This window comes from Pseudoxanthomonas sp. CF385 (assembly GCF_900104255.1).
GTDB lineage: Bacteria > Pseudomonadota > Gammaproteobacteria > Xanthomonadales > Xanthomonadaceae > Pseudoxanthomonas_A.
In genome coordinates this window covers 56,622-168,376 of sequence record NZ_FNKZ01000003.1, presented here as the reverse complement: position 1 = coordinate 168,376, position 111,755 = coordinate 56,622, and the positions used below count along the sequence as shown (strand labels likewise).

Here is a 111,755-nt window from a genome sequence, read left to right as displayed (position 1 = left end):
GCTGGGGCTATCCGATCCGCGTCGACCAGCGCGTCAGCGTGGACTGGTCCAAGCATGGTCCCGGCCATGGCAAGGGCGGCAACAGCGGCAAGGCGCAGTCCGGTCAAGCCAAGCAGGACCACGCGGGCCACGGGCAGGGCAATAGCGGCAAAGGGCCAGGCAACAGCAGCAAGGGCAACAGCGGCAAAGGCAACGGGAAGGGCAACGGACGCGACTGAGTCCACGCCCGCCGCCGCATGATCGAACGGCCTCCGGAAGGAGGCCGTTTCCGTTTCCGGTGACGGCGTGGAGGCGCGATGCATGGCCACGCCCGCGATCAGCGCCACCGGCGCATCAGACCGATCCCGATCGCGAGGTTGAGCGCCATGCCCGTCGCGAGCAACGCGAGTGCCTGGCTTGCGCCCAGCGATGGCAGCCCGTGCAGGGCAAGACTCCACGGCAAGGCCAGCACGATTGCGAACACGGCTGCGAGAGGATCCGGTGCCAGGCCATAAAGGCTCTTCTGGCTGACGACGATCAGCCCGAGCGCACCCAGGCAACACAGGATGTAGAGGACCAGCAACGCGAGCAACGCTGTGCGCATGGGAATGCCCTGCCAGGGACGCCGAGCCTTCACCTTCAACGACGGACGAACCGGTCGGTGTCGGCCAGTACCCGGCCAGAAACGGGGATGGGGCGTGAGTGCGGCGTGAACGCGTTTCGAAACGCGGTATCGCATAGTCGGCGCCACGACATCCGCCCGCCTTGCAGCGGGCGCGGGCCACAGGGGGCCCGGCTCCGCCCGACGCCGATCGCATCGCATCGTTGGAAGAAGGAGGCCCATCATGCCGCTTCCCAGAAAGGACCGCCTCTCGCTCGCCATCGTGGGGTGGCTGGGGTTGACCGCCTTGGCGACGCCTTCCATGGCATGGGGCGCATGCAACACCCTTGCGCCGACGACGGGACAACGCGTCGTCTGCGATACGTCCGCGCCGAATCCCGCCACCACGGGCGTGGTCGCTGCGCCCGACAGCCGCGATGTGGGCGTGACCTTGCTTCCAGGGGCCGTGCTCGCGCCTGCCAGTGGACCCGGCGTGCGGATCCGCGACGCGAGTCGGGTCGACAACCAGGGCACGATCGAGCTCACGGCGGGCAATACGCTTGATGCGGTGTTCGCGCAAGGCAGCGACAATGTCGTGACGAACAGCGGCCGCATCGTGACCGCGGGCAGTACCTCCGACGGCCTCCAGACCAACGGCAGCCGCAACCTGCTGTCGAACACCGCGGCCGGCACCATCACCACCACCGGGGCGAATGCCAACGGCCTGCTGTCGCTGGGCGGCAGTGCGAACACGCTGGAGAACGCCGGCACCATCACCGCCAGCGGCACCGGCGCCAACGCGATCCTCGTCAATGGCGGCGCCGACAACGTCGTCGTCAATCGCGGCACCCTGACCGCGCTCGGCGGTGCAGGGCACGGCATCAGCATCCTCGATACCGCGGCACGCGTGACCAACGAAGCGTCGGGACGCATCAGCAGCCAGTCCGGTCGCGGCATCGTCCTGGCCGCCGGCGGCACGGTGGTGAACGACGGCAGCATCGAGGCATTGGCGGGCGTGGGCGTCGTCTTCGCCGGCGCCGCGAACGGCACGCTGGTCAACCGCGGCACGATCCGCGGAACCGTGGCCGGCGTGGAGTTCGGCGCGGGCGCCGACCGGCTGGAAATGCGGGGCGGTGCGATCTCCGGCGGCGTCAGCCAGGGCGAGGGCAATGACGTCTTCGTGATGGAGGCGGGGACGTTGCAACAGGTCGATCAGGGCGGCGGCAGCGACGTGTTCGACATGCGCGGTGGCACGGTCACCGGCACGGTGCAGCAGGGCGGGGGCATCGACGACTTCGTCATGAGCGGCGGGCAGATCGGCGCGCTGCTGCAGGGCGATGCCCTGGATACCTTCAGGATGACCGGTGGGCACATCGTCGGCGCGTTCGAGGATGGCGACCGCGCGGTGATGACGGGCGGGCGCATCGGCCGCGTCAACATGAAGCTGGACGACAACGTGTTCGAGATGTCGGGCGGCACCATCGACGGCAATCTGGTGACCGGCTTCGGCAACGACACCATCGTGCTCAGCGACGGGTACATCGGCGGCAACATCAGCGTCAGCGGTGGCAACGACAGCGTGACGGTCCGGGGCGGCGTCGTGCGTGGGGAAGTCCGCGTCAGCACCGGCGAAGACCGTTTCGTGTGGGACGGCGGCGGGATCATCTACGGGTCCGTCGATCTGGGCGAAGGCAACGACACCGCCGTGCTCCGCAATCTGGGGAATGCGCACCTCGGTGCGATGCCGTCGCTCTCGGGCGGTGCCGGTGTCGATGCGCTCCAGCTCGACAACGTCACGACGGCCGGGGTGGCCCGTTACCAGGGATGGGAAACCATCGCCGCGCGCAACGACAGCCAGCTGATCTTCGATGGCGATCTGGTCGTGGGCGATGCCGGCAGCGGGACCGGGATCCTGGAGGTTGATGCGAGCAGTACGTTGTTCGCGGGCGGCGGAACGCACGCGTCGCTGCGCGCGTTCGGTGCCGGGCAGCTGGCGACCCTGGTGAATGCGGGGCGCATCGACCTGACCAACGGGGCGTCCGGTGCGAGCGACCTTCACCATCGTGGGCCACTACATCGGCCAGAACGCCGCGGTCTTCCTGCAGACGGTGCTGGGCGACGACAGCTCCGCGTCCGATCGCTTGATCCTGTCCGGCGGAACGGCGAGCGGCACGACCGGGTTGGAGGTCGTCAACCTGGGCGGGCAGGGTGGCGCGACGGTGCTGGACGGCATCCTGGTCGTGCAGGCGCTCAACGGTGCGAGTTCGACCGACACCGCCTTCGCGTTGTTCAGTCCGGTGGCCGCGGGCGCGTTCGAGTACTTCCTGTTCAAGGGCGGTATTTCCGACGGCACCTCGGAAAATTGGTACCTGCGTTCGACGCTGGTCGCCTCCACCGATACGCCGCCGCCGGTCATCGCGCCGGGGCCCGATCCCACCCAGCCGGACACCGACGGCCCCGCACCTCCTGCGCCGCCCCCCATCGTGCCGCCACCGCCGCCGCTGCCGCCGGCGCCCCCTCCGCCGCCCGAAGGCGTGGACGAGCCGAATCCGGAACAACCGCCGCCCGCACCGCCGGCACCGCCACCGGAACCGCCGGACGTCGCGCCGCCCACACCACCGCCGCCGATTCCGCACGTGCCGGAGGATCCGCCCTCGATCCCCGTGCCGTCACAGCCGGACGCACCGACGCCGCCCGCACCGCCACGCCCAAATCCCGAAGCGATGCCGGCGACGGGCGCCGTGATCCCGCTCTATCGCGTCGAGACTCCCACCTACGCCGTCGTGCCACCGGTGGTGCACCAGCTCGCCCTGGCGTCGCTGGGCACGTTCCACGAACGACTCGGTGGCCAGGCGACGATGCGCAACGACGGTGCCGTGAGTGCGGCCTGGGGCCGGGTGATCGGACAGGATGTGGAGCAGACCTGGTCGGGCAGCGTCGACCCCACGTTCGACGGCACGCTGTGGGGCGTGCAGGCGGGCGTGGACCTGCATGCGCGAGAGACCGATGGCGGCGGTCGCGAGCATGTCGGTGTGTTCGTCGGCCGCGTGCGTGCGGACGGGTACGTGCGCGGGTTCGCACTGGGCTGGCAACACCTGGATACGGGCACCGTGGAACTGGACGATACCCACCTCGGCCTGAGCTGGACGCGGGTAGGGCCCTCGGGCGGTTACGTCGATGCCGTGCTGATGGCGAGCCGCTACGACGGTGAAGCCTCGTCGGTGCGCGGCGTGGGCATCGATCTGGAAGGCGACGGACTGACCGCTTCGATCGAGGCGGGCTTGCCGATCCGCTGGCGTCCGGAGTCACGCTGGACGCTGGAGCCGCAGTGGCAGGTGATCTGGCACCGGGCCTCGTTCGACGACCAGGACGATGCGTTCGCGCGCGTGTCGATCAGCACCGATGCCGCGCTCAGCAGTCGCATCGGGCTCCGCTTCGCGGGCGACTTCGGACAGCGCCACCCTTGGCAGCCCTATCTGAAGCTCAACCTGTGGCATGGCTTCGGTGGTGACGACCGGGTGCGCCTGGATGCGGACGAGATCGCCACCGCGCAGCGTTACAGCGCGCTCGAACTGGGCGGCGGCCTGGCGGCGCAACTGGGTCGCCACGTCAGCCTGTACTTCACGCTCGACCATACGCGCGATGTCGGCAACACCGCGGGCACCAAGCGGGCGTGGGAAGGCAGCCTGGGGCTGCGCGCGGAATGGTGAAGCGCGGACGGCGTCAGGCCGTCAGCGCTTCCAGCGTCTTGAATACCTGCGGCACGGCCATCGCCGGCGTGCCGCCGTTGACCGACACGGCACGCAGGCCGTGCTGGTAGCTCTGCCAGATCATGTCGTCGGCATGCTGGATGTCCACGCCACGGAATTCGCCGGCGGCCATGCCGCGGCTGAGTTCGTTGCGCACGGGTTCGCGCATGCGCCGCAGCGCGGCGTTCATTTCGCCTTCGACCGTCGGTGACCACCGCGCGGACACGCTCCACAATGCGGGGAAGGCGATGAAGTTCGCGGCATCCTCGCGCGCCATCCAGAAATAGAAATCCAGGATGCGCTGCGCATGCGTCGACCCTTGCGGGCGTTCCACCATCGGTGCCCGCCGCGCGGTGTAGTCGCGGATCAGCAGGGTGGCGATGATGTCGGCCTTCGTTTCGAAGTGCAGGATCACGCCGCGCGCACTCAGCCCGGTTTCCTCGCCCAAATCCATCAGCGTGGTCTGGTCGAACCCCTTGGTGAAGAACAGGCGGCGAGCAGCGGCCAGCACGGCTTCCCGCGTCTCCTGACTGGTGCGTCGCTTGTGGGTAGGGTTGGAACTCACAGGCTTCCTCCGGTTTTGCGTGGGAAGGCGTTCCGCCACCGGCATGGGCAAGAGCCCATTCCGTTCGCTGGCGTATGTTGCCCCTCCCTCGTTCTCATTCTGCCCGGATTCATGCATTTATTGGAACAGGTTGCGCACATCGGCCGTGAAATGCGCACGCGCATGCCGCGAATCGGGCACCCGGACACGTTTTCACAAAGTAACGAGAATTTCGCTAGACGCTGATTTGCCGCGCTGCATCAAAAGACAGGTCGAAGACGCGTTGCACGGGCGGTCCCAACTCGCCGGCCAGCAGGGCCAGCAGGAACAGGCCCAGCAGCAGGGCCGTGGGCAGGCCGAGCTGGATCGGATTGAGCGCCGGCGCTGCGCGGCCGAGCACGCCGAACGCCAGGTTCACCGCCAGCATCGCCACCATCACCGGCAGGGCGAGCCCCACGGCCGCGCGCAGGATGTGGGTGAACAGCATCGGCGCGACTTCCAGCATCTGCTGCACGTCCGGCAGCGCGCTGCCGATGGGCAGCGAACGGTAGCTGTCGACCAGCAGCGACACCATCGCCAGATGGCCGTTGAGGGTGAAGAAGATCAGGCCGAAGGCCAGATAGAACCACTGGCCGACCACGCCGGAGTTCACCCCGCGCAGCGGATCGGACATCTGCGCGAACGCCAGGCCGGTGCCCTGCGAGATCAGTTCGCCGGCAAGCGCACCGGCCTCGAAGGCCAGCCGCAGCATGAAGCCCATGCTCGCGCCGACGGCGAGTTCGCGGGCGACGTTGAGGACGGTGGAGGCGTCGAAGGCGATGCGGTCCGGCGTGCCGGGCAGCAGCGGCGCGAGCGCCATCGCCAGCGCACCGGCGATGATCACGCGCACCCGCACCGAGATCGCGCGCGTGCCGATCAGCGGCGCCGCCATCAGCAACGCGCCGGTGCGCAGCATCGTCCAGAGGATGGCGTTGATCATGCCGAAGGCCTGCTGGCCGTCGATCACCATCTGGGTGGCGGCATCCATCGCGTCGCGACCGTCGTCAGCCGATCAGGTGCGGCAGGCGTTGGAACAGGGCCGTGGTGTATTCCACCAGCACGCCGAGCAGGTAGCTGCCCGTGGCGAACAGCGCCGCCGTCAGCGCGATGGCCTTGGCGACGAAGGCGATGGTCGGTTCGTTGAGCTGGGTGGCCGCCTGGATCACGCCGACGACCACGCCGACCACCAGCACGACCAGCAACAACGGTCCGCCGACCCAGAGCGCGACCTCGAGGCCGCCGCGCAGTTCGGTGAGGGCAAGTTCGGGACTCATGCCGGTCTCCTCAGACGCCGTTGAAGCTGGCGGCGAGCGAACCGACGATCAGCACCCACCCGTCCACCAGCACGAACAGCAGGATCTTGAACGGGGCGGACACCAGCATCGGCGAGAGCATCATCATGCCCATCGACATCAGCACGCTGGCGACGACCAGGTCGATGATCACGAAGGGGATGAAGATCAGGAAGCCGATCTCGAACGCGGTCTTCAGTTCGCTGGTGATGAACGAGGCGACGACGATCGGGAAGGGTACGTCCGCCGGGCTGGCGTAGGCGCCATGGCCGGCCAGACCGGCGAAGGTCATCAGGTCGGTCTCGCGCACCTGCGCCAGCATGAAGTCGCGCAGCGGGCCGGTGGTCAGCGTCCACGCCGAGGAGAAATCGATCTGGCCGTTGAGATAGGGCGCCATGCCCTGGGCCCAGGCCTTTTCGCCCACCGGCATCATCACCAGCATCGTCAGGAACAACGCCAAACCCACCAGCACCTGGTTGGACGGCGTCTGCCCCGTGCCCAACGCCTGCCGCAGCAGGCCGAGCACGATGATGATGCGGGTGAACGCGGTCATCGCCAGCAGCGCGGACGGGATCAGCGTGATCGCCGTCATCAGCAGCAGCGTCTGCAGCGGCAGGCTGACGGTGTTGTCGCCGACCTGGCCGACGTCGACCTTCGGCAGCGCGGGCAGGGTGGGTGCCGTCGGTGCAGCCGGCGTGGCGGGTGCTGCGGCAGGCGCGGGCGGGGTCGTGGCGGGTGCGGCCTGGGCCAGCGCCAGCACGGGCGCGCACAGCCACAGCAGGCAGATCAGGGAAAGGACGAAACGGCGCATCTCAGGTCTCTTTACGCAGGCGCTTGGCCAGCAGCTCGGCGAAGTTGGGCATCGTCGGCGCGGGTGCGACGACCAGCGGTTCGGGCAGGGTGTGCAGGGCGGTGATGCCGCCGGCGCTGACGCCGATCAGCAGTTGTTCCTTGCCCACCTCGATCACCAGCACGCGTTCCTTCGCACCGACCGACAGCATCGACACGACGCGAAGCTGCTCGCTCGGGCGGATGCCCATGCCGACGCCCGGCAGTCGCTTGAGCAACCAGGCCATGCCGAGGATCAACCCCAGCACCAGGATCAGGCCGACGAGCGCGCCGCCGATGCCGGGCGTGGAGGGCGCGTGCTGGCCGATCTTCTGCGCGGGCGCCGCGGCGGCGGCGAGGAGGGCGAAGGCGTGCATCGTCGGGCTCAGCGCAGGCGGCGGATGCGTTCGCTGGGGCTGACCACGTCGGTCAGGCGTACGCCGAAGCGGTCGTTCACGACGACGACCTCGCCATGCGCGATCAGCGTGCCGTTGACGAACACGTCCAGCGGTTCGCCTGCGCCGCGCTCCAGTTCCACCACCGAGCCCTGGTTGAGCTGCAGCAGGTTGCGGATCGGCATGCGGGTGCGGCCGACTTCCAGCGACAGGGTCACCGGCACGTCGAGGATGACGTCCAGGCTCATGTCGGCTTCGACGTGGGTCTCGGCCGATGCGTCGTCGAGCGTCGCGAGGTCTTCGTTCTCGGGGATCATGGTGTGGCGTCCTGGAAGGCAAACGGGGTGAGGGCCTGGCGCGTGGCCTGCGGGGCCTTGCCGCTGCCGGGCGGGTGCTTGGCGACGATCTTCACGGCGTTCTGGCCGTTGGAAATACCGAATTCGCCGGTGAACACCGGCACCTGCTCGACGCAGACCGGCACGGAACGGGGCAGCTCGATCGGCAGGATGTCGCCGACCTTAAGCTGGGTGAGCTGGCGCAGGTTGATGCGCTTCTCGGCCAGCACGCTGGAGAGGGTGACTTCGGCCTGGCGCAGCTGCTGCTGCAGCGTTTCCCGGAAGCTGTCGTCGTCGTGCACGCGGTCGGACTGGATGCCGGCATCGAGCAGCTCGCGGATCGGCTCCAGCATCGAGTACGGCAGGGTGACGTGCAGGTCCCCGCCACCGCCGTCCAGTTCGACGTGGAAGCGGCTCACGACCACGTATTCGCGTGGGCTGACGATGTTGGCGAAGTGCGGATTCACTTCGCTGGTGATGTACTCGAAGTCCACCGGCATCACCGGCGCCCAGGCGTCGATCAGGTCGGTGAAGGTCTGTTTGAGCAGCAACTGGATCACCCGCATCTCGGTCTGGGTGAACTCGCGGCCCTCGATCTTCGCCGGATAGCGGCCGTCGCCACCGAAGAAGTTGTCCACCATGGTGAACACCAGCTTCGGTTCGAACACGATCAGGCCGACGCCGCGCAGCGGCTTGAACTTGATCAGGTTGAGGTTGGTCGGCACGTACAGCGAATGCAGGTAGTCGCCGAACTTGATCGTCTCGATGCCGCGCACCGACAGTTCCGCCGAACGGCGTAGCAGGTTGAACAGGCCGATCCGCCACGTGCGCACGAAGCGCTCGTTGATCATCTCCAGCGTCGGCAGCCGGCCGCGCACGATGCGGTCCTGGCTGGCGAAATCGTAGGTGCGCGCGACCGTCGGGTCGTGCGGCGGCTCCTCGGTCTCGATCGCACCGGAGTCGACGCCGTTGAGCAGGGCGTCGATCTCGTCTTGCGACAGCAGGTCACTGGTCATGGCGGCGGGTTCCGGTCACTGCATCACGAAGCTGGTGAACAACAGCGATTCGGCGGAGGGCTTGCCGGTCTCGGCGACCAGCAGGGCCTTCACCTCGCCGAGGGCGGCGTTCTGCAGGCGTTCCTTGCCTTCGCGCGACATCAGGCCGGCGGCGTCCTGCTGGGCGAACAGCATCAGCAGGCGCGCGCGGATGGCGGGGGCGTGCAGTTCGATGGCCTTCAGCGACTCGGGGTCGCGCGTCATCAGCTGCACTTCGACCTGCAGGTAGCGGGCACCGCCGGTCTCGCCGACGAGGTTCACGACGAACGGCGGCTCCAGCGCGAAGTACTGCGCGGGCGCGGGCACAGTGCCCGGGCTGGCGGCTTTCGGGCCTTCGGGCTTCTCTTCCTTCGCACCGTGGCTCGTGAAATACCAGGCGCCGCCGCCGGCGGCAGCGGCCGCGATGACCGCGACCAGGCCGATGGTCAGCAGGGACTTGCCGCCCTTCGGCTTCTCAGCCTTGTCGGACTTGGATTTGCTGGCGTTCTTGTCGGCGGCTGCCACGGCGGTGGATCTCCTGAGGGGTCTCCCCAGGGAATGCAAGCGGTGTGCCGCGCCGGGAGGAAGGGCCCGACGGAGTTTTGACGGCGCTTCAGCCGGCAGGATGTCCGGTGTGGGAGCGACGTAAGTCGCGAATGCCAACTGCGAACGTCCTGGCCCCACCGGGACCCAGGCTATCGGTCACACCATCGCGACTTACGTCGCTCCCACACCTGCCGTTACGAACCATCACGCGTACGCGTCCACCAAGCCGCGAGCGGTCATGCGGACCGTGCGCGGCGCTTCGGGGGCAGGTTCTCCGGTATCGCCGGTGCCTTCGCCCGCGTGAGCGCCGGGACCCTGCGACGGCGGGGCATGCTGGTGGCCCACGTCGGCGTGCGCCAGCTGGAAGCCGTGCTGGCCCAGCATTTCGCGCAGGCGCGGCAGGCTGCTCTCGAGCGCCTGGCGGACGTCGGCCTGGGTGCTGGCGAAGTCGGCGTGGACGCGGTCGCCGTCCAGCCGCAGGCGGATCTCCACCGTGCCCAGTTCGTTCGGGGTGACCTTGATGTGGGCGTGGCCGATCTTCTGGTCGGCCATCCAGCGCACGGCGTCGCCGATGTCCTCGTCGAAGTGGCCACCGTGCAGGTCGGCGGTCGGTGCCGCCATCGCGTTCACCGTTTCCGTGCGGGACAGGCCAAGCGATGCGTTCGACGCTCCAACGCCGGCCAACACGTTGCCGGTCGGCGCGGTGCTGTCGCCGTCCTCGCTGCGGAAGACCTCGACGATGTCGCGACCCAGCGTGACCACCTCCGGCAGCGCGGCCGCGACTTGGCCGGTCGCCAGGTGGGTGGCGAAGGAGAGCAGGTTCTGCAGCGGCGCCTTGGCCGGCGTGTCGGCGGCGGCTGCGGCCGGCGGGGCCGCCGCGGTCGCGGTGTCGGGTGCCGCCGCGGTCTCGGCGACGGCGGCGGCCGGCAACGCTTCGACGGGCAGCGCGGCGCGCGCGGTGCCCTGTCCCAGCACCGCATCGGTTACCGGGGTGAAAGTCGGGGGCGAGGAACCGGGCGAAGGTGTGGCGGCCGCGTCCACCAGGACCGCGGTGCCTGCGGCCGGCGCGGGCGCTGCCGGTGCCACGGGTGCTGCGTCGAGCAGGGCGAGCAGTGCCAGGGGCGCGGTGTCGTCCTGCTTGATCTCGTCATCCGACATGGCGGTATCGGACGTGTCGTCCTGGCGACAGAGCGTGGGTGTTTCGCCGCGGGCGACCTCGCGCGGTTCGCCATCGCGTGCCGCGGGCTTGCGCACGGGCGCGTCGTCGCGTGGCGCCGGACGGCGGACCATGTCGTCGAACGCGGGCTTGGCGTTGTCCTTCGCGCCTTCCTGCGTGGCGGGTTTTGTGGCGCCCGATGCCGCGGACGCGCCACCGGCGGCGGGGGCGAACGTGGCCATCGGCGAGGGCATCAGGCGTCGCCCTCCTGGATCGCGGTCGCGGCCAGGCGCGCGCGGCGCGCGCCGAGGTCATCCATCTCGCGCTGGTCGCGGCGGTCGACGATCTGCTTTTCCTGCACGCGGTAGCTGGCGGCCAACTGTTCCAGTACCTGTTTGTCGCGGCTGGCCAGCAGCAGGCGGTCGCGCTCGATGTCCACGTTGGCGCGGCTGCGGTCCACGGTCTGCAGTTGCTGCTTCAGTGCCTGGTCGATGCGATCCAGGAACGCGCGCCGGTTGGCGAGCTGCGCCGGGCTGGTCGCGGCCATCTGGCTGTTGGCGTAGTCCTCGGCGTACTGCCGCAATTCCTCCAGCCGCGATTCCTGCAGCGCAAGCGCGCGTTGGCGGTCGGCCAGTTCGCGGGCGACGGAATCCTCGTGCTCCTGGGCGCGGCGCAGCAGGGGATCGATTCGGCGGGACTGCATCATGACGGGGGGTCCTTGGCGTTACTGCAGACCGTCGGGCATCGGGATGCCGACGGGGGCGTTGCGTTGGATCAGGGTTTCCAGGGCGGCACGGCTGCTCGGCAGGTCGGCGGCGCGCGCCACGTCCTGGCCGAGGAACTCCACGATTTCCGGCCAGCGTTCCAGCGCCTCGTCCACGGTCGGGTCGTTGCCGCGCTGGTAGGCGCCGATGGCGATCAGGTCGCGGTTGCTGTTGTAGGCCGAGAGCAGCCGCTTGAGCTTGCGGATGCGGTCGCGCCAGGTTTCGTCGGCGATCTCGGTGACCACGCGGCTGACCGACGATTCCACGTCGATGGCCGGATACAGGCCGCTGTCGGCCACGCGGCGCGAGAGCAGGATGTGGCCGTCGAGGATGGCGCGCGCAGCGTCGGCAATCGGGTCCTGCGGGTCGTCGCCTTCGGTCAGCACGGTGTAGAACGCGGTGATCGAGCCGCGGCCCTTGGCGCCGTTGCCGGCGCGTTCGACCAGCGCGGGCAGGCGCGCAAAGACCGACGGCGGATAGCCGCGCGTGGTCGGCGGCTCGCCGACCGACAGGCCGATCTCGCGCTGCGCCTGGGCGAAGCGGGTCAGCGAATCCATCAGCAGCAGCACGTTCAGGCCCTGGTCGCGGAACCACTCGGCGATCGCGGTGGCGCGGTAAGCGCCCTGCAGCCGCGCCAATGGCGGACGGTCGGCCGGGCTGGCGACGACCACGGCGCGCGCCAGGCCCACCGGGCCGAGCGTGCTTTCGACGAAATCGCGCACTTCGCGGCCACGTTCGCCGATCAGGCCGACGACGATCACGTCGGCGGCGGTGTACTTGGTCATCATGCCCAGCAGCGTCGACTTGCCGACGCCCGAGCCGGCGAACAGGCCCACGCGCTGGCCACGGCCGATCGGCAGCAATGCGTTGATCGCGCGCACGCCGACGTCCAGCGGCTGGGTGATCGGTTCGCGGGACAGCGGGTTGATCGCCACGCCGGCCAGGCCGACGCTGCCTTCGGCGCGGATCGGGCCGCGGCCGTCGAGCGGCACGCCGTCGCTGTCGATGACCCGACCCAGCAGGCCTTCGCCGACTTCCACACCGCCGCGGCGGCGCGAGGGCACCACGCGCGCGTTCGGCAACAGGCCATGCAATTCGGCGCTGGGCATCAGATAGGTGCGTTCGCCGGCGAAGCCGACGACTTCGGCATCCACCCAGCCGCCGTCGACGACTTCCACCTTGCAGGTGGCGCCCATCGGCGCTTCGCAGCCGATGGCTTCCAGGGTCAGGCCGACGGCCCGGCGCAGGATGCCCTCGCGGATCAGGCCGCGGCCACCGAGTTCGGGATTGATCTGCGACAGCCGCGCCGACAGGCGCAGGTCGCGCGCGGTCAGCCATTCCAGCGGCTGGGCGCTCATGCGCGCGCTCCGCGGTTGAGCACGGTTTCCAGCGCGCCGCGCAGGCGGGCCTCCAGCGTGCCGTCGATGCGGACGCTCTCGGCATGCACGCGCAGGTCGCCGCGGCTGAGCGACGTGTCTGCGGTCAGGCGGGTGTGCCCCGTCATGGTCAGCACCGGCGTCAGTGCGGCGATGTCGTCGGGATGCAGGCGCAGTTCCACTTCGCGCTGCGCACCGCCGACGGCGTCCAGCGCGCTGGTCGCCAGTTCCTGCAGCAGCACCGGATCGGTCTGGTAGGCGCGGCCGACCAGCGCGCCGGCGATGCGCACGGCGAGTTCGGACAGCGCAGCAACCACTTCGTTCTCGAGGCGGTCCAGCGGCCGGGAGAAATTGTCGAGGATGCCTTCCATCTGCGCGGCGAGCCGGCGGACGTCGGCCTGGCCGTGGGAGAAGCCCTCGGCGTGGCCTTCGGCCAGACCGCGCTCCAGGCCTTCGCGGTACGCGGCGTCCTGGATGGCCTGGATCTCCTCCAGCGTCGGCGGCACCGGCGGCGGCACGTCCTGCGCAGTGGCGGACGCCGACACGACCACGTCGAGCGGTGCGGGCATCCAGCGCATCGGCGAAGGGTTGCTCATACCATTTCCTCGGCGCCGGCCATCAGCGAGATGACGCCCTGGTCAGCCAGGCGGCGCACGATCGCGAGGATTTCCTTCTGCGCGCCTTCCACGTCGGACAGGCGGACGGGGCCGCGGGCTTCCATGTCTTCCAGCAGGATCTGCGCCGCGCGCTGGGACATGTTGCGGGTGATCTTTTCCTTCACCTTGGCGTCGGCGCCACGCAGCGCCAGGCCGAGGCGGTCGTTCGGGACTTCGCGCAGCAGCGCCTGCAGTTCGCGATCGCCCAGGTCGGCGAGGTTGTCGAACACGAACATCAGGTCCTGGATGCGCGCGCCGAGGTCGGCGTCGACCTGCGTGATGTTGCCGAGGATGGCCTGGTCCTGGCCCGAGTCCATGAAGTTGAGGATGTTCGCCGCGACCTTCACGCCACCGATGCTGGAAGCCTTGAGGTTCTGGTTGCCGGCGAACTGGCGCTCCATGATCTCGTTGAGCTCGTTCAGCGCGTTCGGCGGGATACCGTCCAGCGTGGCGATGCGCAGCAGCACGTCGGTGCGGGTGCGCTCGGGCAGCAGCTTGAGGGTGTCGGCGGCCTGGTCGCTGTCCAGGTGGGCCAGCACGATGGCGATGATCTGCGGGTGTTCATTGCGCACCAGGTCGGAGATCGCGCGCGGATCCATCCACTTCAGCGTGTCCAGGCCGGTGGTGTTGCGGCCCAGCAGGATGCGGTCGATCAGGCCGCCGGCCTTGTCGGCGCCCAGCGCCTGCACCAGCACGTTGCGCACGTAGTCGTCCGCGCCCATGCCGAGGGATGTCTGCTTGTCGAGGGCTTCGCCGAAGTTCGCCATCACCTGCATGACCTGCTCGCGGCTGACGCCGGAGATGGTGGCCATGGCGATGCCCAGCTTCTGCACTTCCTTGGCGTTCATGTGCTTGAGCACTTCGGCGGCATCCTGCTCGCCGAGCGAGAGCAGCAGCACGGCCGCGCGCTGCACGCCGCTGAGGGCGTTGTCCTGTGCGTTATTCATCGTTGGCCACCCAGTCCTTGACCACCTGCGCGACCTGCTTGGAATCGGTCTTCACCGCTTCGCGCGCCTGGCGCAGCCGGTCCTCGTAGGCATCGGAGGGCAGGGCGCGCATCGGCGGCAGTTCGTCGTGCGAGAGGGCGGCGACCGCGCGGGCGTCGGCATCGTCATCATCGATTACGGTGACATCGATGCCGTCGTCGTCGTTGCGCGAGGCCTTCTTCGCCTTCGGGTCGATGATCTGGCGCATGGCTGGGCGGAGCACGCCGAACAGCAGCAGGATCACCACCAGCGCGCCGATGCCGTAGCGGGCCACGTCGCGCAGCATCGGGTTGTGCAGCCAGGGGCTTTCCCAGAACGGGATGTCCTCGGGCTTGTCGGTTTCGCGCACGAACGGCGCGTTCATCACCGAGACCGAGTCGCCGCGCGCGGCGTCGAAGCCCACGGCTTCCTTCACCAGCGCTTCGATGCGGGTCAGGGTGGCGGCGTCCAGCGCGGTCATGACGACCTTGCCGTTCTCGCCGGTGCGCGGCACGTGGTCGACCAGCACGGCGGCGGTGACGCGGCGCACGCGACCGGCCGGCTGGCGGGTGTGCTGCAGCGTACGGTCCATTTCGAAGTTGCGGGTCGCGCTGCTCGCGGTCTCGGTCGGCGCGGCGGGGTTCGGCGCGGCCGCGGCGTTCGGGCCGGGCGGGGTGTTGCTGGTCGCGCCGGGCACGCCTTCGGGGCCGGCGGCGGCGACGGTGTTCTGGCTGACCTGTTCGCTGCGGATCTTGGCCGGGTCGTTGGCGAAGGTTTCACGGGCCTCCTCGGTGACCGAGAAGTCCATGTCCACCGCGACCTCGGCATTGATGCGGCCCGGGCCGGTCAGCGGCTCCAGCAGTTCGCGGATGCGGTCGTTGAAGGAGGTTTCCAGCTTGCGCACGCGCTCGAACTGGGCGGCGTTGAGCGCGGCCTCGCTGTTCGGATCGCTGATGGTGAGCATGCGGCCGCTCTGGTCGACCACGGTGACGCGCTCCGGCGCCAGGTCCGGGATCGAGGACGAGACCAGGTGGACGATGGCATCCACCTGGTTGCGCTCCAGCATGGCGCCGGAACGCAGGTCCAGCACGACGGACGCGCTGGCGACCTCGCGCTGGCGGGTGAAGGCGGACGGCTTGGGGATGGCCAGGTGCACGCGCGCGTCGCGCACCGGACGCAGCGTGGTGATCGTGCGGACAAGTTCGGTTTCCAGCGCGTGCTGGTAGCGCGCGTTCTCGACGAACTGGCTGACGCCGAAACCCGGGTCGCGTTCCATCATCTCGAAGCCCAGGCGGCCGCTCTCGGCCAGGCCGGCGCCGGCCAGCTTCAGGCGGGCGTCGTGCAGGTTTTCCTCCGGCACCGAGATGGCACCGGTGCCCTGGTCCAGCTGGAACGGGATCTGCGCCGCGCGCAGCATGTCGGTGGCTTCGGCGGTGGCCTTGGCGTCCAGGCCGGTGTACAGCGGGGTGTAGGCCGGCTTCTGCGACCAGAAGAACACGAACAGGCCCAGCGCGACGGCGCCGGCGATCAGCAGCAGCGTGCCCATCTGCTTGAACACGCGCGCGTCCTGGATCTTGGTCAGCGCCGCGCCTGCCTTGTCGGCGGTCAGCGATTCCTTCAGGGCTTCCTTGGACAGCGTGAGGGCCATGGCGACGGGTCGGTTGGTGGAAAGGGCGGGTCAGGAGAAGCGGCTTACAACGGCATGTTCATGACGTCCTGGTAGGCCTGCACCAGGCGGTTGCGGACTTCGACGGTGGCGCGGAAGGCGACCTGCGACTGCTGCGCCGCCACCATCACCCGGGCCAGGTCCGCGCGCGGATCGCCGAGCTCGAAGGCCTGGGCGAGCGCACCTGCGTTCTTCTGCGCGCCGTTGACGCCTTCCAGCGCGTTCTGCAGCGTCTCGCCGAAGCTCGGCGCCTTGACGCCGGGCTGTTCGAAGCCGACCCCGTTGGGCGTGAACGCGCCCGGGTTCGGCATCGGCTCCAAGGCGCGGGTGCCCAGCTGGTGCTGGTAGCTGCGAATCTGCGAGAGGATGGAGGTGACGTCGGACATGGGCGGGTGCTTCGGTCGTCGGTGTGTCTTGCCGTATCAGCTGCAAGACCTGTGCCGGAACCGGCGCCCGCCGCCAGTCAGTTTTCCGTCGCCAGGGCGTCTTCGCGCTCGACGCCGTACTTGCGCAGCTTTTCCACCAGGGTGGTGCGGCGCAGGCCCAGCAGCTGCGCGGCGTGGGCGACCACGCCACCGGCGCGGTCCAGCGCGTCGCGGATCAGGTTCAGTTCGATCTGGGCGATGTGTTCGCGCAGGTCGATGCCGGCCTCGGGCAGGCGCTCCGTGGTCGGTGTGGCGGCCACGGGGGCGGAGACGCTTTCGACCGGGGCGGCCACCGCGGCCACCGGCAGGGCGTCGAGCGCCGGCAGGTTGTCCGGCTGGTAGCGCTTGGGCAGGTCGTGCACGCGCACCAGGCCGCCCGGGTGCAGCACGGCCAGGCGCTCGACCAGGTTGGTCAGCTCGCGCACGTTGCCCGGCCAGCTGTACTGGCGCAGCGCCTGCAGGGTGTCGTGGGCGAACTGCACCTCGCCCCGGCCGGTGCGGGCCAGCTGCGCGGCGATGGTGGCGACCAGCGAGGGCAGGTCGTCGGCGCGCTCGCGCAGCGCCGGCATCTCGATCGGGAACACGTTGAGGCGGTAGAACAGGTCTTCGCGGAAGTGGCCGTCGGCGATGCGCTGTTCCAGATTGCGGTGGGTGGCCGCGATCACGCGCACGTTGCAGCGGATCGTCTGGTTGCCGCCGACGCGCTCGAAGCTGCGTTCCTGCAGCACGCGCAGCAGCTTGACCTGCATCGGCAGGCTCATGTCGCCGATCTCGTCCAGCAGCAGGGTGCCGCCCTCGGCCATCTCGAAGCGGCCCTTGCGGGCGCTCAGCGCGCCGGTGAAGGCGCCTTTCTCGTGGCCGAACAGTTCGCTTTCCAGCAGCTCGGCGGGGATCGCGCCGCAGTTGATCGCCACGAACGGCCCGTCGCGGCGCGGGGACTGGTCGTGGATGGCGCGGGCGACGACTTCCTTGCCGGTACCGGATTCGCCCAGCACCAGCACGGTGGTGTCGAACGCGGCGACCTGGTCGATCATCCGGCGCAGGCGGGTCACCGCCGGGCTGTTGCCGGTGGGGCCGCTGGTGCTGACCTGCTGGGCCTGGTGTTCGGTGTCCAGCCGCTTGAGGCTGGCGCGGCGCAGGCAGGCTTCCAGCTGCGCGTGGCGGATCGGGCTTTCCAGCGCCCAGACGCCGGCTTCGTGCAGGCCGTGGGCGGCGGCGAAGGCGGCGGTGTCGCCCTGCAGCAGCAGCACCGGCGGCGGCAGCTGGGCCTTGCCCAGCCAGCCGAAGAACGCGTCGGCGGCCTTCTGGTCTTCCAGCGAGCCGACCACGACGGCGAGCCAGTCGTGCGGGCGCTGCCGCTGCACATCCACGTCACCGGCACTGACGACCCAGCGCGGCGTGAGGTCCATGAACTCGAGCAGGCCGGCCACGCGCTCTGCGCGGGCGGCGTCGGTGTCGATGACGAGGATGCGGGATTCACTCATGGCGGCGCTCTTTGAATCGTTCGAGGATGGGCAAGACTTCCTGGATGTAGGAAAGCTTGCTGACGAAATCGTCGGCGCCGGCCCGCATGGCATGTTCGCGGTGTTCGGCGTCGTCGAAGTGGCTTGCGATCACCACGAAGGGGGGCGCGTCCTGGGTCTTGATCAGGCGCGTGGCCTGCAGGCCGCCCATCTCCGGCATGGCCAGGTCCATCAGCACCACGTCCGGACGCAGGGTCTCGGAGCGTTCGATGGCTTCCAGGCCGTTGCTGGCGCGGCCCACGACATCCAGCCACTCCACCTTGCGCAGGTGGCGCAGGGCGGCGTTGATGAAGCCTTCGTGGTCGTCCACCAGCAGTACGGTGATCTTGCTCATTGCGGTCGCGCTCCGTTATCCGGCCTTGGCCAAGACGGATACGGTAGCGCGTCGGCGTTCCCGGGCGGGAGCGATATCGAGCTGTTCCCGGTACTTCGCCACAGTTCGGCGGGCAATGTGAATGCCCTGCCGGGCCAGCAGGCCGGCGATCGCCTCGTCGGCCAGCGGCTTGCCGGCCGGCTCGGAATCGATCAGGCGGCGCACCATGGCGCGCACGGCGGGGCCGGAGACGTTCGCGCCTTCCAGTCGCACGGCGAAGAAATGCTTCAGCTCGAACGTGCCCCGCGGGGTCTGCATGTACTTGCCGGTGGTGATGCGCGAAATCGTGGATTCGTGCATGCCGATCTCGTCGGCGATCTCCTTCAGCGTCAGCGGCGCCATCGCTTCGTCGCCGTGGGCCAGGAACCCGGCCTGGCGCTCGACGATGGCACGCGCGGTGCGCAGCAGGGTGTCGTAGCGGATCGACAGGCCGCGGGTCAGCCAGCGCGCTTCCTGCAGCAGTTCGCGCAGCTTGCCGGCGCCGGGCGAGGCCTCGGCCTGCTCCAGGGCGCGCTCCTGCATCGCGTTCACGCGGATGCGCGGGGTGCTGGCCGGGTTCAGGGCCACGCGCCAGGCGCAGTCGGCGTGCCAGGCGACCACGTCCGGGATGATGTAGCCCGACGGGGCCGGGGCCAGCGACGCGCCCGGGCGGGCATCCAGCGACAGCACCAGGCGCACGCCTTCCATCACCTGGTGGGTGTCCAGGTCCAGCAGGCGGGCGAGGGCGTCGTATTCGTGGGCGGCCAGCAGGGCCAGGCCCTCGGCGATGATGCGCTGGGCGACACGGCGGGCCGGCACGCGGCCGTCCAGGCAGTCCAGCTGCACCAGCAGGCACTCGCGCACGTCGGCGGCGCACAGGCCGGGGAATTCGCCGCGCAGCAGGCGGTCGCGCAGGCCGAGCACGACCTCGGTGCGCAGGTCGAAGCGGGCCGACGCCAGCAGGGCCAGCGCGTCGGGGGCCTGTTCCAGGTAGCCGGCGTCGTTGGTGTGTTCCAGCCAGAACGCCACGACTTCCAGTGCGCGTTCGTCCAGCTCCAGGGCCAGGCGGTCGAGCACGCGGACGTGCGGGTCGGTGGATTCGCCGGCGGCCACGCGCTGCATGCGGTCGTCGTCGCCGTCCTGCCAGCCGGCGCCGGGGACGTCCCACAGGTTGGACTCGGGCAGTTCGTCGAACGCGGCGGTCTCGACCGCGGCGGTGTCCTGGGCGGGCACGTCGTCCAGTTCGCCGGCGGTGGCGGCGTCGTGGGATTCTTCGATCTCGAGCAGCGGATTGAGCTCCAGCGCGCGGCGCACTTCCATTTCCAGCTGCAAGCCGTCGAGCTGCAGCAGGCGGATGGACTGCAGCAACTGCGGCGTCAGGTGGAGCTGTTGGCCCAGCTGGGTGGAAAGACCCGTCTTCATCCCCGAAATCCCCGATTCGATGGCGTGCCAGGGTGGCGTCGCATCGTGGGGATACTTTCCGCTGCGGGTGACGGAAAAAAAATCGGGGCGTTTCTGGTCGTGATGCGGGCACGCCCGACCGGCCGTCAGGGTTTCCCCTACAGCGTCGGTTTAATGTCGAAGGTGGGCGCCCGACGGGGCGCTGCGATCACGGGATTCCGTCACGGAGGCGGCATCGCCCCCGGAGTACTGCAAGGCTCAGGCCAATTCGTGCTGGTGGCGCGCGGCCAGCAACAGCAGGTCGTTGGCGCGGCGGCAGCCGAGCGATTCCATCATGCGCGCGCGGTGCGTTTCCACGGTCTTGACGCTGATGCCGAGCTGCGCGGCGATTTCCTTGCTGCTCATGCCGCTGCCCAGCTGGCGCAGGATCTCGCGCTGGCGGGGCGACAACGCCGCAATGCCGGTCGGACGCTGCGGATTGAGCATCGGTGCCAGCATTTTCGACGACACCTGCGGGCTCAGGAACACCTGGCCGTTGGCGGCGGCGCGCAGGGCGAGCTCGAGTTCCATCGGCGCGGCTTCCTTGACGACGAAGCCTGCGCAGCCGCGATCGAGCGCGACACGCACCTGGGTGGGATCGTTGTGCATCGACATCATCACCACGCGCACCTGCGGCAGCGATTCGTGCAGCAGCGGCAGCAGGTCCAGGCCGCTGCGGTCGGGCAGCGACAGGTCGAGCAGGATGATCTCGGGACGGTGGATGGCCGCCATGTCGAGCGCCTGCTGGGCATTGCAGGCTTCGGCCACGACGTCCACGTCGGGCAATGCCTGCAGCAGCCGGCTGATGCCGGCGCGGACCAGGGTGTGGTCGTCGACGATGAGTACACGCACGGGGGGAGCCAGTCGTTGCCGCTTTGCAGGTCATGTCACGATAGCGGGCGCGTCCTGCCACGCCAATTCACAATCGCGATGGAGACGTGAAACCACGACACGGGTCACATTTGAGTGGCCATCAGGCGACTGAAGTCGTGCGGACCGCCAGCGTCGTGTGTGACGACGGCCCTCTCGCTGCGTGACGTCGAAGGCACGTGCGCGAAACGCGTTTACCTGCGGGGGGACAGGTGCGACTGCCGCGCTTCGGCGACCTGCCGGCGGTGCAGCCGGAACAGGTGACGGTCCATGGCTTCGGCCAGGCCAGCACCCAACCCTTCGAACTGCAGCCACAGGTGATGCGTGTTCAGGCCTTCGACCTGCGCAAGCACGCGCGCGGGGAGTTCGATGTGGTCGCTCAACCAGGTCGCCGGTTGCAGGGTCACCACGCCGTCGGCGCCGGTGTCGGCACCGAGCGGCGACGCGATATCCAGCCGCAGCCCGCGGTGCGACCAGCGCAGCGAGGTGACCGGCAGCATGTCGTCCTGGCGGCGCGCGAGGCGTCCGAGCAGCGACAGCACGAGGTCGAGCTTGGCTTCGATGCGTTGCTGGCTGGGGGTGGCTTCCTTGCGGTCGTCCGGGTCGTCGCCGCGCACATCCTCGGCCACGGCAAGCCCCTGCAACAGGGCTTCGGCCGGACCCTGCATCACCGGGCGCGCGCCGAGGGTGAAACGGACGGGCAGCACGACGTCGCAGGTCAGCGCACCGTCGAACAGCGCGTGTTCGGCCGGATGCTCCACCAGGACGACGGGCGCAGCCACGGCTAGCCTCCGACGACGGAAAGGTACGCGCGTGCGGCGCGGTCCGCGCGTTGCGTCGACTGCATGCGGATGCGCGCCTGCTCGCGCGCGGCCTGCATGTCCTGCTGGAGTTCGAGTTGCGCGCGCAGCAGCGTCGCCAGCGCGTCGTAGCCGGCGCTGCGGCCGCCGTCGGCGTGCAGGAACGCACGGACATCGCGGTCGTGGCGGTTGAGCAGGGCTTCCACGCCGTCCAGTTCGTCGGCATGCAGCGCGACGCGCATCGCGTCCAGCTGGCCGAACAGGTCGGCGAGGGCCGGCGTGTCGTTCATCGCGCGGCCGCCATGGCCGGCGCCTGGCGCTGTTCGGCGGGAATCGCGTTCCAGGCCGATTCGATCTCGCCCAGCAGGTCCAGGGACTCGCGCAGCGCGGAAGCGTCGTTGTGCAGGTTGGCTTCGATCAGGCGGGTCTGCACGTAGTCGTACAGCGCCGAGAGGCTGCCGGCGATCTCGCCGCCGGCTTCGTGGTCCAGCGAGCCGTTGAGGTGGCCGATGATCGCGCTGACTTCGCCGATGGCCTTGCCCTTGCGCGCCAGGTCGCCGCGCTCCACGCAGGCTTCCGCCAGGCGCAGGCGCTCGCAGGCGCCGCCCAGCAGCAATGCGACGAGGCGATGCGGGTCGGCCTCCATCACGGCGCTGCTGAGGCCGGTGTTGCGGTACTGCGCGGCATACGATTGAAGTGACATTCCATTTCTCCTGGGACCCCGGCGCCCGGCTGGAGCGCCGACGCGGGCCCGGCGGTTTATCCGGTCTGGGCGGTGAGCGAAGCGAGCTGCTGGGCGAGGGCGCTGCTGGTGGTGTTCATCTGCGAAATCATGCTGTCCAGCGCGACGAACTGCGCCTTGTAGCGGTTGCCCACGGCTTCCATGCGCGCATCCAGCGCGGTGCGCTGGGTGGCGACGTCCTTGATCTGCGCGTTGAGGCCGTTGCTGCGCAGGGTGAAGGCGCCGTCGGTGCCGACATAGCTGCCGACCGCGGTCTGCAGGCGGCCGGCGAACGCCGTGTCGCCGGTGAACGCCGCGCGGATCTTTTCCGGGTCGGCGGTCAGGGCGGCGGTGAACTTGCTGCTGTCGAAGACCAGGGTGCCGTCGGACGAGGGATAGCCCTTCGTCTGCAGGCCCAGGGTCTTCGCATCGAGGCCCTGCGCGGCCAGGTCGCCCAGCAGGTTGCCCATCAGGTTTCGCAACTGGCCCGAGGCGCTGCGCATCTGCGCGTCGCCGGTCAGGGCCGAGGGTTCGTCGTTTTCGGCGTCGTACTTGGTGGTGGCGTTGATGGCGCCGATGGCCGTGTTGTACGCCGTCACGAAGTCCTGGATCAGCTTGCTGGCGGCCGCCGTGTCGGTGGACACGGTGACCGTGCTGGTGCCCTGGGTCTTCAGGTCCAGGGTGAGGCCCGGGACCGCGTCGGTGATCTTGTTGGTGCTGGCGGTGACGGTGAGGCCGTCGATCGTCACCTCGGCATCGGCGGCCGGCACGCGCTCCTGCAGGCTGGTGACCAGGTTCTGCAGGTCGCTGCCGCCGGAGGCGAAGGCGAGGGTGAGGCCGTTGGCGGCGCCGGTCTTGTCGGAAGACACCGACAGGTACTGGCCGTCGTTGGAGGTCAGCACCGCGGCCTGCACGCCCTTGTTGCGCGCGGCCGTGTTGATGGCGCTGCGCACGTCCTGCAGGGTCGCGCCTTCGGCGATGTCGATGGCGAGCGACTCGCCGCCGACCGTCAGCGTCAATTGGCCGGCGCCGAAGGTGGTGCCTGCAGCGACCGGCGTGTTGGTGATCCACTTGTTGGCGGTGGCCAGCGAGCCCACTTGCACGTTGTAGATGCCGTTGGGCGTGCCGCTGGCGACGCTGGCGCCGACCACGGTGTCCGTGCCGGACTTGACGGTACGCACGTCGAATGCGGTCGCCGACTTCAGCGCCTTGAGCGAGGTGTCCAGCGTACTGAACGCGGAACTGACGGTCCCGATCGCGGAGAGTTTGAACTTGGCCTGGGTCTCGATGCGGTTCAGGCGGTTGTCGGCCGGCTTGCGGTCGGCCGCGACCAGCTGTTCGACCATGCCGGTGATGTCCAGCCCCGAACCGATGCCGCCGTAACCGAGCGAATAATCTGCCATTGCCGTTTCTCCTGTCGCGCCCTTTCCGCAAAAGGGGTGGCCGGGCGGGCCGTCATGCGGCCCGCCCGTACAGTTCCAGTAACGGCCTGCGGGCGCCGTTCTTTAGCCCGCATTTCTCCGTCTCCCACCGCGGCCGTGGGTCCGGCCGCTGGTGAGAAATGCAGGCATGCGGGCTGATGCAGGGTTTGTGCCAGTCCGGCGGCTGCGGCGCATAAAAAAACCCCTCCGTTGCCGGAGGGGTTGGGGTACTGCCAAACGGAGGGAGACGAATCCGTCCGTGGACGACAGGGAACTAGGAGTGACTGCGGGCTTGCGGTGCCGCGCCTCAGCGCAGCAGGGACAACACGTTCTGCGGCACCTGGTTGGCCTGGGCCAGCATGGCCGTGCCGGCCTGCTGCAGGATCTGGGTGCGGGTCAGTTCGGCGGTTTCCTTGGCGAAATCCGTGTCGCGGATGCGGCTACGCGAAGCGGCCAGGTTTTCCGAGCTGGTCTGCAGGTTGCCGACCACCGAGGTGAAGCGGTTCTGGATCGCACCGAGGTCGGCCCGTGCGGAGTTTACCGCGGTCAGGGCCTTGTCGATGATGGTGACCGCGCGCGACGCGTTGAGGTATGTGGTGACGTCCAGATCGGACAGCCCCTTCACCTCGCCGGCGCCGGGCACGCCGCCGGTGACGCCGACGCCGGACGTGATGCCGGCGGCGCCGCTGGTGCCGTACACGACCGTGATGCCGGCCGCGGCGCCACTGTCGTTGAGCGCGGCGCCGACGGTGTAGTACGAACCGGTGGTGCCGGTGGACTCGGCATAGATCCCGTGCTCGCCGACCTTGGCGTTGATCGCGCCCATGATCTTGGCGGTGACCTGGGCGCCGGTGTCGCCCGTCTTCACGTCGACATCGTCGATGGCGACCGTCTTGCCGGCGGGATTGGTCACCGAAATGTTGGTGATCTTGCCATCGGCCGTGGCCGTGCCGGTCGCCACGCCCACGCCGCTGGTGGAACCGAACTGGACCTTGCCGAGCGCGGTGGACTTGGCGTCGACGGTCTTGTCGATGGCGATGGCCTGGCCGGCGTTGGCGCCGACCTGGAACAGCTGGCTGGAGAACGTGCCATCCAGCAGCTTGGTGCCGTTGAAGTCCGACTGCTTGGCCACGCGATCGATCTCGGCGGTCAGTTGCTTGACCTCGGCGTTCAGCGCGGCGCGGTCGGACGAGGAATTGGTGGCGTTGGCCGACTGTACGGCCAGTTCGCGGATGCGTTGCAGGTTGTTGCCGATCTCGGTCAGCGAACCTTCGGCGACCTGGGCCAGCGAGATGCCGTCGTTGGCGTTGCGCACGGCCACATCGAGGCCGCGTATCTGGGTGCTGAAGCGTTCGGAGATCGCCAGGCCGGCCGCATCGTCCTTCGCGCTGTTGATGCGCAGGCCGGACGAGAGCCGCTGGATGGTGGTGGCGAGCGAGGCGCCGCTGGTGCTCAGGTTGCGCTGGGCGTTCAGCGAGATCGTGTTGGTGTTGATGACCTGTGCCATGACGCCGACCTGGAGAGAGACGAGGGTAAGACGCAGAAGGAACGCCCGGCGCCCGCCACCAAAGCGGTGGAGGGCGGATGAATGGCGAGGCCATCCATCCCGGCGCCAATCGGAGGGAGACGAATCCGTCCGGGACGCCCGCGTCGGGCAACGATTCCTGTGAAGCGGTTTAGCGGAGCAGCGACAACACGTTCTGCGGCACCTGGTTGGCCTGGGCCAGCATGGCCGTACCGGCCTGCTGCAGGATCTGGGTGCGGGTCAGTTCCGCCGTTTCCTTGGCGAAGTCGGTGTCGCGGATGCGGCTGCGCGAGGCGGCCAGGTTTTCCGAGCTGGTCTGCAGGTTGGCGACCACCGAGGTGAAGCGGTTCTGCACCGCACCCAGGTCGGCGCGGGCCGAGTTGACCGAGGTCAGCGCCTTGTCGACGATTTCCAGCGCCTGCTGCGCGCCCTTGAACGTGGAGATGTCCAGGTTCGAGGCGTACTGCTTGGTCGTGGCGACGGTGCTGGCGGTGACGTCGGCCGGGGCGGTGCCGCCGGTCCAGGTGCCGGTCTCGATGGCGATGCCCTTGAACGCGCCGTTGGTGCCCACGCTGTCCTTGACCGAGGTCAGGCTGACCGCGCCGGCGGCGCCGAGTTCGGCGTACACGCCGCTCTCGCCGATCTTGGCGTTGATCGCCGTGACCAGCGCCTTGGCGGCGGCGTCGCGGGTGCCGGCGGCCGTGCCCTGCGCGGCGACATCGACGGTGTCGATGGTGACCGTGGCGCCGTCGGCGTTGGTCAGCTGCAGGCCGTCGATCTTCAGGGCGGTGACGCCGTCGGCCGGGGTGGCCGTGGTGAAGGTGGCGGTGGCGAACATCGCGCCGCCCAGCGAGCCGGCTTTCGCATCGACGACCTTGTCGATGGCGATCGCCTGACCGGCGTTGGCGCCGACCTGGAACAGCTGGCTGGTGAACGAGCCGTCGAGCAGCTTGGTGCCGTTGAAGTCGGCCTGCTTGGCGACGCGGTCGATTTCCGAGGTCAGCTGCTTGACTTCGGCGTTCAGCGCGGCGCGGTCGGACGAGGAGTTCGTCGCGTTGGCCGACTGCACCGACAGCTCACGGATGCGCTGCAGGTTGTTGCCGATCTCCGTCAGCGAACCTTCGGCGACCTGGGCCAGCGAGATGCCGTCGTTGGCGTTGCGGACGGCGACGTCGAGACCGCGGATCTGGGTGGAGAAGCGCTCGGAGATGGCCAGACCGGCGGCGTCGTCCTTGGCGCTGTTGATGCGCAGGCCCGACGACAGGCGCTGGATGGTGGTCGCCAGCGAGGCGCCGCTGGTGCTCAGATTGCGCTGGGCATTCAGCGAGATGGTGTTGGTGTTGATGACCTGTGCCATGAGTTCGACTCCTTAGGCGTTTTCTGCACGGGGGATGATGTTGTCCAACGATTCCCCGCCGTGCCGCCGGGGACGCTAGGTTCAGCCTTGCAACAAGCTCAGTACGTTCTGCGGCGCCTGGTTGGCCTGGGCCAGCATGGCCGTACCGGCCTGCTGCAGGATCTGGGTGCGGGTCAGTTCGGCGGTTTCCTTGGCGAAATCCGTGTCGCGGATGCGGCTACGCGAAGCGGCCAGGTTTTCCGAGCTGGTCTGCAGGTTGGCGACCACCGAGGTGAAGCGGTTCTGGATCGCGCCCAGGTCGGCGCGCGCGCCGTTGACCGAAGTCAGTGCCTTGTCGACCACTTCCAGGGCGCGCTGGGCGCCGGCGAAGGTGGTGATGTCCAGGCCCTGGACGAAGCTGTTCGTGGTGGCCAGGTCGCCGCCGTTGGTGCTGGTCTCGGTCAGGCCGAGGTTCGCGGCGGTGGCAACGGTGGCGCCGGTGACGGCCGGGCCGCCGAAGGCCAGGGCGAATTCCTGGCCGCCCTTGACCGAGGTCAGGTTGATGACGCCGGCCTTGACCTCGGCGTACACGCCGGTCTCGCCCAGCTTGTTGTTGATGGCGGCGGCCGCGGCCTGCGTGATCGACTGGCCGGCCTTCACGTCGAAGGCGCCGATGTTGATGGTGCTCGCGCTGCCGCCGGTCGGGGTGACCGAAACCTGCAGCTGGGAGAACGTCGTGTCGGCCGTGGCCGCGTCGGCGCCCAGCGCCGTACCGGCGTAGACGTTGGCGAAGGTCACGCCGCCCAGGGTCTGGGCGCGGGCATCGACGACCTTGTCGATGGCGATGGCCTGGCCGGCGTTGGCGCCGACCTGGAACAGCTGGCTGGTGAAGGTGCCGTCCAGCAGCTTGGTGCCGTTGAAGTCGGCCTGCTTGGCGACGCGGTCGATTTCCGAGGTCAGCTGCTTGACCTCGGCGTTCAGCGCCGCGCGGTCGGAAGCGGAGTTGCTGGCGTTGGAGGACTGCACCGCCAGTTCGCGGATGCGCTGCAGGTTGTTGCCGATCTCGGTCAGCGAACCTTCGGCGACCTGGGCCAGCGAGATGCCGTCGTTCGCATTGCGGACGGCGACGTCGAGGCCGCGGATCTGCGTGCTGAAGCGTTCGGAAATCGCCAGGCCGGCGGCGTCGTCCTTCGCGCTGTTGATGCGCAGGCCCGACGACAGGCGCTGGATGGTGGTGGCCAGAGAGGCGCCGCTGGTGCTCAGGTTGCGCTGAGCGTTGAGCGACATCGTATTCGTGTTGATTACCTGTGCCATGTTCGTCTCCTCTTATTTGGATTCACGGCGTTGAAGGGAAAAGACGCTGCCGGTTTGTTTTGTTGGGCTAGTCGTCTTCGTGTTGCGAAATGAATAACGGCGCTGCCAAAAAAACCTTTAGGGCCCGCGCGAAAAAATGTGTTAGAGGCCCGAAACCCCCGCAGGACCGAGGTTTCAGCGGCACCAGAAAAACGTGACGGCGGCCCTAAAGAAGGCGAGGGAGTGGCCGTTAAGGCCGCCCCGGCGGCACGGGGCGCCGGCATGCGGGTGCGCGAAAGGCATCGCGCAGTGCGCGGTTACGCGGTCATGAGGCGTGACGCGGAATCCGCGCGCGTTCGAACGCTACGGCGTGGGCGTGCGCCACGCGTCGTCGGGATTGGCGAGCAGCGACAGCCCGGGCATGCGGTACTCGCAGCCGATCAGCGTGCGCTCCTGCATGCCGGGGTGTTCGCCCGCATACACGACAAGTGCGTGCAGGTCGTCGAGCGCGCCCGACAGCGGCGTATCGCGGCTGTCCGTCAGCGATTGCTCCAGGCGCGCGCTGGCGGTGTCGATCGGCGCGTCGACCAGCAACAGCACGCGGTTGTCGGTGACGACGATGGCGTCGCCCTCGTTGCCCCAGGCGGGAACCGGCTCGTCGAGCCGGTAGAGATCCATGTTCGGTGCGGCGTACTGGCGCTCGGTCTGCACGAACTCGGCAGGACGCTCGCGTCGCAGCCGTGTCAGCAAGCCGGCGATGTCGCCGGCCGAGGTGCGGCAGGTCAGGGCGTCCACCAGCGTATCCGTCGCCTGCGCCGGCGAGGGCGAGGCAGGAGGTGCCGGTACGACGACCTGCGCCTGAAGCGTCGCGCTCGCGGCCAGCAGCGCCGATGCGAGCGCGCGGGTGGCGTTCCTATTCGATCTGCGCATTGGCGTGCGCCGCGTCCAACGCTTCCATCGCGTCGCGGGGCTTGAGCTTGCCGGCCTTCTCGAAGGCGGCGGCGGCGGCGTCTTCCTTCTTGTCCCCGTGCAGGAGCAGCAGCACGTTCGCGTACTCGACATGCGCGATCGGGGACTCCGGGGTCAGCTTCAGTGCGGTCTTGATATGGGATTCGGCCTCGCTGGCCTTGGCGCCGTAGGTCAGGCCGCCGATCATCGCGCCGATCTTGTCGATGATCTCCGCGTGGTACAGCGCCAGCGCGGTGTGCGCCTCGGCGTGCTTCGGTGACCGCTCGAGGGTGGCGTCCAGCGCCGCACGCACCTTGCCTGCGATGCCCTGCTTGAGCGCCTTGGCGATGCTGAGGCCCTGGCTGTAACGCCCGAGGGCGAAGGCGTGGCGGTAGTGGCTGTTGGCTTCGTCGGGCAGCGCCTTGATCGCGGCCTCGGCGAGCTTGGCGGCCTGCTCGAAGCGCTTGAGCTGTTCCGCTTCGTTTTCGACCAGATAAGTGGCGTGGATGCCGACGGCCTTCACCGCCACGGACGCACCCAGCGGGCCCAGCGCCTCGCCGGCCTCGTAGGCCGCCTGGAAGTCGCCACGGTGGAACGCGCGCCACGCCTCCTGCAGCTGTTGCGCGAGGTCGTCGGCGGCGATGCCCTTGGCCGCCTTGCCGGCGGCGGCGATCAGGGCCTTGGCGCGCTTCTCGTCGGGGTAGGGCTCCTGGTCGCCCGCATGCAGCGCAGGCCAGGCCTTCTTCAAGGCGTCGCCTGCGTAGGCGTAGGCCTTGGCGTCGTGCGGAAACGGGGCCCACTTCGAAGACTTCGCTGCCATCTGTCGTCCCTCCCAGGATGCCGCGAGCATGGCGGCGAACGCCGTCCTCAGGCAACCCCTACGCAATCCGCGCGCAGAGCGGCCAATAGTGTGATTGCTCGACGCCGCCGGGACAGCATCGCGTCATCGAAGCCGGCCACCGTGGCGCGGCACGTGGAACTGAACATGGCCACCAAGAAGAATGCCCGCAAACCCCTCGAGCCGAGCCTGCGCCACGTGTGGCTGGCCGGACTGGGCCTGATCGCCGTGAGCCGTCGCGAGGCCCTGACGGCGGTTGCCGAAGCGGGCCAGCGCTTCGATGCCGCCCGCCAGCAGGCCGTGACGTTCGCCAGCACCACCCAGCGCGACGTGCTGGGTCGCCTGGCCGATGCCCGTGAGCAGGGCGAAGCGCGGGTAGGCCAGTTCAGTGCCGAGGTGGAAGCGCGCCTCGAACCGGTGCTGGCGAAGCTGGGCCTGAAGAAGAAGCCCGCACGCAAGGCGTCGCGTACCCGCAAGGCGGCGCCGGCCAAGTCCGCTCGCAAGCCGGCCGCCCGCAAGCCGGTGGCGCGCCGCACCCGCCGCGCTTGACCCGTCGCGCCCGCACCGCTCCCTACGCCCCGGCTCGCCGGGGCGTTTCCGTTAAAGGTGCCGGGTGACCGCAGGCTCGGAGAACCAATCGTTGTCGCGTCCGTTGAAGTAGCGGATGGGCACTTCGGCCAGCGTCTCCGGGGCCACCTCGTCCAGGCACGCCAGATTCACCGAGACATACCGGCCACCCAGCACTTCCAGCTCGCCGCGGCCGAACGACCGGATGCCGCAGTGCCGGCAGAACAGATGCTCGACGGCATGGGTGCCGAACCGGTAGCTGCCCAGTTCGTCTTCGCCTTGCAAGAGGCGGAAGGCGTCCGGGCGGACCACGACGCCCCAGAACCGGGTCTTCGTGCAGAGGGAGCAGTTGCAGCGGCCGCTGCCTGCGGCCAGGTCGAGGTCCGCTTCGTAACGGACGGCGCCGCAATGGCAGCTTCCGCGGTAGGTCTGGATCGCCATGGACACGACTCCTTGTGGGTGAGGCGTCAGTCTGTGGCTTATCGAGGACAGAATCAGTCCTCAATAGGCGGCATACTGGACCCATGCTGAGCACATCGAACCGCCTGCTTCGCCTGTTGTCGCTGCTGCAGTCGCGCCGCCACTGGACGGGCGCGGAGCTGAGCCAGCGCCTGGAAATCGATCGCCGCACGCTGCGCCGCGACGTGGAGCGGCTGCGCGAGCTGGGCTATCCCATCGACGCCTCCCCGGGCCTCGGCGGCGGTTACCGGCTCGGGTCGGGCAGCGCCATGCCCCCCGTATTGCTGGAGGACGACGAGGCGGTCGCCGTGGCCGTCGCACTGCGGACCGCCGCCGCCAGCGTGGGACGGATGGAAGACACCTCCCTGCGCCTGCTGTCCAAGCTGGACCAATGGCTTCCCGCACGCCTGCGGAAGCGGGCCAGTGCGCTGTACTCGGTGACGCTGTCGCTGGCGGGCGGTGCGCCGACTTCAGACGTGGACGCCCTCCTGCGCATCGCGGGCGCCTGCCGGGACGGCTTCAGGCTGCGCATGCACTATCGCGACCGCAGCCAGAAAGCGAGCGAACGCCTGATCGAGCCGCTGCGGCTCGTGCACACCGGCAGCCGCTGGTACCTGGTGGCCTGGGATCTCCAGCGCGAAGACTGGCGGACCTTCCGGGTCGACCGTGTGCAGGCGCTGCACGATACCGGCACGCAGTTCCCGCCGCGCGCGTTTCCGGGCGACGTGGTCGACTACGTGGCCAAGTCGATCACCCAGCCGTTCACGCGCTTCCAGGTGCGGCTGCGCCTGCCGGGATCCATCGAGACGCAGGCCGCGCGCGTGCCGCCGTGGTGCGGCATCCTTGAGGCCGGCGATGCGCATCACTGCGTTCTGGAGCTGGGCGCGGAATCGGTGGAGGCGCTGCTCGCGCTGATGGCGCTGGTGGGTCCGGAGTTCGAAGTGCTCGACGATCGCGGCCTGCTGCCGCAACTGCGCGCGGCGTCGCTCCGGCTGGGCGAGACGCTCGCCGCCGCGTAACGGCGGATCAGGCGGTATACGCCTGGGTCAGCGTGTTCAGGTGCACGCGCTCGGCGTCGCGCAGGAACGGGGCCACCAGCATCATCACCTGCACGATGCCCTGGCGGATCGCGGCCTGTTCGTCCTTCTCGCCGCGCGCCGACGCGTAGTTCAGCCAGAACGTCGACACGACCAGCACGTTGGTGGCCGTAGCCGCCAGTTCCGTGGCCGAGGCACGCATCACGCCGGCATGGCCGAGTCCCCGCATCACGGCCAATGCGCTGTCGTCCGCGCGCTTGAGGATGCGCGCGAACCGCAGGCGCAGGCGACGGTTGCGGCTGAGGATCTCCACGAGGTCGCGGTACAGGAAGCGGTAGTCCCAGATGCATTCGAACACCAGGTGCAGTTGCAGCCAGATGTCTTCCAGCCCCGGCAGGCGATCGGTGGGCGGGGTCAGGGCGGCATCCATGCGCTCTTCGTAACGGGCGAAGAGCTGCTCGATGATGTCGTCCTTGTTGCGGAAGTGGTAGTACAGGTTGCCGGGGCTGATCTCCAGCTCGTCGGCGATGTGGTTCGTCGTGACGTGGGGCTCGCCCTGCGTATTGAACATCGCCAGGGCGGTTTCGAGGATGCGCTGGCGGGTATCGCGCGCCACTACGCGGTGAGTTTCTTCACCAGGTCCACGTACTTCTTCTGCGCGTCTTCGGGGGCGGTGCCCTTCAGCTTGGCCCAGGCCTCGTACTTGGCGGTGCCGACGAAGTCGAAGAAGCCCGGCTTGTCGCCCTTGACGTCGCCTTCGGAGCCCTGCTTGTACAGCCCGTAAAGCCGCAGCAGGGTGTCGTTGTCCGGGCGCTCGGACAGCGTCTGGATGTCCTTGGATGCCTGGTCGAACGCCGTCTTCAGATCTGCCATGGATGATCCCTCCCAGTGATCGCGGCCATCACACCACGGGTGGTGCAGGCGGTCAATCCGTGACGGGATTGTCGAACCGCAACGGCTCTGGCAAGTTAGGCCGCAGGGCGGTCGGAGGGGCCGGCCCACACACCTCGAGGGATGGGTCGTCATGAGCTATTTCGTCACGGGCGCCACGGGATTCATTGGCCGCTACCTGGTCGGCAACCTCCTGAAGCGCAGCGGGACGGTCTACGTGCTGGTCCGGAAGGACTCGCAGAAGAAGTTCGACGCCATCGCCAAGAAAGCCGGCTGGGACATGAAGCGGGTCACCGTGGTGCACGGCGACATGACCCAGCCCAAGTGCGGCGTCAGCGCCGCGCAGCTGCGCAACCTGGCCGGCAAGGTGAAGCATTTCTTCCATCTGGCGGCGGTCTACGATTTGACCGCCAGTCGCGAAGCGCAACAGGCGGCCAACATCGACGGTACCCAGCACGCGCTGGACCTCGCGGCAGCCTTGAAGGCCGGCTGCTTCCACCACACCAGTTCCATCGCGGCGGCAGGTCTGTACCCCGGCATCTTCCGCGAGGACATGTTCGAGGAGGCCGAGGGCCTCGACGACGCCTACCTGCGGACCAAGCACGACTCCGAGGGGCTGGTGCGCAAGGAGAAGCGCATCAAGTGGCGCATCTACCGCCCGGGCATGGTGGTCGGCCACTCCAAGACCGGCGAGATCGACAAGATCGATGGCCCGTACTACTTCTTCACCCTGATCAAGAAGCTGCGCGAACTGCTGCCACAGTGGGTGCCGGTGCTCGGCATCGAGGGCGGACGCATCAACATCGTGCCGGTGGACTTCGTCGCCGATGCGATGGACCACATCGCGCACAAGCCCAGGCTGGACGGGCATACCTTCCACCTGACCGATCCGGAACCGATGCGCGTCGGCGAGGTGCTCAATACCTTCTGCCGTGCCGGCCATGCGCCGGAAATGACCATGCGCATCGACGCGCGCATGTTCGCCTTCGTGCCCGGCAGCATCCGCATGGCCGTGGGGAACCTGCCGCCGGTGCGGCGCTTCATCGGCATGCTGCTGCGCGACTTCAAGATCCCGAAGGAAGTGCTGAAGTTCATCACCTATCCGACGCGCTTCGACAGCCGCGAGACCGAGCGGGCACTCAAGGGCAGCGGCATCGCGGTACCGCGCCTGGACGACTACGCATGGCGCCTGTGGGACTACTGGGAGCGCCACCTTGACCCGGACCTGTTCGTCGACCGCTCGCTGAAGGGCAAGGTCCGCAACAAGGTGGTGGTCATCACGGGCGGCTCCTCCGGCATCGGCCTGTCCACGGCGCAGCGTGTGGCCGAAGCCGGCGCGATCACGATCATCGTGGCGCGCGGTGAGGAAGAGCTGTTCAAGGCGCGCGACGACATGAAGAAGGCGGGCGGCAAGGTGTTCGCGTACATCGCGGACCTGGCCGACATGGCGGACTGCGACCGGCTGGTGAAGACCGTGCTGGACGAACACGGCCACGTCGACATCCTGATCAACAATGCGGGCCGCTCGATCCGCCGTTCCATCGAGGCGAGCTACGACCGCTTCCACGATTTCGAGCGCACGATGCAGCTGAACTACTTCGGCAGCATCCGCCTGATCATGGGCTTCCTGCCGAAGATGACCGAGCGCCGAAAGGGCCACATCATCAACATCAGCTCGATCGGCGTGCTGGCCAACTCGCCGCGCTTCTCGGCCTATGTGGCGTCGAAAGCAGCGTTGGATGCCTTCAGCCGCTGCGCGCAGGGCGAACTGTCGGGCAAGGGCATCAGCTTCACCACCATCAACATGCCGCTGGTGAAGACGCCGATGATCGCGCCGACCAAGATGTACGACAGCGTGCCGACCCTTTCGCCGGAAGAGGCCGCCGACCTGCTGGTCAAGGCGATCATCGAGAAGCCGAGCCGCATCGCCACCCGCCTGGGCATCTTCGCGGCACTGGTGAATGCGGTGGCGCCGAAGGCCTACGAAGTGGTGATGAACACCGCGTTCGAGCTGTTCCCGGATTCGGCCGCCGCCAAGGGCGACCGCAAGGCGCTCAAGGAAGCGGCGCCCAGCCAGGAGCAGATCGCGTTCGCCTCGCTGATGCGGGGCGTGCACTGGTAATGCGTCGTCGCGGCCGCGTGCCGCGACGGTGCATCACGCCTGCTGAGGATCCGCCCACCGCAACGGCAGGGCCTGCATGTTCCGCATATGCAGCGCCAGCGGTTCGATCCGCGACCAGAGGAACTCGCGCAGCTCGGCGTCCTCGACGGTATCCGTCATGGCGCCGTGGAAACACGCCAGCCAGCCGCTGGCTTCGGCCATGTCGATCTGGAAAGGCAGGTGCCGCGCGCGCAGCATCGGCGCGCCGTGCTTCTGGGTGAACAGCGGCGGACCGCCCAGCCAGCCGCTGAGGAATTCGAACAGCTTCTGCTCGCTGCCCTCGAGCGAGGCCGGATGCTGTGCACGCACTGCAGCCGCTTCCGGCAGCGTGTCCATCAGCGCGTACATCCGCTCGGTCATCCGGCGCAGGCCGGCTTCGCCGCCGATACGGTCGTAGGGAGTGGGGGCGGAAGCGTCGGTCATCGGGTCGGGACGTGGGGCCGGTACCGGATCATCGGCGCGATCCCCGGCGGCGCACAGCGACGGAGTGTCGCGGTGCGCTGGCTCACATGTTCTTGCACTGGCGCCAGCGCACGGGCTCGCTGCTGCCCGGCGGCGGGTTGAGCTGCACGCGGGTCGTGCGCAGGGCGGGGTAGCGCTCCAGTTCCAGGCAGATCCAGGGCCAGACTTCCTTCTCGCTGGCGATACGGTCCACGCTGAGCGTCAATTTGGTCTGCCACACCCCGCGCGTGATGCCCGGGGTCTTGGCCAGCGCCTTCAGCACCTCGCGCATCTGGGCTTCCAGCTCTTCCTCGGTGGGCTCCTTGAAGCCGGCCGCCGGCACGGGAGCGGCCGCCACGGGGGCGGTCGCCGCCGGGCGTGCGGCGGGTGCGGGGCGCTCGGCGGGAATGGAGGGACCCTGCTGACCGGACCAGCTCGCCATGCCGGCCGCACCGAGCGCGACGGCACCGAACCAAGCGATGCCGATGTGGCGCTTGGCGCGCGCGGCCGCATAGGCCATGACCTGCTCGCGCAGGCTGGGTTCGATCAGGTCGACCACCTCGGGCCACAGGCGGGGGCCGTCGAGGACTTCGATGTTGTTGCCTTGCGCGGCGTCGCGGCCTTCCTTCTCCACGTTGCCCTCGGTGGCGAGGATGCCGCCATGGGCGGTGCCCAGGCGGATGCTGGCGGCCAGCTCGAGCACCGGCGCGGCGGCGATCCGGTAGGCGGAGCCGTGCTTGCAGGACAGCAGCCAACGCTCGTCGCCGCGCGCCAGCAGGAAAGTGGACTGCGGCTCGCGGGATTCGTGGGGTTCGGGGCTGGCTTCGACCAGCCCGCGGCGCTCCATGGCGGCAAGCACCAGCTTGGAGAACTCACGCCAGCGCAGGCCCGACAGGGCGTGCAGGCCATAGGACATTTCATCGCGGGGACGGCGGACCAGCCAAAGGTAGGCGGTTGCCGCAATGCCGGTCACCAGGGTGACGGCCAGGCCAAGGAGCCAAATGGACATGCGTCGCGGGGGCGTTTTTGTTATTCGAGCCCGCGATTCTACCCGGCGCACCGGGGAGTGTCTGTCGCCGCGTCAGCGCGGATCGAGGAAGTCGTCGTCGACAGGCATGGAAAAGCCCGCCAGTCCGAAGCCGTAAGGGGAGGGGAGCAAACGAACTTCGATGGACTGGCGGGCTGGAATGATTGTTACGCCATTCAATGGTGCCGCGCAACAAAATTTTGTTCAGGAAAGCGCACGAAAAAGCATATGCAACCTTATGGTGCAGCCTTCCTGCGCGATGCACGCTTGGCGGGCGTTTTCTTCGCCGCCGGCGCCGACTTTTTGGCGGGCGTCTTGCGGGCCCGTGCCGGCTTCGCCACCGGAGCGCCACCCAGCTTGCGCAGTTCGGCGTTCAGCGCGTCCACACGATCGATCAACGCCGAGAGATCTTCGCGGCTCGGCACTTCGAGACGGCGCAGCGCGCGATGCACGCGCTCCTCGAATACCTTCTCCAGACGATCCCACGTGTCCGACGCGCGTTCCCGGGCCTGGCCCACGGTGGTCTCGACGGCGTCCCGCATCGCCTGCGCCTTGCCGCCGGCGGTCTTGCGCGTGATCTGCTCCAGCGAAAGGCCTTCCTTCACCAGGGTCTCGAACAGCTTGGTGCCCTCGGCCTGCGCGCGTCCGAACGCGCCCACTCCCGCGAGCCAGACCTGCTGCGCGGATTCGCCCAGGCGCTTGGAGAGCTGCTCGGCCTGGGCCTGCAGGTGTTCGTTGCTGGAAGTGGAAGCGGAAGCGGTCTTCTTGCGTGCGGATTTCTTCAGCGTGGCCATGGCGTTCCGTCGGCGGTGTGGTGATGGGATTGCGCGCCAGAATCGGAGCGCTGTCTAGAGTTTTCACACCAGCCGGTGACGCCCCCGTGACCGGATCAGGGGCGCCGGGCGGCCCGGCGGCTGGAAACGAGCTGGTCCACGTCGTCCAGGGCACGGCGCAGGCGGGCGGTGGTTTCCGTCATGCGTGGCGTCACGTCGAGGCCGTCGAGGATCGAGCGGTGGCGGTCGTTGACGATGTCGTCGTTGTAGCGGATGCCGTGCGCGGCCAGCATCGGCTTGAGCGCAGGCGCGCGCTTGCGCAGGTCGGCCAGCGTGTTGCGGTAGGCCAGCTGGCAGACGCGATGGCGCGAGGAGAAACTGAAGAGATTGGTGAAGAAAAGCTCGCTGTCGTCGGCGTTCGGTTCGAACACCAACTGGTCGATGTCGGGGTAACGATGCGGATACTTCTCCATGCCGATCTGCATGCGCGATTGCAGCAGCGTGCGCAGGGTCTGCGACAGCACCGCGGGCAACCCTCCGCTGGCCAGCCCCACCTGCTCGGCGTCGCCCGCCTGGGTCACGGCCTGATTGGCGTCGAACGGCACCAGCGGATTGATGCCGATCATCAGGTCGATGCCGCGGTCCAGCACGGTGCTCGCGTGCATCGTCCGGCGCAGCGCGCCGTCGAGGAAGTGGCGACCGCCGATTTCCACCGGGGGGTACAGGCCGGGCAGGGCGGAGCTGGCCTGCACGGCGCGCGAGATCGGGATGTCGTCCCAGCCTTCTTCGCCGAAACGCACCGCCTCGCCGCTGTCCAGGTCGACGGCCACCACGAACAGGTCCGCCTCCAGCGTACGGAAGTCGTTGCTGCGGCCACGACGGCTGAAGATGTCGCGCAGGAAGCGCTCGACTTCCTCGTTGTCGAAGATGCCGGTGGGCACCAGGCCGCCGAAACGCAGGAACAGGTCCGACCAGCGCGTGGCCCGGCGCGGGTTGCGGACCAGGCGCGAGAGCCAGTCGGCATACAGCCCAGGCAGGCTCGCCGCGCGCCGCAGGTACTCGCTGACATTCGGACGGAGGAACGTCTCCGGACGGAATTCGGCGTCGTCGCTGGTGCCGGTGATGAAGATGCGGCACATCTCGGCCGTCCCCATCCGGTTGGCCAGGCCGGCCGCGAGGAATGCGCCGGAACTGACGCCCACGTAGCAGTCCATGCGGGTCAGGTCGAGGCCGTCGAGGGCTTCGTCCAGGGCGCGCAGCGCGCCCAGTTCGTACATGCCGCCGATGGGGCCGCCGCCGGCGATGGCCAGCCCGATCTTGCCGTTGTGGCCCCGTTGCCGCGCGCTGTGGATCGAAAGCATGTACTACCCGTGATGACCTTGCCGGCCGAGTGTAGCCGACCGGCTTGCGGGTTGCGGGGCGCCCGGCCGGCCCGGATCATGTCACCCATGGCCCGAGCAAATCCGTTGATCGAACGCGTGGGCAGGCGGCTGGCCTGGCACCAGGCGCTGCATGATCCGGACATCGAACCCCGGAACCGCCTGCGCTGGCTGCCCGAACTGCGTCGCTGGCAGGCCGCGCGGCTGGAGACCAGTTTCACCCACTTCCTGAACGACCCCAAGCGCCGGGCCGCGGCGATGTTCTTCCTGACCGACGTCTACGGCGACCACGATTTCAGCCGGCGTGACGCCAACGTGGCCAAGGTCATGCCGATGATGCAGCGGCTGCTGCCGGCCGCCGTGCTGGAAACGGTGGCCCACGGCATCGAGCTCGGCGCGCTGACCCACGCCCTGGACATGCGGATGGCCGAGGCCCTGCACCGGCTGGCACCGCAGCGCCGCAAGCTGGACGCCGAACTCTACGGTCGCGCCTATCGCGAGGTCGGGCTTCCGCGCCTGCGCTCGCACCAGATCGACCTGATCGCCGAAGTCGGGGTGGGCCTGGCGCAGGCCGTGAAGACCCCCGGCGTGGCGACACTGCTCAAGCTCTCGCGCGGCCCCGCACGGGCGACCGGCCTGGGCGAGCTGCAAGGGTTTCTGGAGCGCGGGTTCGCGGCCTTCGCCGCGCTGGGCGACGGCAAGGCCTTCGTGCGCGACATCGAAAAGGCGGAGCGCACCATCTCGCGCCGCCTGTTCGAGGCCGACGCGGATCCGTTCCGCGATTAGTCGAACTTCTCGCTCAGCACGCGCCGGATCTCGGCTTCGATCGGTCCTTTCATCGCCGACAGCAGGAAGCCGAGGTTCGCGGTGACGCGAAGCTTGTCGGCCAGCAGCGCGATCTTGCCTTCCACGCCGGAGCGGCTGAAGTTCAACGTGTCGCCGTCCCAGCCGTATGCCATGTCGAAGCGCTCGGCCAGTTTCTTCGCGACATCCTCCACGGCCTTGCGGGCCTGCTTCGGCGACTTGGAATGCGCGTGCTGGATGTCGATGCTGGCCATGCGTGTGCTCCTTCGGTTCCCCGGTATTGTGCGCAGCCGCGCCGCGCGATGCCAAGCCGGGGCTGCCGTGCGCACGCCAACCTGATAGGCTCCCACCGCGTGCAGAACCTCCGACTTCACTTCACCAACCGCCCTTCGCCGGACCGGCCGCTGACCACGGGCGTGCACCGCATCGTGCGCGAAGCCGCCGGTACGATCGGGGTCGGCGACGCCTTGCAGGGCGCCTTGCTCGCGCAGATCTGCGTCGATCGGCGCGGCCTGTGGCTGCAGGTGGCCAACGGCATGCGCGGTGTCCACGTTAACGGGCGCCCGGTGAAGAGGATGGCGGTGCTGCGACCCGGCGACGCGGTCTATGTGGAAGGCGTGGAGCTGCTGCTGCAGTCGGGATTCCAGTCGGCGGCCGACGTGCGGGACGCCGATGCCGGCCAGGGCGACGCGCGCGTGGTCCTGCGGGGCCTGGGCGGCAAGTACCACGGGCGCAGCGTGTCGCTCGAGCATCCCTGCGTGGTGGGTCGCGCGCGCGACGCGCAGATCCGTGTGGACGACCCCACCTTCGCCGAGCGGCACGCGCGCCTTGAGCTGCGCGGCGACCGCGTCCTGCTGCGCGACCTGGGGTCGGCCGACGGCAGCCGCGTCAATGGCGTGGCGGTGCGGGATGCGCTGCTGATCGCGGGCGACCAGGTGGTATTCGATGCCCAGCACCGTTTCGTGCTCGAGGTGCCGTGGGCGCCCAGCGCACAGATGGCGGACGCTTTGCCGGTGGACGAGGACCGGAATGCGCAGGACGTCGATGCGGCGCCGCGCGCGGCCACGCGTGCGGTCGGCCGCTGGCCGTGGCTGCTGCTCGCCGCCTTGCTGATGGCGGCGGCGCTCAGCGCGTTGCTGCTGTTCGGCGCCGGCTGAGCGATTTCCAGAGGCGCCAGCCCAGCAGTAACGCCAGGATGCCGGCATAGAGCAGCGGCTCGCGGATGTCGGACTTCACCAGCCACCAGAAGTGCAGCACGGCGAGCACGCCGATCGCGTAGACCAGCTTGTGCAGCTGGCCCCAGCGCCGACCGAGGCGCCGCATCCAGCCCTGGGTCGAGGTGATCGCCAGCGGCACCAGCAGCAGCCAGGCGGTGAACCCGACGGTGATGTAGGGACGCTTGACGATTTCCTCGAAGATCTGCGTCCAGTAGCCGCGCAGGTCCAGCGCCAGATAGGCGGTCAGGTGCACGCTGGCATAGAAGAAGGCGTACAGCCCGAGCATCCTGCGGAAGCGCAGCAGCACCGGCTGTCCGGTCAGCTGGCGCAGCGGCGTGATCGCCAGCGCCACCATCAGCAGGCGCAGCGCCCACAGGCCCGTGCGGTGTTCGATCTCGGCCACCGGGTCCGCGCCGAGCGCATCGCTGCCGGTCCGCCAGACATCGATGAACTGCCAGGCGAGGATCGCCAGCGGCACCAGCGCGAGCGCATGGACCGCGGTCTTGGCGGCGATGAGGCCGCGCGAGGCCTTACGCATCGGCGCGGCTCAGTACCATTTCTTCAGGTCCAGGCCGGCGTACATCGAGGCGACCTGATCGGCGTAGCCGTTGAAGAGGCGGGTGGGGATGCGCTCGGCGAAGAGCTTGCTCTGCGTCCCGGCGATGCGCCGCTCGGTCTTCTGGCTCCAGCGCGGATGGTCGACGCCCGGATTGACGTTGGAGAAGAAGCCGTACTCGGACGGCTGCAGATCGTGCCAGGCGGTTTTCGGGATCTTCTCGACGAACTTGATTTCGACGATCGACTTGATGCTCTTGAAGCCGTACTTCCACGGCACGACCAGCCGCAGCGGGGCGCCGTTCTGTTGCGGGAGCGGCTTGCCATACAGGCCGGTCGCCAGCAGGGTGAGCGGGTGCATCGCTTCATCGATGCGCAGGCCCTCGCGATACGGCCAGTTGATCGAGCGATAGCGCACGCCGGGCATCTGCACCGGATCGGCCAGGGTGGTGAAGGCGACGTACTTGGCCTTGGCGGTGGGCTCGAACTTCTTCAGCACCTCGCCCAGCGGTACGCCCAGCCACGGGATGACCATCGACCAGCCTTCCACGCAGCGCAGCCGGTAGATGCGCTCCTCGGGCGTCGGCCCCTTCAGCAGGTCTTCGAGCGCGATCCGTCCCGGCCGGGCGCACTCGCCGCCCACCACCACCGACCAGGGCGATGTCTTCAGCGTCTTGCGTGCGGTCGACGGGTCGGCCTTGCCGGTGCCGAACTCGTAGAAGTTGTTGTAGCTGGCCACGTCCTCGTAGCGGGTCAGGGTTTCCGCGGTGCGGAAACCCGACCGCGCCTGCTCCGGCGTCACCGCAAGCCGGGGCGCCGGCGGGGGCTCGGCCTCGGCGCAGCCCGACAGGGCGAGGGCCGGGACGGCGGCCAGCGTCTGCAGCAGGCGCCGGCGTTCGAGGTAGACGGATTCGTCCGTGATCTGCGAGGCAGGGATCCGCAAGGCATCGCGCAACGACATGGGGGTTCCTCCTGGGGTCCACGTTCGACCGGTGAACCGGGGAATGGTTCACGGGCGGGGCAGTTCCAAAGGGTAGTACGCAGGGCGTGAGGAAAGAGATGCGGCGCTTGCTGGTTGCCCCTGCAACTGATGCGCTGCGGCATACTAGGGGTTCATTCCCCCAGGTGCCCCATGACGCGCGCGTTCAACTTCAGTGCCGGCCCCGCCACCCTGCCTGAATCGGTGTTGCGGCAAGCCCAGGCCGAGATGCTCGACTGGAATGGCATCGGCGCGTCCATCGTGGAAATCAGCCACCGCAGCCAGGACTTCATCGCGGTGGCGGCCGAGGCCGAGGCCGACCTGCGCCGGCTGGTCGGCATCCCGGACGATTATGCGGTGCTGTTCCTGTCCGGCGGCGCGACCACGCACCAGGCGCTGCTGGCGCTGAATTTCGCCGGTCCCGGCCAGGTCGTCGACTACGTGGTCACCGGCCATTGGGGCAAGACCGCGATCAAGCAGGCCAAGCCGTACTGCACGGTCAACATCGCCGCCGATGGCGAAGCCGGCGGCTTCCACGACATCCCGTCGCGCGACAGCTGGACGCTCACGCCCGGCGCCGCCTACGTGCACATCACCGCCAACGAGACCATCCACGGCGTGGAGTTCCGCGACACGCCCGACGTGGGCGCGGTGCCGCTGTTCGCCGACTTCAGTTCGTCGATCGCCTCCGAGCCGCTGGACGTATCGAAGTACGGCGTGATCTATGCCGGCGCGCAGAAGAACCTGGGCCCGGTGGGCGTGGCCGTGGTGATCATCCGCAAGGACCTGTTCGAGCGCAGCGGCCAGCCGCGCGCCGACATCTTCGATTACCGCTCGCATGCCGCGCGCGACTCCATGCTCAACACGCCGCCGACCTGGAACTGGTATCTGGCCGGCCTGGTGTTCAAGTGGATGCTCGCCGAGGGCGGTGTGGCCGAATTCGCACGCCGCAACGCGGTGAAGTCGTCGCTCGTCTACGACGCCATCGATGCTTCGGGTGGCTTTTACCGCAACGAGGTGGCGCCTGCGGCGCGGTCGCGGATGAACATTCCTTTCTTCCTGCCCGATGACACCCTCAACGCGCGCTTCGTGGCCGAATCCAAGGCCGCCGGACTGCTGGCGCTGAAGGGCCACAAGGCGGTGGGCGGCATCCGCGCGTCGCTCTACAACGCGTTGCCGGTGGAAGGCGCGCAGGCGCTGGTCGATTTCATGCGCGATTTCCAGCAACGCAACGGATGACTCACCTGCATCGACCCGGTGTGGGAGCGACGTAAGTCGCGATGACACGTGACCGCTAAACCTTCGCGACTTACGTCGCTCCCGCAGGGAGGCGACGGGACTACGGAAAACCCCATGGCATCCAAACCCAGCAAACCGAAAAAGACCGCCAAGCCCGCCGCGGGCAAGAAGATCGAGGCGACACCCGCACCGGTGCTGTCCGACGTGCGCGCCAAGATCGACGGCATCGACCGCCAGATCCAATCGCTGATCGCCGAACGCGCCGTCTTCGCCCACCAGGTCGGCAAGGCCAAGGGCAAGCTGGCGGCGGCCGTGGACTATTACCGTCCCGAGCGCGAGGCTCAGGTGCTGCGCATGGTGGTGGACCGCAACGAGGGCCCGCTCAGCGACGAGGTGCTGGTGCATGTCTTCCGCGAAATCATGTCCGCGTGCCTGGCGCAGCAGGAGCCGCTGAAGATCGGTTACCTCGGGCCGGAAGGCACCTTCAGCCAGCAGGCGGTCCTCAAGCATTTCGGCCGGTCCGCGCACGGCCTGCCGCTGGCGAGCATCGAAGAGGTCTTCCAGGAAGTGGCCAGCGGCAACGCCGATTTCGGCGTGGTGCCGGTGGAGAACTCGGGGCAGGGCACGATCCAGATCACCCTGGACATGTTCCTGACCTCCGACCTGAAGATCTGCGGCGAAGTCGAGCTGCGCGTGCACCAGTTCCTGATGTCGCGCACCGGCCGCATCGACGACATCGAGCGCATCTACGCGCATCCGCAATCGTTCGCGCAGACCGCCGGCTGGCTGCGCGCGAACCTGCCGAAGGTGGAGAAGGTGCCGGTGTCGAGCAATGCCGAGGGCGCGCGCCGCGCACGCGGCAACGACGACGCCGCGGCCATCGGCGGCGAGAGCGCCGCCCACGTGTACGGCCTGAAGAAGGTCGTCATGAGCCCGATCCAGGACGACAAGGACAACACCACGCGCTTCCTGGTGATCGGCCGCAGCATCTTCCCGCCGTCGGGCCACGACCGTACTTCGGTGCTGGTCTTCATCCACGACAAGCCCGGTGCGTTGTTCGACGTGCTCAGCCCGTTCGCGCGCCACGGCATCAGCATGAACCGCATCGAGTCGCGGCCCTCGCACCACGCGAAATGGGAGTACGGCTTCTTCATCGACCTGGCCGGCCACATCGACGACGAGGCGATGAAGCAGGCGCTGGCCGACCTGAAACAGCATTCGGCGCAGATCAAGGTGCTGGGGTCGTATCCGGTCGCCGTGCCCTGATCCGTTGCCCGGGCCCACCCATGGGCCGATGAACCCGAGAGACCTGATGAGCAGCAAGCAAGACTGGATCGCCTCCGCCGGCCGCGCGCTGGGCGGCACCCTGGACATCCCCGGCGACAAGTCGGTATCGCACCGCGCGGTGATGTTCGCCGCGCTCGCCGATGGCACGTCGACGATCGATGGCTTCCTGGAAGGCGAGGACACCCGCGCCACCGCCGCGATCTTTTCGCGACTGGGCGTGCGCATGGAAACGCCGTCGCTGTCGCGCCGCATCGTGCATGGCGTGGGCGTCGACGGACTGAAGGCCGCGGACGGCGCGCTGGACTGCGGCAATGCCGGCACCGGCATGCGCCTGCTGGCCGGCCTGCTGGCGGCGCAGCCGTTCGACAGCGTGCTGGTCGGCGACGAATCCCTGTCGAAACGGCCCATGCGCCGGGTGACCGGGCCACTGTCCACGATGGGCGCGCGCATCGACACCGAAGAAGGCGGCCTGCCGCCGTTGCGCATTCACGGCGCCCAGGCGCTCGCCGGCATCGACTACACGCTGGAAGTCGCCAGTGCGCAGGTGAAGTCGGCGGTCCTGCTGGCCGGCCTCTATGCCGACGGCGAGACCGTGGTGCGCGAGCCGCATCCCACCCGCGACTACACCGAGCGGATGTTGAAGGCGTTCGGCGTGGACATCGAATTCTCGCCCGGCTTCGCGCGCCTGCGCGGCGGGCAGCGGCTGAAGGCCACCGACATCGCCGTGCCGGCGGACTTCTCGTCGGCGGCGTTCTTCCTCGTGGCTGCGAGCATCGTTCCCGGGTCCGAACTGCGCCTGCGCGCGGTCGGCCTGAATCCGCGCCGCACTGGCCTGTTGCAGGCGCTGCGCCTGATGGGCGCCGACATCACCGAGGAGAACGCCAGCGAGCACGGCGGCGAGCCGGTCGCGGACCTCGTCGTCCGCCATGCACCGCTGCACGGCATCGAGGTGCCGGAAGCGCTGGTGCCGGACATGATCGACGAATTCCCGGCGCTGTTCATCGCCGCGGCCTGCGCCCAGGGTCCGACGGTCGTGCGCGGCGCGGCGGAACTGCGGGTCAAGGAATCCGACCGCCTCGCGAGCATGGCCAACGGTCTGCGCGCGCTCGGCCTGCGCGTAGACGAGACGCCCGATGGCGCGACGATCTTCCCGGGCCCGCTGCAGGGCGGCACGGTGGACTCCCACGGCGACCACCGCATCGCGATGGCGTTCTCCATCGCCGGCCAAGTCGCGACCGGCGACGTGCGCATCGGCGATGTCGCCAACGTGGCGACCTCGTTCCCGAACTACGACGGCCTGGCGACCGGCGCGGGATTCGCGTTGCGCAAGGCTTGAGGCATGATGAGGATTGGTGTGGGAGCGACGTAAGTCGCGATGGAGCCTTCCCGATAGTCCTTCGCGACTTACGTCGCTCCCACAGCAGCCGCATTTCCAGCGAAAAATAGAAAAGGGGGACGCCTGCCCGCGTCCCCCTTTCCTTTCCTCGTCAGCTCCGTGTTCGGAGCGATACGGTGCTTAGATGGGCTTGAAGTCCACCGGCACCTTCACGCTGGTGGCGATCGCCTTGCCATTGCGCATGGCCGGCTCGAAACGCCACTGGCGCACGGCACTCACGGCAGCACGGTCGAGATCGCGCTCACCGCTACGCTCGACGACGCGCACGTCGATCGGATTGCCCTGCGCATCGACCTCGGCCAGCACCACGACGGTGCCGCCGACACCGGCGCGCAGCATCGAGGCCGGATACTTCGGCTCGGCATTGCCGGCCAGCGGGCGTGCATCGCGGCTGACGGCCGCCGGACGGGTGGCGGCAGCGCGCTCGGTGCGCGTGCGCTCCGCCGCGGCCGCCGCGCGTTCGCCGGCGGGCGTCGTGACGGCGTCGTCCGCGACAGGGGCGGGCAGTGCGGCGACCGGCGTTTCGTTCGCCTGGCGGGACTGGCTCCACCAGACCAGCGCCGCGGCCGTGACCGCGAAGGCCAGCAGCATCAGCAGCACGGGCGACGTGGTGCGGCGCGGCTCGACCGTGGTGTCTTCGACGGTGTCCGGCGTGCGGTAATCGTTGTTCGTGGGCATCGACATATGAACCTCCGTTTCGCGTTGTGGGTTCCGCGTTGGAACGGGGCCGAGTCTTTGCGCAGCGATGTATGCGATACGTGAGTGAGCGGTGAAACGAGCAGGGTGAAGTTCAGCTAGCAAAACCGTCATTCATGCGCGTGCATATGGCGTGAGGTCATGTGTTGAAGAATGCCAGCGTCACCATGAGCGCGAGCAACGCACCGGCACCCAGCCATCCCAGTGCTATCGCACATCCGGCCGAGGTTTCCGTGGGCATCTGTCCCTGCTCGAGCTGCATGATCAGTAGATCGAGCTGCTCATCCTGCGTGATCCGATACTCCGGCTCACGCAAGCGGATATCCGCATCGTGCAGATAGAACATCACGATCCTCGGCAGATGCACGGTGGGGTGGTTCTCATGCATCCACGTGGTGAACCCAGGCACGACAGTCCTGTGCCACGACCGTAGGCCGGCATCGTCGGAGGGGTTGATGGACTTCAATCGCCTGAGTTCGGCGGCGATTTCTGTCAGGGCACCCTGGTGGTCGCTGAAAGCGTCACCGCATCTTGAAATCGATCGGCACCGTCACCGCGCCGATCACGGGCTGACCGTCGCGCTGGGCGGGCTGGAAGCGCCACTGGCGCACGGCCTCCACGGCGGCGCGATCGAGCTCGCGCGAGCCGCTGCGCTGGGCTACGTCGACCGCGAGCGGTACGCCGTCGGTGCCCACTTCCACGCGCACCATCACCGTGCCCTGGTCGCCGTTGCGCATCGCGGCCGACGGGTAGTCGGGTGCGGGGGTCTGGCCCGGGATCGGCACCGGCACCTCACCGGGCGCCAGGGCGACGCCCGGGACGGCCGGGGCGGCGTCGCTGGGCGGCGCGGGGGCGGTCGCTTCTTCGACCGGGGTCGGCATCGGCGCCGCTTCGACCAGCTGCGGGCGCTCCTCGCTGGCCGGGCGTGCGGCCGGTTCTTCCATGCCGCTGGCGCCATCGCCGGTGGACAGCGGCTCGGGTAACGCCTCGACGGGCGCGGCCTTGCCGGGCAGGGTGGATTCGGCGGTGTAGAACCCGTCCTCGCGTCCAGCCCACCAGACGATCAGGAACAGCAGCAGGCCGATGCCGAAGGCGATGGCGGCGTTGCGCAGGGCGGTGCGGGGCAGGCGGAAGGTGAAGTGCGGGTCGTTCGGTTGCGGGGCCGACATGGGAATCACCGGTGGGATCGCGGCGATTCTTGCACAGCCGGCGTTAAACGCGCGGGCAACCGGTCGCGATTGGGCGATAATGCCCGCTTCCCTCGCCAGACCGCTGTTTCCATGCTCGATCCCGTCCTGCTCCGCACCCAGCCCGCCGAACTCGCCCAGCGCCTCAAGGAGAGCCGCGGCTTCGACCTGGACGTATCCCGCATCGCCGACCTGGAAGCCGCGCGCAAGCAGATCCAGAAGCGCACCGAGGAACTGCAGAACCTGCGCAACACCCGTTCCAAGGCCATCGGCCAGGCCAAGGCCAAGGGCGAGGACGTGTCCGCGCTGATGGCGGAAGTGGCCGGCTTCGGCGACGAGCTGACGGCCTCGGAAGTGAAGCTCGACGAGATCCGGGCCGAGATCGAAGGCATTGCCCTCGGTATCCCGAATCTGCCGCACGCCAGCGTGCCGGTCGGGAGCGACGAGGCCGGCAACGTCGAACAGCATCGCTGGGGTACGCCGCGCACGTTCGATTTCCCGGTGAAGGACCACGTCGAACTCGGCGCCCGCCACGGCTGGCTCGACGCCGACACCGCCGCCAAGCTGTCCGGCGCGCGCTTCACCGTGCTGCGCGGCCAGCTGGCCCGCCTGCACCGCGCACTCGCGCAGTTCATGCTCGATCTGCATACGAACGAACACGGTTACGAAGAGACCAGCGTGCCGGTGATCGTCAATGCCGATTCGATGCGCGGCACCGGCCAGCTGCCGAAGTTCGAGGAAGACCTGTTCGCCACCCAGCTGGGCGAGCACACGCGCTACCTGATCCCGACCTCGGAAGTGCCGCTGACGAACATCGTGCGCGACGAGATCCTCGACGACGCCCGCCTGCCGCTGCGCATGACGGCGCACTCGATGTGCTTCCGCTCCGAAGCCGGCAGCGGCGGCCGCGACGTGCGCGGCATGATCCGCCAGCACCAGTTCGAGAAGGTGGAACTGGTGTCGATCACGCGTCCGTCGGAAAGCTACGACGAGCAGGAACGCATGACCCGCGCCGCGGAAACCGTGCTGGAGAAGCTGGGCCTGCCGTACCGCCGCATGCTCCTGTGCACCGGCGACATGGGCTTCGGCGCCACCAAGACCTTCGACCTGGAAGTCTGGTTGCCGTCGCAGGACATGTACCGCGAGATTTCCTCGTGCTCGAACTGTGAAGACTTCCAGGCCCGCCGCATGCAGGCGCGCTGGCGCAACCCGGCCACCGGCAAGCCCGAACCGGTGCACACCCTCAACGGCTCCGGCACGGCCGTCGGCCGTGCGCTGATCGCGGTGATGGAGAACTACCAGAACGCCGACGGCTCGATCACCGTACCCGACGCGTTGCGTCCGTACATGGGCGGCGCCGAACAGATCGCCTGATTGGTTGATCCTTCTCCCCGCAGGCGGGGAAGGCGGCAAATATTCCTTCTCCCCGCAAGCGGGGAAGGCGGCAAAATATTCCTTCTCCCCGCAAGCGGGGAGAAGGTGCCCGGAGGGCGGATGAGGGGCAGCTGTTTGCGTAGGACTTCCCGTCCGGCTGTCTGCTGTTTGTCGATCGCTGGAAGCGGGTGAAAGCGTCCGGCATCGCACTTCCGCTCGCCCCTCACCCGCCTTCGGCACCCTCTCCCCGCTTCGCAGGGAGAGGGGGTGAGTCCGCCTTTTCCTCGCCCCCAAGAAAACGGCCCGCTTGCGCGGGCCGAACGGAGAGGAGTGCGGTCTAGCGGTAACTCAGGCGGCTTGGCGCATCGGCGCCGGGATGCTGGCCAGCGCGGCTTCGATGGCCTCGGCCTTGTGCTCGGGCGAGTAGGCCACGCGCTCGGCGCGGATGAACTCCACGTCGGTGATGCCGAGGAAGCCGAACACCTGCTTCAGGTACGGGGCCACGAAGTCGATCGCGGTACCGGCGTACTCGCCACCGCTGGCCTCGGCCACGATGACCTTCTTGCCGCCGGCCAGGCCGACCGGGCCGTTCTCGGTGTACTTGAAGGTGCGGCCGGCCACGGCCACGCGGTCGATCCAGGCCTTCAGGGTGGACGGCACGCCGAAGTTGTAGCGCGGGGCGCCCAGGACGATGACGTCGGCGGCCAGGAATTCCTGCATGGCCGCTTCACCGGCTTGTGCGGCGGCGGTATCGCCCCCACCCAGTACGGCATTGGTCAGGTGGGCCAGCGGGGTCGTGTCGAGATCGCGGTAGGTGACCTCCAGGCCGGGCACGCTGTCCTGCCAACGGGCTACGATGGCGGCGGTGAGCTGGCGGCTGACCGAGTTGGCGGCCAGGGCGCTGCTGTCGATATGCAATAGTTTCATGGGGTGTCTCCGGGGCGGATGCGGCCTCGGCCGCGTTGGAGCGCACTCTAGGTCGTTGCATTGATGGGATAAACGTGGTCTATCATCACTGATTGTTCTACAGGCGGAACTATAAATGCAGCACGACCTCAACGACCTCTATTACTTCGCCATGGTGGTGGACCACGGGGGCTTCGCTGCCGCCGAGCGCGCCCTGGGCATCCCCAAGTCCCGCCTCAGCCGGCGCATCAGCCAGCTCGAGACCGACCTGGGCGTGCGCCTGCTGCAGCGCTCCACGCGCCGCTTCGCGGTGACGGACGTCGGCATGAGCGTGCACCGCCATGCGCAGACGATGCTGGCCGAAGCGCAGGCCGCGCGCGAAGTGGTGGACCGCCTCAGCGCCGAGCCGCGCGGCGTGGTCCGGGTCAGCGTGCCGGTCGCGGTGGCGCAGATGCAGTTGCCGAAGATCCTGCCGGCCTTCCTCGACAAGTACCCGAAGGTGCGCCTGCAACTGCACGTCAACAACCGCCGCGTGGACATCATCAACGAGGGCTACGACGTCGCCCTGCGCGTGCGCGCCAAGCTCGACGACGACGGCAGCCTGGTGATGCGCAGCTTCGGCCAGATCCAGGAATTGCTGGTCGCCAGCCCGAAGTACCTCAACCGCGCCGGCCGCCCGAAGGTGCCGGAAGACCTGGCCGAGCACGTCACCCTGAGCATCAGCGAGGACGAGGCACGCCAGCGCTGGGAGCTGCACGGCCCCGACGGAGAGGTGCGCCGGATCGAACTCAATCCGCGCCTGGCCGGCTTCGACTTCCCGTTGCTGCAGTCGATGGCGAAGGACGGTTACGGCATCACGCTGCTGCCGGAAACGGTCTGCGCCGAAGCCGTGCGCAAGGGCGAGCTGGAAGTGGTGCTGCCGGAATGGAGCCTGCCGCAGGGCATCTGCCACGCAGTGTTCGCGTCGCGCCGGGGCATGTTGCCGGCGGTGCGGGTGTTCATCGATTTCCTGGCCGAGCATCTGCCGCAGCAGATCGAGTCCTCGCGCCTGGATTGCGGCGGCAAGTGTTCGGAAGAGAAGGACAAGGCCATCGCGGTGGCCATCGACAACGCCAAGGCCGCCAAGGTGAAGAAAGCCTCGTAGGCCACGGTCGCGGGGTTCGTGCGAAAATAAATGCCGGCCTGCAACAGGCGGTAGGGAACATGGTAGCGGGGGCAGGATTTGAACCTGCGATCCGGTCAGCGAGTCCCGAGATGCAATACCGGAGAGATGGCCGAGCGGTTCAAGGCAGCAGTCTTGACTGCGTAGGCCGAAGGCCGGAGCGAACATCGACCGCAGGTCGATGGTAAAACTGCCGTACGGCGCGCAGCGCCGCGGTAGCGTAGTAAAAACGGAGAGATGGCCGAGCGGTTCAAGGCAGCAGTCTTGACTGCGTAGGCCGAAGGCCGGAGCGAACATCGACCGCAGGTCGATGGTAAAACTGCCGTACGGCGCGCAGCGCCGCGGTAGCGTAGTAAAAACGGAGAGATGGCCGAGCGGTTTAAGGCAGCAGTCTTGAAAACTGCCGTAGGTGCAAGCCTACCGTGGGTTCGAATCCCACTCTCTCCGCCACGTTTTCCCTCGTGCAGTACCTGTCGGTGGGAGAAAGATCATGCGGCGTCTCTTCGTTCTCGCACTACTGCTGATACACGGCGCGGCATGGGCGGTGGAACCATCCGCGCGTGTGGTGCTCATCGGCACCTACCACTTCAGCAATCCGGGGCAGGACCAGGCCAACGTGGACTCGGTGGACGTCACCGTGCCGCAGCGCCAGGCCGAGCTGCAGGCGGTGACCGATGCCCTCGCGAAATTTCAGCCGACGTTCGTCGGCCTCGAGTGGCCTGCCGATGCCGCACGCGAACAGTACGCGCAGTATCTCGGCGGCACGCTGCCGCCCTCCCGCAACGAAGTCGTGCAGCTGGGATTCCGGCTGGCGAAGCAGAGGGGGCTCGCGCATGTCCACGGGTTGGATGTCGCCGGCGACTTCCCCTTCGAACCGTTGAGCGCGTGGGCGCAGGCCAACGGGAAGGCGGCCGATCTCGAGGCGCTGATGGCGCAGGCGCAGGGCATCACCGCGCGCATCACCGCGCTGCAGGGCACCCATAGCATCGGCGGCGTGCTGCGCGAGATGAATGCATCGAAGTCACTGGATGAAGCCGCAAGCTTCTACGCGGAATTCCTGCGCTACGGCAGCGGCGACGAGCAGCCCGGTGTCGAGCTCAATACCGCGTGGGCGAAACGCAATTTCGGGATCTGCGCGCGCCTGCTGCAGGCGTTGAAGCCCGGTGATCGTGCGGTCGTGTTCTACGGGCAGGGACACGTGCCCGCGTTGGCGGCCTGTTTGCGATCGGCACCGGGTGTCGAACTGGTCGAGGCGGCTCAGTTCCTGCCGTCCTCCTGAGTCCGTAGGATGGGTTGAGCGTAGCGATACCCATCACCGACGCTCTCCAAAGCTCGCGTTTTCTCCTGCAGAACCCCAATCCTCCGACAAGATCCCATTGCGCGCAAAGCGATGAAATGTCGAGTAGGGCCAATCCCGCACCCGCACTACATGCCCGTGCTTGACCGGATTTCCGTGGATGTAATCCACGTGGCGCGCAAGATCGGTTTCATCGCGTATCACATGCTCCCAGTACCTTCGTTGCCAGATGCCGCGCTCGCTCTTGTCGACGTGGCTGGCGCGTCGATGCTCGCCATGCGGCAAGTGGCGAGAGAACCAGGTCTTGATAAGGCGCCAGCGAAGCGGAAAGTCGGCGTCGCCCGGTGGCAGCGTCCAGACAGCATGCAGGTGATCGGGTAGGACGACCATCGCATCGATGTCGAATGGATGCCGTTTGCGGGTGTATCGGACAGCGTCGCGCAGCAGATCGATGTGGTCGACCAGCAAGGTGGCCTGTCGGTCGGCGAGGTTGACGGTGAAGAAATAGGTGGCGCCGGGAACGAAGGCGCGGCGGTAATGGGTCATCCATGACCTCGGTGTCCGGTTGATGGGTATCGCTTCGCTCAACCCATCCTACGCTCACGCCTACGACCATCCGCTAACCCGTCGCATCGCCCCAAGCCCGCTAGACTGCGGTATCCCCTCACCGGATGCCGCCGCGCATGAAGTTCGCCCCCACGCCCGTCACCGCCGCCATCGCCGGTCTCTTCGCCGGCATCGTGATGCCGTGGGTCTGGCCGCGGTTGGGGGACGAGACCTTGAACTGGGTGTTCGCGTTCCTGCTTGTCATCGCGTTGCCGATGCATGTGCTGGTGGTCGGCTTCAACCCGCCGCGCGAGGCGGGGCAGGGGGGATTGAACCGCGCACTGATCAGGCGCGTGGCGGTGTGGCTGGCGTCGGCCGTGGCCGCCGTGGCGCTGATGCGGATCCTGTCGCTTTAACCGCGCCTGCTGGGCCCCCATACGGGCCCATCGAGGCTTTTTGCCTCTCGCGCCAGGCTTAGTGAGAGAAGAGCGAGGCTTTTTGCCTCTCGCGCCAGGCTTAGTGAGAGAAGAACGAGGCTTTTTGCCTCTCGCACCAGGCTTAATGAGAGAAGAGCCAGGCTTTTTGCCTCTCGCGCCAGGCTTAGTGAGAGAAGAACGAGGCTTCTTGCCTCTCGCACCAGGCTTAATGAGAGAAGAGCCAGGCTTTTTGCCTCTCGCGCCAGGCTTAGTGAGAGAAGAACGAGGCTTTTTGCCTCTCGCGCCAGGCTATGTGTGAGTAGAGGCGATCACGGCACCCGGATGCGCGGGTTTGCGATGTACGGCCATGCAGCTGAGTACGCCCAGTGTCACGCAGACCAGTGCCGCGACCTCCAGCGGAGCGGGCCAGCGCCGTTCCCACAGCCAGCCGTAGAGCAGGGCGAACAGCGTTTCGAACAGGATCATCTGGCCCACCAGGGTCAGGGGCAGCAGGCGGCTCATCCGGTTCCACAATGCGTTGCCGGCGATCGAAGCGAGCACCGCCACGCCGACCGACACCGCGCCGAAGCGCGCCCAGGCCTCCATGCCGTGCGCCGCCGCGCCCATCGCCAGCGCGACCGGTACCAGCAGGAGACTCTGCGCGCCGGTCATCAGGCCGGTCAGCAGGTTCCAGTCGTGCGACGACACCTGCGGCAGCCGCGCCAGCGCACGCGCATTGCCCACGGCATAGGCCGTCCACGAGACCAGCGCACCGATCGCGCACAGCAGGCCGACCATGGGCTTCCCCGCGGCGCCGTTGGCGGGCGCCACCAGCGCCTGTCCCCCTATGCAGGCCACGCCGGCCACGCACAGTAGCAGCGAGGGCAGCAGCTTCCGCAGCGGCACCGCGCCCGCGTCGCGGCTGCCGATCACCGTCACCGCGACCGGCAGGAAGCCGATCACCAGCGAAGTCATCGCGATGCCGCCGGATTGCACCGCGCTGGCGAGCAGCAGGTAGTAGACCGTGTTGCCGGCCAGCGCCAGCCAGCCCAACGTCCACCAGGTCGGGCGCGGCAGCGCCATGGCCAACCGTTGCCAGCGCGGCAGCACCAGCGCCAGCGCGATCAGCCCGTAGGCCAGGTAGCGGCCGAGCGTCAGCTGCAGCGGGGTGAAGTCGCGCACCAGTGCCGGTGCCAGGAAGACCAGCCCCCAGAGTGCGCCGGCCCCCATGCCGCAGGCGATGCCGGTTAGCGTGCCGCGCGCGGGCGTGGAAGGGGCGTGGGTGGAAGAGACGGTGGCCATGCGAGCAATCTACTCGCGGACCTGCGATGATCCGGCTCGATATCGGGCCCTCGAACGCAACATTTACTCGATCATGCCGCGAAAACCCGCCATTCCCGCCTCCGGCCTGGATCGCTACGACCGGGCCATCCTCGACATCGTCCAGCGCGACAACAAGACGCCGCAGCGGGCCATCGCCGAAGCGGTGAACCTGTCCACCGCCGCCGTGCAGCGTCGGATCGCCGCGATGGAAACGTCCGGCGTGATCGCCGCCAACGTCGCCGTGGTCGATCCCGATGCCGTCGCCGCCACCATCACCGCGATCGTCGAAGTGAAGCTGCGCGACGAACGCGCGGTCACCTCCGATCGCGCCAAGGCGCTGTTCCGCGGCACGCCGGAAGTGCAGCAATGCTTCTACGTCACCGGCGGCATCAGCTTCGTGCTGATCATCGTGGCGCCGAACATGCCGACCTACGAAGCGCTCACCCGGCGGCTGTTCGCCGAGAACGACCTCGTCGTCGACTTCCGCACGCTGATGGCGCTGGACCGGGTGAAGACCGGCACCGCCATCGTGGTGCCGTAGACCGCCAGACGCGTCGCGCAGGCCGGCGGGCCCCATGACCTCTGGCGCTTAAGCCGTCATGCCCGGTCCGTATCATGCGAGTCACATAGGAGGGGTCATGCGTCCACTGATCGGAATCTGCCTGCTCGCCATGCTGCCGTTCGCCGCCGTTGCGGCGGAGACGGGGCATTCCATCCCCACCCGCACCGCACTGGATGCCGAAGCCGCGGCGGCGATGAAGGCCGCGCAGGCGAACGGACTGGCCATCGCCGTGATCGATGCGGGCAAGGTGGTCCACGTGGCCGCTTATGGCCAGCGCAATGCGAAGGGCGATCCGCTGCAGACGGCGACCGTCATGTACGGCGCCTCGCTGACCAAGGCGGTGTTCGCCTACACGGTGCTCCAGTTGGTGGACGAAGGCCGGTTGGACCTCGACCGTCCCATCGCGACGTACTTCGACACGCCGCTGACCGACTATCCCGCCGAGGACGCCTACGGGCCGTGGCCCGACCTGGCCGGCGACGAGCGCTGGAAGGCCATCACCGCGCGCCACCTGCTGACCCACAGCAGCGGCTTCGCCAATTTCGCCTATCTGGAACCCGACGAGAAACTGCGCATCCACTTCGCGCCGGGCAGCCGCTACGCCTATTCGGGCGAAGGGCTGATCCTGCTGCAGTACGTGATCGAGCGCGGCCTCGGGCTGGATCTGGGGCAGGAAATGCAGCAGCGCGTGTTCGACCGTTTCGGCATGCCGAACACCAGCATGATCTGGCGCCCCGACTTCGCGACCAACCTCGCCGATGGCTGGATGGAAGACGGTGCCGTCGAGCCGCACGACGAACGCAGCCGCGTGCGCGCCGCCGGTTCGATGGACACCACCATCGCCGACCTGGCGAACTTCGCCGCCGCGCTCAGCCGGGGCGAAGGCCTGTCGCCGGCCAGCGCCGCGGCGATGGCGACCGCGCAGCTGCCGATCACCACGGCCTCGCAATTCCCCACGCTGCAGGACGAACTGCCGGCGGCAAAGCGCCGCAGGGATCTGGCCGCAGGCTTGGGCGTGGTGGTGTTCGACGGCCCTCAGGGCGCCGGCTTCTACAAGGGCGGCCACAACGACTCCACCGGAAACACCTTCGTGTGCGTGCGCCAGCGCCAGCGCTGCGTGGTGATCCTGGGCAACGACGTGCGCGCCGAACGCGCGTTCCCGCGGCTGGTCGCCTTCGTGCTGGGCGAGACCGGCGTGCCGTGGACATGGGAGTACGGCAACAAGCAGTTCGTCCCCTGACACGCGCGCGCAGGACGCCGGCGACGCGGAACACCCCGTCGCTCGGGTAAAGTGCGGAGCGGATCGCCGCGCCGTTTCCGCGTGAGGAAACGGCACCCTGGGGGAGGGCAGGCGGGCGTTCTTCCATCGTGTCGGCGGTGTCGAAGGGGGCAGGTTGGCCAGCGTGGCGGACAGACAGATCGGGCGGGCCGCAAGGCCGCACCGCCTGCGCATGCGTGCGTGGCGCGTGTTGCTGGCGTGCGCGTGCCTGCTGCTGGCGCCGCTGGCGCAGGCGCTGGATGCGCAGCGCCAGATCGCCCAGTTCCATCACACGGCCTGGACCGTGCGCGAAGGCGCGCCGGGCCAGATCACCGCGCTCGCGCAGACCACCGACGGCTACCTGTGGCTGGCCACCCAGGTGGGCCTGTACCGCTTCGACGGCGTGCAGTTCGAGCGCTACGACCCGCCGGGCGACCAGGCCTTTCCCGCCACCAGCATCTCCACCCTGTACGCCACCGCGGACGGCGGCCTGTGGATCGGCTTCCGCTATGGCGCGGTCAGCTTCCTGCGCGATGAGCGGCTGACCCATTACGGCGAAGCGCAGGGGCTGCCGACCAGCACCGTCTTCCGGTTCGCCCGGACACCGGATGGCCGCCTGTGGGCCGCCACCTTCAGCGGCCTGGTGTACCTGCGCGAGGGCCGCTGGCATCGCGTCGAACCGGCCTGGCGGGCGCCCGGCACGCAGGCGCGCTCGGTATTCACCGACCGCGAGGGCACCCTTTGGCTGGCGACGGAGGATGGTCTGGCGCGGCTGCGCAAGGGCGCGCGCGCGTTCGAGACGCTGGATATCCGCGTCGGCCGCATCAGCCAGATGGCGCAGGCGGCGGATGGCAGCCTGTGGATCGCCGAGAACGAAGGCGGCGTGCGTCGCCTGCCGCTCGATGGCGTGGTCGCGCCCGCGGCGATCGTCGCGCCCTCGGCCGGGCTGCTGTTCGATCGCGACGGCACGCTGTGGGCGAGCACCATGGGCGAGGGCGTGCAGCGGCGGGGGCGTCCGCTGCAGCCGGCGTCCGACGGGGAGACGGTGGAGCACTTCCGCCAGGACGACGGGCTCAGCGCCGACTATCTGCTGCCGGTGCTGGAAGATCGCGAAGGCAACGTCTGGGTAGGCAGCAGCCGCGGGCTGGACCGCTTCCGTCATACCAACGTCGTCCCCGCGATGCTGCCGGATGGCGCGCAGGATTTCGCGATCGTCACCGGGGCCGACGGCACGCTGCTGGCGGGCAGCCGCAACCGTCCGTTGATGGTCCTCGACGGCGGGCCGCCGCGTGAACTCGATCTGCCGCCGCCGCTCACCGCCGCGCATCGCGATCGCGCGGGCACCGTCTGGCTGGGCGGGCCCGGCGGCCTGTGGACGCTGCGCGACGGACGCCTGGCGCCGGTGACGCCGCTGCCGGTGTCCGGCTATTCCGGCGTGCAGGCGATCGCGCATGGCGACGACGGCGTGTTGTGGGTGTCGTTGAACACGCCCGGCATCCATCGCCTGGCGGAGGGACGCTGGCAACAGGTGCGCGGGCGCACCGGACTGCCGCCGGGCTCGTCGCCGCTGGTGATGCTGCCCACGCGCGATGGCGCCGTCTGGATGGGCTACGCGCGCAACCAGATCGCGATCCTGCGCGGCGATGACATCCGCGCGCTGACGGCGGAGGACGGCCTGGCGGTGGGCAATGTCACCGCGCTGGCGGAAAGCCGCGACGGCGTGTGGATCGGCGGTGAGCGCGGGTTGGCGCGCTATGCCCACGGGCGCGTGCGCAGCCTGCAGGGGCCTGCCGACAGTCCGTTCCGCGGCATCACGGGCATCGTCCGCACGCGCGCGGGCGATCTGTGGTTGAACGGCGCGCGTGGCGTGCTGCACGTGAAGGCCGTCGACGTGGCCACGCTGTTCGACACGTCCGCGCCGCGTTACGAACGCTTCGATTTCCTCGACGGCATGCCCGGCGTGCCGGCGCAGTTCCGGCCGATTCCCACCGCGGCGGAAGGTGGCGACGGGCGCCTGTGGTTCGCGACCACGAGCGGCGTGGTGTCGATCGATCCGGCGGCGATCCGGCGCAATCCGCTCGCGCCGCCGGTGTCCATCCTGTCGCTGACCGCCGACGGCAAGACCCGTCGCGCCGGTGCGGGCGCGCTGCGATTGCCGCCGGGCACGCGCAACCTGCAGATCGCCTACACCGCGCTGAGCCTGTCGATCCCCGAGCGCGTGCGCTTCCGTTACAAACTGGACGGCTACGACACCGGGTGGCAGGACGCCGGCGCGCGGCGCGCCGCGTTCTACAACGACCCGGGGCCGGGGACGTACACGTTCCGGGTGATCGCCGCCAACAACGACGGGGTGTGGAACGAGGTGGGCGCCGCGCTGCCCGTGGTGATCGCACCCCGGTACTACCAGACCACGTGGTTCCTCGTGCTGTGCGTACTGTTCGGCGCGACCCTGCTGTGGATCGCCTACCTGCTGCGCCTGCGCCACCTGTCCGCGCAGATCCGCGCGCGCCTGCACGAGCGCCACCGCGAGCGCGAGCGCATCGCCCGCGAGTTGCACGACACGCTGCTGCAGAGCGTGCAGGGCCTGATCCTGCGTTTCCATGCGGTGTCGCAGTCGCTCGGACGCGACGCGCCGGGCCACGCGGCGATGGAGCGCGTGTTGCAGCGGGCTGACGACGTGCTGGCCGAAGCGCGCGACCGCGTGCTGGACCTGCGCCGCGCGCGCATGTCGGGCGAGTTGTCCGATGCGCTGGCCGCACTCGGTGAGGACCTGGTGCCCGAGCACGCGACCGAGTTCCGGCTCGAGGTGGAAGGCGAGCCGCGGCAGCTGGATGCGCTGGTCCGCGACGAGGTGTACCGCATCGCGCGCGAGGCGGTGTTCAATGCGTTCCAGCATGCGCAGGCCGCGCATGTGGACGTCGACCTGGATTACCAGCACGACGCGCTGCACCTGCGCGTGCGCGACGATGGCGAGGGTTTGCCCGACGCGGTGCTGCGCGCCGGCGGCCGCCAGGGCCACTGGGGCCTGTACGGCATGCGCGAGCGCGCGCAGCGCATCGGCGGCACGCTCGCCCTCGCGTCCACCGCAGGCTCGGGCACGACGGTGTCGCTGCGCGTGCCGTCCAGCGTGGCGTATCGCGTGCCGCCGCAACGTGCGTCGCGTTGGCAGCGTTTGTCGCGATGGCTGCGACGCGCATGACCGGATGATCGCGTTCATCACGCGCAGGATGAAAGTGCGCGCATTTCCCGACGGCATTTAACGTTCTTAACATCGCGTTGACCTTCGCGATGCCGATGCGGACTACAATGCTGCATCGCATCAGTCGATGTCCGCGTCCGCATCTGGGGATGGACGCGCATCTGCGCCGCTCTGCGCGCAGCGTGCCACGCACGCGGCCCCTCTCCGTGCATCCGCCTTCGCGATGCCTTTTTCGGTGCGTGTCCCCGCCTGCGTCCGTCGACGCGTCCGCGTCGTGCCCTGTGCGCGGCACACCCCTCACCGGAGTGCACCTGCATGAGCCTGTTGGAATCTTCTTCGCAACCGCTACCCTCGCAACCCCTGCTGCTCGCCACCGATCTGGACGGCACCTTTCTCGCCGGCGATGCGGAGGCACGCAAGCGTCTGTATCACCTGGTCGACGCGCATCCGGACGTGAAGCTCGCCTGGGTGACCGGCCGTGGGCGCGAAGCCATCCTGCCGCTGCTGGCCGATCCCGGTCTGCCGACGCCCGACTATGTGATCTGCGATGTGGGGGCCACCGTGCTGCGTACCGACGACATGCAGCCGATCCAGCCGCTGCAGTCGCATATCGAAGCCTGCTGGCCGGGCGAGCACGCCGTGGCCGACGCGATGCGCCGCTTCCCGATGCTGGTGCGCCAGGAAGTGCCGCAGGAGCGGCGCTGTTCGTACTACTGCCATCCGGAACAGCTGTCGGTGATCCAGGACGACGTGGAAGCGGTGGCGGCCTCACTGGGCTGCGAGGTGCTGTATTCGGCCGACCGCTATCTCGACATCCTGCCGCGCGGCATCCGCAAGGGCAGCACGCTGGCCGCGCTGGTCGACGAGCTCGCGCTGCCGCCCGCACGCGTGCTGGTCGCTGGCGACACGCTCAACGACCTGTCGATGTACGGCGAGGGATTTCCCGGTGTGTGCGTCGGCCGGTCGGAACCGGCGCTGCTCGCCGCCACCGCCGGCATGGACGACGTGCTGCACGCGGACGCACCGGGCTGCGGCGGCATCCTGCAGGCGATGGCGCACTTCGACCTGCTGCAGGCGGACGACTACGCGCCGCCGCTGCACGAGCCGGGCAAGGCCGAACTGGTGATGGTCTACCACCGTCTGCCGTACGAGGAGCACATCGTCGATGGCGAACGCGTGCGCACGCCGCACAGTTCGCCGAACGGCATCATTCCCAGCCTGCTCAGCTTCTTCGCCGATGGCCGCCCGGGTTCCTGGGTGGCCTGGACGGTGGACGATGCGAAGGCGCCACCCGTGCCCACCCATGCGGTGGTGGACCGCGCCGCGTATCCGGGCCTGACCGCCACCCACGTGCCGCTGACGAAGCACGAGGTGGACGTGTTCTACAAGCGCTTCTCGAAGGAAGCGTTCTGGCCGGTGATCAACAGCTTCTGGGAGCGCGCGCGTTTCAGCGAGGACGACTGGGCGCTGTTCAAGCGCGTCAACCGCCGCTTCGCCGAGGCGGCCGCCGCCGAAGCCGCGCCGGGCGCGACGGTGTGGCTGCACGACTACAACCTGTGGATGGTGCCCTCGGTGCTGCGCGAGCTGCGCCCGGACCTGAAGATCGCCTTCTTCCACCACACCCAGTTCCCGTCGGCGGACATCTTCGCGATCCTGCCGTGGCGCCGGGAGATCCTCGGCAGCCTGCTGGCCTGCGACTACGTGGGCTTCCACATCCCGCGCCACGCCGAGAACTTCACCGATGCGGTGCGCAGCACGTTCCCGGTGGAGGTGGTGGCGCGCGCCGCCTGCGCGCCGCGCTTCCTGACGTTCGGCTGCGCGGTCGGCGTGGAGGACATGGCCACCGAGCTGCGCATCGACGGGCGCACCGTCCGCATCGGCGCGCACCCCATCGGCACCGATGTGGAACGCATCCGCGCCTGCCTGGACACCGAGGACGTCGCCGCCGACATCGCGCGCATCCGCGCCGAAATCGGCGACCGCCGGCTGGTGCTGTCGATCGAACGCCTCGACTACACCAAGGGCATCCTGCAGAAGCTGCAGGCCTTCGAGCGGCTGCTGGACGCATCGCCCGAGCTGCAGGGCGAAGTGACGCTGGTGCTGGTCTGCGTGCCGGCCGCCAAGGAGATGACGATCTACCGGCCGCTGCAGCAGCAGATCGAACAGGCGGTCGGTCGCATCAACGGCAGGCTCTCGCGGCTGGACTGGACACCGGTGCGCTTCTTCGCGCGTGTCCTGCCGTTCGCCAGCGTGGTGGCGCACTACGCGGCGGCGGACGTCATGTGGATCACGCCGCTGCGCGATGGCCTGAACCTGGTGGCGAAGGAATTCGTGGCGGTGCAGGGGCTCACCGAGGGCGACGGCGTGCTGGTGCTGTCGGAATTCGCCGGCGCCGCCGCCGAGTTGAAGGGCGCGGTGCTGACCAATCCGCATGACCCGGCTGATCTCGCCCGCACGCTGCGCCAGGCGCTGGCGATGCTGCCCGCCGAGCGCGAGGACCGGCAGCGCCGCCTGTACGGCATCGTGCGCCACCATGATCTGGCGCGATGGGGGCGCGAATTCCTCGAGGCCGTGCAGGCCGCGCACGGCGAGGCGGACGACGTAAATGCGATGAAGCAGACGGCGATCGCGGCGTGAATGCATTTACCTTTGACAGGTGATGAGGACGTCGCGATAGTCACATCACGAGAACGGGGACCACATCCACATGCGCAGCTTGTTGGTACGTAGCATGGGTTGGCTGCTGATTGCGGCCACGGCATTGATGCTGCTCGGCTTGGCGCAGGTTCCGGAACTGTGGGCCGGCGGCGCCTGATCCGCGGATCGCGGACAAAAGAAAACCCGACCAAAGAGGGTCGGGCCTGAAGGGGGAGTCCCCGGCTCCGGCAGTGCTGCTTGCTCAAGGCAGCGCCCGTTTCCATTGCAGAGCGGCCGTTCGTGGCCTGCGCAGGGCGTGCTGCCGGGGACAGGGCTATCGTCGCGGATGTGAATCACATTCGCAGTCGGGTGTAACCCCGATGCCTTGTAGGAAAAGTCCTACCCGGCTTCGCCCCGTCAGAACAGCGCGTTGATCGTGCCGTAGCCCATCGCCTGCGGGTCAGGCAGCGCGGTGTGCGTGCCATGCAGGAAGTCGTCCATCTGCGCGCCGATATGGCCGAACGCGGATTCGGCCAGCGCGGAGCCGGCACTGATGCGGCGCACGCCCCACGCGGCGAGGGCATCGAAGTCGCGCAACTGCGGCCGCAGCATCACGTTCAACGGCAGCCCGCATCCCTGGGCGAGGGCGCGGATGTCCGCTTCCCCGACGACGCCGGGGACGAACAGGCCGTCCGCACCGGCATCCCGATAACGCGCCGCGCGAGCGAGGGTTTCGTCCACGCGCGCGGATTCGGCGGCCAGCCCGCGCAGGTAGACATCGGTGCGCGCGTTGATGAAGACGTCCGCACCCTGCGCACTGCACGCCTGACGGATGGCGTGGATCTTGGCGGCAAGCAAGGCCGGATCTCCACTGCCGTCCTCGAGGTTGATGCCGGCGGCGCCTGCCTGCACGACGCGCAGCACCGTCTGCGCCACCTGCGCCGGATCGTCGCCGTAACCGCCTTCCACATCGACCGTCAGGGGCACGCGGATGACCCGCACGATGCCGGCGACCGCATGCAGCAACGCGTCCACGTCGAGATGGTCGCCGTCCGGATAGCCCTGGGACCACGCCAGGCCGGCGCTGGTGGTGGCGACGGCAGCGGCGCCATGGTGTTCGGCCAAGCGGGCGGTGCCGGCGTCCCAGGCATTGGCCAGGCGCAACAGGCCCTGCTGGTGGAGGTGGCGGAAGCGGGCGGCAGTATCGGGAACAAGGGGCATGGGCGGCGTCCGGTGCGGGAAGACGCACAGCCTGCCATGCCATTGCGCGTTGGACTCACCGTTTGCGGACAGGAACCCTCGCGGCCGGCCCGCGGCTCAGGCGCACATGCGCCAGCCGTTGAACAGCCGCCAGCGGCCGTCGCCGCCCTCGATGTTGATCGCGTAGTCCAACCCCTGCTGGTGGCGCTGGTTGGCCAGTTTCACCGCGTACCGGAGCGCAGCGCCCGGGCTTGCGAACCGGAGCGGCGGCGACTCGTTGATGGAGAGCTCGTACGTGCCGTCCTCGGCGGGCGTATTGAAAAGATCGAACGTCATCATGGCGGTGCGTGGTTCGGTTGCTTGCCACGAACGCTAGGCAGGTGTCCGTGACGTTGGCGCGAATCCCGGAGCCGCCGTTCGCCGGGGTTAAGCGATGTGCAGCGGATGTGCAGAATGTGTGCAATCCAGCTGAACGGTCTACACGCCGTCTTCGCATTCGGCGCCGTACAACACGCGCAGTGGTCGGGCCGACGGATCCACCCCCTCTGTCTCCCGGACAACCCTGCTTCCGAGTCGTCAGGCTGACACCCAGGGCCCCACGAGAGAACCGAACGCAGCGCATCGGACACCCCCTGTTCCAATGCTGCGCCTGGCGGTGGACCGCGAGTCCGACACCGTCGCCGCCCGGAGAGCCAGGCGTGTTCTCGATCACAACGGCCCCTGCGGGGGCCGTTCTGTTAGGCAGGCGCGCACCGCCTGCAGTTCGCTGCCGAACAGCGGCACCGAAGCGTCCACGCCGTCCTTCAGCGCTTCGCCGGAGAGCTTGCGTTCGAACATGCTGAGCGACTGCTGCAGCGCCATCGCATCCGCGGCATCGAACACGCGTACCGCGGCGTCTTCGCCGTGGCTGCGCTGCCAGCATGCGGACAACATCCGGTAGGCGAGTTGCTGGATCGCCGCCACCAACGGCCATCGATCCTCGGCCACCGCACGCTGCCTGGGCGAGGCCACCACCGCTGCGCCGTACGCCTGTTCCAGCGCGAAGGTCGTGCGCTGCAGGTCGCGGCGCGCGGTGCGTGCGGCCACATCGTCCACCTGGCCACTGGCCAGCATCGGTGCGAGCGTCGCCACGCCCTGCAGCACGCGCGTCATCGGTGCCGACAGACCGCGTCCGTCGTCGCGGACGGGCAGGGCCCGGTACACGAGCAGCGCGACGACGCAGCCGACGAGCGTGTCCAGGCCGCGCGCCAGCAGATACTCGCCCGGCGCATCGACCGGATGCCCGCCGCTGGCAAGCGTCAGGGCCGCGCCGGTGATGAAGACCACCGCCAGCGCGTAGTGGCGGACCACCAGCATTTCGACGACGAACTGCAGCAGCATGATCGTCGCCACCAGCCACAAGCCCTGTGGGTGCCACAGCAGGATGGCGCCGGCGAGCAGCAGGCCGACCCAGGTGCCCAGCAGGCGTTCGAGCGCGCGCACGACGGTGCGGGTCCAGTCGAAGCCTTGGTGCAGCATCAGCACCGCGGCCGCGACGGCCCAGTACGCGCGCTCCAGATGGAACAGCGCGCCGAGGCCGCCCGCCAGCAGCGAGGCCACGCCGACGCGCAGGATCACCTGGCGTGAGGCCGACTCGATCAGCGCGCCCTTCAAGGCGTGCCAGGCTCCGGGATGGCCGACCGGGACGCCGGGCAGTACGGCGGGTGCATCGGGCGAGCGCTTGCGGGGCAGGCCGAGCGCCTGCGCTTCGATGCGGCGCACTTCGTCGGACAAGGTGGGAGGCGCGGGGCCATCGGTTCCGGCGGCGCGTGCAAACACCAGATGCAGGTGCCGGTTGAGTGCACGCAAGGTGGCGAGCCGGCCCCCAGGGCGCGCCGCGACCGGTTGGTAGGTCACCAGCGACGACCAGGCCTGATGCAGCGCCAACGCGGCCTCGTGGCGCGCCGCGGCCCGCCGTGGCGTGCCGGTCGCGTCGAGAAAGGCGAGTACCGCGCGTGCCGCCTGGGCGACCGCGGCTTTCTCGGGGCCGCGCGGCCAGGCCAGCGCGCCGGCCATGTGCACGGCCCACGCGAATGCGCCGCCGGCGAGCACCAGCAAGGCGGCGTGCCATGGATCGAACGGGGGCTTCAGCATCGAGGCCGAGGCCGCGCACGCCATCAGGAACAGATAGCCACCGGGTGGGCCGACCTGCAGCGCATTGCAGAACCAGGTAGCCAGCATCGCCAGCAGTGCCACCGCGGGCACCACGACCGGCCAGCCCAGCGGTGCGACCGCCAGGCCGAGTCCGGTGACGATGGCGAAGGCGAGGGCGATCAGCGCGAGTTCGCGCGCGCGGCTGAGGTAGGGGCGTCCACTGCCGTACACGGCGGTGAAGCCGCCGGTCGCGGCCATCAGGCCGGCGGCGGTATGACCCGACAGCCAGCCGACCAGCACCGGCATGCCCATGCACGCGGCCGCGCGCAGGGCGAAGCGCCAACGGCCGGGCGGTCCGCGGCGCACCTTCAGCAAGCCCGGCAACGATTGCCGGAGCGAAGGTGGAGCGGGCGGTGGAGGAACGGAAGGGCTCACGCGGGGAAACGGGCATGCACGCGATGCGGCATGCCCATTCTAGTCCCCGTGCGGTGATGGGCCGACGCGACGAACGCCGAGATCAGGGCTTCGCCGTCGCGGCCTTGTCCCACATGCGCAGGCTCTGCTCGATGACGCGCAGCGCATCGTCCACGCGTTGGCTGTCGAGTTCGGCGGTGGTGTCGCGCGCGCTGTGGATCACCTGCATCACCTTCGGCACCTGCGCGGGCTTGCCGCCGCCGAATACCTCGAGGATCGGCCCGATCTCATCGCCCCCGACCAGCGAGAACGACACCGCCGGCCAGCCGGCCTTGAGGAAGGCCAGATGGTCGGTGGGCGGGTACTTGTCGCCGGGCTGGAAGGCGAGCTTCTCGTGCTGACTCGCCGTACGCAGCGCAGCGACCAGCGGGCTGTCGGCTTGCGGCGACATCATCCACAGCGTGTCGCCCCAGCCGAAGACGTCGAAGTTGACGTACAGCGCGGGCTTTTCGCGCCCGGCGCTCGCGACCCAGGCACGCGAACCGAGCAGGCCTTTCTCTTCGAGGTCCCAGAACACGACCTGCACGCGGTGGTGCGCCAGCGGCGTGGCCTTCAGCGCGGCGGCCAGTTCCAGCACCGCGGCCACGCCCGACGCGTTGTCGGTGGCGCCATGCCCGACCTCGACCTGGTCGTAGTGCGCGCCGATCAGCAGCAGCGGCGCGTCCTTGGGGCCACCGAGATCGGCCACGATGTTCTGTCCGGCCTGTCCGTTCTGTTCGAAGGCCTCGCGCTTCCACGCGATGCCCAAGGCATCGAGCCGCTTGCCGATCGCGTCGCCGCGCGCGGCGGTATCGGCGTGGGCGCTGATGTCGCCGACCTGCGCCTGCCAGCGGTCGGACACGGTATCGGCCCAGGCCGGGCCGGTGGCGAGCAGGGCGAGCAGCAGCGCGGAGCGCAGACGGACGTTCGACATGTGGAATCCCCGTTGGAAAGCCCGAGTATGCCGCAGCGGAGAAGGTGGCTCGATAGGCCGGAATGCATGTACCGGCGTCGCGCCGATAGAATGTTAATTGCGTGGCGAGGGACAGCCACCTACGCTCGCCCCGAGACTCCAGGCATCCGTTCCCCATGACCATCCGCGTTTTCCTCATCGACGACCACGCCCTCGTGCGCACGGGCATGCGCCTGATCCTCGGCACGGAATCCGATATCGAAGTCGTCGGCGAAGCCGAAACCGGCGAGGCCGCGCTGCCCCTGGTCCGCCAGCTGAAGCCCGACGTGGTGCTGTGCGACCTGCACCTGCCGGGCTACAGCGGCCTGGAAGTCACCGAGCGCATCGTGCGCGCCGATCTCGGTGTGCGCGTCATCATCGTGTCGGTGCTGGAGGACGGGCCGCTGCCGAAGCGGCTGCTGGAAGCCGGCGCGTCCGGCTACCTGGGCAAGGCCGGCGATGCGGCGGAACTGATCCGCGCCGTGCGCGATGTCGCGCGCGGCAAGCGTTACCTGGGCAGCAACGTGGCGCAGAACCTCGCGTTGCATACCGTGGGCGGCGATGCGTCGCCGTTCGATGCGCTGTCGCCGCGCGAGCTGGAAGTGGCGATGCTGCTGACGCAGGGACTGCGCCAGGAAGAGATCGCGCGCCGGCTCAACCTGAGCGCGAAGACGGTGAACACGCACAAGACGCGGCTGTTCGAGAAGACCGGCGTACAGGACAACATTGCGCTGGCGCGGCTCGCCGCCCAGTGGGGCCTCATGGACCCGACCCGCGCGCTCTGAGCCTCACGCGCATTCCCGACCGCTGAAACGACACTGGCCGCTTGCGCGGCCAGTGTGCTTTGGAGCGTCCGGAGGAAGGCGCAGCGCGTCAGGCGCTGCGTTCCTCGGAGGTGGCATCGTCCTGCTTGTCGTCCGCAGGCGCGTCGGCCGGCTTGGCCGGGGTCACCGGTTCGAACAGGCTGCGCGTCACCGACGGCGGCGTATCCGCGTCGGCGACGAAGAACAGCGAACCCGTCGCCGGTGCGGCGGGCTTCGGCGCGGCGGGCGGCGGGGTCGGCGTTGCCTCCACCGGCGCTTCGGCGTCGGCGGCGGCTTCGTTCACGACATCGACCAGGTCGATCTGCACGGGCTCGTTGCGCACGACCTCGGCGACCGGCGTTTCCGCGACCGTTTCCACGGCGTCGACCGCCGCGACGACCGGGGCCGGCGTCTCGACCGCTTCGACGACCACGGGGGCCGGTTCGGCGGCGATCTCGGCCTTGACCGTTTCGACGATGGCGACGGCTGCCGGCGCTTCGTGCTGCACCGTGGCGATCACCTCGGGCTGGGCGCGAGCCGCTTCGGCCTTCACTTCCTCGATCACTTCTACGGCCGCGACGGTCTCGACCACGACCGGGGCGGGCACGATCGCGGGCGCCGCGTCGGCAGCGGCCACCGCCTGCTGTTCCGGCTCGGACGCCACGGCGGCCACGACCGGTGCGGCTGCAGCGACGGCGGCGACCGGCGCGGCCGGCTGCGGCTTCGGCGGACGCGGCGCGGCGACGGCCGGTTCCTCGTCGTCGAAGTCGAACTCCGGCTGCGAACGGTCGACGATCGGGGCGTCGTCTTCGCCACCCAGGTCATCGGCCAACACGCCTTCTTCGCCCGCGGCACCGGCTTCACCGTTGCCGCGGCGACGGCGGCGGCCACCTCGACGGCCACGACGGCGGCGACCACCTTCACCGGCTTCACCCGCGTCGGCGGACGGTGCGGCATCGCCGTCGACGGCGGCGGCGAGGGTCGCGTCGAGCTCGGTCGCCGGCGCGTCGGTCGTCGGGGCCGCCACGAAGGCAGCGGTCGGCGGCGCAACAGGTGCGGTTTCCTGCGTCGTGGCCACGGCAGCGGCCGTCGTCAACGGCTCGACAGCGGCCGCTGCGGCGGGCTTCGGCGTGTCCTGCTGCGGCGCACGCGGGGCCTGCTGGCGCTGGCCTTCCTGGCCCTGCTGCTTGCCGCCCTGCTGACCCTGCGGCTGCTTGGGCGCCTTCGGCTGCTGCTGCGCATTGCCCTGGGCGTTCTGCGGCTTCTGCTGCTTCTGGCCCTGCTGCTCGTTGCGCGGCTTCTGCTGCTGGGCGTTGCCGCCCTGCGTCTTCTCGCCCTTGTTGCGCTCGTCGCGTCGATTGTTGTCCTGCTTGCCGCCCCGGCCCTGGTTCTGCTGGCCGCGGTTGTCACGGTTGTCGCGGTTCTCGCGACGGCCGTTGTTGTTGCGGTCGTTGCGGGGACGGTTGTCCTGCTGCGGACGGGCCTGCGGGGCCGGTGCCGTCGCTTCGCCACCGCCGAACAGACGCTTGAAGAAGCCCACCACGCCACCCGAGGCAGGCGCGGCGACGGGGACGGGCGCCGCGACCGGTGCCTGGACCGCCACCGGGGCCGGCGCTTCACGTTCCTCGCGCACCGGGGCCGGCTGCGCGTGCTTGACGTGGGTGACCGCGGGCGCGGGCGGGATGTTGAGCTGCGACTTGGTCAGCGCATGCACCGGCAGCTTGCGCGGGGTGCCGCGCTGGTAGCTGGGCTTGCTGGACTCTTCGCCCAGTTCGTTCTCGCGGATGCGGGTGACTTCGTAGTGCGGCGTGTGCAGCGCTTCGTCGGCGACGATGATGATCGGCGCGTCGTGGCGCTGTTCGATCTCGCGCAGGGCGCCGCGCTTCTCGTTGAGCAGGAAGTTGGCGATTTCCAGCGGGGCCTGGATCAGCACCTGCCCGGTGTTGTCCTTCATCGCGTGCTCTTCGGCCACGCGGATGATCGACAGCGACAGCGATTCGACGCTGCGCATGCGGCCATGGCCGTCGCAGCGCGGGCAGACGATCTGGCTGGACTCGCCCAGGCTGGGGCGCAGGCGCTGGCGGCTCATTTCGAGCAGGCCGAAGCGCGAGATGCGGCCGATCTGCACGCGCGCGCGGTCGTACTTCAGCGCGTTCTGCAGCTTGTTCTCGACTTCGCGCTGGTGCTTGTTCGACGACATGTCGATGAAGTCGATCACCACCAGGCCACCCAGGTCGCGCAGGCGCAGCTGGCGGGCCACTTCCTCGGCCGCTTCCAGGTTGGTGTGGAACGCGGTCTCCTCGATGTCGCCGCCCTTGGTGGCGCGCGCCGAGTTGACGTCGATGGCGGTCAGGGCCTCGGTCTGGTCGACCACGATCGAGCCGCCGGAGGGCAGGCGGACGTTGCGCTCATACGCGCCTTCGATCTGCGATTCGATCTGGAAGCGGTTGAACAGCGGGATATCGTCCTTGTAGTGCTTCAGCTTGCGCAGGTTGTGCGGCATCACCTGCTGCATGAACTCGCGCGCGGTCTCGTGCAGCTCCTCGGTGTCGACAAGGATCTCGCCCACGTCGTTGCGCAGGTAGTCGCGCAGGGCGCGCACGATCAGGCGGCTTTCCTGGTAGATCAGGAACGGCGCCGGCTTGGTCAGCGCGGCTTCGGCGATCGCGCGCCAGACGCTGAGCAGATAGTCGAGGTCCCACTGCAGCTCTTCGGCATCGCGGCCGACGCCGGCGGTGCGGATGATCACCCCCATGTCGTCGGGGATGGTCAGATTGTCCATCGCCTCCTTCAGGGCGGCGCGGTCGTCGCCCTCGATGCGGCGGGAGACGCCGCCGGCCGTGGGCGAGTTGGGCATCAGCACCATGTAGCGGCCGGCCAACGAGATGAACGTGGTCAGCGCGGCGCCCTTGTTGCCGCGCTCGTCCTTGTCCACCTGGACGACGACTTCCTGGCCTTCGCGCAGCAGTTCGCGGATGCCGGCCTTGTTGTGGTCCACGCCCGCCTGGAAATAGTCGCGGGAGATTTCCTTCAGCGGCAGGAAGCCATGGCGCTCGCCGCCGTAGTCGACGAAGGCGGCCTCAAGGGAGGGCTCGAGCCGGGTGATGCGGCCCTTGTAGATGTTGGACTTCTTCTGTTCCTTCGACGGCTGTTCGATATCGATGTCGTACAGGGTCTGGCCGTCGACGATGGCCACGCGCAGCTCTTCGGCCTGCGTGGCGTTGATCAACATACGTTTCATTGTGCGTTCCTCGCGCGCTGCTACCGCGCGGAACGCCATGGCGTTTCGCCTCTGGAATGTTGCACCACCCCTTGCGCAGGCGCAGCGGGGCAGGTCGGGCTTCCAGCGCTACGACACCACGGCAGGCCGCGGGAGCGCTTGTTCTAATGGGGTGTTGCGGGCCGGCGGCAGCTTCCCTCGAGAGGTCGCGCCGCGCGGGACATGTTCAGCACAGGTGCCGTCACGCACCCGGCGGTATCCGGGCCTGCCGATCAGCCGCTAACATGGCCGCCCCTGGGGCGGTGGCCGCGCACTTGCCGGAATCGCGGGGAGACGGGCTTCTGGCCCAACTGCAACTCCCTGCGAAATCAAACCCTTATCTCGCCCCCCGAGTTTAACAGATTACCGTTCATGACCCCTAGTCCCCCGTCCGACAAGCCGGCGGTACCGCCCAAGACCGCCGTGCGCACCGTCACCGTGCCCGAGGACCGGGGTGGTCAGCGGCTGGACAACTTCCTCCTCGGCCAACTGAAGGGCGCCCCCCGCAGCCTGGTCTACAAGCTGGTGCGCAGCGGGCAGGTGCGGGTGAACGGCGGACGGGCCAAGGCCGAGCGCAAGCTGGAGGGGGGCGACGAGGTCCGCATCCCACCGGTCAATCTCAGCGAAGAGGGAGAAAAGGTCGGGCCGCCGGCGGGCTTCCTGAAGCGCATGGAGGCGGCCATCGTCTTCGAGGACGAGCGCCTGCTGGTCATCAACAAACCGTCCGGGGTCGCCAGCCACGGCGGCAGCGGCATCAGCCATGGCGCCATCGAGACCATGCGCGTGCTGCGCCCCAACCAGACGCTGGAGCTGGTGCACCGGCTGGACCGCGACACCTCCGGCCTGCTGGTGATGGCCAAGAAGCGCTCCGCGCTGTCCGAGTTGCAGGCGCTGCTGCGCGAAGACAGCGAAGGCGGGGCGCGCGGTATCGAGAAGCGCTATCTCACTCTGCTGGTGGGGCGCATGCCCGACGGCGTGATGAGCGTCGAAGCCCCCTTGCACATCGGCCTGCGCCAGGGCGGCGAGCGGCACGTGCAGGTGCACCGCGACGGCAAGGCCTCGCTCAGCCACTTCCGCGTGCTGGAACGGCGCGGCGGGCATTCCTACTGCGAAGTGCGGATCGAAACCGGCCGTACCCACCAGATCCGCGTGCACGCCCAGCACATCGGCCACCCCGTGGCGGGCGACGACAAGTACGGCGACCCCGTGGTGAACAAGCGCCTGCGAGAGCAGGCCGGGCTGAAGCGCCTGTTCCTGCACGCCGCATCCCTGCGGTTCGCGCTGGACGGCGGCAAGACGCCTTATGTGTTGAATGCGCCGCTGGCGGAGGAACTCGTCGAGGCGTTGGACAACCTGCGCTGAGGTTCCCGCAACCTTAATGCCAGAGGCCGAGCACGAGCCCGAACAGGGCGAACTGCACGGTGTGGTAGCCGCCATCGATCAGCCACAGGCGAAGACCGCGCTGGGCGAACAGGTAGTTGATGCCGAAGCTGGCGGCGACCAGTCCGAAGCCGACCAGCACGCCTCGGCAGACGGCGAACGACAACGGCGGTTGCGGGCCGAGGAACCAGGCGAACACCGCGGCCGCCAGCAGCGAGAACACGAACGCGCCGCCGAAGATCTTCGCCGGATGGCCCTGCTTCTGCGGATCCATGCCGGCCGCCGCATTCCACGCCTTGCCGAACAGCGGGCCGTACCACACGCCGCCGAGCAGGAAACTCGACACGGCCGCGACCAGCACGGCCCAGAGATTGATTCCGTCCATCAGAGCCCCCGTCGCGATCGGTCAGGTGCCGCTGCTCTGTGCGAAGCAGCGGGTCGGTTTCTCGAGCACCGGCGGGAAGGTCACCGGCACGGTGATGGTGTGGGTCACCGCCTGGCCGTTGCGCGTCGCGGCGCGGAACGTCCAGGTGCGCACCGCTTCCAGCGCGGCCTTGTCGAGCGCCTCGTTGCCGCTGCCCTGCGCCTGCGCGACCTGCGAGGGAACGCCATCCTTCTCGATGGTCACGCGCAGGACGGTGGTTCCGCCCTCGCTGTTGCACTCCGCCTCGGGCGGATAGGCCGGCGGCGGTGTATCGATGGCGGCCAGCTCGGTGGACGGAATGATCGGTGCGGCGGGCGCTTCGGCCTTGCCGCAGGCGACGAGCACCACGACAAGCGCCGGGACCAGCGCCGGGCGTACGACACGCAGCATGTCCATCAGGGTTCTCCCAGCAGCGCGCTGGCTTTCGCCGCGCAGATGAAGTCGTTCTCGCTCAGGCCGCCGACGTCGTGCGTGGAGTAGCGGACGACCGCGCGGTTGTAGTGCACGCCGAGGTCGGGGTGGTGGTCTTCGGCGTGCGCGACGAAGGCGAGTGCGTTCACGAATGCCATCGTTTCGTAGTAATTCTCGAACGGAAACGTGCGCAGCAGGGCGTGCCCGTCCTCCACCAGCTCCCAGCCGGGCACCTGCGGCAACAGTTCGGCAAGGCGGGCCGGCGGCAGCCGATGTTCGCTGCCGCGCAGCGGCACACAATGCGCCTGGGCGAGGGGTATCAGGTCGGACATCGGGAATCTCCTGCGTAGCGGCCAGTCTGAACAAAGACCGACGACGGGCCCGTGAATGTGAATGCCCGTGGGGCAGGGGGCTAGAATACCCGCATGATCCAGATTTCCGACAGCGCACAGGCCCACTTCCGCAAGCTGATCGAACGCGAGGCGTTGGCGGGGCTCGGCGTACGCCTGAGCGCCGTCCACCCCGGCACCGCACAGGCGGATGCGCGGCTCGAATTCGCCGAGCCACGCGATCTTGCCGGCGATGAGTGGGCGGTGGACTGCGATGGTTTCACGCTCTACGTCGACGCCGGCAGCGTGCATTGGCTGGACGGCGCCGAGATCGACTACGTGGTCAAGGGCGCGGGCACCCAGCTCACCATCAAGGCGCCACGCATCAAGGGCGAGGCGCCCGGCGACAGCGCGTCGCTGGTCGAGCGCGTGCGCTGGGTCGTCGACAACGAGATCAATCCGCAGCTCGCCGCCCACAAGGGTCGCGTGGCGGTGGAGGAAGTCGGCGGCGACGGTGTGGTCTGGCTGCGTTTCGGCGGCGGCTGCCACGGCTGCGGCATGGCCGACGTGACCCTGAAGCAGGGCATCGAGAAGACGCTGATGGCGCGCGTGCCCGGCGTCACCGCCGTCCGCGACGCCACCGACCACGGGACCGGGGATGCCCCGTACATCCCGCGCGGCAACGCGGCCTGACGGACGCCAGCGCCGGTGACGAACGCCACCGACGTTATCGCGCACCTGCTGCCACGCAAGGCAGCGACCATCCTTGAACGCCATACCCGTCTGCCCTTCGGCTGGGGTCTGTGGCTGCGCGCGCTGCCCGAGCGGCTGGGGCGCATCACCCGCGAACGCGCCGAAGCGATGGTGGGCGTGTTCGCCGCGCGCGCGCCGCGCCCCGCCGATCCGGTGCCGCCGGTCCCGGGCCGGATCCAGGCGTTGCGCTCGCTGCTCTACCAGGGCTGGGGACCGCCACCGCGCGAAGAACGCTGGATGCGCTGGACGGCGGGCTTCACGAGCACGCTCATGCACGTGGCGTTCTTCGTGTTCCTGTTGTGGGTGGCGCTGGTGAAGATCCCGCCGCCGACGCCGGAAACCGGCGACGACAGCAGCCGCGTACGCCTCGAAATGATCGGGGACGGCTCGCCCGAAGAACCCGGCGGTGCCCCGCAGCCAGGCGCACCGGCCAGTGCCGCCCCCATGCCGTCCAGTGTGTCACCCGATACCGCGGCAGCGCCGTCCCGTACGGCCGCCGCTCCCCCGGAACAGGCGCCGATGCCGGTGCCTTCCGATGAAGCTGCGGCGGCGGCGCCCGACATCGTGATGGTGCAACCCGACGTACGCATGCCGGAGCCTGCGCCGTCCGAACCTGCACCGCAGTCGGTGCAGGTGACCGAAGTGCCGGAACCCACGCGCGCCTATGTGCTGCCGCCCCCGACGCCGCGCGAGCCGACGCTCCGACAGCCCGCGCCACGCGAGTCCAGCGTGCGCGCCCGCGAGGTCGCCGCGCCGGTCGAGGCGCCCGTGCTGCGGAACGCGACGCCTGCGCGCGTCCTCGATGTGGCGCCGGTGGCCTCGCGGCCCGTGGACGTGCGCGAACGCGAAGTGCTTGCGCCCGTGCCGCAACCGCGTACCGTGGCCATGCCCACCCGCGATGTCGCCCCCCGTGCGGTCAGCACGCCGCAGCGGGATGTCCGGCAGGCGCAGGTACGCGAACCGTCGCCGGCCCCGCCGTCACCCGCGCCATCCGTGTCTTCATCCCCCGCGGCGTCCGCATCGGCGTCGTCACCCACGCCCGTGCGCGCGGCCACGCCATCGCCTTCGACGACGTCCCGCGGCACGGCACCGGCGGCTGGCGCACCCGCGGTCGCGCCGGCGGCGAAGCCGGGCGGCTGGACCACGCCGAATCGTGCGGACGACTGGGGCAACTCCCGGCGCAACGTCGCCGGCGACAGCGCTGCGGACGGCCAAAGCAAGCCCGGCCTCTATAACGCCGATGGCAGCCTGCGCGTGCCCGGCAGTGGTGGCGAGAGCACCGCCCAGCGCGGTGCGCCGGGCGGTGACAACGATCAATGGACGCGCGAACGCCTGGCGGAGTCCGGCACCTGGCTGCAGCGGCCGCCTTACGACTACGAGCCCACCAGCTTCGACAAGTATTGGGTGCCGAGCGAATCGCTGTTGGCGGAGTGGGTGCGTCGCAACGTGAAGGAAATGGAGATCTCGCTTCCCGGCACCAACCTCAAGTTGAAGTGCACGATTTCCGTGCTGCAGTTGGGCGGCGGCTGCGGACTGGGCAACTTCTTCCCGGATCCGCCGGTCGCGCGGCCTCCGCCGGAGATTCCGGTCAAGCGCAAGCCGATCCCCACCGACAGCTGACGTGCCGCGATGCGGGACGTGCAACGAAAAACGGAGCCTTGCGGCTCCGTTTTCGCATTCCCGACGAGGGAAGAACGCTTACTTCTCGTGCACGCCATGCAGGTCGCGCAGCTGCAACGGGCGCGAACCGAAGTAGGCGGCGAGGTCGGAGATGTCCTGGTCGCTCAGCGTGGCGGCCTGGGGACCCATCAGCGCGTGCTGGCGGTCGCCGCTGCGGTAGGCCTGCAGCGCGTGGGCCAGGTAGTCGCCGTACTGGCCGCCCAGCTTGGGGTAAGTGTCGTCGATGGGCGCATTGCCCTCGGCGCCGTGGCAGTCGATGCAGCTCTGGCCGGTGGCCTGGCCCTTGGCCTTGGCCAGTTCCTCGCCCTTGGCGATGTGGCCCTTGGGCAGGCCGGCGGACGAACTGGAACCGTGTTCACCGCTGGCGTGGCCGGGGTTCTCGGCCGAGACTTCGGTATTTTCCACCTTCGAACATGCCACCAGGGCGAGGGCAGCGAGCAGGGCGATGGCTAGACGCTGGGCGTGCTTGGCGTTGGGCATGGTGGTCTTACTTGACGGTGGAGAGGAAAGCGGCGATGTCGGCGATGTCCTGGTCGCTGAAGCTCTGCGACTGGGCCTGCATCGTGGGGTGCTTGCGGTTGCCGTTGCGGTATTCGGTCAGCGCGTTGGCGAGATAGTCGGCCGACTGGCCGCCGATGCGCGGCACATGGAAGTTCGGGTAGGCGTTCTTGTAGCCCTCGATGCCGTGGCAGCCCTGGCAGGTGTAGGTCAGGGTGCGGCCGGTATCCGGGTTGCCGACCAGCGGCTTCGGCGCGGCGGCTGCGGGAGCGGCGGCAGGCGCCGCGGCTTCGACCGGGGCCGGCGTGGCCGGGGTTTCCTGTTGGGCGGTCAGGGCGGCCAGCGGGAGGGCGGCCAAGGCAAGGCAAGCAGCGAGCGGCAGCAGTCGCATCATTCTCGGGAAACTCTCAGGTTGCGCGCGCCACGTACCACCGCGGCGCTTGGCTGAACGCAAGTATAGCCTGCGACCGAATGTCGCGCACAGACGCGGCGTTCCGCCACGTATCCGTGAAGCGCGTTCCGGCCGCCGAACGGTTTCCGTTCCGCGCGCCCTGACAACGTTGCGGAGGGAGAATGGCACGACGCACGGCGTGGAGCGTCGCGCACCGTCGACGACGCAACCTTCCCGCCCGTCGACGCATCGAACCGAATCCGGACCCCCGAGCACGACGCCCGACGCAAGTCACCATGACCTTCGGCGCATGGAAGTCATTCAGGGGTGATATACCTTCATACAACACCACCACAACACCACCACGGTACCACCCCATGTCCCGACCCAGCCCCCTTTCCGGCCGTCCCTACCTGCGCCTGGCCCTGGTGCCCGTCCTGTGCAGCCTGCTGGTCCTGGCCGCCTGCAAGGGCGGCGGCCCGACCCCGGAGGCGCAGGCCAAGAACGGCGACGCGCCCAAGGAGCCCGACGCGGTGCCGGTCGAGGTCGCCAAGGCGACCCATCGCCCCGTCGCGGCCAGCTACAGCGGTACCGCGGCCCTGGAAGCCCTGGGCGAATCGCAGGTGGTCGCCAAGACCTCGGGCGTCGCGCTTGCGGTGCTGGTGGAGGAGGGGCAGGTGGTCCGCGCCGGCCAGGCGCTGGTCCGGCTGGATCCCGATCGCCTGCGCCTGCAGGTGGCGCAGGCCGAGGCGCAGATGCGCAAGCTCGAGAACAACTACCGTCGCGCGCAACAGCTGGTCGAGCAGCAGATGATCAGCGCCAACGACGTCGACCAGATCAAGTACGACCTGGAGAATGCGCGCGCCGTCTACCGTGCCGCCGCGTTGGAGCTCTCATACACCACGGTCACGGCGCCGATCTCGGGCGTGGTCGCGTCGCGCTCGATCAAGACGGGCAATTTCGTGCAGATCAACACGCCGATCATCCGGGTCGTCGACCAGTCGCGCCTGGAGGCCACGCTCAATGTGCCGGAACGCGAACTGTCCACGCTGAAGGCCGGCCAGCCGGTGGCGCTGGCGGTGGATGCGCTGCGCGGCAAGGTGTTCCAGGGCACCGTCGATCGCATCGCGCCGGTCGTCGACGCGGGCAGCGGCACGTTCCGCGTGGTGTGTTCGTTCGCCAGCGACGGCGTGCTGCAGCCCGGCATGTTCGGCCGCATCAAGATCGACTACGACCAGCGCGCCGATGCGCTGGTGGTGCCGCGCATCGCGCTGCTCGACGATGGTGACCCGGCGGTCTACGCGGTGCGCAACGGCAAGGCCACGCGCCTGCCGGTGAAGCTGGGCTACGTGGACGGCGAGTGGATCGAGGTGCGCGAAGGCCTGAAGGCCGGCGACCAGGTCGTGACCGCCGGCAAGGTGGCGCTGCGTGAAGGCAGCGCGGTGCAGGTGATCGGTGCCGAGCCGGCCAAGGTGGCCGCCAAGGCCGACGCCGACAAGACCGCCGGAACCAAGCAATGAGCGCGTCCGGCCACTCACCCGGGGAGAACGATCCCCACGCAGCGGGTGGCGGCGGCACGCTGGGCGGAGGCCTCGTCGAGTTCTCCACCCGCCGTCGCGTCACCATCGCGATGTTCTGGATCACGATGTTCCTGTTCGGCGTGATCGCGCTGGGCTCGCTGAAGGTCAACCTGCTGCCCGACCTGAGCTATCCCACGCTCACCGTGCGCACCGAATACACCGGCGCCGCGCCCTCGGAGATCGAAACCCTCATCAGCGAGCCGGTGGAAGAAGCCGTCGGCGTCGTGAAGAACCTGCGCAAGCTGAAGTCGGTCTCGCGCACCGGCCAGAGCGACGTGGTGCTCGAGTTCGCCTGGGGCACCGACATGGACCAGGCCAGCCTGGAAGTCCGCGACAAGATGGAAGTGCTGTCGCTGCCGCTGGAAGCCAAGGCGCCGGTGCTGCTGCGCTTCAATCCTTCCACCGAGCCGATCCTGCGCCTGGTGCTGTCGAACAAGCAGGACCCGAAGAGCGACACCGACGCGATCCGCCTGCTGACCGAACTGCGCCGCTACGCCGACGATGACCTGAAGAAGAAGCTGGAGCCGGTCACCGGCGTTGCCGCGGTGAAGGTCGGTGGCGGCCTCGAGGACGAAGTCCAGGTCGACATCGACCAGCAGAAGCTGGCGCAGCTGAACCTGCCGATCGATACGGTCGTCCAACGCCTCCAGCAGGAGAACATCAACATCTCCGGCGGTCGTCTGGAAGAAGGTTCGCAGCGTTACCTGGTGCGCACGGTCAACCAGTTCGCGACGGTCAACGAGATCCGCGAGATGCTGGTCACCACGCAGAGCGGCGGCGACAACGCCGCGGCATCGGCGGCCGCGCAGATGGCGGCGATCGCCGCATCGACGGGTTCGGCCGAGGCGATGGCGGCGGCAGCGTCCGTGCAGAGCGCGTCCAGCGGTGGCGGCAGCGTCGTTGCCGGCGGCGTGCCCGTGCGCCTGAAGGATGTGGCCGAGGTGCGCCAAGGCTTCAAGGAACGCGAGGCGATCATCCGCCTGGCGGGCAAGGAAGCGGTCGAGCTCGCCATCTACAAGGAAGGCGACGCGAACACCGTCTCCACCGCCGAAGCCCTGAAAGCCAAGCTGGAACAGCTGAAGGAGCAGGTGCCGCCGGACGTCGAACTGACCGTCATCGACGACCAGTCGGTTTTCATCGAGCACGCCATCAGCGACGTGAAGTGGGATGCGGTGGTAGGCGGTGTGCTGGCGATCCTGATCATCTTCCTCTTCCTGCGCGATGGCTGGAGCACCTTCGTCATCAGCCTGTCGCTGCCGGTGTCGATCGTCACCACGTTCTTCTTCATGGGCGAGTTGGATCTGAGCCTCAACGTCATGTCGCTGGGCGGCCTGGCGCTCGCGACAGGTCTGGTGGTGGACGACTCCATCGTGGTCCTGGAGAGCATCGCCAAGGCGCGAGACCGCGGCCTGGGCATCCTGGAAGCGGCCATGGTCGGCACGCGTGAAGTGAGCATGGCCGTGGTGGCGTCGACACTGACGACCATCGCCGTGTTCCTGCCGCTGGTGTTCGTGCAGGGCATCGCCGGTCAGCTGTTCCGCGATCAGGCGCTGACGGTGGCCATCGCCATCGGCATCTCGCTGATCGTGTCGATGACGCTGATCCCGATGCTGAGTTCGTTGAAGGGCCGCCCGCCGCTGGCGTTTCCGGACGAAGCGCCGCATCCGCAATGGAAGCCGGCGTCGCGCTGGCAGAAGCCGGTCGCGGCTACCGGTCACGGCATCGGCGCCATGTTCCGTTATGCCTTCTTTGGCATCGCTTGGTTGTTTGTGCGCGTCTGGCGTGGCGTGGTGGCCGTGGTGAGCCCGGTCATGGGCAAGATCAGTGACCTCGTCATGGCGATCTATCATCGCGCTGAAGCCGGGTACCTGCGTCTGCTGCCGGCGTCGATGCAACGCCCGTGGCTGGTGCTGGGCTTCGCGGCTGCCACATTCGTCGCGTCGCTGGCGCTGGTGCCGTTGCTGGGCGCGGACCTGATCCCGCAGCTGGCCCAGGACCGGTTCGAGATGACGGTCAAGCTGCCCCCCGGCACGCCGCTGGCTACGACCGACGCCCTGGTGCGTGAGTTGCAGAACAAGCACGCCAAGGCAGAGGGCGTCCGCGCGCTGTACGGCGTGAGCGGCAGCGGCACGCGTCTGGACGCCAATCCGACTGAGAGCGGCGAAAACATCGGCAAGCTGACGATCGTCATGGCCGATGGCGGTAGTGAAGAAGTCGAGGCTCAGCAGACCGAAGCCTTGCGCGCCACGATGAAGAACCATCCGGGCGCCCAAGTCGATTTCAGCCGACCGGAGCTGCTCAGCTTCTCCGCGCCGCTGGAAGTCGAGTTGCGCGGCCAGGACCTGGCCAGCATCGAGCATGCGGGTCAGAAGCTGGCGGCCCTGCTGCGCGCCAACCCGCACTACGCCGACGTCAAATCGACGGTGGAGCAGGGTTTCCCTGAAATCCAGATCCGCTTCGACCAGGAGCGGGCCGGTGCGCTCGGCCTGACCACGCGCCAGATCGCCGATGTGGTGGTGAAGAAGGTGCGCGGCGAAGTTGCCACGCGCTACAGCTTCCGCGACCGCAAGATCGACGTGCTGGTGCGTGCGCAGGAGAACGATCGCGCGTCGGTGGAGAGCATCCGTCGCCTGATCGTCAATCCGGGCAGTGCTCGGCCGGTGACGCTGTCTGCGGTCGCCGACGTAGTCGCCACCAGCGGACCCAGCGAGATCCACCGTGCCGACCAGGTGCGCGTGGCCATCGTGTCGGCCAACCTGCGCGATACCGACCTCGGCAGTGCCGTGCAGGAAGTGCAGAAGCTCGTTGCCGAGAACCCGCTGGGTGCAGGCGTCGGCATGCACATCGGCGGCCAGGGTGAGGAGCTGCAGGAATCCGTCACCTCGCTGCTGTTTGCATTCGGCTTGGCGATCTTTCTGGTTTACCTGGTGATGGCGTCGCAGTTCGAATCGTTGCTGCATCCGTTCGTCATCCTGTTCACCATTCCGTTGGCCTTGGTGGGCGCCATCGCCGCGCTGTTCCTGACCAATTCGCCGATCTCGGTGGTGGTGTTCATCGGCCTGATCCTGTTGGTGGGCCTGGTGACGAAGAACGCGATCATCCTGATCGACAAGGTCAATCAGTTGCGCGAGGCCGGCGTGGCCAAACACGAGGCGTTGATTGAAGGTGCACGCTCGCGCCTGCGCCCGATCATCATGACTACGCTGTGCACACTGTTCGGCTTCCTGCCGCTCGCGGTCGCGATGGGCGAGGGTGCTGAAGTGCGCTCGCCGATGGCGATTACCGTGATAGGCGGCCTGCTGGTGTCCACGCTGCTGACACTGCTGGTCATCCCGGTGGTCTACGACCTGCTGGATCGTCGAGCGGACGACTACTACCTGGAGCGTGGCCGCCGCGCGCGCCGCCTGCAGGCGCTGCAACCCGACGGGGCGGGTGAACCCGCATGAGCGTCGCGGAGTTCAGCATCAAGCGACCCGTCACGGCGGTGATGTTCTTCATCTCGCTGTTCGTGATCGGCCTGATCGCGGCGATCCGCCTGCCGTTGGAAGCGTTCCCCGAGGTGTCGCCGCCCTTCATCTTCGTGTCGCTGCCCTACACGGGCTCGACACCGGAAGAGGTGGAGCGCACGGTGCTGCGGCCGGCGGAGGAAGCGCTGTCGACGATGGCCGGCATCAAGCGCATGGAGTCGAACGCCAAGGCGGACGGCGCGCAGATCTTCATCCAGTTCTCGGACTGGGATCGTGACGTGGCGATCGCCGCGTCCGAGGCGCGCGAGCGCCTCGATGCGATCCGCGACGACCTGCCGGACGACCTGCAGCGCTATTTCGTCTTCAAGTTCTCGACCACGGACCAGCCCGTGCTGCGTGTCCGCCTGGCCAGCAAGACCGACCTGACCGGCGCGTACGACATGATCGAGCGCGAGTTCAAGCGCCGCATCGAACGCATTCCGGGCGTCGCCCGCGTGGACGTGTCGGGTGCGCCGCCGAACGAGGTCGAGATCGCGATCAACCAGGACCGGCTGACGGCGCACAACCTCAGCCTCAACGACCTGACCACGCGGCTCCAGGCGGTCAATTTCTCGATCTCCGCCGGCGTGATCAGCGACGGTCCGCAGCGGCTGCGCGTGCAGCCGGTGGGCGAGCTGACCGACCTGCAGCAGCTGCGCGACCTGGTGGTGGGCAGCGGTAACGTGCGCCTGGGCGATATCGCCGACGTGCGCCTGAAACCCGCGCGCATGGACTACGGCCGTCGCCTGGATGGCCAGCCGGCCGTGGGCCTGGACATCTTCAAGGAACGCAACGCCAACCTGGTCGACGTGTCCAGCAAGGCGCTGGCCGAGGTGGAAGCCATCCGCGCCCAGCCCGAGATGAGCGACATCCAGGTCAAGATCATCGAGAACCAGGGCGACAACGTCACCTCGTCGCTGCTGGAACTGGCGGAAGCCGGCCTGATCGGCCTGGTCCTGTCGATCGTGGTGCTGTGGTTCTTCCTGCGCCACTGGCCGTCGGTGTCGATGGTGACGCTGGCGATCCCGATCTGCTTCGTGATGACGCTCGGCTTCATGTACTTCGCCGGCGTCACCCTGAACATCCTGTCGATGATGGGCCTGCTGCTGGCTATCGGCATGCTGGTCGACAACGCCGTGGTCGTAGTGGAGAGCATCTACCAGGAACGCGAGAAGTACCCCGACAATCCGATCTGGGCATCGATCATCGGTACCCGCCACGTCGCCATCGCGTTGTCGGCCGGCACCCTGTGCCACTGCATCGTGTTCGTGCCGAACCTGTTCGGCGAGCGCAACTTCCTGAGCATCTACCTGGGCCAGATCGCCATCACGATCTCGGTGTCGCTGCTGGCGTCGTGGCTGGTGGCGGTGAGCCTGATCCCGATGATCTCGGCGCGCTTGAAGACGCCGCCGCTCGTGCGCACGGAGAGCGGCATCATCCCGCGCATGCAGAAGCGCTACGCCCGCCTGCTGCGCTGGACGCTGGAACATCGCGGCTGGAGCGTCCTGGGCATCCTGTTGATCATCGTCGTCAGCTTCGTACCGATGAAGCTCACCAAGTTCGACATGTTCGGCAACGACGGCGGGGGCGAGGCGGAGCTGTACTACCAGTGGAAGGGCGCCTACACCAAGGAGCAGATGTCGGCCGAGATCCTCAAGGTCGAACAGTTCCTCGACGCCAACCGCAAGAAGTACCGGATCTCGCAGATCTACTCGTACTTCAGCGAACAGGGCTGGGGCGGTACTCAGATCAAGTTCGATACGGAGAAGTCCAGTGAGACCAAGCCGATCGTCGAGCAACTGCGCAAGGATCTGCCGAAGTCGGCACGCGCCAACATCGGCATCGGCGGCGACGGCGGCAACCAGGGTGGCGGTGGCCAGCCCGGCCAGAGCGTGTCGTTCCAGCTGGTGGGTGACTCCACCCAGACGCTGGGCGAGATCGCACAGGACCTGATTCCCATCCTGGCCAAGCGCAAGGAACTGCGCGACGTGCGCGTGGATGTCGGCGACCAGAACAGCGAACTCAACGTCCGCGTCGATCGAGAGCGTGCCGCGGCCTTCGGCTTCAGTTCGCAGCAGGTCGCCAGTTTCGTGGGCCTGGCGTTGCGTGGCGCGCCGTTGCGCGAGTTCCGCCGGGGCGAGACCGAAGTACCGGTGTGGGTGCGTTTCGCGGGCGCCGAGGATTACGGCACCGAAGACCTGGCCGGCTTCATGGTGCGCGCGCCGGATGGCCGCACGGTGCCGCTGCTGAGCCTGGTGGACGTGGGCATCACCCCGTCGGCGACGCAGATCCAGCGTACCAACCGCCAGACCACGCTGACCGTGCAGGCCAACCTGGCCGAGAAGGTCACCGTGCCGGACGCGCGCAAGGCCATGGAGGAGACGCTGAAGGGCATGTCGTTCCCGGCGGGCTACAGCTACTCCTTCGATGGCAGCGCCTTCCAGGAAGACGACGAAGCCATGGGGCAGATGATGTTCAACCTGCTGATTGCGCTGGTGATGATCTACATCGTGATGGCGGCGGTGTTCGAGTCGCTGCTGTTCCCGGCGGCGATCATGAGCGGCGTGCTGTTCTCGGTGTTCGGCGTGTTCTGGTTGTTCGCGCTCACCGGCACCACGTTCGGCATCATGTCCTTCATCGGCATCCTGGTGCTGATGGGCGTGGTGGTGAACAACGGCATCGTCATGGTCGAGCACATCAACAACCTGCGACGGCGTGGCATGTCGCGCACGGACGCGTTGGTCGAAGGCAGTCGCGAGCGCCTGCGCCCCATCCTGATGACGATGGGCACGGCAATCCTGGCGATGGTGCCGATCGCGATGGCCAACACGCAGATGGCGGGCGACGGCCCGGCCTACGCCCCGATGGCCCGCGCCATCGCCGGTGGCCTGGCGTTCTCGACGGTGGTCAGCCTGCTGTTCCTGCCGACCATCTACGCCATCCTCGATGACCTGCGCAGCGGTACCGCCCGGGCGATCACCCGGGCGCGCACGCGGCGCGGCGATCTGGCGGGCACCGCCAGCGTCACCGCCCTGCACGTGGATTGAGGCGGGTACGGAAACGAAAAGAGCCGGGCATTGCCCGGCTCTTTTTTTGCCTCGAGATGGGTTCAGCCGACCAGCTTGCCCAGCATCCTCAGGCCGCCAGTCCACACGCCGATGGCGGTGCCCAGGCTGGTCAGGAAGAAATTCAGCAGTACGCGCGCCACCCGGTTCTTCCACCAGCCGCGCGTGGTCTGCACGTCATCGCGCAGGGCCATGAAGTCGGCATAGGTCGGCTTGCGCAGCGTGGCTTCGACGAAGGCGCTCACCGTGCCAGACGCCAGCGCCGGATGCAGCGGCGTCAGGGGCGAGGCGATGAAGGCCGCGAGGATGCTCAGCGGGTGGCCACCGGCGATCGCGCAGCCGAGCGCGCCCAGCAGGCCGGTCGCGAGCACCCACTGCACCAACAGGTCGGAACCGACATCCACGCCGCCCTGCCAGAAACCCCAGGCGAAGCCGCCGACCAGGAAGGCGCCGATGATCATCTCCATCCACGGCATGCGCGACTTGGGTTTCACCGTTTCCAGCGACCGCCGGAGTACGGCCGGATCCTCGGCATCGTCCCTGAGGTGGCGGACCAGGCCGGGCAGATGGCCGGCGCCGACCACCGCGAGCACGCGGTAGGGGCCGGCAGCGTCCGTCGGCGCGTCATGGGCGACTTGGCGCAGCGCGGAGGCCATGTACTGGTCCCGCTCGGCGATGATGGCGCGGTAGAGCTGCGGGCTTTCGGTCGCGAACTCGCCGAAGCTCGACTCCAGCATGTCGCCCTGCTTGAGCTTTTCGATTTCGTCGTCGCCCACTTCCTCATCGGCGAACATGCCGGCGAGGATGCCGGCACCCACCTTGGTGCGCTGCCACCAGCCCAACGACTGCAGTGCGCGCTTGAAGGTCAGGCCGACCTCGCGGTCGATCAGGTGCACGGGCAGACCCCGGGCCTGCGCGTCCAGCGCGCCCGCCTTGAGTTCTTCGCCCGGCTCGACGCCCAGTTGTTCGGCCAATCGCCGCTGGTACGCCGCCAGCGCCAGATTCGCGGCGAACAGGTGGGTCTTGCCCTCGCGGATCACCTTGACCAGGTCCAGCCGCGCCAGCGTGTCCGGATCGGTCAGCGACTGCAGGCGGCCGGCGTCCAGTTCCACCGCGACGCTGTCGTAGTCGCCGCTGGCGACCGCGGCGCGCACGGCGTCGACGCTCGCGCGAGACACGTGGGCGGTGCCCAGCAGGGTGAAGCGCACGCCATCGCGCTCGACGATCTCGTGGGGTTGTCCCTGCAGTGGGTCGGCGGCAGCGGCGGTGTTCGTGTCGGTCATCGTGTCATTCGTCTTGCGGAGGCGCGGTGGTGCCGGCGCCGAGGGTGCGTTGCATCTGCACGGTGTCCAGCCAGCGGTCGTGCTTCCAGGCGATGCCGCGGAAGATGCCGACCAGGGTGAATCCGAATTTCTCGTGCAGGCGGATGGACGCGGTGTTGGTGGGCTCGCCGATCACGGCGATCATCTGCCGGTAGCCGCGGGCTTCGCAGGCCTCGATCAGCGCCTTCATCAGCGCGGCGCCGATGCCGCGGCCCTTCAGGCCCGGAACGACGTAGACCGAATTCTCGACGGTCTTGCGGTAGCCGATGCGGGCGCGGTAGCTGCTGGCGTAGGCATAGCCGGCGAACTGCCCGTCCAGCTCGGCGACGAGGTACGGATAGCCCGCTGCGATCACGGATTGCAGGCGTAGCGACATCTCCGCTTCGTCCGGCACGTCGTACTCGTAGGTGTTGACGTGCTCGCGGACTTCGTCGGCATAGAGGGCGGCGATGGCCGGCACGTCGGCCGGCGTGGCGTCACGGACGATCAGCGGCACGCGCGGGCCTCAGTCGATGTAGCGCTTGAGCAGGTCGCCGTACGCATCGATGCGGCGGTCGCGCAGGAACGGCCAGATGCGGCGGACATGCTCGCTGCGCTGGAGGTCGACGTCCGCCGTCAGGATGGTTTCGTCGCCTCCGGCTTCGGCGATGAATTCGCCCTGCGGACCGAGCACGTGGCTGTTGCCCCAGAACCGGATGCCCGACGCGCCCAGCGGCGAGGATTCATGGCCCACCCGATTGCAGCTCAGCACGGGCAGGCCATTGGCGACCGCATGGCCGCGGTGGCTCAGCACCCAGGCGTCGCGCTGGCGGTCCTTCTCGGCCTGCCCGTCGTCGGGATCCCACCCGATCGCGGTGGGGTAGAGCAGCAGGTCCGCGCCGGCCAGCGCCATCAGGCGCGCGGCTTCGGGATACCACTGGTCCCAGCACACCAGCACGCCGAGACGGCCGACTGAGGTGTCGATCGGGGTGAAGCCGATGTCGCCCGGCGTGAAATAGAACTTCTCGTAGAACCCCGGGTCGTCCGGGATGTGCATCTTGCGGTACTTGCCCGCGATGCGGCCGTCCTTCTCGTAGACGACGGCGGTGTTGTGGTACAGGCCGGCGGCGCGGCGCTCGAACAACGAGGACACCAGCACCACGCCGTGCTGCTTCGCCAGCGCGCCCAGACGCTCCGTGCTCGGGCCGGGTATCGGTTCGGCCAGGTCGAACTCCTGCACCGATTCGTGCTGGCAGAAGTAGGCGCCGTTGTGCAATTCCTGCAGCAGCACCAGACGGGCGCCGCGCTTGGCGGCTTCGGCCACGCGCGCTTCGATCACCGACAGGTTGGCGTCGGCGTCGCCGTGGTTCTTCTCCTGGATCAGGGCAACGGGCAGGGTGGTGCGGTTCATCGTGGGCGCGATCGGGCAGCGGCGGCGAGAGGGCGAATGGTACCGCGTCCACCCCGCGCGCAGGCGCACGCGACGTGAACACGCCGTGCCGCGCTCAGGCGTTCGCGGCGTCCTCGCGGCGGCGCTGCTGGCGCCCCAACGCCAGCCCGGTGGCCGCCCAGGCCAGGGCCACGCCGGAGCCGATCAGCATGGCGACGGCCGGGTGCTCCGCCAACACGTCGAGGGCGCGCTTCACCCAGCCGCTAAGCGCGTCGCCGCCGCGGTACACCACGGTGTCGATGAAGTTCTTGGCCTTGTACTTCTGCCCTGGCAGAACGACCGTGTAGAGCATCTCGCGTCCGGGACGGACGAAGGCGTACTCGCCGGCGCGGCGCGCGACCATGACCACGACGAACACGCCGAACACCGGCGCCAGTGCCAGCCACAGGAACCCGGCGGCCATCACCAGCGGCACTGCCACCAGCAGCACGCCCACGCCGAGCCGTTGGGCAATCCGCCCGGTGATGAACAACTGGCTGAGGATGGCGAGCGCCTGTACCACGGTATCGATCGTGCCAAATACGCGCGTCTGCTGTTCCTTGTCCGGGAAGAGCTGTTCGACCAGCTTGGCCTGCTCGAAGTAGAGGAAGGTCGTCACCGTCGCCAGCAGCAACACGAACAGAGCGATGCCGGCGAGGTAGGGCGACTTGAACACTTCGGTGGCGCCGGCGAACGGATTGCCACCCAGCGGGGCGCGCCGTTGTTCGGCCGTACTGACGCCTTCCGGCAGCGGGTGCCGGTCGCGCCACTGATGCAGCCGCAGGGCCGTGACGCCACTGGCGCCCATCAGCACCGACGACAGCAGCATCAGGCCGCCATGCCCCAGGTGCTCGACCAGCAGCGTGGTCAGCAACGGGCCTACCAGTCCACCGAGGCTGGCCCCGCTGGCGATCAACGCGAACAGGCGCTTCGCCTCACTGCTTGCCAGCACGTCGGCCAGCACGCTCCACGCCAGCGAGATCAGCAACAGGTTGATCACCGAGACCCAGATGTAGAAACCGCGCGCCAGCCATACATCGTCGGGCCGGGCGAGCAGGGCGACGCCGAAGGCCAGCAGGCTGACGACCACCGCGCCGAACACCCATGGCAGGATCCGCCGGCGCGATACCTTCGACGCGATCCAGCCGAACAGCGGCAGCACGATGAGCGTGGCGACGAACGTGCCGGTGAACAGCCACTGCAGATTGTCCACGCCGCCGGTCACGCCCATCGTTTCGCGGATCGGCCGCAGCATGAAATAGCCCGCGAACAGTAGGAAGAACATCAGCAAACCGGCCCCCACCGCAGGGGCTTCGTGCGGTGCGACGTTGAACAGGCGGGACAGCCAGCGCGTCATCGCGCCGCCAGGCGCGGTCTCGGGGGCAGGAGGCATGGGCGACTCAGGCGAGGGCGGCGATCAGCGCATCGCGCTGGGCGGGCGTCAGGTCAGGCCCGGTACCGGCCTTGAGGTTGTCGGTCTGCCGGTCCGGTTTGCCCGTCGCCGGGATCACCGCGGTCACCGCCGGATGGCTGAGCGCGAATTTCAGGAACGCCTGCGCCCACGACGTCACCCCGGCTGCGGCCAGTGCAGGCGGGACGGGTTTGTCCTTCACCTGCGCGAACAGCCTGCCATCCTCGAACGCGCGGTTGATCAGCACGGCCACGCCAAGATCGCGGGCCAGCGGCAGGACGCGCTTCTCGGCACCGCGGCTCGCCACCGAATAATTGATCTGCAGGAAGTCGGGCTTCTCCGCCTGCACGACATCGGCCAGTTCTTCCTGCGCGCGTTCGACGTAATGGGTGACGCCGACGTACTTCACCTTGCCCTGCGCCTTCAGTTCGCGCGCCACCGCCATCTGGGTCTTCAGATCGCCCAGGTTGTGGACCTGCAACAGCGCGACCTTGTCCGTCTTCAGGCGGCGCAGGGTGTCCGCGAATTGCGCCAGGCCCGCCTCGCGCCCCGTGACGCCGGAGAGCTTGGTCGCCAGCCATGCCTTGCCGGTGAGGCCCTGGTCGGCCAGCAGCGCACCCATCACGTCCTCAGCGACGCTGTAGGTGGGCGCGGTATCGATCAGGGTGGCGCCGGCGGCGAAGAAGCGTTTCAGGACTTCGCGCAGCGGGTCCAACTCGGCGGCGCTCTGGCCGACTTCGAAACTGCCCGAGGTGCCCATGCCAATCACCGGGATCTTTTCGCCGGTCGAGGGGATGGCGCGCGTGTTCAACGGTCCTGCGAGGGCGTTCGACGCGCCGTTGGCGGGGGCCTGTGCCTGGGCGGCGTCGCGACACGCGGCCAGGCCGATGCCGGCGGCCGCGATGGCGGAGGTGGTCAGGAACTTGCGTCGTGTGTACACGGCCGTCTCCTTCGGGGGAAACGGTCGTTATCGGGGATCAGTGCGCGGAGGATGTAAACGAAACGTTCAATCTGCGCCCAACTGATGTCACGGTGCCATGAGCCGTGGCGGTGATCAGCCCAGCAGGCCGGCCGGCAACTGCATCGTGATGCAGTGCAGGCTGCCGTTCTGCCAGATCAGCGCACGGCAGGGTACCTGCACGATTTCGCGGTCCGGATAGGCCTGGGCCAGCACCGCGGCCGCCGCATCGTCGGCAGGATCGCCATAGGCCGGCATCAGCACGGCGCCGTTGACGATCAGGTAGTTTGCATACGACGCCGCGAGTCGGCGCCCGTTGTCGATGACCGGTTGGGCCCACGGCAGCGGGAACGTCCGGTAGGGCGTGCCCTCGGCCGTGCGCAGTGCGGCAATGTCGCCGGCCATGGCTTGCAGCTCGGCGTGATGCACGTCCGAGGCGTCATCGCAGGCCTGGTAGACGATGGCGTCGTCCGGCGCGAAGCGGGCCAGCGTATCGATATGGGCGTCGGTGTCGTCGCCTTCCAGATAGCCATGGTCCAGCCACAGCACGCGCTGCTGCCTCAGCCAGCCGGCCAGCTTGCCGGTCAGCTCCTCGCGGGTCGCATCGGGGTGGCGCTCGTGCAGGCACTGCCAGGTGGTCAGCAGGGTACCCGCACCGTCGGTCTCGATGGCGCCACCTTCCAAAGCAAAATCAATGCTTTGTACGAAATAGTTATGGAACAACTGCATGCCGGACAGTTCGCCGACCAGGCGATCGTCGCGGCTGGCCTCGTACTTGCCGCCCCACCCGGTGAAGCGGAAATCCAGCAGCTTGAAGCGCTGTCCGTCGCGCAGGGTGATGGGGCCCGAGTCGCGGAGCCAGGTGTCGTCGTACTCGGCCGGCACGAAGCGCACCTTCGCCATGTCCACACGGGCGGAGCGAAGGCGGGCTTCAGCGTAGGTCTGGAGGTCGTCGTCGGCGACGCAGATCACGGCCGGCTGGAACCGTGTGATCGCGGCGACCAGGGCCACGTAGGTTTCTTCCACGTCCGCCAGGCGATCGGCCCAGTCGGTGTCGGCGTGCGGCCACGCGATCAGGACCGCGGATTGGGGTTCCCACTCCGCGGGGAAGCGAAAGGCGTCGGTCATGGCATCAATGTCGCGGCCGCGCCGCGCGGGTGTCAGCGGATGGGGGGCTTCGGGCCGATTTCCTCGGCGCTGGCCTTGTTGAGCACCACGTCGATGACGCGGCTCTTCTCGAAGTATACGGTGAAACCCGGGTACACCCAGCGATGGATCACCGGCCATTGGCGCTTCTGTCCGCCGCGCGGCTCGAGCTTCTGCTGCGGGGCGCCGAAGCGGGCTTCCACGTCGGCTGAGGTCTGGCCGCGGACGGGCGCGGCAGCGGCAGGCTTCTCCTGCGCGCGCTCGATCAGCAGGGTATCGGCGAGCGCCGGGCCGGACAGGCCGAGCAGGGCGATCAAGGGCAGGGCAAGGACGCGACGGCTCATGGTTGGGTTCCCCTAGGTGACCCGCCTTTTATAACAAAAGCCGTAAAACAAAAAACCGCCCGGAGGCGGCTTTCTGCGCTTTGCCTGGGTCGCCGTGAAGCGGCCTGGCAGGCGATCCGTTCTTAGCGCTGACGCGCCTTGAAGCGGGGGTTGGACTTGCAAATCACGAAGACCTTGCCGCGGCGGCGGACCACCTTGCAGTCGCGGTGACGGGCCTTCGCCGACTTCAGGGAGGACAGGACCTTCATGAGTTGAAACCTCGGCGTAAATGTATGGGGTGAAGCGAAGCCCGACATTCTAACGGCAATTCCATAGCCGGATCAAGCGGTTGCATGGCACGGCCTAGAAGGCCGGGCGGAGCCTCGTCGGCGCCGGCGCGGTCAGCGTCCATAATGGGGTATCCGACCCTTGGAAGCCCGCATGTCCGACCTCGCTCCCGTCCTGACCATCGATGGCCCGTCTGGCGCCGGCAAGGGGACCGTCAGTCGGATCGCCGCTTCCCGGCTGGGCTGGCACTACCTGGATTCGGGCGCCCTGTACCGGGCGGTGGGCGTCGCCGCCAGCTGGGCCGACCTGGACGTGTCCGACCCCGCCGCGCTGGTCCGCTGCGCGTTCGACACCCGGATCAGCTTCCGCGAAACCGAGGCGGGATTGCGCGTGATCGTCGACGATCTGGATGCGACCGACGAGCTTCGTCTGGAAACGACCGGCGCCCTGGCGTCGGCCATCGCCGCCATCCCGGAGGTCCGCGCGGCCCTGAAGGAGCGGCAGCGCGCGTTCCGCCAAGCCCCCGGGTTGGTGGCGGATGGGCGGGACATGGGAACGGTCATCTTCCCGGACGCCCCCTACAAGGTGTTCCTGACCGCCGGCGCCGAGGAGCGTGCGGAAAGGCGGTATAAGCAGTTGAAAGACAAAGGGGTTTCCGTCACAATCGACGGTCTGCTGCGCGAGATCCTCGCTCGTGACGCCCGTGACGCCCAGCGCACGGTGGCGCCCCTGCGGCCGGCCGACGACGCCGTCCACATCGACACCACCGGCCTGGGCATCGACGCCGTCGTCGAGCGCGTGCTGGCCCTGGTGCCTGTGCGCAAGGGTTGATTCCCGCGTTGCAGAAGGTCCGCACGGAATCCTCCGTGCGGTAGTCCAACCACAACACTCACGGCCACACGCATCCCGCGCAGGCCGACAACGGGTGGACCGTCCGCATTCGCGTGCGCCGGTCTGTGTCATCAACCGAGTATTTTTCAATGACCGAATCATTTGCCGAACTGTTTGAACAGAGCCAGACCCAACTGGCCAAGCTGAAGCCGGGCGCCATCGTCACCGGCGTCGTCGTGGAAGTCCGCAACGACGTGGTGGTGATCAACGCCGGCCTGAAGTCCGAAGGCATCGTGCCGATCGAACAGTTCCGGAACGACGCCGGCGAAATCGACGTGGGCGTGGGCGACGAAGTGAAGGTGGCCCTCGACTCGATCGAGAACGGCTTCGGCGAAACCGTCCTCTCGCGCGAGAAAGCCAAGCGCGCCATGGTGTGGGACGAGCTGGAGCAGGCGCTGGAGAAGAACGAGACCATCACCGGCCGCATCAGCGGCAAGGTCAAGGGTGGTTTCACCGTCGACATCAAGGACGTCCGCGCGTTCCTGCCGGGCTCGCTGGTCGACGTGCGCCCCGTGCGCGATCCGGGCTACCTGGAAGGCAAGGAGCTGGAGTTCAAGCTCATCAAGCTGGACCGCAAGCGCAACAATGTGGTCGTCTCCCGCCGTGCGGTGGTCGAGAGCGAGCATTCGGAAGAGCGCGAGCAGCTGATGGACAAGCTGCAGGAAGGCGTGGTGCTGAAGGGTGTGGTCAAGAACCTCACCGACTACGGCGCGTTCGTCGACCTGGGCGGCATCGATGGCCTGCTGCACATCACCGACATGGCCTGGAAGCGCGTGCGTCATCCGTCCGAAGTCGTCGAAGTCGGCCAGGAACTGGACGTCCGCGTGCTGAAGTACGACCGTGAGCGCAACCGCGTCTCGCTGGGCCTGAAGCAGCTGGGCGAGGATCCGTGGGACAACATCGCCCGCCGTTACCCGGCCAACAGCCGCGTGTTCGGCAAGGTCTCCAACGTCACCGATTACGGCGCGTTCGTCGAGATCGAGCCGGGCGTCGAAGGCCTGGTGCACGTGTCCGAGATGGACTGGACCAACAAGAACGTCAACCCTTCCAAGGTCGTGCAGGTCGGTGACGAAGTCGAAGTGATGGTGCTGGACGTCGATGAAGAGCGTCGCCGCATCTCGCTGGGCATGAAGCAGGTCGCCGCCAATCCGTGGGAGACCTTCGCGGCCACCCACAAGAAGAACGACAAGGTGTCCGGCCAGATCAAGTCGATCACCGACTTCGGTATCTTCATCGGCCTGGACGGCGGCATCGACGGCCTGATCCACCTGTCCGACATCAGCTGGAACACCACTGGCGAAGACGTGGTCCGCAACTTCAAGAAGGGCGACACGCTGGAAGCCGTGGTGCTGGCCGTCGACCCGGAGCGCGAGCGCATCAGCCTGGGCGTCAAGCAGCTTGAGCAGGATCCGTTCGGCCAGTACATGGCGTCGCATCCGAAGGGCACGAAGGTCGAAGGTACGGTGAAGGAAGTGGACGCCAAGGGCGCCACGATCGAACTGGCCGACGGCATCGAAGGCTACGTTTCGTCGCGCGACATCAGCCACGACCGCGTGGACGATGCCAGCCAGCACCTGAAGGTCGGCGACAAGGTCGAAGCCAAGTTCATCGGCATGGACCGCAAGGGCCGCACCCTGCAGCTGTCGATCAAGGCGAAGGACGAAGCCGAGACCGCGGAAGCGCTGGCCGAGTACAACAAGACCGCCGCGGAAGCCGCTACCGGTACCACCAGCCTGGGCGCGCTGCTGCGTGCGCAGCTGGATGGCGGCAAGTCCGAGTAATCGGCTGCCTGCCGTTCGATTCCCAAGCAGTACCGTCCCCACCGGCCCGGGTTCGCCCGGGCCGGTGCGGGTACATCCGCTCTGATTCCTAGCCGATGACCAAGTCCGAACTCATCGAAATCCTGAGTCGCCGTCAGCCTCACCTCAAGGCCGAGGACGTCGACCTTGCCGTGAAGTCCCTGCTGGAAATGATGGGGGGCGCCCTGTCGCAGGGCGATCGGATCGAGATACGCGGTTTCGGCAGTTTCTCGCTGCACTATCGTCCGCCCCGCATGGGCCGCAATCCCAAGACCGGCGAATCCGTCGCACTGCCGGCGAAACACGTTCCCCACTTCAAGCCCGGCAAGGAGCTGCGCGAGCGCGTCAGCGACGTCACGCCGATCGAGGAAGCCGGCGAGTAGGCCTCGCCCGGGCGCGTGTCGTACCGCGCCGTCTCCGTTAAGCTAGGCGCCGTCCTGCACGGAGTCGCCTGATGAACACCTTCCGCCTGGTCGTTGCGCTGCTGTTCCTGGCCTACGGACTCATCATCGGTGTGCTCAATACGCAACCGATCACCCTCAAGCTGGTCTTCACCGAATTCCAGACGTCGTCCGGCGTCGGCATCATGCTGTCGCTACTTCTGGGCGTCGTCATCGGCGGCCTGATCGTGGTGGCGACCGTGGTATGGCCCCTCTACGCCAAACTGCGGAAGGCGAATCGTGCCGCGGTGCCCGGCGGTGCGGCCGCGTCCTCGCTGGACCAGGGTGCCTGAGCCATGGCGTTCCTCACCGAGTGGTTCTGGTTTTTCCTGTTCCTGCCGCTGGCGGCACTGAGTGGCTGGATCATCGGCCGTCGCGGCGGGCAGCGCCATGGCGATACCCAGGTCAGCCGGCTCTCCAGCACCTACTTCCGCGGCTTGAACTACCTGCTCAACGAGCAGCCGGACAAGGCGATCGAGCTGTTCCTGCACATCGCAGAGCTCGACAAGGAGACCTTCGAGACGCAGGTGGCGTTGGGCCATCTGTTCCGGCGACGCGGCGAAGTGGACCGCGCGATCCGCCTGCACCAGGGACTGGTGCAGCGTCCCGACCTCAACGATCAGCAAAAGGTGCAGGCGTTGCTGGCGCTGGGCGAGGACTACATGCGATCCGGTCTGCTGGACCGTGCCGAAACGGTGTTCAGCGACCTCGCGCAGATCGACCAGCGCGCCCCCCAGGCGCTCAAGCATCTGATCGGCATCTACCAGGCGGAGCGGGACTGGGAAAAGGCCATCGACAATGCGCGCCGGTACGAAGAAGTGACCGGCGAGCCCATGGGCAAGCTGGTGGCGCAGTTCGAATGCGAACTGGCAGAGCGGCACCGCACCGCGAACAACGCCGACGCTGCGCGCGCTGCGGTGGCGCGCGCCTACCAGGCGGACGCGGGCAGCGTGCGGGCGGGCATCATAGAAGGACGCATCGAATCAGACGCCGGCAATGCGGATGCGGCGGTCCGAGCCTTCGAGCGTGCCGCCCGCCACGACCCCGACTATCTGCCCGAAGTGCTGCCCAGCCTGCTGGCCAGCTACGACCAGGTCGGCGACCTCTCGGGCGCCCGGGCGTTCCTGTCCGAGATGTGCGAGCACTATCGCGGCATCGCTCCGGTGCTCGCGCTGACCAAACTGGTCGAGCGGCAGGACGGGGTGGCCGCCGCGCGCGCTTACCTCGCACGGCAGCTCAAGGATCGTCCTTCGGTACGTGGTGAGGCGGCGCTCATCGACCTGACCCTGGCCGAGGGTGCCGACCCGGCCGCGACCCTCCACGACCTGAAGCACATCACCGACCAGTTGCTGGTGCGCAACCCCAGCTACCGATGCACGCGCTGCGGGTTCGGCGCGCGCACCCACCACTGGCAATGTCCCAGCTGCAAGGAGTGGGGCACGATCAAGCCCCTGCTCAACTACGCGGTGGTCTGATGCCGGCGTTGCCTGTGTGGCTGCTGGTGCTCGGATGCGGCGCCGCGTTGGGCACCTGGTTGGCCAGGTGGTATGCCCTGAGGGGTAACCTGCTTGACCAGCCCGGCGAACGGCGCAGCCATAGCGTGCCGACGCCGCGTGGGGGCGGCATTTCCATCATGGCGGTGTTGGTGGTGGCCGCCGCCGTTGTGGGAGTGCTTTTCCCCGGCGAGCGTTGGCTGTGGTGGAGCTTCCTGCCGGGCCTCCTGATCGTGGGCGGAATCGGTTGGTGGGACGATCATCGCCCCCTGTCCCCCTGGCTTCGCTTGATGGTGCAGGCGGTAGCCGCCGTGCTGCTCGGCGCGGGGGTCTGGTCAGCGACGGGGACAGCGTGGCTTGCCGGGGCGAGCGTCGTGGCGGCCCTGGTGCTCGTCAATGTCTGGAACTTCATGGACGGCATCAACGGCCTGGCCGTCACCCAGGCCCTGCTGGCGGCGTTGGCCTATGCGGCGCTGATGCCGGGCACGGGCGGGCTGCCATGGCTGGCCTGGGCCCTGTGCGCGGCGTGCGTCGGGTTCCTTCCGTTCAATTTCCCACGCGCCCGGATCTTCCTCGGCGACGTGGGGAGCGGGGTGCTCGGGTACTCGCTGGCGGCCCTTGCGGTGACGTCGATCGCCGCGTCGCCTGTCGAAAGCGCACCGCTGGCCCTGTTGCCGTTATGCGCATTCCTTGTCGACGCAGGCTTCACGTTGGCATGGCGCATGCTGCGCCGCGAACGCTGGTGGACGCCCCATGTCAGCCATGTGTATCAAAAAGCCGCGCGCCGATGGGGTCATACCGCTGTAACCGTGATTTATTTGGTGTTCGGCAGCGTTACCTTATTGTTAAGCTTCACATTGCCAACTAGGACATTGGGCGCCACGTCGGCTGTGGTGGCCTCGATCTACGTCGTTGCTGGCGCGTTGTGGGCCTTACTGCGCAGGGGATGGCGCGACTAGCACTGGAGAAGGATCTGATGGAATCCTGGCGGGACCGTTTGAGTAGTTGGACACCCCGCGTGCTGGTAGCCCTCCATGATCTGGCGATGGTCTGGATCTGCTGGCAAGTCCTGCATCGGATGCGCTACGCCATGCTGGCGCATGGTCCCGAATTCCCGTTGTGGTCCAACGAGATCGCCATCGTGCTGGTCGCCCAAGGCGTCGTGTTCTGGTGGATGGGGCTCTACCGTGGTCTCTGGCGTTTTGCCAGCCTTCCGGATCTGTGGAACATCGTGAAAGCGTGCGCCCTTGGGTTTCTGGGCGTGGTTCTCGGTCTGTTCTTCTACAACCGCTTCGGGTCCACGCCGCGCGCGGTGCTCGGCTTCTATCCGTTTGCCCTCGTGGCCTTCCTGGGCCTTCCGCGACTCGCGTACCGCGCATGGAAGGACAGCCAGGCTCAGCGATCGCAGGAGAGCGCTTCAAGGGTCCTGATCATGGGCGCGGGACGCGCCGGCGAGGCATTGGTCCGCGAATTGCGCCGCACCGGTGTCTATTACCCGGTGGCATTCCTTGATGATGCCCGCCGCCTGCACGGTTCCAAGCTCCAGGGCGTTCCCGTGCTGGGGGGGCTGGAGGACGCCGCCGCCGTGGCCCGTGAGACGGCAGCCCGGATGCTGGTCATCGCGATGCCGTCCCTGGACGCGCCCGCCATGCAGCGTGTGGTCGCCATCTGCGAAAGCACCGGGCTGCCCTTCCGCATGGTGCCGAAGCTGGTCAACGTGCTCGAAGGCCAGTCCATGCCCGGCGACCTGAAAGAGGTCGCGATCGAGGACCTCCTGGGGCGCAAGTCGGTCACGCCGGACTGGAAGCTGATCCGCGGCTGGCTGGGTGGGCGGACCGTGATGGTCACCGGTGCGGGCGGCTCCATCGGTTCGGAGCTGTGCCGCCAATGCGCGCGTCATGGTGCGCAGCGGATCGCATTGGTGGAGATCGACGAACTTGCCCTCATCACCATCCAGGGTGATCTGCGGCGGGCCTTTCCCGACCTCGACGTGTTGCCCGTCCTGGGCAACTGCGGCGATCCCGCCGTGATCGCGCATGCGCTTCGCATGGCCGAACCCGATGCCGTGTTCCATGCGGCCGCCTACAAGCAGGTGCCCCTGCTGGAAGGCCATCTGCGCGAGGCGGTCGGCAACAATGTCCTGGCGACCGAAACCGTCGCCCGCGCCTGTCGCGAGGCGGGCGTGGCGACATTCGTGCTCATTTCGACGGACAAGGCGGTCGATCCTGTCAATGTGCTGGGCGCCACCAAACGCCTGGCGGAGATGGCGTGCCAGGCGCTGGACGATGCACGGTCCAGTACCCGCTACGTCACCGTGCGCTTCGGCAACGTGCTGGATTCCGCGGGTAGCGTCGTGCCCCTGTTCCGCGAACAGATCCGGAAGGGTGGGCCGGTCACCGTGACCGATCCGGACGTCACGCGCTACTTCATGACCATCCCCGAAGCCTGCCAGCTAATTCTGCAGGCAGCTTCCGGCGCGGCCCATGCCTCCATCTATACCCTGGACATGGGCGATCCCGTGCCGATCCGCCTGCTGGCCGAACAGATGATCCGCTTGGCCGGCAAGCAGCCGGGCCGGGACATCGCGATCGTCTACACGGGTCTGCGTCCGGGCGAGAAGCTGCATGAGACGCTGTTCCATGCGGACGAGCGCTATCAGCCCACTTCGCACTCCAAGATCATGAAGGCCTTTGCGCGCGACGTGTCCCCGGAGTTCATCGATCTGGCGATGCAGCGCCTGCGGGCTGCCCATGCGCGCTACGACACCACCGAGCTGGGGGAAGTGTTGCGGGTCGCCGTGCCGGAGTTCACGCCCTTGTCAAATGATCATGACGAGACATCCGCTAACATCGTGGTCTTCCCAGGCCGTGATGCTCGCAGGACTCGATGACCTCCACCCGTATCCGCAAGGCCGTGTTCCCCGTCGCGGGGCTCGGCACCCGTTTCCTGCCCGCTACCAAGACCGTTCCGAAGGAGATGCTGCCGATCATCGATCGGCCGTTGATCCAGTACGCGGTCGATGAAGCGATCGAGGCTGGCTGCGACACGTTGATTTTCGTCACCAACCGCTACAAGCATGCGGTGGCCGACTACTTCGACAAGGCGTACGAGCTAGAGCAGAAGCTCGAGCGGGCAGGGAAGAGCGAGCAGCTCGACCTGGTGCGCAACGTGCTGCCCTCCCATGTGCGCGCGGTGTTCGTGACCCAGGCCGAAGCGCTGGGCCTGGGGCATGCGGTGCTGTGCGCCAAGCCGATCGTCGGCAACGAGCCTTTCGCGGTGCTGCTCCCGGACGATCTGATCTGGAACCGCGGCCCCGGTGCGCTCAAGCAGATGGCCGATGCGGCCGAACGCTCCGGCGCCAGCGTCATCGCGGTGCAGGACGTCGCGCCGGAACAGACCGGCAGTTACGGCATCGTGGCCACCGAATCCTTCAATGGGCGCGAAGGCCGGATCGGCGCCATCGTCGAGAAGCCGAAGCCCGAGGACGCGCCCAGCACGCTGGCCGTGGTCGGGCGCTATGTGCTTGACGGCAGCATCTTCGAGCTGCTGGAGAACACGACACCGGGCGCGGGCGGCGAGATCCAGCTGACCGACGGCATCGCGCAGCTGCTGCAGGAAAAGCCCGTGCATGCCTACCGGTTCCAGGGCACGCGTTTCGACTGCGGCACGCATATCGGGTTGATCGAGGCCACGATCCGGTACGCACTCGACCATGAGAAGCTCAGCGATGCGGCGCGCGACACCATGCAGAACGCGCTGAGCGAACTGGGCGTGCGGGACCTGCAGTAAACCTTGCAGGGTCACCCCTGCGGGCGGGAATAAAGCTCCATAATCCGGCCCGATGTCAGAACCTGCTTCCAGTTACTACCTGGCGACGGCGACGCCGTCCCTGCCGCACGAGCCCCTCAGGGGGCGTCGTGAAGCGCCCGTCTGCATCATCGGCGGCGGTTTCGCGGGCTTGAACACGGCCCTCGGCCTGGCGGAACGCGGTACGCGCGACGTCGTCGTCCTGGAGGCCAGGGCGCCGGGCTTCGGCGCGTCCGGGCGCAACGGGGGCTTCGTCTTCGGCGGCTTCTCGCGCGGCGAGGAGGCGCTCCTGAGGGAGTTGGGCGCCCCGCGTGCGAAGGCCTTGTATGGCGGCACGATTCAGGCGGTCGAGCTGATCCGTGAGCGGATCACGCGTTACCGGATCGACTGCGAGCCGACGGAGCAGGGCGTCATCTGGGCGAACTGGTTCAAGGACGATGCGGTGCTGCGCGAGCGCCAGGCGCTGCTGGCCGAGCACTACGACACCGAGTGGACCTGGTGGTCGCGCGATCAGCTGCGCGCGCAGGTCAACTCGGCCCGCTACCACGACGGACTGTTCGAGCCGCAGGGTTTCCATTTCCATCCGCTGAACTACGCGTTGGGCCTCGCGCGGGCCGCCACGGAGGCCGGCGTGGCGGTGCATGCGGCGTCGCCGGCGCTCTCGCTCGAGCGTGTCGGCCAGGCATGGCGCGTCCGCACGCCTGAAGGCGAGGTCGAGGCGCGGCATGTCGTCCTCGCCTGTGGCGGCTACCTGGCGGGCCTGCGTGCACGGGTCGATGCGGCGGTGTTGCCCATCGCCACCTACGTCATGGTGACCGCACCGCTGGGCGATTGCCTGCCGGAGGTCCTGCGTACGGGTGCCGCCATCTACGACACGCGCTTCGCGTTCGATTATTACCGGCCCCTTCCCGATACCCGCATCCTGTGGGGCGGGCGGATTTCGGTGCTGGACCGATCGCCGGCCGCGGTGCGGCGCCTGCTTTACCGGGACATGCTCAAGGTGTTCCCGCAGCTGGACGGCGTCGGCGTCGACTACGCCTGGTCGGGACTGATGAGTTATGCGCGCCACCAGATGCCGCAGATCGGTCAGATCGAGCCTGGGCTGTGGCTGGCGCAGGCCTTCGGTGGGCACGGCGTGGCGCCCACCACGTTCGCCGGCGAAGTCCTTGCGGCGGCCATCGCGCACGACGACCCGCAGTGGCGCGAGTTCGCCGATTACGGCCTGGTCTCGGCACTGAAGCCGGCCGGCTTCCTGGGCGCGCAGCTGAGCTACTGGTGGGCGGAATCCAGGGACGCGTGGAAAGACTGGCGCGAGCGGGCGAGGGGAGACTAACGGTGGAAAGCAAGGACATCAGCTGGGCGGACTTCGAAAAGGTCCATCTGTGCGCCGGCACCGTCGTGCGCGTGGAGCCGTTCCCTGAGGCGCGCAAGCCGGCGTGGAAGGTGTGGGTGGACTTCGGGCCCCATGGCATTCGGAAGACCAGTGCGCAGATCCACGCGCTTTACGCAGCGGCAGATCTGGTTGGCAAGCAGATCGTCGGCGTCATCAATTTCCCGCCCAAGCAGGTGGGGCCGTTCCTGTCCGAGTTCCTGCTCACCGGATTCCACACGGACGCAGGGGTCGTGGTGACGACGGTGGAGCGACCGGTGCCGAACGGCGCCCGGTTGGCCTGACCACAAACAAACATGGCGCCTCGCGGCGCCATGTTGGTAGTGCCTTGTCGCTGGATCAGAGCGATTCGAAGATGCCCGCCGCGCCCATGCCGGTGCCGATGCACATGGTCACCATGCCGTACTTCTGCTGGCGACGACGCATGCCGTGGACGATGGTGGCGGTGCGGATGGCGCCGGTGGCACCCAGCGGGTGGCCAAGCGCGATGGCACCGCCCAGCGGATTGATCTTCGACGGATCCAGCTCGCTGTCGCGGATCACCGCCAGCGCCTGCGCGGCGAAGGCTTCGTTGAGCTCGATCCAGTCCAACTGGTCCTTGGTCAGGCCGGCCTGCTTCAGCGCTTTCGGAATCGCGGCGATCGGGCCGATACCCATCACTTCCGGGCGCACACCGGCCACCGAGAAGCTGACGAAACGGGCGAGCGGAGTCAGTCCGTAATCCTTGATCGCCTGCTCCGAGGCCAGCAGCACGCCCGCCGCGCCGTCGCTCATCTGCGACGAGGTGCCCGCGGTGACGGTGCCGCCGAACTGCGGGTTGCGGAATACCGTACGCAGCTTGGCCAGGCCTTCCAGCGAGGTGTCCGCGCGCGGGCCTTCATCCTGCTCGACCAGCAGCTTCTTCAGGCGCACGGTATTGCCGGCGAGGTCGGGCTGGCGCGAGATCACTTCGTAAGGGCTGATCTCGTCCCTGAACTCGCCCGCGGCCTGTGCGGCGAGGGCCTTCTGGTGCGAAGCGACAGCGAAGGCGTCCTGGTCCTCGCGCGAAATCTTCCACTCTTCGGCCACTTTCTCGGCGGTGATGCCCATGCCGTAGGCGATGGCGACATGGTCGTTGTCGAACACGCTCGGCGCCATGGCGATCTTGTTGCCCATCATCGGCACCATGCTCATGCTCTCGGTGCCACCGGCCAGCATCAGGTCGGCGTTGCCGAGGCGGATCTGGTCCGCCGCCATCGCCACGGCCTGCAGGCCGGAGGAGCAGAAGCGGTTGATGGTCTGCGCGGCGATCGTGTTCGGCAGGCCCGCCAGCAGCAGGCCGATGCGCGCCACGTTCATGCCTTGCTCGGCTTCCGGCATCGCGCAGCCGATGATGGCGTCGTCGATGCGGCTCAGGTCGATGCCCGGCGCCTGCGCCACGACCGACTTCAGCACGTGCGCCAGCATGTCGTCGGGACGGGTGTTGCGGAACACGCCCTTGGGCGCCTTGCCGACCGGGGTACGGGTGGCGGCGACGATATAGGCTTCTTGTACTTGCTTGCTCATGTCTCGGTGTCCTGTGTCGTCGTCGGTCAGTTACGCAGCGGCTTGCCGGTCTTCAGCATGTGCGCGATGCGGGCCTGGGTCTTTTCCTGTTGCGCCAGTTCGACGAAGTGCTTGCGTTCCAGCTTGAGCAGCCACTCCTCGTCGACCACCGACCCACGGTCGATCTCGCCGCCGCAGAGCACGGTGGCGATGCGCACGGCGATCTCGTAGTCGTACGGACTGATGAAGCGACCTTCCAGCATGTTCACCAGCATCATCTTGAAGGTGGCGATGCCGACGTCGCCGGCTACCTGGATGCGGCGCGCCGGCAGGGGCGGGCGGTAGCCGGTTTCGGCCAGCGCCAGCGCTTCCTGCTTGGCGATGTGCAGCAGCTCATAGGCATTGAAGGCGACCTTGTCGCCCGCGCGCATCAGGCCCAGTTCCTTGGCTTCGAATGCGGAGGCCGACACCTTGGCCATCGCCACGGTCTCGAACGTCTTCTTCAGTTCGGCGAACACGTCGCCGCCAGGACCGGCCGCCTGCGAGGCGCGCACGGCGAGTTCCTTCAGGCCGCCGCCTGCGGGCAGCAGGCCGACGCCCGCTTCCACCAGCCCGATGTAGCTTTCCAGGTGGGCGACGGTGCACGCGCTGTGCATCTGGAACTCGCAGCCGCCGCCCAGGGCGAGGCCGCGCACGGCCGCTACGACCGGCACCAGCGAGTACTTGATGGCCTGGCTGGTTGCCTGGAAGTTGGCCACCATCGCTTCGAACTCGGCGATCTTGCCGGCCTGCAGCGCGCCCAGCGCCCCGGCCAGGTCGGCACCGGCGGAGAACGGCTCCTTCGGCTGCCAGATCACCAGGCCCTTGAAGCGGCGCTCGGCGATCGCGACAGATTCCTGCACGCCGGCCAGGACCGCGTCGGACACGGTGTGCATCTTGGTCTTGAAGCTGATCACGCCGATGCCGTCGCCGTCGGTCCACAGGCGCACGCCGTCGTTCTCGAACACGGTTTCGCCGGGGGCGAAGGTTTCGCCCAGCAGCGGATCCGGGAAGCGCTGACGCGCATAGACGTCCAGCGAGGACCGCGGCAGCTTGGCGTTGCGGGCGGGGCTGTAGCTGCCTTCGGTTCCGTGCACGCCTTCGCGACCGTCGAACACCCAGTTCGGCAGCGGGGCGTTGCTCATGGCCTTGCCGGCCACGATGTCGTCGGCGATCCATTGAGCCACCTGCTTCCAGCCGGCGGCCTGCCAGGTCTCGAACGGCCCCAGCGACCACCCATAGCCCCAGCGGATGGCCAGGTCGACGTCGCGCGCGGTTTCGGCGATGTCGGCGAGGTGGTAGGCGCTGTAGTGGAACAGGTCGCGGAACACCGCCCACAGGAACTGCGCCTGCGGGTGCTGGCTTTCGCGCAGCTTGGCGAACTTCTCGGCCGGGTTCCTGATCTTCAGGATCTCGACCACCTCGGGCGCCGCAGTGCGGTCGGAGGCGCGGTAGTCCTGCTTCTCCAGGTCGAGGACCACGATGTCCTTGCCGACCTTGCGGAAGATGCCGGCGCCGGTCTTCTGGCCCAGGGCGCCCTTGGCGATCAACGCCTCCAGCCACTTCGGCGACTTGAAATAGGCGTGCCACGGATCGTCGGGCAGCGTGTCGGCCATGGTCTTGATGACGTGGGCCATGGTGTCCAGGCCGACCACGTCGGAGGTGCGGTAGGTGGCGGACTTCGGTCGACCGATCAGCGGGCCGGTGACGGCGTCCACTTCGTCGAAGCCCAGCTTGAACTCGCCGGTGTGGTGCGCGGTGGCGAGGATCGAGAACACGCCGATCCGGTTGCCGATGAAGTTCGGCGTGTCCTTGGCGTAGACCACGCCCTTGCCGAGCGTCGTCGTCAGGAAAGTCTCAAGGCCTTCCAGCACCGCCTTGTCTGTGGACTTGGCCGGGATGAGCTCCGCCAGGTGCATGTAGCGGGGCGGGTTGAAGAAGTGCACACCACAGAAGCGATGGCGAAGCTGTTCCGGAAGAACTTCCGCCAACTTGTTGATTCCCAAGCCTGACGTGTTGCTGGCCAGAACAGCATGGTCGGCCACGAACGGGGCGATCTGCTTGTACAGGTCCTGCTTCCAGTCCATCCGCTCGGCGATCGCCTCGATGATCAGGTCGCAGCCCTTGAGGTGCTCCAGGCCGGTCTCGTAGTTGGCCGGCGTGATCGCCTCGGCCAGCGCCTTGCTGGCCAGCGGGGCGGGGCTGAGCTTGCCCAGGTTGGCGATGGCCTTCTGCACGACGCCATCCGGATGACCGTCCTTGGCGGGCAGGTCGAACAACACCGTGTCGACGCCGGCGTTGGTCAGGTGCGCGGCGATCTGCGCACCCATCACGCCGGCACCCAGCACGGCCGCCTTGCGTACAAGCAATGGATTGGACATGGAATTTCCTTGGATTACAGGGGTTTCAGACATGGTCGGCGCGCAGGCCGGCCTCGGCGAAGCGGATGAGTTCACGGGCGGCGCGCTCACGATGCGCGGCTTCCGTGACGCCCGTGGGGCGTTTGATCAGGCCGAAATCGGCCATGGCGTAGGTCAGTGCGCCGGAGAAGAAGTCCAGCCGCCAGTACAGCTCTTCCTTGCTCAGTCCCGGCACGCAGGCGGCGATGGCCTTGCCGAACTCGCGCAGGACGTGGCCGTAGTGGTCGGACAGGAACTGACGCAGGCCGTCGTTCTTCTCGGCGTAGGCGCGGGCGATCACGCGCACGAAGGCGCCGCCGCCGTGGCGGTCCTGGGCCAGGGCCAGGGCGGGTTCGACGAACGCCGCGAGGATCGGGGCCAGTTCGCCCGGGTGCTCGGCCAGGGCCTTGTCCAGCTGGGAGAGGCGGGCGGCGGTCATGTCGTCCATCCGGCGGCGGAACACCTCGTTGACGAGGTTCTCCTTGCTGCCGAAGTGGTAGTTGACCGCGGCGATGTTGACGTCCGCGCGGCTGGTGACCTGGCGCAGCGACGTGCCCGCGAAGCCATGCTGGGCGAACAGCTCTTCGGCCGCCCCGAGGATCCGTTCCTTGGTCGAGAAATGCGTGGTATTGCCCATGACCCCTCCGGCACTGAATCAAACGCTTGTTTGAGTCATTGTCGGGGGTGGGTTGGGGCAAGTCATGCTGCTTTGCAGCATCGGCCCAGGGCAGGGCTGCAAACCAGCCCGCGGTACGTTAGAATCTCGCTACGCTTTCTAGTCTAAGCCCGCGTTTCGACGCGGGTTTTTCATGTTAACCTTGGGCCGTAACGTGGCCCGCCCAACGGAGAGAATCCCCATGGCGCTGGAGCGCACCCTGTCTATTGTCAAGCCCGATGCCGTCGCCAAGAACGTCATCGGCGAAATCTATGCGCGTTTCGAAAAGAACGGTCTGAAGATCGTCGCCTCGAAGATGAAGCACCTGTCGCGCCGCGAAGCGGAAGGCTTCTATGCCGTGCACCGCGAGCGTCCGTTCTTCAACGCGCTGGTCGAGTTCATGATCTCCGGCCCGGTCGCCATCCAGGTGCTGGAAGGCGAGAACGCCGTGCTGAAGCATCGCGACATCCTCGGCGCCACCAATCCGAAGGACGCCGCGCCGGGCACGATCCGCGCCGACTTCGCCGACTCCATCGACGCCAACGCCGCGCACGGTTCTGATTCGGTCGAGAACGCGAACAACGAGATCGCGTACTTCTTCGCCGCGACCGAAGTGTTCGCGCGCTGAGCGATACGCGATGAGCAGCCACGAACTGCCGCCGATCGAGTTGAAGCTGGCCACGGACGCTCCGTCCGTGGCGATCGGCGCGTCCGTGTCCGCGAAGCAGAACCTGATGGACCTGGACCGCGAAGCACTCGAACAGTTCTTCGTGGGTACGCTCGGCGAGCAGAAGTTCCGCGCGCACCAGGTGATGAAGTGGATCCACCACCGTTACGTCACCGACTTCGACCAGATGACCGATCTGGGCAAGAACCTGCGCGCGAAACTGCAGGAACATGCCGAAGTCGTCGTGCCGCAGGTGGTGTTCGACAAGCCTTCGTCCGACGGCACCCACAAGTGGCTGCTGGGCATGGGCGTGGACGGCAAGAATGCCGTCGAAACCGTCTACATCCCCGACAAGAGCCGCGGGACGTTGTGCGTGTCGTCGCAGGTGGGCTGCGGCCTCAACTGCACGTTCTGCTCGACGGCCACGCAGGGGTTCAACCGCAACCTCACCACCGCCGAGATCATCGGCCAGGTGTGGGTGACGGCGCGCCACCTGGGCAACGTGCCCGCACAGAACCGTCGCCTCACCAACGTGGTGATGATGGGCATGGGCGAGCCGCTGCTGAATTTCGAGAACGTCGTCCGCGCGATGAACATCATGCGCGACGATCTGGGTTACGGCCTGGCCAGCAAGCGCGTCACCCTGTCGACGTCCGGTCTGGTGCCGATGATCGATCGGCTGTCGACCGAAACCGACGTGTCGCTGGCCGTTTCGCTGCACGCACCCAACGATGCGTTGCGCGAACAGCTGGTGCCGCTCAACAAGAAGTATCCGATCGCCGAACTGATGGCATCGTGCGTGCGATACCTGCGCGCGAACAAGAAGCGCGATTCGGTGACATTCGAGTACACGCTGATGAAGGGCGTGAACGACCAGCCCGAGCATGCGCGCCAGCTCGCGCAGCTGATGCGCAAGTTCAGCAATGCCGCTCAGCTCAAGGACGCGGGCAAGGTCAACCTCATCCCGTTCAACCCCTTCCCGGGAACCCGCTACGAGCGGGCACCGGAAGAGGACATCCGCGCCTTCCAGAAGCTGCTGCTCGATGCGCAGGTCCTGACGATGGTCCGTCGCACGCGTGGCGACGACATCGATGCGGCCTGCGGTCAGCTGAAAGGCCAGGTGATGGACCGGACGCGACGGCAGGCCGAGTTCCGCCGCCAACTGCAGGAACAGGGCATCGACGATGCGGCATAAGGCGCTCTGCCTGCTGCTGGTTCCCCTCCTGCTGGCGACGGCCTGCAGTCGACTCACCTTCGTCCGCCCCAAGATGGAGCGCAAGGACGGCGAGCAGATCGCCCAGGACTATTCCGTCAAGGACAGTCCCGAGGTGAAGCGTCGCCAGTCGGTGCAGATGATGCTGTCGCGCTCGGTGCAGCGTCTGCAGGCGGGCGACCTCGACACGGCGGAGAAAGAGGCCAAGGCGGCGCTCAAGCTGGCGCCGGATTCGGCCGATGCCGTAACCATGCTGGCGGTTGTCGCCGACCGCCGCGGTCAGACCGAAGCCGCCGGCCAGCAGTATCGCCGGGCGGCGGAACTGGCCCCGGGGCAGGGTGCCGCTCAGAACAACTACGGGACCTGGCTGTGCGCCAACGGCTTCCAAGCCGAGTCGCTGGTCTGGTTCGATCGCGCGCTGCAGGCGCCCGGATACGGCACCCCCGCGGTGGCCCAGGCGAACGCCGGGAACTGCGCGCTCGCCTCCGGCCAGCTTGAGCGTGCGGAACGCGACCTGCGCCAGGCGCTGTCGCGCGATCCCTCCAATGCCACCGCGCTCGGCGCGATGGCGGAACTGGAATTCCGCCGGCAGGAGTACCTGTCGGCGCGCGCTTTCATCGAGCGGAGGCTGGCTGCGGGGCCTGCGTCGCTCGCAGTGTTGAAACTCGCATCACAGATCGAGGAAAGACTCGGCGACAAGGCTGCTGCCAGTCGATATGTTCGGCGCATTCGGGCGGAGTTCCCCGACGCGCGGGACGTCACAACCGGGGGAAATGCAGGGCCATGATGGACACGGTAAGTGGGGGCATGCCGCAGGGGTGCGGCGATGCACTGCGGTCGGCGCGTGAGCGGGCCGGCCTATCGATACAGGATGTCAGCCAGCGACTGAAGATGCCGGTCAAGGTCGTCCAGGCCCTGGAAGCGGGGCAGTGGGACCAGTCCGGGGGCGCGGTTTTCGTGCGCGGGCAACTGCGCAGCTATGGCCGCCTGCTCAAGGTGGACGTCGAGCCGTTCCTGCATCAGGCGGAAACCGCCGTCGCGGCGCCGGCCGAGCTCGTCAGCCACGGCCATACGCCGCCGCTGCAGTATTTCTTCGACAGCTTCAAGCGCCGCGCGATCTACGTCGTGCTGACGCTCGTGATCGTGACCCCGATCTGGATGACGCTCCGTCCCGCTCAGGGCCCCGCATTGGAGACCTCGACGGCGTCACTCGACGTGGTGCCGGACGCCGCGCCGACGGCGGGCGCTTCGGGACCTTCCAAGCCCGCTGCCCGCCCGCAGGCAGCCCCCTTCGTGGCCTCGATGACACCGCTACCGAGGTCGACGTCGGCCTGGTTGTCGCTGACGTTCAAGGGCGACAGCTGGGTCGAGATCAATGCGCCGGATGGACGCAAGGTCGAGCACGCACTGGTGCGTGCCGGCGAGGAACGCCGCTTCGCCCAAGGCGAGGTAGGACGCATCAAACTGGGAGATGCGACGGCGGTCGAGGTTCAGCAAGCGGGGAGTACGGTGGACTTGGCCCCGTTCCAGCGAGCTAACGTCGCACGCTTTACGGTATCCTCTGAGGGTTCCCTAGCGCCGGTCGGTGATTGACCCGCGCGCGGGTCTATCCAACCTAGACCAAGACCCCGCATCGAGACGGGGCAAGAGAGCGCATGGCGATTGACGATCTGCTCGACGAGCACGAACAAAGCGAACGCGTCCGTAGCTGGCTGAGGAACAATGGCGCCGGCCTGTTCGGTGGCGTGGCCTTGGGGCTGGGGGTGATTTTCGGATGGCAGTGGTGGCAGAAGAGCCAGCAGGGCCAGCACGAACAGGCATACCAGGACTACCAGAAGGCCGTGGAAGGGCTCGCCAAGGGCGATCTGAAGCAGTCCAAGGGAGTGGTCGACACCCTCGCCAAGCAGGGCGACGTGTACGCCGGTATCGCGGGCCTGCAACTGGCCAAGGCGCAGGTCGAGGCCGGCGAGCGCGATGCCGCCATCGCCACGTTGCGCAGCCTCAAGCCCGATGATTCGCTCCGGCCGCTGGTCGATGTGCGACTGGCGCGCCTGCTGATCGACAGCGGCAAGCACGATGAAGCGCTGACGTTACTCGCCAAGGCCGAAGACGCGTCCAGCCTCGAGGTTCGCGGCGACGCACTGTTGGCGACCGGCAAGGCCAAGGAAGCCCAGGACGCCTACACTCGCGCGCTGACCACGCTGGACGTGGCTTCGCCGCAGCGTCGCCTCGTCGAGTTGAAGCTGATCCACGCCGGTGGCACGCCGCCCAAGACGGGAGGTGCCGCATGAATCGCCGCATGAAGACCGCGTCCATTCGCATCGTGGGTGGCATTCTGATCATGGCCGCCCTCGGTGGCTGCAGCACGATCAAGGGCTGGTTCGGCGGCAAGGCCGAAGAAAAGCCGACGGAGCCGGCCGAACTGGTCGACATCACGCCGTCGGTCAGCGTTTCCAAGCTCTGGAGCGCAAGCGCCGGAAAGGGCGAGGAACGTCTCGGACTCCAGCAGGCCCCCGCTGTCGAGGGGGGGCGCGTTTATGCGGCCGCCGTCAAGGGCGGTGTCCGTGCATTCGACCTGCAGACGGGCAAGCAAGTCTGGCAGTACAAGTCCGACCTGCGCATTTCGGGTGGTCCTGGCGCCGGCGAAGGCCTCGTCGTGGTCGGTACGCTCGACGGGAAGGTGATTGCCCTGGATGCGGCGACCGGTGCCGAGAAGTGGCAGGTGAAGGTGCCGAACGAAGTGATCGCCGCGCCTGCGATCTCCCAGGGTGTGGTGTTTGTCCGCACCAATGACGGCCGCGTGTCCGCCCTGAGCGGCGATACCGGGGAGCGTCGCTGGTTCTGGACGCACGAACTGCCCAGCCTCACCGTGCGCGGCAACGCGCCGGTGGTGGTCGGTCCGGGCGTGCTGTTCGCGGGCAATGACGACGGCACGTTGGCGGCCCTGTCGGGCAACGACGGACGCACCCTGTGGACGCAGACGATCGGCGCGCCGGAAGGCCGCAGCGAGCTGGAACGCATGGCCGACGTGGATGGCGCGCCGGTGCTGGAAGGCACGACGGTGTTCGTCACCAGTTTCAAGAAGGAAACGGTCGCCATCGAAGGCCCCTCCGGCCGTCCCCTGTGGAAGCGCGAGAACGGCGGTGCCGGCGGACTGGCGGTGACCAGCAGCGCGGTGCTCGTCTCGGATCCGGCAGGGACCGTCTGGGCGCTGGACAAGTACAGCGGCAGTTCCCTCTGGTCCAACACGACCCTGGCACGCCGTTCGCTGACCGCGCCGACGATCCATGGCGATTACGCCGTGGTCGGCGACTACGACGGCTACCTGCACTGGTTGAAGACCGACAACGGCGACATCGTCGGCCGTGCCCGCGTCGGCGGCAAGGCCATCCGCGGCAAGCCGGTCGTGGCTGACGGGATCCTGATCGTGCAGGACGTGGAAGGCGGACTGACGGCCTTCGGCTTCAAGTAAGACCCCGCCGGGGCGCCGTCGCGCGCCCCTGCCGGACCGGAAAAGGGCCGCTTCGTCGGCCCTTTTTCGCGGGCGCGGCCCAATTCCGATACCATGGCGCG

At 68.2% G+C, this 111,755-nt stretch carries 107 protein-coding genes, 1 tRNA gene and 1 pseudogene (1 of these 109 only partly in view); 42 read left to right on the top strand and 67 right to left on the bottom strand.

Going from position 1 to position 111,755, the window contains the following annotated elements; all coding sequences use genetic code 11:
• On the top strand, positions 1-218 hold the end of the coding sequence (locus BLT45_RS18565; RefSeq protein WP_254771928.1) for a hypothetical protein. The gene continues 430 nt to the left of window position 1, outside the view; the window shows 218 of its 648 coding nt (coding positions 431-648); the start codon falls outside the window, past its left edge; it ends in the stop codon at positions 216-218.
• 98 nt (positions 219-316) lie between these two features.
• Here the strand turns inward: BLT45_RS18565 and BLT45_RS16210 are convergent, their stop codons facing one another.
• Positions 317-1,750, bottom strand: coding sequence for a hypothetical protein (locus BLT45_RS16210; RefSeq protein WP_139188042.1), 1,434 nt, complete (start codon positions 1,748-1,750; stop codon positions 317-319).
• A gap of 42 nt (positions 1,751-1,792) precedes the next feature.
• A complete protein-coding gene (locus tag BLT45_RS16205; protein WP_139188041.1) occupies positions 1,793-2,245 on the bottom strand; it encodes a hypothetical protein in 453 nt (150 codons plus the stop codon).
• 377 nt (positions 2,246-2,622) lie between these two features.
• On the opposite strand from BLT45_RS16205, the gene BLT45_RS16200 reads away from it, so the two are divergent.
• On the top strand, positions 2,623-4,290 hold the full coding sequence (locus BLT45_RS16200) for an autotransporter family protein (protein WP_093302892.1): 1,668 nt from the start codon (positions 2,623-2,625) through the stop codon (positions 4,288-4,290).
• Between the two features lie 13 nt (positions 4,291-4,303).
• On the opposite strand, the gene BLT45_RS16195 is transcribed toward BLT45_RS16200, so the two are convergent.
• From BLT45_RS16195 to BLT45_RS16060, 28 genes and pseudogenes are all read right to left on the bottom strand, one after another.
• A complete protein-coding gene (locus BLT45_RS16195; protein ID WP_175455889.1) occupies positions 4,304-4,894 on the bottom strand; it encodes a TetR/AcrR family transcriptional regulator in 591 nt (196 codons plus the stop codon).
• Between the two features lie 214 nt (positions 4,895-5,108).
• Positions 5,109-5,900 carry a flagellar biosynthetic protein FliR gene (gene fliR, locus BLT45_RS16190; RefSeq protein WP_093302884.1) on the bottom strand — a complete coding sequence of 264 codons (792 nt, stop codon included), beginning with the start codon at positions 5,898-5,900 and terminating at the stop codon, positions 5,109-5,111.
• 16 nt (positions 5,901-5,916) lie between these two features.
• On the bottom strand, positions 5,917-6,186 hold the full coding sequence (locus tag BLT45_RS16185; protein WP_093302879.1) for a flagellar biosynthetic protein FliQ: 270 nt from the start codon (positions 6,184-6,186) through the stop codon (positions 5,917-5,919).
• A 10-nt stretch (positions 6,187-6,196) separates the two neighbouring features.
• Positions 6,197-7,015 carry a flagellar type III secretion system pore protein FliP gene (fliP, locus tag BLT45_RS16180; protein ID WP_093302875.1) on the bottom strand — a complete coding sequence of 273 codons (819 nt, stop codon included), beginning with the start codon at positions 7,013-7,015 and terminating at the stop codon, positions 6,197-6,199.
• Position 7,016: 1 nt separating this feature from the next.
• A complete protein-coding gene (gene fliO / locus BLT45_RS16175; RefSeq protein WP_093302871.1) occupies positions 7,017-7,409 on the bottom strand; it encodes a flagellar biosynthetic protein FliO in 393 nt (130 codons plus the stop codon).
• A gap of 8 nt (positions 7,410-7,417) precedes the next feature.
• Positions 7,418-7,744 (bottom strand): flagellar motor switch protein FliN, encoded by a 327-nt coding sequence (gene fliN / locus BLT45_RS16170; protein ID WP_093302867.1) that lies wholly within the window; start codon positions 7,742-7,744, stop codon positions 7,418-7,420.
• Positions 7,741-8,778, bottom strand: a complete 1,038-nt coding sequence (gene fliM, locus BLT45_RS16165; protein ID WP_093302863.1) for a flagellar motor switch protein FliM — start codon at positions 8,776-8,778, stop codon at positions 7,741-7,743. Before fliM ends, fliN begins: the two co-directional genes overlap by 4 nt.
• 15 nt (positions 8,779-8,793) lie before the next feature.
• On the bottom strand, positions 8,794-9,351 hold the full coding sequence (locus BLT45_RS16160) for a flagellar basal body-associated FliL family protein (RefSeq protein WP_175455896.1): 558 nt from the start codon (positions 9,349-9,351) through the stop codon (positions 8,794-8,796).
• A 195-nt stretch (positions 9,352-9,546) separates the two neighbouring features.
• Positions 9,547-10,752: a flagellar hook-length control protein FliK gene (locus tag BLT45_RS16155; RefSeq protein WP_093302856.1), complete on the bottom strand. Its 1,206-nt coding sequence runs from the start codon at positions 10,750-10,752 to the stop codon at positions 9,547-9,549.
• The gene (gene fliJ / locus BLT45_RS16150; RefSeq protein ID WP_093302852.1) at positions 10,752-11,204 is read right to left on the bottom strand and encodes a flagellar export protein FliJ; all 453 of its coding nucleotides are present in this window, start codon (positions 11,202-11,204) and stop codon (positions 10,752-10,754) included. Before fliJ ends, BLT45_RS16155 begins: the two co-directional genes overlap by 1 nt.
• Before the next feature lie 18 nt (positions 11,205-11,222).
• Positions 11,223-12,620 (bottom strand): FliI/YscN family ATPase, encoded by a 1,398-nt coding sequence (locus BLT45_RS16145; RefSeq protein WP_093302848.1) that lies wholly within the window; start codon positions 12,618-12,620, stop codon positions 11,223-11,225.
• Positions 12,617-13,147 (bottom strand): annotated as a pseudogene (locus BLT45_RS16140) (FliH/SctL family protein); the annotation flags it as partial. The pseudogene BLT45_RS16140 and the gene BLT45_RS16145, both read right to left, overlap by 4 nt.
• An 83-nt stretch (positions 13,148-13,230) precedes the next feature.
• Positions 13,231-14,241: a flagellar motor switch protein FliG gene (gene fliG / locus BLT45_RS16135; protein ID WP_093302841.1), complete on the bottom strand. Its 1,011-nt coding sequence runs from the start codon at positions 14,239-14,241 to the stop codon at positions 13,231-13,233.
• On the bottom strand, positions 14,234-15,907 hold the full coding sequence (gene fliF, locus BLT45_RS16130; RefSeq protein ID WP_093302837.1) for a flagellar basal-body MS-ring/collar protein FliF: 1,674 nt from the start codon (positions 15,905-15,907) through the stop codon (positions 14,234-14,236). Before fliF ends, fliG begins: the two co-directional genes overlap by 8 nt.
• A gap of 44 nt (positions 15,908-15,951) precedes the next feature.
• Entirely contained in the window at positions 15,952-16,311 is a 360-nt protein-coding gene (gene fliE / locus BLT45_RS16125; RefSeq protein ID WP_093302834.1) for a flagellar hook-basal body complex protein FliE, read from the bottom strand.
• Between the two features lie 77 nt (positions 16,312-16,388).
• Positions 16,389-17,834, bottom strand: a complete 1,446-nt coding sequence (locus BLT45_RS16120; RefSeq protein ID WP_093302830.1) for a sigma-54 dependent transcriptional regulator — start codon at positions 17,832-17,834, stop codon at positions 16,389-16,391.
• Entirely contained in the window at positions 17,827-18,207 is a 381-nt protein-coding gene (locus BLT45_RS16115) for a response regulator (protein WP_056878992.1), read from the bottom strand. Before BLT45_RS16115 ends, BLT45_RS16120 begins: the two co-directional genes overlap by 8 nt.
• Positions 18,208-18,222: 15 nt before the next feature.
• Positions 18,223-19,647, bottom strand: a complete 1,425-nt coding sequence (gene rpoN / locus BLT45_RS16110) for an RNA polymerase factor sigma-54 (protein ID WP_093302826.1) — start codon at positions 19,645-19,647, stop codon at positions 18,223-18,225.
• Between the two features lie 237 nt (positions 19,648-19,884).
• Complete coding sequence (locus BLT45_RS16105; protein WP_093302823.1) at positions 19,885-20,517, bottom strand: response regulator; 633 nt, start codon at positions 20,515-20,517, stop codon at positions 19,885-19,887.
• Positions 20,518-20,729: 212 nt separating this feature from the next.
• The gene (locus tag BLT45_RS16100; RefSeq protein WP_093302819.1) at positions 20,730-21,317 is read right to left on the bottom strand and encodes a PilZ domain-containing protein; all 588 of its coding nucleotides are present in this window, start codon (positions 21,315-21,317) and stop codon (positions 20,730-20,732) included.
• 2 nt (positions 21,318-21,319) lie between these two features.
• Entirely contained in the window at positions 21,320-21,625 is a 306-nt protein-coding gene (locus BLT45_RS16095) for a hypothetical protein (protein WP_093302815.1), read from the bottom strand.
• Complete coding sequence (gene fliS / locus BLT45_RS16090; protein WP_093302810.1) at positions 21,622-22,038, bottom strand: flagellar export chaperone FliS; 417 nt, start codon at positions 22,036-22,038, stop codon at positions 21,622-21,624. The genes BLT45_RS16095 and fliS overlap by 4 nt, the downstream gene beginning before the upstream one ends.
• 56 nt (positions 22,039-22,094) lie before the next feature.
• A complete protein-coding gene (fliD, locus tag BLT45_RS16085) occupies positions 22,095-23,459 on the bottom strand; it encodes a flagellar filament capping protein FliD (RefSeq protein ID WP_093302804.1) in 1,365 nt (454 codons plus the stop codon).
• 325 nt (positions 23,460-23,784) lie between these two features.
• Positions 23,785-24,984 (bottom strand): flagellin, encoded by a 1,200-nt coding sequence (locus BLT45_RS16080; protein ID WP_093302798.1) that lies wholly within the window; start codon positions 24,982-24,984, stop codon positions 23,785-23,787.
• Positions 24,985-25,153: 169 nt separating this feature from the next.
• Complete coding sequence (locus BLT45_RS16075) at positions 25,154-26,359, bottom strand: flagellin (RefSeq protein WP_093302795.1); 1,206 nt, start codon at positions 26,357-26,359, stop codon at positions 25,154-25,156.
• Positions 26,360-26,440: 81 nt separating this feature from the next.
• Positions 26,441-27,652: a flagellin gene (locus BLT45_RS16070; RefSeq protein WP_093302791.1), complete on the bottom strand. Its 1,212-nt coding sequence runs from the start codon at positions 27,650-27,652 to the stop codon at positions 26,441-26,443.
• Positions 27,653-27,994: 342 nt separating this feature from the next.
• Positions 27,995-28,561 carry a hypothetical protein gene (locus tag BLT45_RS16065; RefSeq protein ID WP_093302788.1) on the bottom strand — a complete coding sequence of 189 codons (567 nt, stop codon included), beginning with the start codon at positions 28,559-28,561 and terminating at the stop codon, positions 27,995-27,997.
• A complete protein-coding gene (locus BLT45_RS16060; protein WP_093302785.1) occupies positions 28,545-29,399 on the bottom strand; it encodes a tetratricopeptide repeat protein in 855 nt (284 codons plus the stop codon). The genes BLT45_RS16065 and BLT45_RS16060 overlap by 17 nt, the downstream gene beginning before the upstream one ends.
• Before the next feature lie 165 nt (positions 29,400-29,564).
• Here BLT45_RS16060 and BLT45_RS16055 point away from each other — a divergent pair, with 165 nt between their 5' ends.
• Positions 29,565-29,966, top strand: coding sequence for a hypothetical protein (locus BLT45_RS16055; protein ID WP_139188040.1), 402 nt, complete (start codon positions 29,565-29,567; stop codon positions 29,964-29,966).
• Between the two features lie 51 nt (positions 29,967-30,017).
• Here the strand turns inward: BLT45_RS16055 and BLT45_RS16050 are convergent, their stop codons facing one another.
• Complete coding sequence (locus BLT45_RS16050; RefSeq protein WP_093302773.1) at positions 30,018-30,425, bottom strand: GFA family protein; 408 nt, start codon at positions 30,423-30,425, stop codon at positions 30,018-30,020.
• A gap of 83 nt (positions 30,426-30,508) precedes the next feature.
• Between BLT45_RS16050 and BLT45_RS16045 the strand changes: the two genes are divergently transcribed.
• Positions 30,509-31,462 (top strand): helix-turn-helix transcriptional regulator, encoded by a 954-nt coding sequence (locus tag BLT45_RS16045; protein ID WP_093302767.1) that lies wholly within the window; start codon positions 30,509-30,511, stop codon positions 31,460-31,462.
• Positions 31,463-31,469: 7 nt separating this feature from the next.
• On the opposite strand, the gene BLT45_RS16040 is transcribed toward BLT45_RS16045, so the two are convergent.
• Together BLT45_RS16040 and BLT45_RS16035 are read right to left on the bottom strand one after the other, a co-directional pair.
• Complete coding sequence (locus tag BLT45_RS16040; RefSeq protein WP_093302761.1) at positions 31,470-32,096, bottom strand: TetR/AcrR family transcriptional regulator; 627 nt, start codon at positions 32,094-32,096, stop codon at positions 31,470-31,472.
• Positions 32,096-32,353 (bottom strand): acyl-CoA-binding protein, encoded by a 258-nt coding sequence (locus BLT45_RS16035; protein WP_056879007.1) that lies wholly within the window; start codon positions 32,351-32,353, stop codon positions 32,096-32,098. Before BLT45_RS16035 ends, BLT45_RS16040 begins: the two co-directional genes overlap by 1 nt.
• A 151-nt stretch (positions 32,354-32,504) precedes the next feature.
• On the opposite strand from BLT45_RS16035, the gene BLT45_RS16030 reads away from it, so the two are divergent.
• The gene (locus BLT45_RS16030; RefSeq protein WP_093302756.1) at positions 32,505-34,493 is read left to right on the top strand and encodes an SDR family oxidoreductase; all 1,989 of its coding nucleotides are present in this window, start codon (positions 32,505-32,507) and stop codon (positions 34,491-34,493) included.
• A gap of 33 nt (positions 34,494-34,526) precedes the next feature.
• Here BLT45_RS16030 and BLT45_RS16025 read toward each other — a convergent pair whose 3' ends face one another.
• The 4 genes from BLT45_RS16025 to BLT45_RS16010 form a co-directional block, all read right to left on the bottom strand.
• Positions 34,527-34,955, bottom strand: a complete 429-nt coding sequence (locus BLT45_RS16025) for a group II truncated hemoglobin (RefSeq protein WP_093302751.1) — start codon at positions 34,953-34,955, stop codon at positions 34,527-34,529.
• Positions 34,956-35,037: 82 nt separating this feature from the next.
• Positions 35,038-35,982 carry a restriction endonuclease gene (locus tag BLT45_RS16020; RefSeq protein ID WP_093302746.1) on the bottom strand — a complete coding sequence of 315 codons (945 nt, stop codon included), beginning with the start codon at positions 35,980-35,982 and terminating at the stop codon, positions 35,038-35,040.
• Between the two features lie 254 nt (positions 35,983-36,236).
• On the bottom strand, positions 36,237-36,794 hold the full coding sequence (locus BLT45_RS16015; protein WP_093302740.1) for a phasin family protein: 558 nt from the start codon (positions 36,792-36,794) through the stop codon (positions 36,237-36,239).
• A 95-nt stretch (positions 36,795-36,889) separates the two neighbouring features.
• Positions 36,890-38,134, bottom strand: coding sequence for a patatin-like phospholipase family protein (locus tag BLT45_RS16010; RefSeq protein WP_093302733.1), 1,245 nt, complete (start codon positions 38,132-38,134; stop codon positions 36,890-36,892).
• Between the two features lie 87 nt (positions 38,135-38,221).
• On the opposite strand from BLT45_RS16010, the gene BLT45_RS16005 reads away from it, so the two are divergent.
• A complete protein-coding gene (locus BLT45_RS16005) occupies positions 38,222-38,938 on the top strand; it encodes a DUF8198 family protein (protein WP_093302729.1) in 717 nt (238 codons plus the stop codon).
• Here BLT45_RS16005 and BLT45_RS16000 read toward each other — a convergent pair.
• Positions 38,935-39,210 carry a polyhydroxyalkanoic acid system family protein gene (locus tag BLT45_RS16000; protein ID WP_093302725.1) on the bottom strand — a complete coding sequence of 92 codons (276 nt, stop codon included), beginning with the start codon at positions 39,208-39,210 and terminating at the stop codon, positions 38,935-38,937. The genes BLT45_RS16005 and BLT45_RS16000 overlap by 4 nt on opposite strands.
• A 99-nt stretch (positions 39,211-39,309) precedes the next feature.
• Here BLT45_RS16000 and BLT45_RS15995 point away from each other — a divergent pair, with 99 nt between their 5' ends.
• Positions 39,310-40,113 carry an FHA domain-containing protein gene (locus tag BLT45_RS15995; RefSeq protein WP_093302720.1) on the top strand — a complete coding sequence of 268 codons (804 nt, stop codon included), beginning with the start codon at positions 39,310-39,312 and terminating at the stop codon, positions 40,111-40,113.
• Here BLT45_RS15995 and msrQ read toward each other — a convergent pair.
• Entirely contained in the window at positions 40,082-40,711 is a 630-nt protein-coding gene (msrQ, locus tag BLT45_RS15990) for a protein-methionine-sulfoxide reductase heme-binding subunit MsrQ (RefSeq protein WP_093302715.1), read from the bottom strand. The two genes, BLT45_RS15995 and msrQ, sit on opposite strands and share 32 nt — an antisense overlap.
• A gap of 9 nt (positions 40,712-40,720) precedes the next feature.
• The gene (gene msrP / locus BLT45_RS15985; RefSeq protein ID WP_093302709.1) at positions 40,721-41,689 is read right to left on the bottom strand and encodes a protein-methionine-sulfoxide reductase catalytic subunit MsrP; all 969 of its coding nucleotides are present in this window, start codon (positions 41,687-41,689) and stop codon (positions 40,721-40,723) included.
• 171 nt (positions 41,690-41,860) lie between these two features.
• Between msrP and serC the strand changes: the two genes are divergently transcribed.
• From serC to aroA, 3 genes are all read left to right on the top strand, one after another.
• Positions 41,861-42,946 carry a phosphoserine transaminase gene (serC, locus tag BLT45_RS15980; RefSeq protein WP_093302704.1) on the top strand — a complete coding sequence of 362 codons (1,086 nt, stop codon included), beginning with the start codon at positions 41,861-41,863 and terminating at the stop codon, positions 42,944-42,946.
• A 114-nt stretch (positions 42,947-43,060) separates the two neighbouring features.
• Complete coding sequence (pheA, locus tag BLT45_RS15975; RefSeq protein ID WP_093302699.1) at positions 43,061-44,212, top strand: prephenate dehydratase; 1,152 nt, start codon at positions 43,061-43,063, stop codon at positions 44,210-44,212.
• Positions 44,213-44,258: 46 nt separating this feature from the next.
• Positions 44,259-45,569, top strand: a complete 1,311-nt coding sequence (aroA, locus tag BLT45_RS15970; protein ID WP_093302694.1) for a 3-phosphoshikimate 1-carboxyvinyltransferase — start codon at positions 44,259-44,261, stop codon at positions 45,567-45,569.
• Between the two features lie 180 nt (positions 45,570-45,749).
• Here aroA and BLT45_RS15965 read toward each other — a convergent pair whose 3' ends face one another.
• The 3 genes from BLT45_RS15965 to BLT45_RS15955 all read right to left on the bottom strand — a co-directional run bounded on the left by BLT45_RS15965 (position 45,750) and on the right by BLT45_RS15955 (position 47,494).
• The gene (locus BLT45_RS15965) at positions 45,750-46,313 is read right to left on the bottom strand and encodes an energy transducer TonB (RefSeq protein WP_093302689.1); all 564 of its coding nucleotides are present in this window, start codon (positions 46,311-46,313) and stop codon (positions 45,750-45,752) included.
• A gap of 151 nt (positions 46,314-46,464) precedes the next feature.
• Entirely contained in the window at positions 46,465-46,671 is a 207-nt protein-coding gene (locus tag BLT45_RS18200) for a hypothetical protein (RefSeq protein ID WP_139188039.1), read from the bottom strand.
• Between the two features lie 175 nt (positions 46,672-46,846).
• On the bottom strand, positions 46,847-47,494 hold the full coding sequence (locus BLT45_RS15955; protein WP_093302680.1) for an energy transducer TonB: 648 nt from the start codon (positions 47,492-47,494) through the stop codon (positions 46,847-46,849).
• 111 nt (positions 47,495-47,605) lie between these two features.
• Here BLT45_RS15955 and serS point away from each other — a divergent pair, with 111 nt between their 5' ends.
• Complete coding sequence (gene serS / locus BLT45_RS15950) at positions 47,606-48,886, top strand: serine--tRNA ligase (RefSeq protein ID WP_093302675.1); 1,281 nt, start codon at positions 47,606-47,608, stop codon at positions 48,884-48,886.
• Positions 48,887-49,234: 348 nt separating this feature from the next.
• Here serS and BLT45_RS15945 read toward each other — a convergent pair whose 3' ends face one another.
• Positions 49,235-49,813 carry an FMN-dependent NADH-azoreductase gene (locus BLT45_RS15945; protein ID WP_093302671.1) on the bottom strand — a complete coding sequence of 193 codons (579 nt, stop codon included), beginning with the start codon at positions 49,811-49,813 and terminating at the stop codon, positions 49,235-49,237.
• Between the two features lie 115 nt (positions 49,814-49,928).
• On the opposite strand from BLT45_RS15945, the gene BLT45_RS15940 reads away from it, so the two are divergent.
• The 3 genes from BLT45_RS15940 (at position 49,929) to BLT45_RS15930 (ending at position 52,233) form a co-directional block, all read left to right on the top strand.
• On the top strand, positions 49,929-50,936 hold the full coding sequence (locus BLT45_RS15940; RefSeq protein WP_093302666.1) for a LysR family transcriptional regulator: 1,008 nt from the start codon (positions 49,929-49,931) through the stop codon (positions 50,934-50,936).
• Positions 50,937-51,314: 378 nt separating this feature from the next.
• Positions 51,315-51,404, top strand: a tRNA-Ser gene (locus BLT45_RS15935).
• A 40-nt stretch (positions 51,405-51,444) separates the two neighbouring features.
• Positions 51,445-52,233, top strand: a complete 789-nt coding sequence (locus BLT45_RS15930) for a DUF5694 domain-containing protein (protein WP_139188038.1) — start codon at positions 51,445-51,447, stop codon at positions 52,231-52,233.
• 33 nt (positions 52,234-52,266) lie between these two features.
• Here BLT45_RS15930 and BLT45_RS15925 read toward each other — a convergent pair whose 3' ends face one another.
• Positions 52,267-52,797 carry an REP-associated tyrosine transposase gene (locus tag BLT45_RS15925; protein WP_093302657.1) on the bottom strand — a complete coding sequence of 177 codons (531 nt, stop codon included), beginning with the start codon at positions 52,795-52,797 and terminating at the stop codon, positions 52,267-52,269.
• Positions 52,798-52,934: 137 nt separating this feature from the next.
• Here BLT45_RS15925 and BLT45_RS15920 point away from each other — a divergent pair, with 137 nt between their 5' ends.
• A complete protein-coding gene (locus BLT45_RS15920) occupies positions 52,935-53,213 on the top strand; it encodes a hypothetical protein (RefSeq protein ID WP_093303473.1) in 279 nt (92 codons plus the stop codon).
• A gap of 309 nt (positions 53,214-53,522) precedes the next feature.
• On the opposite strand, the gene BLT45_RS15915 is transcribed toward BLT45_RS15920, so the two are convergent.
• On the bottom strand, positions 53,523-54,515 hold the full coding sequence (locus BLT45_RS15915) for a DMT family transporter (protein ID WP_093302652.1): 993 nt from the start codon (positions 54,513-54,515) through the stop codon (positions 53,523-53,525).
• A 73-nt stretch (positions 54,516-54,588) separates the two neighbouring features.
• On the opposite strand from BLT45_RS15915, the gene BLT45_RS15910 reads away from it, so the two are divergent.
• The 4 genes from BLT45_RS15910 (at position 54,589) to ggpS (ending at position 62,192) form a co-directional block, all read left to right on the top strand.
• Positions 54,589-55,077 (top strand): Lrp/AsnC family transcriptional regulator, encoded by a 489-nt coding sequence (locus BLT45_RS15910; RefSeq protein ID WP_093302646.1) that lies wholly within the window; start codon positions 54,589-54,591, stop codon positions 55,075-55,077.
• 97 nt (positions 55,078-55,174) lie between these two features.
• Positions 55,175-56,338, top strand: coding sequence for a serine hydrolase domain-containing protein (locus BLT45_RS15905; protein WP_093302641.1), 1,164 nt, complete (start codon positions 55,175-55,177; stop codon positions 56,336-56,338).
• 211 nt (positions 56,339-56,549) lie between these two features.
• Positions 56,550-59,555, top strand: coding sequence for a sensor histidine kinase (locus BLT45_RS15900; protein WP_093302637.1), 3,006 nt, complete (start codon positions 56,550-56,552; stop codon positions 59,553-59,555).
• A gap of 315 nt (positions 59,556-59,870) precedes the next feature.
• Positions 59,871-62,192: a glucosylglycerol-phosphate synthase gene (ggpS, locus tag BLT45_RS15895; protein ID WP_254771927.1), complete on the top strand. Its 2,322-nt coding sequence runs from the start codon at positions 59,871-59,873 to the stop codon at positions 62,190-62,192.
• A gap of 417 nt (positions 62,193-62,609) precedes the next feature.
• On the opposite strand, the gene BLT45_RS15890 is transcribed toward ggpS, so the two are convergent.
• From BLT45_RS15890 to BLT45_RS15875, 4 genes are all read right to left on the bottom strand, one after another.
• Positions 62,610-63,413 (bottom strand): isocitrate lyase/PEP mutase family protein, encoded by an 804-nt coding sequence (locus BLT45_RS15890; RefSeq protein ID WP_093302628.1) that lies wholly within the window; start codon positions 63,411-63,413, stop codon positions 62,610-62,612.
• A gap of 96 nt (positions 63,414-63,509) precedes the next feature.
• On the bottom strand, positions 63,510-63,728 hold the full coding sequence (locus BLT45_RS15885) for a hypothetical protein (protein WP_139188037.1): 219 nt from the start codon (positions 63,726-63,728) through the stop codon (positions 63,510-63,512).
• A gap of 372 nt (positions 63,729-64,100) precedes the next feature.
• A complete protein-coding gene (locus BLT45_RS15880; RefSeq protein WP_254771933.1) occupies positions 64,101-65,891 on the bottom strand; it encodes an FUSC family protein in 1,791 nt (596 codons plus the stop codon).
• Positions 65,892-66,042: 151 nt separating this feature from the next.
• Positions 66,043-66,912: a M20/M25/M40 family metallo-hydrolase gene (locus tag BLT45_RS15875; protein WP_093302618.1), complete on the bottom strand. Its 870-nt coding sequence runs from the start codon at positions 66,910-66,912 to the stop codon at positions 66,043-66,045.
• A gap of 155 nt (positions 66,913-67,067) precedes the next feature.
• Here BLT45_RS15875 and BLT45_RS15870 point away from each other — a divergent pair, with 155 nt between their 5' ends.
• On the top strand, positions 67,068-67,715 hold the full coding sequence (locus BLT45_RS15870) for a response regulator (RefSeq protein WP_093302613.1): 648 nt from the start codon (positions 67,068-67,070) through the stop codon (positions 67,713-67,715).
• A gap of 88 nt (positions 67,716-67,803) precedes the next feature.
• Here the strand turns inward: BLT45_RS15870 and rne are convergent, their stop codons facing one another.
• A complete protein-coding gene (gene rne, locus BLT45_RS15865; RefSeq protein ID WP_093303461.1) occupies positions 67,804-70,974 on the bottom strand; it encodes a ribonuclease E in 3,171 nt (1,056 codons plus the stop codon).
• Between the two features lie 390 nt (positions 70,975-71,364).
• Here rne and BLT45_RS15860 point away from each other — a divergent pair, with 390 nt between their 5' ends.
• Positions 71,365-72,354 (top strand): RluA family pseudouridine synthase, encoded by a 990-nt coding sequence (locus BLT45_RS15860; protein WP_093302607.1) that lies wholly within the window; start codon positions 71,365-71,367, stop codon positions 72,352-72,354.
• Positions 72,355-72,367: 13 nt separating this feature from the next.
• Here the strand turns inward: BLT45_RS15860 and BLT45_RS15855 are convergent, their stop codons facing one another.
• From BLT45_RS15855 to BLT45_RS15845, 3 genes are read right to left on the bottom strand one after another with little or no spacing between them, the layout of a single operon-like run.
• On the bottom strand, positions 72,368-72,757 hold the full coding sequence (locus tag BLT45_RS15855; protein WP_093302601.1) for a DUF1761 domain-containing protein: 390 nt from the start codon (positions 72,755-72,757) through the stop codon (positions 72,368-72,370).
• A 21-nt stretch (positions 72,758-72,778) separates the two neighbouring features.
• Positions 72,779-73,192: an energy transducer TonB gene (locus tag BLT45_RS15850; protein ID WP_093302596.1), complete on the bottom strand. Its 414-nt coding sequence runs from the start codon at positions 73,190-73,192 to the stop codon at positions 72,779-72,781.
• Positions 73,192-73,539 carry a 4a-hydroxytetrahydrobiopterin dehydratase gene (locus BLT45_RS15845; protein WP_093302592.1) on the bottom strand — a complete coding sequence of 116 codons (348 nt, stop codon included), beginning with the start codon at positions 73,537-73,539 and terminating at the stop codon, positions 73,192-73,194. The genes BLT45_RS15850 and BLT45_RS15845 overlap by 1 nt, the downstream gene beginning before the upstream one ends.
• A gap of 93 nt (positions 73,540-73,632) precedes the next feature.
• Between BLT45_RS15845 and BLT45_RS15840 the strand changes: the two genes are divergently transcribed.
• Positions 73,633-74,229: an NfuA family Fe-S biogenesis protein gene (locus BLT45_RS15840; RefSeq protein WP_093302587.1), complete on the top strand. Its 597-nt coding sequence runs from the start codon at positions 73,633-73,635 to the stop codon at positions 74,227-74,229.
• A gap of 15 nt (positions 74,230-74,244) precedes the next feature.
• Positions 74,245-75,909, top strand: coding sequence for a hypothetical protein (locus BLT45_RS15835; RefSeq protein ID WP_093302583.1), 1,665 nt, complete (start codon positions 74,245-74,247; stop codon positions 75,907-75,909).
• 78 nt (positions 75,910-75,987) lie between these two features.
• On the opposite strand, the gene BLT45_RS15830 is transcribed toward BLT45_RS15835, so the two are convergent.
• Both BLT45_RS15830 and BLT45_RS15825 read right to left on the bottom strand, forming a co-directional pair.
• Complete coding sequence (locus BLT45_RS15830) at positions 75,988-76,449, bottom strand: c-type cytochrome (protein ID WP_093302579.1); 462 nt, start codon at positions 76,447-76,449, stop codon at positions 75,988-75,990.
• Between the two features lie 7 nt (positions 76,450-76,456).
• The gene (locus tag BLT45_RS15825; RefSeq protein ID WP_093303452.1) at positions 76,457-76,858 is read right to left on the bottom strand and encodes a c-type cytochrome; all 402 of its coding nucleotides are present in this window, start codon (positions 76,856-76,858) and stop codon (positions 76,457-76,459) included.
• A gap of 377 nt (positions 76,859-77,235) precedes the next feature.
• Here BLT45_RS15825 and BLT45_RS15820 point away from each other — a divergent pair, with 377 nt between their 5' ends.
• The 3 genes from BLT45_RS15820 to BLT45_RS15810 are packed head-to-tail and all read left to right on the top strand — an operon-like array spanning position 77,236 to position 84,991.
• Entirely contained in the window at positions 77,236-78,378 is a 1,143-nt protein-coding gene (locus BLT45_RS15820; RefSeq protein ID WP_093302574.1) for an efflux RND transporter periplasmic adaptor subunit, read from the top strand.
• A complete protein-coding gene (locus BLT45_RS15815) occupies positions 78,375-81,884 on the top strand; it encodes an efflux RND transporter permease subunit (protein WP_093302569.1) in 3,510 nt (1,169 codons plus the stop codon). The genes BLT45_RS15820 and BLT45_RS15815 overlap by 4 nt, the downstream gene beginning before the upstream one ends.
• Entirely contained in the window at positions 81,881-84,991 is a 3,111-nt protein-coding gene (locus tag BLT45_RS15810; protein WP_093302566.1) for an efflux RND transporter permease subunit, read from the top strand. The genes BLT45_RS15815 and BLT45_RS15810 overlap by 4 nt, the downstream gene beginning before the upstream one ends.
• A 62-nt stretch (positions 84,992-85,053) precedes the next feature.
• On the opposite strand, the gene BLT45_RS15805 is transcribed toward BLT45_RS15810, so the two are convergent.
• The 8 genes from BLT45_RS15805 to ykgO all read right to left on the bottom strand — a co-directional run bounded on the left by BLT45_RS15805 (position 85,054) and on the right by ykgO (position 91,846).
• A complete protein-coding gene (locus BLT45_RS15805) occupies positions 85,054-86,292 on the bottom strand; it encodes a TraB/GumN family protein (RefSeq protein WP_093302563.1) in 1,239 nt (412 codons plus the stop codon).
• Positions 86,293-86,296: 4 nt separating this feature from the next.
• On the bottom strand, positions 86,297-86,827 hold the full coding sequence (locus BLT45_RS15800; protein ID WP_093302558.1) for a GNAT family N-acetyltransferase: 531 nt from the start codon (positions 86,825-86,827) through the stop codon (positions 86,297-86,299).
• Between the two features lie 9 nt (positions 86,828-86,836).
• Positions 86,837-87,721 (bottom strand): carbon-nitrogen hydrolase, encoded by an 885-nt coding sequence (locus BLT45_RS15795; RefSeq protein WP_093302554.1) that lies wholly within the window; start codon positions 87,719-87,721, stop codon positions 86,837-86,839.
• A gap of 94 nt (positions 87,722-87,815) precedes the next feature.
• Complete coding sequence (locus BLT45_RS15790) at positions 87,816-89,132, bottom strand: NTP/NDP exchange transporter (protein ID WP_093302549.1); 1,317 nt, start codon at positions 89,130-89,132, stop codon at positions 87,816-87,818.
• 7 nt (positions 89,133-89,139) lie between these two features.
• Entirely contained in the window at positions 89,140-90,090 is a 951-nt protein-coding gene (locus BLT45_RS15785) for an aldo/keto reductase (protein WP_093302544.1), read from the bottom strand.
• A gap of 114 nt (positions 90,091-90,204) precedes the next feature.
• On the bottom strand, positions 90,205-91,236 hold the full coding sequence (locus tag BLT45_RS15780) for an agmatine deiminase family protein (protein WP_093302540.1): 1,032 nt from the start codon (positions 91,234-91,236) through the stop codon (positions 90,205-90,207).
• A gap of 32 nt (positions 91,237-91,268) precedes the next feature.
• Positions 91,269-91,598 carry a hypothetical protein gene (locus tag BLT45_RS15775; protein ID WP_093302536.1) on the bottom strand — a complete coding sequence of 110 codons (330 nt, stop codon included), beginning with the start codon at positions 91,596-91,598 and terminating at the stop codon, positions 91,269-91,271.
• 122 nt (positions 91,599-91,720) lie between these two features.
• Complete coding sequence (gene ykgO / locus BLT45_RS15770) at positions 91,721-91,846, bottom strand: type B 50S ribosomal protein L36 (RefSeq protein WP_010342887.1); 126 nt, start codon at positions 91,844-91,846, stop codon at positions 91,721-91,723.
• 172 nt (positions 91,847-92,018) lie between these two features.
• On the opposite strand from ykgO, the gene cmk reads away from it, so the two are divergent.
• From cmk to BLT45_RS15720, 10 genes are all read left to right on the top strand, one after another.
• Positions 92,019-92,696 carry a (d)CMP kinase gene (gene cmk / locus BLT45_RS15765; RefSeq protein ID WP_093302531.1) on the top strand — a complete coding sequence of 226 codons (678 nt, stop codon included), beginning with the start codon at positions 92,019-92,021 and terminating at the stop codon, positions 92,694-92,696.
• A 149-nt stretch (positions 92,697-92,845) separates the two neighbouring features.
• Positions 92,846-94,537: a 30S ribosomal protein S1 gene (gene rpsA, locus BLT45_RS15760; protein WP_093302527.1), complete on the top strand. Its 1,692-nt coding sequence runs from the start codon at positions 92,846-92,848 to the stop codon at positions 94,535-94,537.
• Between the two features lie 95 nt (positions 94,538-94,632).
• Positions 94,633-94,938 carry an integration host factor subunit beta gene (locus BLT45_RS15755; RefSeq protein WP_056878658.1) on the top strand — a complete coding sequence of 102 codons (306 nt, stop codon included), beginning with the start codon at positions 94,633-94,635 and terminating at the stop codon, positions 94,936-94,938.
• Positions 94,939-95,009: 71 nt separating this feature from the next.
• Positions 95,010-95,288, top strand: a complete 279-nt coding sequence (locus tag BLT45_RS15750; protein ID WP_093302524.1) for a LapA family protein — start codon at positions 95,010-95,012, stop codon at positions 95,286-95,288.
• A 3-nt stretch (positions 95,289-95,291) separates the two neighbouring features.
• Complete coding sequence (gene lapB / locus BLT45_RS15745; RefSeq protein WP_093302521.1) at positions 95,292-96,470, top strand: lipopolysaccharide assembly protein LapB; 1,179 nt, start codon at positions 95,292-95,294, stop codon at positions 96,468-96,470.
• Positions 96,470-97,447, top strand: coding sequence for an MraY family glycosyltransferase (locus BLT45_RS15740; RefSeq protein WP_093302516.1), 978 nt, complete (start codon positions 96,470-96,472; stop codon positions 97,445-97,447). Before lapB ends, BLT45_RS15740 begins: the two co-directional genes overlap by 1 nt.
• Before the next feature lie 17 nt (positions 97,448-97,464).
• Positions 97,465-99,378 carry a nucleoside-diphosphate sugar epimerase/dehydratase gene (locus BLT45_RS15735; RefSeq protein WP_093303447.1) on the top strand — a complete coding sequence of 638 codons (1,914 nt, stop codon included), beginning with the start codon at positions 97,465-97,467 and terminating at the stop codon, positions 99,376-99,378.
• Complete coding sequence (galU, locus tag BLT45_RS15730) at positions 99,375-100,277, top strand: UTP--glucose-1-phosphate uridylyltransferase GalU (protein ID WP_093302511.1); 903 nt, start codon at positions 99,375-99,377, stop codon at positions 100,275-100,277. Before BLT45_RS15735 ends, galU begins: the two co-directional genes overlap by 4 nt.
• A gap of 52 nt (positions 100,278-100,329) precedes the next feature.
• Entirely contained in the window at positions 100,330-101,628 is a 1,299-nt protein-coding gene (locus tag BLT45_RS15725; protein ID WP_093302507.1) for an NAD(P)/FAD-dependent oxidoreductase, read from the top strand.
• Positions 101,629-101,630: 2 nt separating this feature from the next.
• Positions 101,631-101,969, top strand: a complete 339-nt coding sequence (locus tag BLT45_RS15720) for a tRNA-binding protein (RefSeq protein WP_093302504.1) — start codon at positions 101,631-101,633, stop codon at positions 101,967-101,969.
• Positions 101,970-102,024: 55 nt separating this feature from the next.
• Here BLT45_RS15720 and BLT45_RS15715 read toward each other — a convergent pair whose 3' ends face one another.
• Genes BLT45_RS15715 through BLT45_RS15705 form a run of 3 tightly spaced genes read right to left on the bottom strand, consistent with a single transcriptional unit; the run spans position 102,025 to position 106,284 of the window.
• Positions 102,025-103,230: an acetyl-CoA C-acyltransferase gene (locus BLT45_RS15715; RefSeq protein ID WP_093302498.1), complete on the bottom strand. Its 1,206-nt coding sequence runs from the start codon at positions 103,228-103,230 to the stop codon at positions 102,025-102,027.
• 26 nt (positions 103,231-103,256) lie between these two features.
• Positions 103,257-105,629, bottom strand: a complete 2,373-nt coding sequence (locus tag BLT45_RS15710) for a 3-hydroxyacyl-CoA dehydrogenase/enoyl-CoA hydratase family protein (RefSeq protein WP_093302494.1) — start codon at positions 105,627-105,629, stop codon at positions 103,257-103,259.
• Positions 105,630-105,654: 25 nt separating this feature from the next.
• Positions 105,655-106,284 (bottom strand): TetR/AcrR family transcriptional regulator, encoded by a 630-nt coding sequence (locus tag BLT45_RS15705; RefSeq protein WP_093302490.1) that lies wholly within the window; start codon positions 106,282-106,284, stop codon positions 105,655-105,657.
• A 220-nt stretch (positions 106,285-106,504) separates the two neighbouring features.
• Here BLT45_RS15705 and ndk point away from each other — a divergent pair, with 220 nt between their 5' ends.
• From ndk to bamB, 6 genes are all read left to right on the top strand, one after another.
• Positions 106,505-106,930 carry a nucleoside-diphosphate kinase gene (gene ndk / locus BLT45_RS15700; RefSeq protein WP_093302485.1) on the top strand — a complete coding sequence of 142 codons (426 nt, stop codon included), beginning with the start codon at positions 106,505-106,507 and terminating at the stop codon, positions 106,928-106,930.
• 10 nt (positions 106,931-106,940) lie between these two features.
• A complete protein-coding gene (gene rlmN, locus BLT45_RS15695) occupies positions 106,941-108,164 on the top strand; it encodes a dual-specificity RNA methyltransferase RlmN (RefSeq protein WP_093302480.1) in 1,224 nt (407 codons plus the stop codon).
• Entirely contained in the window at positions 108,154-108,969 is an 816-nt protein-coding gene (gene pilW, locus BLT45_RS15690) for a type IV pilus biogenesis/stability protein PilW (RefSeq protein ID WP_093302474.1), read from the top strand. Before rlmN ends, pilW begins: the two co-directional genes overlap by 11 nt.
• Complete coding sequence (locus BLT45_RS15685) at positions 108,966-109,775, top strand: helix-turn-helix domain-containing protein (protein WP_093302469.1); 810 nt, start codon at positions 108,966-108,968, stop codon at positions 109,773-109,775. The genes pilW and BLT45_RS15685 overlap by 4 nt, the downstream gene beginning before the upstream one ends.
• Positions 109,776-109,837: 62 nt before the next feature.
• Positions 109,838-110,473 carry a YfgM family protein gene (locus BLT45_RS15680; protein ID WP_093302465.1) on the top strand — a complete coding sequence of 212 codons (636 nt, stop codon included), beginning with the start codon at positions 109,838-109,840 and terminating at the stop codon, positions 110,471-110,473.
• A gap of 8 nt (positions 110,474-110,481) precedes the next feature.
• A complete protein-coding gene (gene bamB / locus BLT45_RS15675; protein WP_254771926.1) occupies positions 110,482-111,654 on the top strand; it encodes an outer membrane protein assembly factor BamB in 1,173 nt (390 codons plus the stop codon).
• Positions 111,655-111,755 lie beyond the last annotated feature (101 nt).

What these genes read in the sequence shown, in the direction of transcription:
- BLT45_RS16205 (WP_139188041.1), bottom strand. Translation starts at nt 2,245, where the DNA reads ATGATCCCGCCGCCGTCCCACACGAAACGGTCTTCGCCGGTGCTGACG.
- fliR (WP_093302884.1), bottom strand. Translation starts at nt 5,900, where the DNA reads ATGGATGCCGCCACCCAGATGGTGATCGACGGCCAGCAGGCCTTCGGC.
- BLT45_RS16185 (WP_093302879.1), bottom strand. Translation starts at nt 6,186, where the DNA reads ATGAGTCCCGAACTTGCCCTCACCGAACTGCGCGGCGGCCTCGAGGTC.
- fliP (WP_093302875.1), bottom strand. Translation starts at nt 7,015, where the DNA reads ATGCGCCGTTTCGTCCTTTCCCTGATCTGCCTGCTGTGGCTGTGCGCG.
- fliO (WP_093302871.1), bottom strand. Translation starts at nt 7,409, where the DNA reads ATGCACGCCTTCGCCCTCCTCGCCGCCGCCGCGGCGCCCGCGCAGAAG.
- fliN (WP_093302867.1), bottom strand. Translation starts at nt 7,744, where the DNA reads ATGATCCCCGAGAACGAAGACCTCGCGACGCTCGACGACGCATCGGCC.
- fliM (WP_093302863.1), bottom strand. Translation starts at nt 8,778, where the DNA reads ATGACCAGTGACCTGCTGTCGCAAGACGAGATCGACGCCCTGCTCAAC.
- BLT45_RS16155 (WP_093302856.1), bottom strand. Translation starts at nt 10,752, where the DNA reads ATGCCCTCGCCGATGGCCACGTTCGCCCCCGCCGCCGGTGGCGCGTCC.
- fliJ (WP_093302852.1), bottom strand. Translation starts at nt 11,204, where the DNA reads ATGATGCAGTCCCGCCGAATCGATCCCCTGCTGCGCCGCGCCCAGGAG.
- BLT45_RS16145 (WP_093302848.1), bottom strand. Translation starts at nt 12,620, where the DNA reads ATGAGCGCCCAGCCGCTGGAATGGCTGACCGCGCGCGACCTGCGCCTG.
- fliG (WP_093302841.1), bottom strand. Translation starts at nt 14,241, where the DNA reads ATGAATAACGCACAGGACAACGCCCTCAGCGGCGTGCAGCGCGCGGCC.
- fliF (WP_093302837.1), bottom strand. Translation starts at nt 15,907, where the DNA reads ATGGCCCTCACGCTGTCCAAGGAAGCCCTGAAGGAATCGCTGACCGCC.
- fliE (WP_093302834.1), bottom strand. Translation starts at nt 16,311, where the DNA reads ATGTCCGACGTCACCTCCATCCTCTCGCAGATTCGCAGCTACCAGCAC.
- BLT45_RS16120 (WP_093302830.1), bottom strand. Translation starts at nt 17,834, where the DNA reads ATGAGTGAATCCCGCATCCTCGTCATCGACACCGACGCCGCCCGCGCA.
- BLT45_RS16115 (WP_056878992.1), bottom strand. Translation starts at nt 18,207, where the DNA reads ATGAGCAAGATCACCGTACTGCTGGTGGACGACCACGAAGGCTTCATC.
- rpoN (WP_093302826.1), bottom strand. Translation starts at nt 19,647, where the DNA reads ATGAAGACGGGTCTTTCCACCCAGCTGGGCCAACAGCTCCACCTGACG.
- BLT45_RS16095 (WP_093302815.1), bottom strand. Translation starts at nt 21,625, where the DNA reads ATGAACGACACGCCGGCCCTCGCCGACCTGTTCGGCCAGCTGGACGCG.
- fliS (WP_093302810.1), bottom strand. Translation starts at nt 22,038, where the DNA reads ATGTCACTTCAATCGTATGCCGCGCAGTACCGCAACACCGGCCTCAGC.
- fliD (WP_093302804.1), bottom strand. Translation starts at nt 23,459, where the DNA reads ATGGCAGATTATTCGCTCGGTTACGGCGGCATCGGTTCGGGGCTGGAC.
- BLT45_RS16080 (WP_093302798.1), bottom strand. Translation starts at nt 24,984, where the DNA reads ATGGCACAGGTCATCAACACCAACACGATCTCGCTGAACGCCCAGCGC.
- BLT45_RS16075 (WP_093302795.1), bottom strand. Translation starts at nt 26,359, where the DNA reads ATGGCACAGGTCATCAACACCAACACCATCTCGCTGAATGCCCAGCGC.
- BLT45_RS16070 (WP_093302791.1), bottom strand. Translation starts at nt 27,652, where the DNA reads ATGGCACAGGTAATCAACACGAATACGATGTCGCTCAACGCTCAGCGC.
- BLT45_RS16065 (WP_093302788.1), bottom strand. Translation starts at nt 28,561, where the DNA reads ATGCGCAGATCGAATAGGAACGCCACCCGCGCGCTCGCATCGGCGCTG.
- BLT45_RS16060 (WP_093302785.1), bottom strand. Translation starts at nt 29,399, where the DNA reads ATGGCAGCGAAGTCTTCGAAGTGGGCCCCGTTTCCGCACGACGCCAAG.
- BLT45_RS16055 (WP_139188040.1), top strand. Translation starts at nt 29,565, where the DNA reads ATGGCCACCAAGAAGAATGCCCGCAAACCCCTCGAGCCGAGCCTGCGC.
- BLT45_RS16050 (WP_093302773.1), bottom strand. Translation starts at nt 30,425, where the DNA reads ATGGCGATCCAGACCTACCGCGGAAGCTGCCATTGCGGCGCCGTCCGT.
- BLT45_RS16045 (WP_093302767.1), top strand. Translation starts at nt 30,509, where the DNA reads ATGCTGAGCACATCGAACCGCCTGCTTCGCCTGTTGTCGCTGCTGCAG.
- BLT45_RS16035 (WP_056879007.1), bottom strand. Translation starts at nt 32,353, where the DNA reads ATGGCAGATCTGAAGACGGCGTTCGACCAGGCATCCAAGGACATCCAG.
- BLT45_RS16030 (WP_093302756.1), top strand. Translation starts at nt 32,505, where the DNA reads ATGAGCTATTTCGTCACGGGCGCCACGGGATTCATTGGCCGCTACCTG.
- BLT45_RS16025 (WP_093302751.1), bottom strand. Translation starts at nt 34,955, where the DNA reads ATGACCGACGCTTCCGCCCCCACTCCCTACGACCGTATCGGCGGCGAA.
- BLT45_RS16020 (WP_093302746.1), bottom strand. Translation starts at nt 35,982, where the DNA reads ATGTCCATTTGGCTCCTTGGCCTGGCCGTCACCCTGGTGACCGGCATT.
- BLT45_RS16015 (WP_093302740.1), bottom strand. Translation starts at nt 36,794, where the DNA reads ATGGCCACGCTGAAGAAATCCGCACGCAAGAAGACCGCTTCCGCTTCC.
- BLT45_RS16010 (WP_093302733.1), bottom strand. Translation starts at nt 38,134, where the DNA reads ATGCTTTCGATCCACAGCGCGCGGCAACGGGGCCACAACGGCAAGATC.
- BLT45_RS16005 (WP_093302729.1), top strand. Translation starts at nt 38,222, where the DNA reads ATGGCCCGAGCAAATCCGTTGATCGAACGCGTGGGCAGGCGGCTGGCC.
- BLT45_RS16000 (WP_093302725.1), bottom strand. Translation starts at nt 39,210, where the DNA reads ATGGCCAGCATCGACATCCAGCACGCGCATTCCAAGTCGCCGAAGCAG.
- msrQ (WP_093302715.1), bottom strand. Translation starts at nt 40,711, where the DNA reads ATGCGTAAGGCCTCGCGCGGCCTCATCGCCGCCAAGACCGCGGTCCAT.
- msrP (WP_093302709.1), bottom strand. Translation starts at nt 41,689, where the DNA reads ATGTCGTTGCGCGATGCCTTGCGGATCCCTGCCTCGCAGATCACGGAC.
- serC (WP_093302704.1), top strand. Translation starts at nt 41,861, where the DNA reads ATGACGCGCGCGTTCAACTTCAGTGCCGGCCCCGCCACCCTGCCTGAA.
- pheA (WP_093302699.1), top strand. Translation starts at nt 43,061, where the DNA reads ATGGCATCCAAACCCAGCAAACCGAAAAAGACCGCCAAGCCCGCCGCG.
- aroA (WP_093302694.1), top strand. Translation starts at nt 44,259, where the DNA reads ATGAGCAGCAAGCAAGACTGGATCGCCTCCGCCGGCCGCGCGCTGGGC.
- BLT45_RS15965 (WP_093302689.1), bottom strand. Translation starts at nt 46,313, where the DNA reads ATGTCGATGCCCACGAACAACGATTACCGCACGCCGGACACCGTCGAA.
- BLT45_RS18200 (WP_139188039.1), bottom strand. Translation starts at nt 46,671, where the DNA reads ATGTTCTATCTGCACGATGCGGATATCCGCTTGCGTGAGCCGGAGTAT.
- BLT45_RS15955 (WP_093302680.1), bottom strand. Translation starts at nt 47,494, where the DNA reads ATGTCGGCCCCGCAACCGAACGACCCGCACTTCACCTTCCGCCTGCCC.
- serS (WP_093302675.1), top strand. Translation starts at nt 47,606, where the DNA reads ATGCTCGATCCCGTCCTGCTCCGCACCCAGCCCGCCGAACTCGCCCAG.
- BLT45_RS15945 (WP_093302671.1), bottom strand. Translation starts at nt 49,813, where the DNA reads ATGAAACTATTGCATATCGACAGCAGCGCCCTGGCCGCCAACTCGGTC.
- BLT45_RS15940 (WP_093302666.1), top strand. Translation starts at nt 49,929, where the DNA reads ATGCAGCACGACCTCAACGACCTCTATTACTTCGCCATGGTGGTGGAC.
- BLT45_RS15930 (WP_139188038.1), top strand. Translation starts at nt 51,445, where the DNA reads ATGCGGCGTCTCTTCGTTCTCGCACTACTGCTGATACACGGCGCGGCA.
- BLT45_RS15925 (WP_093302657.1), bottom strand. Translation starts at nt 52,797, where the DNA reads ATGACCCATTACCGCCGCGCCTTCGTTCCCGGCGCCACCTATTTCTTC.
- BLT45_RS15920 (WP_093303473.1), top strand. Translation starts at nt 52,935, where the DNA reads ATGAAGTTCGCCCCCACGCCCGTCACCGCCGCCATCGCCGGTCTCTTC.
- BLT45_RS15915 (WP_093302652.1), bottom strand. Translation starts at nt 54,515, where the DNA reads ATGGCCACCGTCTCTTCCACCCACGCCCCTTCCACGCCCGCGCGCGGC.
- BLT45_RS15910 (WP_093302646.1), top strand. Translation starts at nt 54,589, where the DNA reads ATGCCGCGAAAACCCGCCATTCCCGCCTCCGGCCTGGATCGCTACGAC.
- BLT45_RS15905 (WP_093302641.1), top strand. Translation starts at nt 55,175, where the DNA reads ATGCGTCCACTGATCGGAATCTGCCTGCTCGCCATGCTGCCGTTCGCC.
- BLT45_RS15900 (WP_093302637.1), top strand. Translation starts at nt 56,550, where the DNA reads ATGCGTGCGTGGCGCGTGTTGCTGGCGTGCGCGTGCCTGCTGCTGGCG.
- ggpS (WP_254771927.1), top strand. Translation starts at nt 59,871, where the DNA reads ATGAGCCTGTTGGAATCTTCTTCGCAACCGCTACCCTCGCAACCCCTG.
- BLT45_RS15890 (WP_093302628.1), bottom strand. Translation starts at nt 63,413, where the DNA reads ATGCCCCTTGTTCCCGATACTGCCGCCCGCTTCCGCCACCTCCACCAG.
- BLT45_RS15885 (WP_139188037.1), bottom strand. Translation starts at nt 63,728, where the DNA reads ATGACGTTCGATCTTTTCAATACGCCCGCCGAGGACGGCACGTACGAG.
- BLT45_RS15875 (WP_093302618.1), bottom strand. Translation starts at nt 66,912, where the DNA reads ATGTCGAACGTCCGTCTGCGCTCCGCGCTGCTGCTCGCCCTGCTCGCC.
- BLT45_RS15870 (WP_093302613.1), top strand. Translation starts at nt 67,068, where the DNA reads ATGACCATCCGCGTTTTCCTCATCGACGACCACGCCCTCGTGCGCACG.
- rne (WP_093303461.1), bottom strand. Translation starts at nt 70,974, where the DNA reads ATGAAACGTATGTTGATCAACGCCACGCAGGCCGAAGAGCTGCGCGTG.
- BLT45_RS15860 (WP_093302607.1), top strand. Translation starts at nt 71,365, where the DNA reads ATGACCCCTAGTCCCCCGTCCGACAAGCCGGCGGTACCGCCCAAGACC.
- BLT45_RS15855 (WP_093302601.1), bottom strand. Translation starts at nt 72,757, where the DNA reads ATGGACGGAATCAATCTCTGGGCCGTGCTGGTCGCGGCCGTGTCGAGT.
- BLT45_RS15850 (WP_093302596.1), bottom strand. Translation starts at nt 73,192, where the DNA reads ATGGACATGCTGCGTGTCGTACGCCCGGCGCTGGTCCCGGCGCTTGTC.
- BLT45_RS15845 (WP_093302592.1), bottom strand. Translation starts at nt 73,539, where the DNA reads ATGTCCGACCTGATACCCCTCGCCCAGGCGCATTGTGTGCCGCTGCGC.
- BLT45_RS15840 (WP_093302587.1), top strand. Translation starts at nt 73,633, where the DNA reads ATGATCCAGATTTCCGACAGCGCACAGGCCCACTTCCGCAAGCTGATC.
- BLT45_RS15830 (WP_093302579.1), bottom strand. Translation starts at nt 76,449, where the DNA reads ATGCCCAACGCCAAGCACGCCCAGCGTCTAGCCATCGCCCTGCTCGCT.
- BLT45_RS15825 (WP_093303452.1), bottom strand. Translation starts at nt 76,858, where the DNA reads ATGCGACTGCTGCCGCTCGCTGCTTGCCTTGCCTTGGCCGCCCTCCCG.
- BLT45_RS15820 (WP_093302574.1), top strand. Translation starts at nt 77,236, where the DNA reads ATGTCCCGACCCAGCCCCCTTTCCGGCCGTCCCTACCTGCGCCTGGCC.
- BLT45_RS15815 (WP_093302569.1), top strand. Translation starts at nt 78,375, where the DNA reads ATGAGCGCGTCCGGCCACTCACCCGGGGAGAACGATCCCCACGCAGCG.
- BLT45_RS15810 (WP_093302566.1), top strand. Translation starts at nt 81,881, where the DNA reads ATGAGCGTCGCGGAGTTCAGCATCAAGCGACCCGTCACGGCGGTGATG.
- BLT45_RS15805 (WP_093302563.1), bottom strand. Translation starts at nt 86,292, where the DNA reads ATGACCGACACGAACACCGCCGCTGCCGCCGACCCACTGCAGGGACAA.
- BLT45_RS15795 (WP_093302554.1), bottom strand. Translation starts at nt 87,721, where the DNA reads ATGAACCGCACCACCCTGCCCGTTGCCCTGATCCAGGAGAAGAACCAC.
- BLT45_RS15790 (WP_093302549.1), bottom strand. Translation starts at nt 89,132, where the DNA reads ATGCCTCCTGCCCCCGAGACCGCGCCTGGCGGCGCGATGACGCGCTGG.
- BLT45_RS15780 (WP_093302540.1), bottom strand. Translation starts at nt 91,236, where the DNA reads ATGACCGACGCCTTTCGCTTCCCCGCGGAGTGGGAACCCCAATCCGCG.
- BLT45_RS15775 (WP_093302536.1), bottom strand. Translation starts at nt 91,598, where the DNA reads ATGAGCCGTCGCGTCCTTGCCCTGCCCTTGATCGCCCTGCTCGGCCTG.
- ykgO (WP_010342887.1), bottom strand. Translation starts at nt 91,846, where the DNA reads ATGAAGGTCCTGTCCTCCCTGAAGTCGGCGAAGGCCCGTCACCGCGAC.
- cmk (WP_093302531.1), top strand. Translation starts at nt 92,019, where the DNA reads ATGTCCGACCTCGCTCCCGTCCTGACCATCGATGGCCCGTCTGGCGCC.
- rpsA (WP_093302527.1), top strand. Translation starts at nt 92,846, where the DNA reads ATGACCGAATCATTTGCCGAACTGTTTGAACAGAGCCAGACCCAACTG.
- BLT45_RS15755 (WP_056878658.1), top strand. Translation starts at nt 94,633, where the DNA reads ATGACCAAGTCCGAACTCATCGAAATCCTGAGTCGCCGTCAGCCTCAC.
- BLT45_RS15750 (WP_093302524.1), top strand. Translation starts at nt 95,010, where the DNA reads ATGAACACCTTCCGCCTGGTCGTTGCGCTGCTGTTCCTGGCCTACGGA.
- lapB (WP_093302521.1), top strand. Translation starts at nt 95,292, where the DNA reads ATGGCGTTCCTCACCGAGTGGTTCTGGTTTTTCCTGTTCCTGCCGCTG.
- BLT45_RS15740 (WP_093302516.1), top strand. Translation starts at nt 96,470, where the DNA reads ATGCCGGCGTTGCCTGTGTGGCTGCTGGTGCTCGGATGCGGCGCCGCG.
- BLT45_RS15735 (WP_093303447.1), top strand. Translation starts at nt 97,465, where the DNA reads ATGGAATCCTGGCGGGACCGTTTGAGTAGTTGGACACCCCGCGTGCTG.
- galU (WP_093302511.1), top strand. Translation starts at nt 99,375, where the DNA reads ATGACCTCCACCCGTATCCGCAAGGCCGTGTTCCCCGTCGCGGGGCTC.
- BLT45_RS15725 (WP_093302507.1), top strand. Translation starts at nt 100,330, where the DNA reads ATGTCAGAACCTGCTTCCAGTTACTACCTGGCGACGGCGACGCCGTCC.
- BLT45_RS15715 (WP_093302498.1), bottom strand. Translation starts at nt 103,230, where the DNA reads ATGAGCAAGCAAGTACAAGAAGCCTATATCGTCGCCGCCACCCGTACC.
- BLT45_RS15710 (WP_093302494.1), bottom strand. Translation starts at nt 105,629, where the DNA reads ATGTCCAATCCATTGCTTGTACGCAAGGCGGCCGTGCTGGGTGCCGGC.
- BLT45_RS15705 (WP_093302490.1), bottom strand. Translation starts at nt 106,284, where the DNA reads ATGGGCAATACCACGCATTTCTCGACCAAGGAACGGATCCTCGGGGCG.
- ndk (WP_093302485.1), top strand. Translation starts at nt 106,505, where the DNA reads ATGGCGCTGGAGCGCACCCTGTCTATTGTCAAGCCCGATGCCGTCGCC.
- rlmN (WP_093302480.1), top strand. Translation starts at nt 106,941, where the DNA reads ATGAGCAGCCACGAACTGCCGCCGATCGAGTTGAAGCTGGCCACGGAC.
- pilW (WP_093302474.1), top strand. Translation starts at nt 108,154, where the DNA reads ATGCGGCATAAGGCGCTCTGCCTGCTGCTGGTTCCCCTCCTGCTGGCG.
- BLT45_RS15685 (WP_093302469.1), top strand. Translation starts at nt 108,966, where the DNA reads ATGATGGACACGGTAAGTGGGGGCATGCCGCAGGGGTGCGGCGATGCA.
- BLT45_RS15680 (WP_093302465.1), top strand. Translation starts at nt 109,838, where the DNA reads ATGGCGATTGACGATCTGCTCGACGAGCACGAACAAAGCGAACGCGTC.
- bamB (WP_254771926.1), top strand. Translation starts at nt 110,482, where the DNA reads ATGAAGACCGCGTCCATTCGCATCGTGGGTGGCATTCTGATCATGGCC.